This window comes from Streptomyces mesophilus (assembly GCF_011044995.1).
Taxonomy (GTDB): Bacteria; Actinomycetota; Actinomycetes; order Streptomycetales; family Streptomycetaceae; genus Streptomyces; species Streptomyces mesophilus.
Map to the genome: position 1 here is coordinate 1 of NZ_JAAKZW010000008.1, position 85,204 is coordinate 85,204.

General features: G+C 69.9%; 84 protein-coding genes and 7 tRNA genes. 62 read left to right on the forward strand and 29 right to left on the reverse strand.

The genetic code is table 11. The features are described from left to right. Positions 1-955 (reverse strand): serine/threonine-protein kinase (locus G6045_RS04615; RefSeq protein ID WP_235967561.1); only part of this gene is annotated, 955 nt, incomplete at its 3' end. Positions 956-1,158: 203 nt separating this feature from the next. Here G6045_RS04615 and G6045_RS04620 point away from each other — a divergent pair. The 4 genes from G6045_RS04620 to G6045_RS04635 all read left to right on the forward strand — a co-directional run bounded on the left by G6045_RS04620 (position 1,159) and on the right by G6045_RS04635 (position 3,313). Further along, positions 1,159-1,422, forward strand: a complete 264-nt coding sequence (locus G6045_RS04620; RefSeq protein WP_165330498.1) for a hypothetical protein — start codon at positions 1,159-1,161, stop codon at positions 1,420-1,422. 188 nt (positions 1,423-1,610) lie between these two features. Continuing rightward, the gene (locus tag G6045_RS04625; RefSeq protein WP_165330499.1) at positions 1,611-1,817 is read left to right on the forward strand and encodes a hypothetical protein; all 207 of its coding nucleotides are present in this window, start codon (positions 1,611-1,613) and stop codon (positions 1,815-1,817) included. Positions 1,818-1,995: 178 nt separating this feature from the next. Beyond that, on the forward strand, positions 1,996-2,940 hold the full coding sequence (locus tag G6045_RS04630) for an aminoglycoside phosphotransferase family protein (RefSeq protein WP_165330500.1): 945 nt from the start codon (positions 1,996-1,998) through the stop codon (positions 2,938-2,940). 85 nt (positions 2,941-3,025) lie between these two features. Beyond that, positions 3,026-3,313: a TFIIB-type zinc ribbon-containing protein gene (locus G6045_RS04635; protein WP_165330501.1), complete on the forward strand. Its 288-nt coding sequence runs from the start codon at positions 3,026-3,028 to the stop codon at positions 3,311-3,313. 66 nt (positions 3,314-3,379) lie between these two features. On the opposite strand, the gene G6045_RS04640 is transcribed toward G6045_RS04635, so the two are convergent. The 5 genes from G6045_RS04640 to G6045_RS04660 all read right to left on the reverse strand — a co-directional run bounded on the left by G6045_RS04640 (position 3,380) and on the right by G6045_RS04660 (position 3,875). After that, positions 3,380-3,451: transfer RNA gene (locus tag G6045_RS04640), tRNA-Val, on the reverse strand. A 32-nt stretch (positions 3,452-3,483) separates the two neighbouring features. Beyond that, positions 3,484-3,555, reverse strand: a tRNA-Val gene (locus tag G6045_RS04645). A 57-nt stretch (positions 3,556-3,612) separates the two neighbouring features. Then, positions 3,613-3,687 (reverse strand) — tRNA-Val (locus tag G6045_RS04650). 1 nt (position 3,688) lies between these two features. After that, positions 3,689-3,762, reverse strand: a tRNA-Cys gene (locus G6045_RS04655). A gap of 40 nt (positions 3,763-3,802) precedes the next feature. Then, positions 3,803-3,875: transfer RNA gene (locus G6045_RS04660), tRNA-Gly, on the reverse strand. A gap of 153 nt (positions 3,876-4,028) precedes the next feature. Between G6045_RS04660 and G6045_RS04665 the strand changes: the two genes are divergently transcribed. Genes G6045_RS04665 through G6045_RS04675 form a run of 3 tightly spaced genes read left to right on the forward strand, consistent with a single transcriptional unit; the run spans position 4,029 to position 6,760 of the window. Next, positions 4,029-5,066 (forward strand): chorismate-binding protein, encoded by a 1,038-nt coding sequence (locus tag G6045_RS04665; RefSeq protein WP_165330502.1) that lies wholly within the window; start codon positions 4,029-4,031, stop codon positions 5,064-5,066. Beyond that, positions 5,063-5,878, forward strand: coding sequence for an aminotransferase class IV (locus tag G6045_RS04670; protein WP_165330503.1), 816 nt, complete (start codon positions 5,063-5,065; stop codon positions 5,876-5,878). The genes G6045_RS04665 and G6045_RS04670 overlap by 4 nt, the downstream gene beginning before the upstream one ends. 60 nt (positions 5,879-5,938) lie before the next feature. Beyond that, positions 5,939-6,760 carry a GNAT family N-acetyltransferase gene (locus tag G6045_RS04675; protein WP_165330504.1) on the forward strand — a complete coding sequence of 274 codons (822 nt, stop codon included), beginning with the start codon at positions 5,939-5,941 and terminating at the stop codon, positions 6,758-6,760. Between the two features lie 60 nt (positions 6,761-6,820). On the opposite strand, the gene G6045_RS04680 is transcribed toward G6045_RS04675, so the two are convergent. Then, a complete protein-coding gene (locus G6045_RS04680; protein ID WP_165330505.1) occupies positions 6,821-7,336 on the reverse strand; it encodes a DsbA family protein in 516 nt (171 codons plus the stop codon). Between the two features lie 178 nt (positions 7,337-7,514). Between G6045_RS04680 and G6045_RS04685 the strand changes: the two genes are divergently transcribed. Both G6045_RS04685 and G6045_RS04690 read left to right on the forward strand, forming a co-directional pair. Beyond that, positions 7,515-7,961 (forward strand): hypothetical protein, encoded by a 447-nt coding sequence (locus G6045_RS04685; RefSeq protein WP_165330506.1) that lies wholly within the window; start codon positions 7,515-7,517, stop codon positions 7,959-7,961. 141 nt (positions 7,962-8,102) lie between these two features. After that, the gene (locus G6045_RS04690; protein WP_165330507.1) at positions 8,103-8,282 is read left to right on the forward strand and encodes a hypothetical protein; all 180 of its coding nucleotides are present in this window, start codon (positions 8,103-8,105) and stop codon (positions 8,280-8,282) included. Positions 8,283-8,338: 56 nt separating this feature from the next. Here the strand turns inward: G6045_RS04690 and G6045_RS04695 are convergent, their stop codons facing one another. Both G6045_RS04695 and G6045_RS04700 read right to left on the reverse strand, forming a co-directional pair. Beyond that, positions 8,339-8,905 (reverse strand): CGNR zinc finger domain-containing protein, encoded by a 567-nt coding sequence (locus G6045_RS04695; protein ID WP_165330508.1) that lies wholly within the window; start codon positions 8,903-8,905, stop codon positions 8,339-8,341. 266 nt (positions 8,906-9,171) lie between these two features. Continuing rightward, on the reverse strand, positions 9,172-9,585 hold the full coding sequence (locus G6045_RS04700; protein ID WP_003959770.1) for an SsgA family sporulation/cell division regulator: 414 nt from the start codon (positions 9,583-9,585) through the stop codon (positions 9,172-9,174). Between the two features lie 191 nt (positions 9,586-9,776). Between G6045_RS04700 and G6045_RS04705 the strand changes: the two genes are divergently transcribed. Together G6045_RS04705 and G6045_RS04710 are read left to right on the forward strand one after the other, a co-directional pair. Beyond that, entirely contained in the window at positions 9,777-10,250 is a 474-nt protein-coding gene (locus G6045_RS04705; RefSeq protein WP_165330509.1) for a TIGR02611 family protein, read from the forward strand. 62 nt (positions 10,251-10,312) lie between these two features. Beyond that, positions 10,313-10,384: transfer RNA gene (locus G6045_RS04710), tRNA-Val, on the forward strand. 110 nt (positions 10,385-10,494) lie between these two features. On the opposite strand, the gene G6045_RS04715 is transcribed toward G6045_RS04710, so the two are convergent. After that, a complete protein-coding gene (locus tag G6045_RS04715) occupies positions 10,495-12,972 on the reverse strand; it encodes an SCO7613 C-terminal domain-containing membrane protein (protein ID WP_206343265.1) in 2,478 nt (825 codons plus the stop codon). 88 nt (positions 12,973-13,060) lie between these two features. On the opposite strand from G6045_RS04715, the gene G6045_RS04720 reads away from it, so the two are divergent. Both G6045_RS04720 and G6045_RS04725 read left to right on the forward strand, forming a co-directional pair. Continuing rightward, positions 13,061-13,507: an SRPBCC family protein gene (locus G6045_RS04720; protein WP_165330510.1), complete on the forward strand. Its 447-nt coding sequence runs from the start codon at positions 13,061-13,063 to the stop codon at positions 13,505-13,507. 51 nt (positions 13,508-13,558) lie between these two features. Further along, positions 13,559-13,630, forward strand: a tRNA-Val gene (locus tag G6045_RS04725). A gap of 52 nt (positions 13,631-13,682) precedes the next feature. On the opposite strand, the gene G6045_RS04730 is transcribed toward G6045_RS04725, so the two are convergent. Next, positions 13,683-14,408, reverse strand: coding sequence for a 3'-5' exonuclease (locus tag G6045_RS04730; RefSeq protein WP_165330511.1), 726 nt, complete (start codon positions 14,406-14,408; stop codon positions 13,683-13,685). Positions 14,409-14,627: 219 nt separating this feature from the next. Here G6045_RS04730 and G6045_RS04735 point away from each other — a divergent pair, with 219 nt between their 5' ends. The 3 genes from G6045_RS04735 (at position 14,628) to thrS (ending at position 18,497) form a co-directional block, all read left to right on the forward strand. Continuing rightward, the gene (locus G6045_RS04735) at positions 14,628-15,194 is read left to right on the forward strand and encodes a DUF4365 domain-containing protein (RefSeq protein WP_165330512.1); all 567 of its coding nucleotides are present in this window, start codon (positions 14,628-14,630) and stop codon (positions 15,192-15,194) included. Further along, positions 15,194-16,402 carry a hypothetical protein gene (locus tag G6045_RS04740; RefSeq protein WP_165330572.1) on the forward strand — a complete coding sequence of 403 codons (1,209 nt, stop codon included), beginning with the start codon at positions 15,194-15,196 and terminating at the stop codon, positions 16,400-16,402. Before G6045_RS04735 ends, G6045_RS04740 begins: the two co-directional genes overlap by 1 nt. 115 nt (positions 16,403-16,517) lie before the next feature. Continuing rightward, positions 16,518-18,497, forward strand: a complete 1,980-nt coding sequence (gene thrS, locus G6045_RS04745; RefSeq protein WP_165330513.1) for a threonine--tRNA ligase — start codon at positions 16,518-16,520, stop codon at positions 18,495-18,497. 120 nt (positions 18,498-18,617) lie between these two features. On the opposite strand, the gene G6045_RS04750 is transcribed toward thrS, so the two are convergent. After that, on the reverse strand, positions 18,618-19,280 hold the full coding sequence (locus G6045_RS04750) for a potassium channel family protein (protein WP_165330514.1): 663 nt from the start codon (positions 19,278-19,280) through the stop codon (positions 18,618-18,620). A 67-nt stretch (positions 19,281-19,347) separates the two neighbouring features. On the opposite strand from G6045_RS04750, the gene G6045_RS04755 reads away from it, so the two are divergent. After that, positions 19,348-19,908, forward strand: coding sequence for an HIT family protein (locus tag G6045_RS04755; protein ID WP_165330515.1), 561 nt, complete (start codon positions 19,348-19,350; stop codon positions 19,906-19,908). Between the two features lie 101 nt (positions 19,909-20,009). Here the strand turns inward: G6045_RS04755 and G6045_RS04760 are convergent, their stop codons facing one another. Then, positions 20,010-21,686 (reverse strand): hypothetical protein, encoded by a 1,677-nt coding sequence (locus tag G6045_RS04760; RefSeq protein ID WP_165330516.1) that lies wholly within the window; start codon positions 21,684-21,686, stop codon positions 20,010-20,012. 232 nt (positions 21,687-21,918) lie between these two features. Beyond that, positions 21,919-24,126, reverse strand: a complete 2,208-nt coding sequence (locus G6045_RS04765; protein WP_165330517.1) for an elongation factor G-like protein EF-G2 — start codon at positions 24,124-24,126, stop codon at positions 21,919-21,921. 285 nt (positions 24,127-24,411) lie between these two features. Here G6045_RS04765 and pgsA point away from each other — a divergent pair, with 285 nt between their 5' ends. The 4 genes from pgsA to G6045_RS42330 are packed head-to-tail and all read left to right on the forward strand — an operon-like array spanning position 24,412 to position 27,417. Continuing rightward, positions 24,412-25,152 (forward strand): phosphatidylinositol phosphate synthase, encoded by a 741-nt coding sequence (gene pgsA, locus G6045_RS04770; RefSeq protein WP_165330518.1) that lies wholly within the window; start codon positions 24,412-24,414, stop codon positions 25,150-25,152. Between the two features lie 5 nt (positions 25,153-25,157). Beyond that, on the forward strand, positions 25,158-26,087 hold the full coding sequence (locus G6045_RS04775; RefSeq protein ID WP_165330573.1) for a phosphatidylinositol mannoside acyltransferase: 930 nt from the start codon (positions 25,158-25,160) through the stop codon (positions 26,085-26,087). After that, a complete protein-coding gene (locus tag G6045_RS04780; protein ID WP_165330519.1) occupies positions 26,084-27,247 on the forward strand; it encodes a glycosyltransferase family 4 protein in 1,164 nt (387 codons plus the stop codon). The genes G6045_RS04775 and G6045_RS04780 overlap by 4 nt, the downstream gene beginning before the upstream one ends. A gap of 35 nt (positions 27,248-27,282) precedes the next feature. Further along, entirely contained in the window at positions 27,283-27,417 is a 135-nt protein-coding gene (locus G6045_RS42330; RefSeq protein ID WP_408056298.1) for a hypothetical protein, read from the forward strand. A 68-nt stretch (positions 27,418-27,485) separates the two neighbouring features. Here the strand turns inward: G6045_RS42330 and G6045_RS04785 are convergent, their stop codons facing one another. After that, on the reverse strand, positions 27,486-28,733 hold the full coding sequence (locus tag G6045_RS04785; protein WP_165330520.1) for a hypothetical protein: 1,248 nt from the start codon (positions 28,731-28,733) through the stop codon (positions 27,486-27,488). 73 nt (positions 28,734-28,806) lie between these two features. Between G6045_RS04785 and G6045_RS04790 the strand changes: the two genes are divergently transcribed. From G6045_RS04790 to G6045_RS04845, 12 genes are all read left to right on the forward strand, one after another. Further along, positions 28,807-29,352 (forward strand): LemA family protein, encoded by a 546-nt coding sequence (locus G6045_RS04790; protein WP_165330521.1) that lies wholly within the window; start codon positions 28,807-28,809, stop codon positions 29,350-29,352. A 156-nt stretch (positions 29,353-29,508) separates the two neighbouring features. After that, entirely contained in the window at positions 29,509-30,414 is a 906-nt protein-coding gene (gene pdxS / locus G6045_RS04795) for a pyridoxal 5'-phosphate synthase lyase subunit PdxS (protein ID WP_165330522.1), read from the forward strand. Positions 30,415-30,419: 5 nt separating this feature from the next. Continuing rightward, complete coding sequence (gene pdxT, locus G6045_RS04800; RefSeq protein WP_165330523.1) at positions 30,420-31,022, forward strand: pyridoxal 5'-phosphate synthase glutaminase subunit PdxT; 603 nt, start codon at positions 30,420-30,422, stop codon at positions 31,020-31,022. Positions 31,023-31,070: 48 nt separating this feature from the next. Beyond that, positions 31,071-31,823: a YebC/PmpR family DNA-binding transcriptional regulator gene (locus G6045_RS04805; protein ID WP_165330524.1), complete on the forward strand. Its 753-nt coding sequence runs from the start codon at positions 31,071-31,073 to the stop codon at positions 31,821-31,823. Between the two features lie 120 nt (positions 31,824-31,943). After that, positions 31,944-32,543, forward strand: a complete 600-nt coding sequence (gene ruvC, locus G6045_RS04810; protein WP_165330525.1) for a crossover junction endodeoxyribonuclease RuvC — start codon at positions 31,944-31,946, stop codon at positions 32,541-32,543. Beyond that, positions 32,540-33,148 carry a Holliday junction branch migration protein RuvA gene (ruvA, locus tag G6045_RS04815; protein WP_165330526.1) on the forward strand — a complete coding sequence of 203 codons (609 nt, stop codon included), beginning with the start codon at positions 32,540-32,542 and terminating at the stop codon, positions 33,146-33,148. Before ruvC ends, ruvA begins: the two co-directional genes overlap by 4 nt. Positions 33,149-33,194: 46 nt before the next feature. Further along, on the forward strand, positions 33,195-34,274 hold the full coding sequence (gene ruvB, locus G6045_RS04820) for a Holliday junction branch migration DNA helicase RuvB (protein ID WP_165330527.1): 1,080 nt from the start codon (positions 33,195-33,197) through the stop codon (positions 34,272-34,274). A 163-nt stretch (positions 34,275-34,437) separates the two neighbouring features. Further along, on the forward strand, positions 34,438-34,893 hold the full coding sequence (yajC, locus tag G6045_RS04825) for a preprotein translocase subunit YajC (RefSeq protein WP_165330528.1): 456 nt from the start codon (positions 34,438-34,440) through the stop codon (positions 34,891-34,893). A gap of 155 nt (positions 34,894-35,048) precedes the next feature. Continuing rightward, positions 35,049-36,812, forward strand: a complete 1,764-nt coding sequence (gene secD, locus G6045_RS04830) for a protein translocase subunit SecD (protein ID WP_165330529.1) — start codon at positions 35,049-35,051, stop codon at positions 36,810-36,812. A 1-nt stretch (position 36,813) separates the two neighbouring features. Continuing rightward, positions 36,814-37,953, forward strand: coding sequence for a protein translocase subunit SecF (gene secF, locus G6045_RS04835; protein ID WP_165330530.1), 1,140 nt, complete (start codon positions 36,814-36,816; stop codon positions 37,951-37,953). Next, the gene (locus tag G6045_RS04840; RefSeq protein ID WP_165330531.1) at positions 37,950-38,489 is read left to right on the forward strand and encodes an adenine phosphoribosyltransferase; all 540 of its coding nucleotides are present in this window, start codon (positions 37,950-37,952) and stop codon (positions 38,487-38,489) included. Before secF ends, G6045_RS04840 begins: the two co-directional genes overlap by 4 nt. A 290-nt stretch (positions 38,490-38,779) precedes the next feature. Continuing rightward, positions 38,780-41,308 (forward strand): RelA/SpoT family protein, encoded by a 2,529-nt coding sequence (locus tag G6045_RS04845; RefSeq protein ID WP_165330532.1) that lies wholly within the window; start codon positions 38,780-38,782, stop codon positions 41,306-41,308. Positions 41,309-41,390: 82 nt separating this feature from the next. Here G6045_RS04845 and G6045_RS04850 read toward each other — a convergent pair whose 3' ends face one another. After that, on the reverse strand, positions 41,391-42,623 hold the full coding sequence (locus tag G6045_RS04850) for a DUF349 domain-containing protein (RefSeq protein ID WP_165330533.1): 1,233 nt from the start codon (positions 42,621-42,623) through the stop codon (positions 41,391-41,393). Positions 42,624-42,776: 153 nt separating this feature from the next. Then, positions 42,777-43,562 carry a peptidylprolyl isomerase gene (locus G6045_RS04855; protein ID WP_165330534.1) on the reverse strand — a complete coding sequence of 262 codons (786 nt, stop codon included), beginning with the start codon at positions 43,560-43,562 and terminating at the stop codon, positions 42,777-42,779. Positions 43,563-43,774: 212 nt separating this feature from the next. On the opposite strand from G6045_RS04855, the gene G6045_RS04860 reads away from it, so the two are divergent. Together G6045_RS04860 and hisS are read left to right on the forward strand one after the other, a co-directional pair. Further along, on the forward strand, positions 43,775-44,482 hold the full coding sequence (locus tag G6045_RS04860) for an MBL fold metallo-hydrolase (protein WP_165330535.1): 708 nt from the start codon (positions 43,775-43,777) through the stop codon (positions 44,480-44,482). Between the two features lie 13 nt (positions 44,483-44,495). Further along, a complete protein-coding gene (hisS, locus tag G6045_RS04865; protein ID WP_165330536.1) occupies positions 44,496-45,758 on the forward strand; it encodes a histidine--tRNA ligase in 1,263 nt (420 codons plus the stop codon). Positions 45,759-45,830: 72 nt separating this feature from the next. Here hisS and G6045_RS04870 read toward each other — a convergent pair whose 3' ends face one another. The 4 genes from G6045_RS04870 to G6045_RS04885 are packed head-to-tail and all read right to left on the reverse strand — an operon-like array spanning position 45,831 to position 49,361. Next, positions 45,831-46,457 (reverse strand): response regulator, encoded by a 627-nt coding sequence (locus G6045_RS04870; protein ID WP_165330537.1) that lies wholly within the window; start codon positions 46,455-46,457, stop codon positions 45,831-45,833. After that, positions 46,454-47,698: a sensor histidine kinase gene (locus G6045_RS04875; protein WP_165330538.1), complete on the reverse strand. Its 1,245-nt coding sequence runs from the start codon at positions 47,696-47,698 to the stop codon at positions 46,454-46,456. Before G6045_RS04875 ends, G6045_RS04870 begins: the two co-directional genes overlap by 4 nt. Next, complete coding sequence (locus G6045_RS04880; protein WP_165330539.1) at positions 47,656-48,498, reverse strand: ABC transporter permease; 843 nt, start codon at positions 48,496-48,498, stop codon at positions 47,656-47,658. The genes G6045_RS04875 and G6045_RS04880 overlap by 43 nt, the downstream gene beginning before the upstream one ends. After that, positions 48,495-49,361, reverse strand: coding sequence for an ABC transporter ATP-binding protein (locus tag G6045_RS04885; protein WP_165330540.1), 867 nt, complete (start codon positions 49,359-49,361; stop codon positions 48,495-48,497). The genes G6045_RS04880 and G6045_RS04885 overlap by 4 nt, the downstream gene beginning before the upstream one ends. A 137-nt stretch (positions 49,362-49,498) precedes the next feature. Here G6045_RS04885 and G6045_RS04890 point away from each other — a divergent pair, with 137 nt between their 5' ends. Further along, positions 49,499-50,143 carry a vitamin K epoxide reductase family protein gene (locus G6045_RS04890; RefSeq protein ID WP_165330541.1) on the forward strand — a complete coding sequence of 215 codons (645 nt, stop codon included), beginning with the start codon at positions 49,499-49,501 and terminating at the stop codon, positions 50,141-50,143. Between the two features lie 31 nt (positions 50,144-50,174). On the opposite strand, the gene G6045_RS04895 is transcribed toward G6045_RS04890, so the two are convergent. The 3 genes from G6045_RS04895 to G6045_RS04905 all read right to left on the reverse strand — a co-directional run bounded on the left by G6045_RS04895 (position 50,175) and on the right by G6045_RS04905 (position 52,772). After that, positions 50,175-50,444, reverse strand: a complete 270-nt coding sequence (locus tag G6045_RS04895) for a metal-sensitive transcriptional regulator (protein WP_165330542.1) — start codon at positions 50,442-50,444, stop codon at positions 50,175-50,177. A 32-nt stretch (positions 50,445-50,476) separates the two neighbouring features. Beyond that, positions 50,477-51,046, reverse strand: coding sequence for a rhodanese-like domain-containing protein (locus G6045_RS04900; RefSeq protein WP_165330543.1), 570 nt, complete (start codon positions 51,044-51,046; stop codon positions 50,477-50,479). A gap of 103 nt (positions 51,047-51,149) precedes the next feature. Then, the gene (locus G6045_RS04905; RefSeq protein WP_165330544.1) at positions 51,150-52,772 is read right to left on the reverse strand and encodes an FAD-dependent oxidoreductase; all 1,623 of its coding nucleotides are present in this window, start codon (positions 52,770-52,772) and stop codon (positions 51,150-51,152) included. A 125-nt stretch (positions 52,773-52,897) separates the two neighbouring features. On the opposite strand from G6045_RS04905, the gene G6045_RS04910 reads away from it, so the two are divergent. Beyond that, positions 52,898-54,277, forward strand: a complete 1,380-nt coding sequence (locus tag G6045_RS04910; protein WP_165330545.1) for a replication-associated recombination protein A — start codon at positions 52,898-52,900, stop codon at positions 54,275-54,277. 27 nt (positions 54,278-54,304) lie between these two features. Then, a complete protein-coding gene (locus G6045_RS04915; protein WP_165330546.1) occupies positions 54,305-55,096 on the forward strand; it encodes an HNH endonuclease family protein in 792 nt (263 codons plus the stop codon). 19 nt (positions 55,097-55,115) lie between these two features. Here the strand turns inward: G6045_RS04915 and G6045_RS04920 are convergent, their stop codons facing one another. Further along, the gene (locus G6045_RS04920) at positions 55,116-56,057 is read right to left on the reverse strand and encodes an SMP-30/gluconolactonase/LRE family protein (protein WP_165330547.1); all 942 of its coding nucleotides are present in this window, start codon (positions 56,055-56,057) and stop codon (positions 55,116-55,118) included. Positions 56,058-56,168: 111 nt separating this feature from the next. Between G6045_RS04920 and G6045_RS04925 the strand changes: the two genes are divergently transcribed. Continuing rightward, positions 56,169-56,633, forward strand: coding sequence for an Lrp/AsnC family transcriptional regulator (locus G6045_RS04925; protein ID WP_165330548.1), 465 nt, complete (start codon positions 56,169-56,171; stop codon positions 56,631-56,633). Here G6045_RS04925 and G6045_RS04930 read toward each other — a convergent pair. Then, the gene (locus tag G6045_RS04930) at positions 56,614-57,303 is read right to left on the reverse strand and encodes a DUF2470 domain-containing protein (RefSeq protein ID WP_165330574.1); all 690 of its coding nucleotides are present in this window, start codon (positions 57,301-57,303) and stop codon (positions 56,614-56,616) included. The genes G6045_RS04925 and G6045_RS04930 overlap by 20 nt on opposite strands. A 224-nt stretch (positions 57,304-57,527) precedes the next feature. On the opposite strand from G6045_RS04930, the gene rpsD reads away from it, so the two are divergent. Next, entirely contained in the window at positions 57,528-58,142 is a 615-nt protein-coding gene (gene rpsD / locus G6045_RS04935) for a 30S ribosomal protein S4 (protein WP_052577478.1), read from the forward strand. A 27-nt stretch (positions 58,143-58,169) separates the two neighbouring features. On the opposite strand, the gene G6045_RS04940 is transcribed toward rpsD, so the two are convergent. Further along, a complete protein-coding gene (locus G6045_RS04940; RefSeq protein WP_408056297.1) occupies positions 58,170-60,350 on the reverse strand; it encodes an ATP-binding protein in 2,181 nt (726 codons plus the stop codon). A gap of 173 nt (positions 60,351-60,523) precedes the next feature. Here G6045_RS04940 and G6045_RS04945 point away from each other — a divergent pair, with 173 nt between their 5' ends. The 14 genes from G6045_RS04945 (at position 60,524) to nusB (ending at position 73,878) form a co-directional block, all read left to right on the forward strand. Next, positions 60,524-60,976: a DUF948 domain-containing protein gene (locus G6045_RS04945; protein WP_165330549.1), complete on the forward strand. Its 453-nt coding sequence runs from the start codon at positions 60,524-60,526 to the stop codon at positions 60,974-60,976. A 7-nt stretch (positions 60,977-60,983) separates the two neighbouring features. Beyond that, a complete protein-coding gene (locus G6045_RS04950) occupies positions 60,984-61,352 on the forward strand; it encodes a DUF6167 family protein (protein ID WP_165330550.1) in 369 nt (122 codons plus the stop codon). Then, on the forward strand, positions 61,352-64,021 hold the full coding sequence (gene alaS / locus G6045_RS04955; protein WP_165330551.1) for an alanine--tRNA ligase: 2,670 nt from the start codon (positions 61,352-61,354) through the stop codon (positions 64,019-64,021). Before G6045_RS04950 ends, alaS begins: the two co-directional genes overlap by 1 nt. Then, positions 64,021-64,494: a Holliday junction resolvase RuvX gene (gene ruvX / locus G6045_RS04960; protein WP_165330552.1), complete on the forward strand. Its 474-nt coding sequence runs from the start codon at positions 64,021-64,023 to the stop codon at positions 64,492-64,494. Before alaS ends, ruvX begins: the two co-directional genes overlap by 1 nt. Before the next feature lie 123 nt (positions 64,495-64,617). Continuing rightward, the gene (mltG, locus tag G6045_RS04965) at positions 64,618-66,342 is read left to right on the forward strand and encodes an endolytic transglycosylase MltG (RefSeq protein ID WP_165330553.1); all 1,725 of its coding nucleotides are present in this window, start codon (positions 64,618-64,620) and stop codon (positions 66,340-66,342) included. Further along, complete coding sequence (locus G6045_RS04970) at positions 66,342-67,172, forward strand: shikimate dehydrogenase (protein WP_165330554.1); 831 nt, start codon at positions 66,342-66,344, stop codon at positions 67,170-67,172. Before mltG ends, G6045_RS04970 begins: the two co-directional genes overlap by 1 nt. Before the next feature lie 41 nt (positions 67,173-67,213). Next, positions 67,214-67,561 (forward strand): hypothetical protein, encoded by a 348-nt coding sequence (locus G6045_RS04975; protein ID WP_165330555.1) that lies wholly within the window; start codon positions 67,214-67,216, stop codon positions 67,559-67,561. Positions 67,562-67,690: 129 nt separating this feature from the next. Next, entirely contained in the window at positions 67,691-68,875 is a 1,185-nt protein-coding gene (gene aroC / locus G6045_RS04980; protein ID WP_165330556.1) for a chorismate synthase, read from the forward strand. After that, positions 68,872-69,393 (forward strand): shikimate kinase, encoded by a 522-nt coding sequence (locus G6045_RS04985; RefSeq protein ID WP_165330557.1) that lies wholly within the window; start codon positions 68,872-68,874, stop codon positions 69,391-69,393. Before aroC ends, G6045_RS04985 begins: the two co-directional genes overlap by 4 nt. Then, entirely contained in the window at positions 69,390-70,484 is a 1,095-nt protein-coding gene (gene aroB / locus G6045_RS04990; protein ID WP_165330558.1) for a 3-dehydroquinate synthase, read from the forward strand. The genes G6045_RS04985 and aroB overlap by 4 nt, the downstream gene beginning before the upstream one ends. A gap of 195 nt (positions 70,485-70,679) precedes the next feature. Continuing rightward, on the forward strand, positions 70,680-71,630 hold the full coding sequence (locus G6045_RS04995) for a Pro-rich N-terminal domain-containing protein (protein WP_165330559.1): 951 nt from the start codon (positions 70,680-70,682) through the stop codon (positions 71,628-71,630). Positions 71,631-71,718: 88 nt separating this feature from the next. Next, on the forward strand, positions 71,719-72,825 hold the full coding sequence (locus G6045_RS05000) for an aminopeptidase P family protein (RefSeq protein WP_165330560.1): 1,107 nt from the start codon (positions 71,719-71,721) through the stop codon (positions 72,823-72,825). Positions 72,826-72,874: 49 nt separating this feature from the next. After that, the gene (gene efp, locus G6045_RS05005; protein ID WP_165330561.1) at positions 72,875-73,441 is read left to right on the forward strand and encodes an elongation factor P; all 567 of its coding nucleotides are present in this window, start codon (positions 72,875-72,877) and stop codon (positions 73,439-73,441) included. Positions 73,442-73,443: 2 nt separating this feature from the next. Next, a complete protein-coding gene (gene nusB, locus G6045_RS05010; protein ID WP_165330562.1) occupies positions 73,444-73,878 on the forward strand; it encodes a transcription antitermination factor NusB in 435 nt (144 codons plus the stop codon). A 66-nt stretch (positions 73,879-73,944) separates the two neighbouring features. On the opposite strand, the gene G6045_RS05015 is transcribed toward nusB, so the two are convergent. Next, positions 73,945-74,274: a cyclic-phosphate processing receiver domain-containing protein gene (locus tag G6045_RS05015; RefSeq protein ID WP_235967562.1), complete on the reverse strand. Its 330-nt coding sequence runs from the start codon at positions 74,272-74,274 to the stop codon at positions 73,945-73,947. Between the two features lie 170 nt (positions 74,275-74,444). Continuing rightward, the gene (bldD, locus tag G6045_RS05020; RefSeq protein WP_093608484.1) at positions 74,445-74,945 is read right to left on the reverse strand and encodes a transcriptional regulator BldD; all 501 of its coding nucleotides are present in this window, start codon (positions 74,943-74,945) and stop codon (positions 74,445-74,447) included. A gap of 228 nt (positions 74,946-75,173) precedes the next feature. On the opposite strand from bldD, the gene pyrR reads away from it, so the two are divergent. The 8 genes from pyrR (at position 75,174) to pyrF (ending at position 85,181) form a co-directional block, all read left to right on the forward strand. Further along, the gene (pyrR, locus tag G6045_RS05025; RefSeq protein ID WP_165330563.1) at positions 75,174-75,752 is read left to right on the forward strand and encodes a bifunctional pyr operon transcriptional regulator/uracil phosphoribosyltransferase PyrR; all 579 of its coding nucleotides are present in this window, start codon (positions 75,174-75,176) and stop codon (positions 75,750-75,752) included. Positions 75,753-75,856: 104 nt separating this feature from the next. After that, the gene (locus G6045_RS05030; RefSeq protein WP_165330564.1) at positions 75,857-76,843 is read left to right on the forward strand and encodes an aspartate carbamoyltransferase catalytic subunit; all 987 of its coding nucleotides are present in this window, start codon (positions 75,857-75,859) and stop codon (positions 76,841-76,843) included. A 2-nt stretch (positions 76,844-76,845) separates the two neighbouring features. Further along, on the forward strand, positions 76,846-78,132 hold the full coding sequence (locus G6045_RS05035; protein WP_165330565.1) for a dihydroorotase: 1,287 nt from the start codon (positions 76,846-76,848) through the stop codon (positions 78,130-78,132). Beyond that, the gene (locus tag G6045_RS05040) at positions 78,129-78,692 is read left to right on the forward strand and encodes a PH-like domain-containing protein (RefSeq protein ID WP_165330566.1); all 564 of its coding nucleotides are present in this window, start codon (positions 78,129-78,131) and stop codon (positions 78,690-78,692) included. The genes G6045_RS05035 and G6045_RS05040 overlap by 4 nt, the downstream gene beginning before the upstream one ends. Next, positions 78,689-79,837, forward strand: a complete 1,149-nt coding sequence (gene carA, locus G6045_RS05045; RefSeq protein WP_165330567.1) for a glutamine-hydrolyzing carbamoyl-phosphate synthase small subunit — start codon at positions 78,689-78,691, stop codon at positions 79,835-79,837. Before G6045_RS05040 ends, carA begins: the two co-directional genes overlap by 4 nt. Beyond that, positions 79,830-83,138, forward strand: a complete 3,309-nt coding sequence (gene carB, locus G6045_RS05050; protein WP_165330568.1) for a carbamoyl-phosphate synthase large subunit — start codon at positions 79,830-79,832, stop codon at positions 83,136-83,138. Before carA ends, carB begins: the two co-directional genes overlap by 8 nt. Positions 83,139-83,238: 100 nt before the next feature. Further along, positions 83,239-84,342 (forward strand): quinone-dependent dihydroorotate dehydrogenase, encoded by a 1,104-nt coding sequence (locus G6045_RS05055; protein WP_165330569.1) that lies wholly within the window; start codon positions 83,239-83,241, stop codon positions 84,340-84,342. Further along, complete coding sequence (pyrF, locus tag G6045_RS05060) at positions 84,339-85,181, forward strand: orotidine-5'-phosphate decarboxylase (protein ID WP_165330570.1); 843 nt, start codon at positions 84,339-84,341, stop codon at positions 85,179-85,181. The genes G6045_RS05055 and pyrF overlap by 4 nt, the downstream gene beginning before the upstream one ends. Positions 85,182-85,204 lie beyond the last annotated feature (23 nt).

An 85,204-nucleotide genomic window follows, 5' to 3' on the forward strand; every position in this document is an offset into this window, starting at 1 on the left:
GACCGGGGCGGCGCGGACGCTCGGGGGCGGGACGGCTCTGCGAGACGGACTGCGTCCGCTCGTCGACGTGCGCCGTCGGCCGGTCCGCATCGCGCCGGGGCGCGGGCGGCCGGCTGTCCGTCGGCGACTGCGCCTCACGCGCGGCGATCTCCTTGAGCCGCATCGACAGCTGGAGCGTGCTCGGCCGCTCCTCGGGGTCCTTCGCGAGGCACGCCCGGATGAGCGGTGACAGGGCATCCGGCACCCCTTGCAGCTGCGCCTCCTCGTGCACCACGCGGTAGAGCATCACCTCGGAACTGCCGTGCCCGAAGGGCGAGTCACCCATCGCCGCGTACGCGAGGGTCGCGCCCAGCGAGAACACATCCGTCGCCGCCGTCACCGCCTGCCCGCGTACCTGCTCGGGCGCGAGGAAGCCGGGCGAGCCGACGGCCGTACCGACATGGGTCAGCGTGGAGGCGCCCGTCGCCCAGGCGATACCGAAGTCGATGATCCGGGGGCCCTTGGGCGAGAGCAGGATGTTCGACGGCTTGAGATCGCGGTGCACCACACCCGCCTCATGCACGGCGACAAGGCCCTCGGACAGCGCCGAACCCACCACGGCCACCTCGGCCGCCGTGAGCGGACCCTCGTCGGCCACCTTGTCGTGCAGGGAAGGCCCGGGCACGTACTGCGTCGCGAACCACGGGCGGTCCGCCTCGAGATCGGCCGCCACGAGCCGGGCCGTACAGCCGCCGCGGATCCTGCGTGCCGCCGACACCTCACGGGCGAACCGCGAACGGAACTCCTGATCCTCCGCCAGATCCGGCCGGATCACCTTCAACGCGACCCGCTGCCCCCGCCGGTCGGAGCCGAGATAGACGACGCCCATCCCGCCCGCACCGAGCCGCCGGTGGAGCCTGAACGAGCCGACGACCCGCGGATCCTCGCGCCGGAGCCGCATCATCGCCATGTCCATCCCCGCTGCCTGGCCGCCCTCATGAATGACGAGCCACAGCTTACGTATTCGCGCTCATTCGCGCGCATAGGCCGCGCCTTCGGCGACAGATCGATTGTCAGTGCCGGGTGGGAGACTTGAAGGGTGGTCAGAAAAGTTGCGGACCAGGGCCGTTCGGGGTGCCCGGTTCGTCAACGGGCCGTCGCAGAAGGGGGATTGGACGTATGAAGGGCGATCGAGTCGAGATAGTCGTGGACGCCGGGGACACGACGAGGACATACGAGGTGGTGGCCAGCCGGGCCGGCCGCCGAGTGGAAACCGCGGTGCGCCGGGGTGTGGTCGAAGTGAGCGAAGTCACGCGCAGCGGCTCCGTGGTGCGCACGGCCCGCTTCATGGCCACCCGCGTCCTCGCGCTGGTCGAGCAGCCGGTCCCGCGCGAACACGCCTCCGAGGAACAGCGACCCCTCCGGGAAGACCCCAAGTCCTAGGACCTCGTCTCCACCCAGGGGAGTACGAAAGGGGCGCGGGGGTCCTCCTGCAGGAGGCCCGGTAATCGGTACGAGGGCATGACGACCGGGGCGGCCCGCGCCCCTAGATTTGAAGTCAAGCGGCGAGTGCAGCACTCGTCCCCCGAGGTCAGACACTCGCCGCTGCCAGACATGACAGGAGAGGGACCATGGCGGACACGGTAGCGCGGGCGATGATCCGCACGCAGGGACGTAAGGCATATGCCGCGTTCAGCGGCAGCCGTTCCGGCCGGCGCCACCCGCTGGTGGCCACGGCCATGGTGCTTCCCCTGGCGGCCCTGCTCGTCGTCGTCTTCGGCGGCTGGGAAGCAGTGGTCACACAGGCGTCGTCCGTGGGCGTGATGCTGGGGCGCTGAGCGGCGCCCCAGGCCCGGAAGAGCGGTCCGGGCGGGGACACACGGCCATAACCCCGTGGGGACGGGGGTGCGGCGGACGGCACAAAGGGCCCGCGCAGCTGGGGAGCTGCGCGGGCTGTGTGCTGCCCGGGGCACGCCGCGTACCCTGCCCGCAGTACGTACGACCTTTGGGGGAGCCGTGTCCGCAGAGCTGGTCCGGGCGCTGGGCACCGCGGCGCGGGTGCGGGCGCATGCGGCGCCGCAGGACTGCGCCTGCAGCACACCCGTCCTCGCGGACCGGTCCGACGGCACCGTGGTGCGGCACGGTGAACTCGTCGTCAAAGCCCACGCCTCCGATACGGAAAGGGCCCGGCTCGACGTCCAACTCGCCGTCGCCGCACACCCGGCGCTCAACGGCATCCTGCTCGCACCGCTGCCGAGCCTGCGGACGGAATTCGACGGCCGCCCCCTCACATACTGGCCGCACGGCACCCCCGTCGACCCCGAACACCCCGAGCGCGCACCCTGGGAAGCGGCCGGCGACCTGCTCGCCCGCCTCCACGGCACGCCCGTCGACGTCCTGCCGGGCCCTCTGTCCCCCATGCGCGGTCCCCTGAAAGCCGCCCGCGCCGTCTCCCGTATCCGAGCCGCCCTCTCCCGTACGCGGGATGCGGCCCTCCATCCCGCAGCCGCCGTCGTCGAACGCGCCTGGGCCACGCTCCCCGCCTGGGCCCGTGCCGAAGCGCCCCTGACGCACGCCGCGGCGCTCTGCCACGGTGACCTCCACCTCGGCCAGCTCGTGCGCCACGAGGGCCGCTGGCTTCTCATCGACATCGACGACCTGGGCACCGGCGACCCCGCCTGGGACCTCGCCCGCCCCGCCGCCTGGTACGCGGCCGGTCTCCTTCTGCCCGACGAGTGGGCCCGTTTCCTCGGCGCCTACCGCGCGGCCGGCGGCCCCGCCGTGCCCGCCGACGAAGACCCCTGGCCCGCACTCGACGTGCCCGCCAAGGCCCTCACGGTCCAGACCGCCGCCCTCGCCGTCGCGAAGGCCGTACGCGAGAACAGAGCGCTCGACGAGGTGGAGGAGACGGTGGTGCGGGCCTGTGACCGTATTGCCGCGCTACCCGCCGAGTTGACCTGAAGATCCCCGAAGTAGTCTGCGGGAGACCGAAGCCGGGCAAAGATTCCGGTGAAACCGTCACGACCGGCGAGGAGTTGAGCCCACGATGCAGTGCCCCAAGTGCCATGCAGCGATGCACACGTACAACCGCAACGGCGTTCAGATCGAGCAGTGCAGCGGCTGCCGCGGGATATTCCTGGACTACGGCGAGCTGGAGTCGCTGACCCGCCTTGAGTCCCAGTGGTCCCAGCAGGTTCCGCCGCCCGCGCCGGCCCCGCAGGCATACCCGGCGCCGCCCGCCCCGGCCTGGGGAGCCCCGCACCACGGCGGTCAGCACGGCCACCACGGCCACCACCGGAACAAGAGCTTCGGCCGGATGCTGTTCTCCTCCTGAGCCCAGGGCCCCGGGCCCCGCGCACGAAGAAGCCCCCGGCCGATCAGGCCGGGGGCTTCTTGCCGGTGCGCGATACTGGGATTGAACCAGTGACCTCTTCCGTGTCAGGGAAGCGCTCTCCCGCTGAGCTAATCGCGCGGGACCACGACCCGCAGGTCGTGAGTGGTGCGTGCGCGATACTGGGATTGAACCAGTGACCTCTTCCGTGTCAGGGAAGCGCTCTCCCGCTGAGCTAATCGCGCGGGGATCCTTGTCAAGCAAGGACCAAGATCTTCAGTTGTCTGTGACTTCGGTACTGCTGGTGCGCGATACTGGGATTGAACCAGTGACCTCTTCCGTGTCAGGGAAGCGCTCTCCCGCTGAGCTAATCGCGCTTGGAGGTGGAGACGGGATTTGAACCCGTGTAGACGGCTTTGCAGGCCGTTGCCTCGCCTCTCGGCCACTCCACCAGGAGTGTGGGGGTTCGGGAAGGATCCCCCTGCTCTTCCGAGCGAACGACGAGGTTCGAACTCGCGACCTCAACCTTGGCAAGGTTGCGCTCTACCAACTGAGCTACGTTCGCCTGCTCCCCGGGGGCTTTCGCGTCCCGGCGACGTGTTGAACTGTAGCGGATTCCAGGGCCAGTACAAAAACTCGTTTACGCAGCGTGCTGCCCTGACACCGGCTCGCGGCGGCCCCGGGGCGAGCCCGGAGAGCCGGTCATAGACTCGCAGCCGTGCACGACCCCGCTCCCATGGCACGCCTCGGCGGCCTCATCGCCACCGATCTGCGCGATGTCACCAGTGATCCCGCAGCTCTCGACTCCACCGGCTTCTGGGCCGTCTCGGCCGACTTCGAGGGCCGTCTCGTCTGCGCCCGCTTCGGCGACGTACGCGAGGCGCCTCCGGTACGTACGGGGCGCTGGCGGGGGCCCTCGGCGGACGCCTGGACGTCTTCCCTGGACCGCGCGGCCTACACCGAGGGCGTACGGCGCGTCCGCGAGCACATCGCGGCCGGCGAGGTCTACCAGGCCAACCTCTGCCGCGTCCTGAGCGCTCCCATCGGCGCCGACGCCGACGTGGACGCGCTCACGGCGGAGCTCGCGCACGGCAACCCCGCTCCGTACGCGGGAACGATCCGGCTTCCGGAGCACGGAGTGGAGATCGCCACGGCGTCCCCGGAGCTCTTCCTGCGCCGTGACGGGCGGACCGTCGAGTCCGGGCCGATCAAGGGCACGGGGCGCACCGAGGCGGACCTCCTGGAGAAGGACCACGCCGAGAACGTGATGATCGTCGATCTCGTACGCAACGATCTCGGCCGGGTCTGCGCCACCGGCTCCGTGACGGTCCCCGAGCTGTGCGTGGTCGAGAAGCACCCGGGGCTCGTCCACCTCGTCTCGACCGTGCGCGGCGAGCTGGCCGAGGGGGCGGGCTGGCCCGAGCTGTTCGCCGCGACCTTCCCGCCCGGTTCGGTCACCGGGGCGCCCAAGTCGAGCGCGCTCAGGATCATCGAGGACCTGGAGACGGCGCCCCGCGGCCCGTACTGCGGCGGGATCGGCTGGGTCGACGCGGACCGGGGGACAGGCGAACTGGCCGTCGGCATCCGCACGTTCTGGATCGACCGCGCCGAGGGCGTGCTTCGCTTCGGTACCGGTGCGGGCATCACCTGGGGTTCCGACCCCGAGCGCGAGTGGCAGGAGACCGAGCTGAAGGCGTCGCGCCTGCTGGCCGTAGCATCGGGAACGTACGGCGCAAGCGGAGGGAACCACGCGTGAAGATCTGGCTCGACGGCGCACTGCAGGAACACGACGAGGCACGGGTCTCCGTCCTCGACCACGGACTGACCGTCGGCGACGGGGTCTTCGAGACCGTGAAGACGGTCGAAGGACGCGCCTTCGCGCTCACCCGCCACCTCGACCGGCTCGCCCGCTCCGCCCGCGGCCTCGGTCTGCCCGAGCCCGACCTCGACGAGGTGCGCCGGGCGTGCGCCGCCGTGATCGAGGCCAACCCGGTGGCGCTGGGCCGGCTGCGCATCACGTACACCGGCGGTATCTCCCCGCTCGGATCCGACCGCGGCGACGTCGGCCAGACCCTCGTGGTCGCCCTCGGCGAGACCGCCCGCAGGCCGGACAGCACCGCGGTGATCACGGTGCCGTGGACCCGTAACGAGCGCGGCGCGCTCACGGGCCTCAAGACCACCTCGTACGCGGAGAACGTCGTCGCCCTGGCCCGGGCCCACGAACACGGCGCCAGCGAGGCGCTGTTCGCGAACACCGTGGACCGGCTCTGCGAGGGCACGGGCTCCAATGTCTTCGTCGTGCTCGACGGCGAGATCCACACGCCGCCCGTCGCCTCCGGCTGTCTCGCCGGCATCACCCGGGCCCTCGCGGTCGAATGGACCGGCGCCAAGGAGACCGACCTGCCCTTCGAGGTCCTGTCCGAGGCCGACGAGATCTTCCTGACCTCGACCCTGCGCGACATCCAGGCCGTCCATCGCGTCGACGACCGTGAACTGGCACCAGGACCGGTCACGGCCAAGGCGATGCGCGTCTTCGACGAGCGTGCCGCGGACGACCTGGATCCCTGAGACGGCCGAAGACCGGCCGGGGGATGACGCGGCGCCCCGGCTCTGGGTAGAACTCCTGTGATGACCACGACCCTGCGGCCCACCGCGCCGCTCCACCGCAGCGCCGACGGCGCCCGCTCCCGCCCGTTCCAGGTCTGCGTGAACAGCCGGCCCGTCGGCGCCATCGAGCTCGCCACCCACCCCGCGTACGGCCCGACCGTGGGCCAGATCCGCTCGCTGCACATCGACGAGCCGGACCGCCGGCGCGGCCGCGGCACGGTGGCCGCCCTCGCGGCCGAAGAGGTGCTGCGCAGCTGGCGCTGCACGCGGGTGGAGGCGCAGATACCGGCGGACGCGGCCACGGCCCTGCGTCTGGCCGGCGCCCTCGGCTACGTCGAGCGCAACCGCGGAATGGCGAAGGAGCTCACCGGCCCCGCGCCCGTGCTGCCGGCGGGGTACCGCGCACGTCCGATGGACGAGGACGAGTACCCGGTCTGGCTCGCCGACACCAAGATCAAGTACGCCAGGACATGGATGGACCGCGGCGTGCCCGAGGAGCAGGCCTACGCCAAGTCCGAGAGCGACCATGCCCGGCTGCTGCCCGACGGCCTCGGTACGCCGGACATGTGGTTCACCTGCCTCCTGGACGGCGACGACGTGGCGGGCATCATCTGGGTCGCCGGCCAGGAGGAGGGCCGCTATGTGTACTGGGTGCAGGTCGAGGAGGCGTACCGCGGCCGGGGTCACGGCCGCACCCTGATGCTCCTCGCGGAGCACGAGGCCCGCCAAGCAGGCGTCGAGCGCATCGCGCTGAACGTCTTCTCGGACAACACTCCGGCCCGCCGGCTCTACGAATCCCTCGACTACCGGCCGGTCTCACACAGCGTGTACAAGCCGCTCTGAGGGTTCTGTACGGGCCCCCTCGGAGCGTCGGAGGGGGCCCGGGGCAGCCAAGAGCCGGTCCTAGGCGGCCAGGAGCCGGTCCACGATCGTCTCGATGCGCTCGCGCAGCCCCTCCTGGCTCTGCCCGCCGTCGAGGCGCTCGCCGTCGATGACGTACGTGGGCGTGCCGGTCACGCCGATCGCCTTGCCCTCGGCCTGGTCCGCGTCCACGATCAGCGTGTGCCGGCCGTCGATCAGCGCCGTGTCCAACTCCTCGGCGTCCAGGCCCAGTTCACGCGCCACGTCGAGCAGCACCTGCTCACCGGCCGAGTCGAACTCCGCGACCCGCGCGAGGACCGCCTCCACGAACGGCCAGCCCTGCCCCTGGTCGAGGGCTTCCTCGGCGGCCTGGGCGGCGGCGTACGCGTGCTTGTGCTTGTCCAGCGGGAAGTGGCGCAGACGCAGCTCGAGCCGGTCGCCGTACCGCTCGCGCAGGGCGTGCAGGTCTTCGAGGGCGGTGCCGCAGTCGGAGCACTGGAGTTCGCACCAGACGTCGAGCACGGGACGGGCGGGGCTTGCGGGGGCGGAGTCGTTCATGGGGTCAGTCTCCCAGGGGCGGACGCACCGACCCAACCCGGACCTGCGGAGGAGATGAACCCCGAGTTCTCCCTGAGGTGGCTCCGGATCGTGGCCCCGGAGCCGGGGAACGGTGCACGATGGAGGGGACCCTCGGCGAATATTCCGCCGAGGACCGAACCCATCGCTGGAGGGCCGGATGCTTGCCGAGACCATCTGTTCCGCCGTGTCCGCGGCAGGCCTGGGCATCGCCGCGATCACCGCGTATCGCAAGCGATTCCTGGCCGCGACCAGGATCGCCGCCTACTCGCTCGTTCCGGTGGGGCTCGTGATGACGGGCGTGGTCGAGTGGGTCTCCGACCTGGTCTTCAAGCCGTCCACTTGGATCGGTGTCGGCATTCTGGGTCTGTCGTGGGTCCTGTTCATGACCAGCCGCGCCGTCGAACGGCGTACGGGAGTGGGCGGGCGCAAGGAGCGCAAGGCCGCGAAGGCGAGCGGTCGCGAGGCGGCGGTCGAGCCCAGGGCCTCGGCCCCTTCGCTCGGCGCCGGGCGCACCGGCGCCCAGCCGGCGACCCGCCCGAAGTCGACCGCGCCGGCCGAGGATTTCAGCGACATCGAAGCGATCCTCAAGAAGCACGGCATCTGACACAGGCGCGCGTCCGGCCCGCACGCCCCGCACCCGCGGTCACGGGTGCCCGCATAGGTATACGCGAATAAGCGAACTCCCCGCACGAAAGGGTGAGTTGAGGCCCACCGGGCCCCTTGGGTACGTCATCATCGCCCCGAGATGAACACCACCCAGGGCGAGGCCCCCGCGCCCCCCACGAATCCGCCGACAGTCCCCGCTCCCGCCTCCGAACAGCGCGGCTGTCTCTTCGCCCTCTCCCAGCCACCGCTGATGATCTTCCTGGGCGTGATCGGCTGCCTGCTCCTTGCCGCGGCCATGCACGACCTGTTCCTGCTCTGACGCGGGCACCCGGGAGGGCCGGCCTGTTCCGGCTCTGACGCCGGTACCCGGGAGGGTCAGCCCGCCGCTTCCTTGCGCCGGGCGCGGTAGGCGGCCACATGCAGCCGGTTCCCGCAGGTACGGCTGTCGCAGTAGCGCCGCGAGCGGTTACGGGACAGGTCCACGAAGGCCCGCCGGCAGTCCGGCGCCTCACAGCGCCTGAGGCGCTCCTGCTCGCCCGCGACCACGAAGAACGCCAGGGCCATCCCGCAGTCCGCCGCGAGGTGGTCCGCGACCGAGGCGCCGGGCGCGAAGTAATGCACATGCCAGTCGAAGTCGTCGTGGTCGGTCAGCTGCGGTGTGGTGCCGGCCGAGGCCACCAGCTCGTTGATCAGCGCCGCCGCCCGCGCAGCGTCCTTCGCCGCGAACACCTCGCAGAACCGGTCGCGGATCCCCCGCACCGCCGAAAGATCCCGGTCGGTCAGCGCGCTCACGCCGCTGATGTTGTGCTCCCGCACGAAGTCCTCGAGATCGGCGATCAGGGAAAGACCATCGACCCCGTCGGAGCCCTCTTCGTCGGGCGCCGTGTTCACGAGATCGACCACGGCGTCCAGCGCGCACCGGGTGTCGTGGGTGATCAGCACATTCGCTCCCTGCGATGAAGGCCGGGCCGCTGCCCGCCGATTGCTGGCCGATGCTAGCGGCTGTCCCCGCGGCGAACCCCTGCCCGCCTGCCCAGGTCCGCTCCGGACATGCGCGGTGCCTGGATATGCGGTGCTTGTGCCAGGAAACAACGGCGCCGCCGCCGCGGAGGTTCCCGCGGCGACGACGCCGTTCACTGCCTGTATGCGGTTGTCCATGCCCGGACCGTCTCCCCGAGTGGACGGCGCCGGGCTGCTCTCGGACTGGCTCAGCTCTCGGCCAGGATGTGCGAGAGCTCCGTATCCAGATCGAAGTGACGGTGTTCGGTGCCCGGGGGCACGGCGGCGTCGGTCCGCTTCAGGAACGACTCCAGGGCCCGCGCCGGGGCCTCGAGCAATGCCTCTCCTTCCGGGGAGCTCAGGGCGATGCAGACGACGCCCTGACCGTGACTGCGGGACGGCCAGACACGGACATCACCGGTGCCGGTGGGCCGGTGCAGGCCCTCGGCGAGGAGATCGCGGGCGAAGACCCACTCGACGGTCTCCTCCGCTCCGGTGTGGAAGGTTGCGTGCACGGCGTAGGGATCGGCCGTGTCATACCGCAGTCCTGCGGGTACAGGCAGTGAGGACTCGCTCGACACAACGAGGCGCAGGTGCAGCTCGCAGCTGACCGTGGTGTTCATAAGCGCCAGGGCCTTTCGCTCAGTGTGCGCTCGGGGATTCGCACGTCGGCGAAATCGACATGCCACCTACGGTGCCGTTGTAAACCCCTCTGAGGGATTTGAGTCGGTTTTGGTAGCTCGTACAGCGGAGTCCCGGTTCGAGTGATAGAGCCATTCCGGTGAACGGTTTCTGTCCGGTAATGTTTGGCGGCATGAATACGGGGAGTAACGACCAGGGCGAAGCCGTCGGCGCAGCGGCGCAGAAGGACGGCGAAAACGAGGTACACGAGGTACTGGGGACGACCGTGACCGAGGAGGGGCTCGGGTCCAAGGCCCCCGCGTTCATCCAGGCACGCAGGTCGCTGCACCTCAGCTGGCAGGTCGGCGTCTTCGTCGTCGGCCTCGCCGTCGTGATCGCCGGCATCATCATGCTGCCGCTTCCGGGGCCCGGATGGGTCGTGATCTTCGGTGGCATGGCGATCTGGGCCACCGAGTTCGTCTGGGCCCAGCTGGTGATGCGCTGGACGAAGCGGAAGCTCACGGAGGCGGCGCAGCGCGCGCTCGACCCGAAGGTGCGGCGGCGCAACATCATCCTGACGAGCATCGGCCTGGTGGTCATCGGCGTGCTGCTCGGCATCTACCTGTGGAAGTTCGGCTTCACCATGCCGTGGAAGATCGACGAGTGAACCGCTGACCGCGGGGGTGGTCCGGGGCGCCCCTGACGTGCGGTAAAGTTCTTCCTGCGCCCGGGCGATTAGCTCAGTGGGAGAGCGCTTCGTTCACACCGAAGAGGTCACTGGTTCGAACCCAGTATCGCCCACCCGGACAAGAGGTCCGCGAGATTCCGTATCTCGCGGACTTCTTGCATTTCAGGGGTATTTGGCCTTTGGGAGTTGGCGGTTGGCGCTATTCGGGCAAATAGCTCCGCGGTCACTGCATACGGCCCACAAGTTCCCGTAGACGGCGGGCATTTCGCAGGCGTTGTTCGTACGTCGCGCCGAGGGTGAGGAGCAGCATTCCCGCCGCGGCCGGCGGCAGCCAGCGGGGGAGTGCGCCGACCACCTGCACGACGTACGGGGCGAGTTCGTGCAGGGCCACCAGGGCGAGCGTGAGGCCGCCGAGGGCGAGTGGGGCCTGCAGCCGGTGGCGCGCGCCGAGCAGCGTGACGAGCAGGGCCGCCGAGCCGAGCAGCAGCGGGCGCAGCCAGTGCGGATCGCCCCAGGCCGCGGCGAGGCTGGGCAGCAGCGTCACCGCGAGGCCGGGCCCGTACGCCGTCCAGGACGAGACCTCGGTGTCACGGCGGCGGCGCAGGAGTCCGATGACGAGGGCCGGGACGGTCACCGGCAGGGTGTACGCCTCGGGGGTGGTGATGTCCGAGGCGGCCAGGCGGACCCATGTGGCGAGCAGGAAGAGGGCGCCCGCGAGGTACGCCGCGGCAGGGCGGCGGTCGGCGCGCAGGGCTGTGGCCGAGGCGATGACGCCGGCCAGGGCGAGCGTCAGGGACAGGGCGGGCGCATCCGTCGAGGCGAGGCCGAGGGTGAGCGCGGCAGCGCCTGCGCCGGCGAGCTCCACGGGCAGCGCGTACGGCTCGGTGCGCAGACGGGCGCCGAGCAGTGCGGTTGCCGCGGGGACGGCCAGGAGGACGAACGCGGCCTGGTGGGCGGGCAGTTCACCGGCGGACGCGAGGGCCAGGGCCAGGCCCGTGGCGGCGGCGACGGCCGTGACGGCGAGCGTGGACTGTGCCACGCCGTGCGGGTGCAGGGCCGTGGCGGCGATCGTGAGCGTCAGGAGGAGGCCGAGCGTGGTGAACGTGGCCGCTTCGGTCGCCAGGGCGAGCAGGGCCGCAGTCAGGGCGGAGGCGTAGAAGCAGACCAGGGCCGTGGCGGCGAGGGCGCGGCCGGGTGCGGCCGCTGTCGATGGCTGCGGCGCCTTGTCGGCTGCCGGCTCGTGCGCCTCCTCAGGAAGCAGTGCACGGGCCGCGAGGAGCGCCGCGGTCAGGGCGAGTGCCGCCAGCGTGAGGTGTGCGGTGAGCCCCGCCGCGTGGGGGAGGCGGAGCGACAGGGGCAGCGTGGCGAGCCCGGCCCACAGGGCCACTGCGGCGCCGACGGCGGCCGGGGTGCGCCAGGTGCGGCCCTCGCCCCCGCGATACGCGGCCCCGAGCACGGCCGCGACGATCAGCAGCGCGGCGGCCACGGCGAGACCGTCGGCCCCCGCCACCGCCTCACGGTGCGTGGCGCCCTGCCACACCTCGCCGAGCTGCCGCGCCGGGCCGAGCACCGAAGCGCCGAGCGCCGGCACGGTCCAGGCGAGGACCAGGACATGGACGAGGGCGCAGCTCGCGGCGAGGCCCCGCCGTACCGGCCGCGGCAGTGCGCTGCGTACGAGCGTCAATAGGGCCGCCGCGCACAGCAGTTCAGCAACGACCGCCCACTCGCCGGGCAGGAGTGTGCGCAGCACGCCGCCGGTCGCGATGAGGACGGCGAGGGCGGCGACCGCCGCCGCGCCGGTCGCGAGTTCGGTGCGCGGGGAGCGCCAGGCGGCGTGGAGGGCGATCGCGGCGGCGAACAGCAGGTGGCCGGCGGCCTCGGCGGCGGCTGCGGGCGACGCGGCGTCCAGGATCAGTCCCGTGGCCGTGAGCAGGCCGAACACACCCACCGCCGCGGCACCCGCACCGGCCGTCACCCGCGCCGGCACACGCGTGAGATACAGCGCGGCCGTCGTGGACGCGGCCGAGGTGACGAGCAGGGCGGCGCTGAGCAGGTGCGGACCCGCATCCGACGACGCCCACCAGAGCAGCAGCGGAAGTTGGGCGGCGGCCACTCCCGCCGGAAGCGGCAGATGCAGATTCCGTACGAGCAGGCCGTAAGCCGTCCACAGCGCGGCGAGTGCGGCGCACGCGGCGGCCGCGTAGGCGAGCGGGTCGGTGTCCGGCAGGGCGGCGGCGTGCAGGGCGTACGCGTCGAGGACCGTCAGGAGCAGGCCGACCGCCGCGATCGCCTCGGCCGTCGCGGACAGGCCGCGGCGCAGGAGGAACGCGGGCAGCGCCAGCGCGCCCAGGGTGATCGTGCCGAGTACCGCACTGCGCCCGCCGATGCCCATGGAGCCCCAGCTCACGAGGGTGAAGGCGATCGCCGCGATGGCCAGCAGGATGCCGCCCAGGGTCAGCAGGACGTTCTGCACACCAGGGGCAGCGGTCTCGCGCGGAGCGTGCGGACCCGCGGTCCCGGGCCTTGCGTCCGGGCCCGTCGTGGCAGGCGTGCGCGCAGGCCAGGCCGGTGGCGCGCTCTGCTGCAGGACGCTGACCAGCCAGGCCCTGCGGGCCAGCAACTGGGCGCGGCGGGCGTCCAGTCGGGCGAGTTCGACGTCGAGGATGCGCAGTTCCTCGGCCGGCGGCGGAATGCTCGTCATGGCACGGAGTGTGGCCCGGGTCATACGGCCGCGGATGCGCTCATGTACTCATCTCCCGCTGAGTACGTCCCGGGGCGACACTGGAGCCATGGACTGGACCCACTACCGCTTCCGCAGTGTCTGGGACGTGCCGGCGGCGCCGGACGCGGTGTTCCGGGTGCTCGAGGAGGTGGAGGCGTACCCCTCCTGGTGGCGCGAGATCCGCGAGACGATCCGGCACGACGAGGACACCGGGGTGGTGCGGATCCGGTCCTTCCTGCCGTACGAGCTGCTCGTCACCGTCCGCTCCGCACGGCGCGATCCCGAGGCCGGGGTGCTCGAAGTGGCGGCGAGCGGGGACCTGCAGGGGTGGGCCCGGTGGACCGTCTCCTCGTACAACGGCGGCTCGCGTGCGGTGTACGAGCAGGAAGTGCGGGTGCAGCGGGGGCTGATGCGGCGGTTCGCCGTGCCGGGGCGGCCGGTGTTCCTGCTCAACCACGCGCTGATGATGCGCAACGGGAGGCGCGGCCTGGTCGGATACCTGGCTCCGCGGTGAGAACGGGTTTGAACCGGGGCCGTCCCGACCTGTATGGTTCAGTGCGTTCCCGGGCGATTAGCTCAGTGGGAGAGCGCTTCGTTCACACCGAAGAGGTCACTGGTTCGAACCCAGTATCGCCCACCCGGAAGAAGGCCGGTCCGTCGTCGACGGACCGGTTTTTTCGTGTACGGGATCAAGCCGCGGCGGGCAGCTCCGGGCGGAGCGGCCAGGCCGGGTCCACCACTTCCACCGTGCCGCTGCGGGCGAACCAGGCCTGAAGGCCCCGGGCCTGGCCCGCGTGCCACACCGCCTGCAGCGAGTGCAGCTCGGCCGGGTTGAGGCGTTCGAGACGGGCTGCGAAACGGCGGCCTATCGCGCGGATGACATCCAGGGAAGCCCGGGCGTCGGCGGCCGCGTCGTGTGCGCCCGTCAGCTCCACCTCGTAGTGCTCGCACAGATCGGTCAGCGTGCGACGGCCCTTGCGGTAGCGGTCCAGGTGCTTGTCGAGGACGCGCGGGTCGAGCACGCACAGCGGGTGGTTCTCCAGGTAGCGGCCGAGCGACGACGCGCGGTGGCGGCGTAACTCGCGGTCCAGGAGCGTGAGATCGAACGGCGCGTTCATCACCACCAAGGGCCGTCCCGAGGCGTTGAGTTCGGCCAGCTCGCGGGCTATCTCCTCCATGACGGGGGAGGGCCAGCGGCCGTTGCGCTGCAGATGGTCGTCGGTCAGACCATGGACTTCCGTGGCGCCCGCGGGCACCGGTACACCCGGGTTGACCAGCCAGCGGATCGTCCGCGCCCGGGCGCCCGCCGAGTCCTGGACGACGATCGCGGCGGACACAATGCGGTCGCTTTCCACGTCCACGCCCGTGGTTTCGGTGTCGAAGGCGGCCAGGGGTCCCTCGTACCAGCACGTCATAGTGATGCAACTCCCTGTTCACTCCTGGCAGATGATGCGCTACCCCTGCCCCGACCTGGTGATGCCCGGACCGTTTGCGGCGTATGCCGACCGGTCACAACACAAGTGACGGAAACGGCAGTTGACCGCCCGTCGCGGGAGAATCTTTACTTTTCGATCACTCTGGCTTTCCACGCGGGAGCCGGAGGCACCGGCCCCACCCCGGAAGGCTCGTCGACCATGGCGCTCGCGCAGCCCGAAAACAGTGGGCTGCTGCCCGAGCGGACTGCACCGCTGCGCGGCACCCTCGCCACCACCGCCTGCATGGAGACGCTGCAGGTGGGATATCTGCACGCCGTCGCGGCCGCGGCGGGGTGCTCGCTGTCGCAGCCCTTTCCGGACAACGGGATCGACTGGCACGTCAGTCACAGCGCGCCGGGGCATGCGATCGACGACGAGGTCACCATCAAGGTGCAGCTCAAGGCCACGTACCAGATCGCGCCCAACCCCCCGGGCTCCGCCTTCTCGTTCACGCTGGACAACGAGCATCTGGCGAAGCTGGCCCGCACCCCCGTCTCGGTGCACAAGATCCTGGTGGTGATGCTCGTGCCGCGCTCCCAGGAGGACTGGCTCAGAGCGAGCCATGACCGGCTAGATCTGCGGCACTGCTGCTACTGGGTCAACCTCGCCGGCCACCGGATCACCGGCCGGCGCCGGACCACCGTACGCATACCGACCACGCGGATATTCGACGACCGGGCGCTCTGCGAGATCATGACGCGGGTCGGAACGGGAGGCAGGCCGTGATGCAGCACCGTTCGGCCGATGAACCGCTGCGGCCGCACCCGGTCGACGGGTTCGAATCGGCCCCCGCTACGCGGGTAGACCCCGCCGTGCTCAGGGAGTTGCTCGACCGGCACGGCTGGCGGCGGCGCGGTGGCGCCGTCGGGCGCTATGCGCGCTGGACACCGCCCGGGGGCTCTTCCGGTACGAGTCTGCTGGTGCCCGAGAGCCGGGCGTTCCCGGACAGCGAGGACCTGCTCGACGAGGCACTGGTCGCGCTGTCGCGCAGCGCCGCTCCGTCCGCACGCGACGTCCTCGTGGCGCTCGCGCTGCCGAGCGACGAGGTCCGCTGGTCGCGCGATGTACCGGCCGGGCCCGCGGGCACCGCGCCCTGGGCGGCGGAGGAGGAACTGCGGGGCGCCGCAAGGAAGATGCTGATCGCCGGGGCGCTCGCGGTGCGCGAACGCGCCGGGTACTACGGGGCGCGGCACCGGCGGCCGGCCGCAGGGTCGCTGCGTGAGCTTCTTGTCGGGCCCGCGCCCGGCGGGCGTGAACTGACGGCGTTCGTGCCCGTCGAGACCGGCCGCGCTCTCGTCGTACGACTGCATCACGCGCTGTTCGCGGCCAGAGAGGCCATCGACTACCAGCGGGCCACCGGCGGGATGGAGGCCTTCGACACCGCGATCGAGGCCGGGGTGAGCCAGGAGCTGACCGAGGCCGTCGTCGCGCTCGTGCGCGGCACCGAGGGGGCGCGGGTCACCTTCGCCTGGGCGCCGGCGGCCGGGGTGCCCGAGGGCTGCGCGCCGCGGCCCGAGGCGGTGGAGTTCTCGCCAGGTGATCTTCCGGTGCTGCGGGAGGCGGGGGCCCGGTTCCTGCGCGAGGAGCCCGCGCTGCCGGTACGGATCACCGGGACCGTCGTACGGATGCGGCGCAACGGACCGCGGGGTACGGGCACCGTACGGCTGCGGGTCATCGCGGGGGCGGACGTGCCGCACGTGCGGCTGAGCCTGGACGAGGAGGCGTACCGGATCGCGGGTAGTGCGCATCTGGTCGGGCTGCCGATCAGGGTCAGCGGGCGTCTGGAGAGCCGGGGCGGGTTCCGGCGGCTGACCGGGGCGTCGGATGTGGTGCCGGTGCAGGTGGACGAGGCCGTACGGGATCGGATGATGAAGTCGCTGCAGGAGAACCTCGACTTCTTCGAGGAGGCGTGCAGCGGCGAGGACGGGGACTGAGCGCGGGGTGCGGGGGAGCGGGTAACCGTTTCGCGATCGATGGGGTCGGCTCGGTACGATTCGATCTGCGTGGCCATTCGTACGGCGACGCGACCCCTTCAGCTAGGAGAGACCCGTGTCTGACGTCCGTGTGATCATCCAACGCGATTCCGAGCGGGAAGAACGCGTGGTGACTACGGGCACTACGGCCGCGGAACTCTTCGCCGGCGAGCGCACCATCGTCGCCGCCCGTGTCGCGGGCGAGCTCAAGGACCTCGCGTACGAGCTGTCCGACGGTGACGAGGTCGAGGCCGTCGAGGTCTCGTCCCAGGACGGTCTGAACATCCTGCGCCACTCCACCGCGCATGTCATGGCGCAGGCCGTGCAGGAGCTGTTCCCCGAAGCGAAGCTCGGGATCGGCCCGCCCATCAAGGACGGCTTCTACTACGACTTCGACGTCAAGGAGCCCTTCACCCCCGAGGACCTCAAGCGCATCGAGAAGAAGATGCAGGAGATCCAGAAGCGGGGGCAGCGCTTCTCGCGCCGCGTGACCACCGACGAGGACGCCCGCGTCGAGCTCGCCGACGAGCCGTACAAGCTGGAGCTCATCGGCCTCAAGGGCAATGCCGCGCAGGCCGCCGACGGCGCCGACGCCGAGGTGGGCGGCGGCGAGCTGACCATCTACGACAACCTGGACGCCAAGACCGGTGACCTGTGCTGGAAGGACCTCTGCCGAGGCCCGCACCTGCCCACCACCCGTGTCATCCCCGCGTTCAAGCTGATGCGCTCGGCCGCCGCGTACTGGCGCGGCAGCGAGAAGAACCCGCAGCTGCAGCGGATCTACGGCACCGCCTGGCCGTCGAAGGACGAGCTGAAGGCGTACCTGGACTTCTTGGTCGAGGCCGAGAAGCGCGACCACCGCAAGCTGGGCGCGGAGCTCGACCTGTTCTCCTTCCCGGAGGAGCTCGGCCCCGGTCTCGCGGTCTTCCACCCCAAGGGCGGTGTGATCCGCAAGGTCATGGAGGACTACTCGCGCAAGGCGCACGAGACCTCCGGCTACGAGTTCGTGAACACCCCGCACATCTCGAAGGAGAAGCTCTTCGAGATCTCGGGTCACCTGCCGCACTACGCGGAGGGCATGTTCCCGCCCATCGAGTTCGACGAGCAGAACTACCGCCTCAAGGCGATGAACTGCCCGATGCACAACCTGATCTTCAAGTCCCGCGGCCGCTCGTACCGTGAACTTCCGCTGAGGCTCTTCGAGTTCGGCACCGTGTACCGGTACGAGAAGTCCGGCGTCGTGCACGGTCTGACCCGCTCGCGCGGCTTCACCCAGGACGACTCGCACATCTACTGCACCAAGGAGCAGATGCCGCAGGAGCTCGACACGCTCCTGACCTTCGTGCTCGACCTGCTGCGGGACTACGGTCTGACCGAGTTCGAGCTGGAGCTGTCCACCCGCGACGACTCCGACAAGTTCATCGGCACCGACGAGGACTGGGCCGAGGCCACCGAGGCGCTGCGCCTGGCGGCCGAGAAGCAGAACCTGCCGCTGGTCGCCGACCCGGGTGGTGCCGCGTACTACGGGCCGAAGATCTCGGTGCAGGTCAAGGACGCGATCGGCCGGTCGTGGCAGATGTCGACCATCCAGGTCGACTTCAACCAGCCCAAGCGCTTCAACCTCGAGTACACCGCGGGCGACGGCTCGCGTCAGCAGCCGGTGATGATCCACCGGGCGCTGTTCGGCTCCATCGAGCGGTTCTTCGGCGTGCTGCTCGAGCACTACGCGGGTGCCTTCCCGGCGTGGCTCGCGCCTGTGCAGGCCGTCGGCATCCCGATCGGTGACGCGCACGTGGAGTACCTGGAGGAGTTCGCGGCCAAGGCGCGTGAGAAGGGCCTGCGGGTGGAGGTCGACTCGTCCTCGGACCGTATGCAGAAGAAGATCCGCAACCAGCAGAAGGCCAAGGTGCCCTTCATGGTCATCGCGGGCGACGAGGACATGAACGCCGGTTCGGTGTCCTTCCGTTACCGCGACGGCTCCCAGGAGAACGGCATTCCGGTCGACGAGGCCATCGCCAAGATTGCGAAGGCGGTGGAGGAGCGGGTGCAGGTCTGATCCGCTTTTCCTGTACGAGTTGTTCCGTACGAGTTGTTCGTACGAGCTTTTCCGTACGAGTTTCCGCACGAGGCCCTGGGCGCGCTCAACCGCCCGGGGCCTCGTGCCGTTCGCGGCGGGTCAGCGGCGGCCGCGGGCCCTGCGCTTCGCGTCCTCCAGCGTGAAGACCTGGATCAGCCAGGACGAGAACGAACCGGTCACCGCACCGAGCAGCCCCAGGCCGCAGGCCATCAGGCCGACGGCGACCAGACGGCCGACGGGGGTCACAGGCGCCATGTCGCCGTAGCCGACGGTCGAGAGCGTGGTGCAGGTCCACCAGACCGCGTCGCCGAAGGTGCGGATGTCCGCGCCGGGTGCGAGGTGTTCGTGGTGGTAGACGGCCAGGGCGCCGGCGAAGCCGAGCAGCAGGACCGACAGGCCGGCGTAGACCATCACGCGTGCGTACAGGCTCAGGCGCGGTTCGCCGTGGCGCATCTGGATGGCCTCGTAGAGCCGTACGACGCGCAGCGGGCGCAGCAGAGGCAGCAGCAGGACCAGTGTTTCCAGCCAGTGGGTGCGGATGTACTTCAGGCCGCTCCCGGTCATCCGCCAGCGCACCGCGTAGTCCACGGCGAACAGGGCCCAGGCGCCGAGGATCACCGCCATGAAGAAGTGGTGCCATCCCGGTCCCATGTCAGGCGCGAGGACCTTCGTGGCGTAGGCGCCGAGGAACAGCATCGAACCGATGGCGAGCGGGATCTCGGTGCGCCGCCGCCAGCGCTCCTGCGGGCTGTCGTCTTCCATCGGGCCAGCTTCGCCGGAGCGGTCGGCGGGAGGGCCCCGGCGACACGCTCCGAACGGGCGAAGCCATATGCTGCACAGCATGACGAGTGAGCCGGAGCAGCAGATCGGAGTGGGGACCAAGGACGCGTTCCAGCGCCTGTGGACGCCCCATCGGATGGCCTATATCCAGGGCGAGAACAAGCCCACCGGCCCGGGTGCCGAGGACGGCTGTCCCTTCTGCTCGATTCCGGCGAAGTCCGACGAGGACGGCCTTGTCGTGGCGCGTGGCGAGCAGGTGTACGCGGTGCTGAACCTGTACCCGTACAACGGCGGCCATCTGATGGTCGTGCCCTACCGGCACGTCGCGGACTACACCGAGCTGACCGGCCCGGAGACCGCCGAACTCGGCGAGCTCACCAAGCAGGCGATGAGCGCGCTGCGTGCCGCTTCGGGCGCGCACGGGTTCAACATCGGGATGAACCAGGGGACCGTGGCCGGCGCCGGTATCGCGGCCCATCTGCACCAGCACATCGTGCCGCGCTGGGGTGGCGACACCAACTTCATGCCGGTGGTCGGGCACACCAAGATCCTGCCGCAACTCCTCGCCGATACGCGCAAGATGCTGGCGGACGCCTGGCCGGTGGGTTGAGGCGCCCCTGCGGCGTGGGCTTGGCCGGTGGGCCCAGTGGCGTGAGCCCAACGACCTGACCTGCGGGCCCGGTTGGTGATGCGCCGGGCCCGCAGGCATGATCACGCGTCGTACACATCCGCCTTGCGCGGCGTCGGGTCCTGCACCAGTCCGCTGAGGATGAGGGAGCGGTTGTCCCAGCGCTCGGTGTCCACGCCGTTCTCCTGGAGCACCTTGAGCGCGGAGGCATGCACCACCCGCAGCACCGGCGTCGCGGTGCGCAGGGCGTCGTCGGCCATGAAACGGTGCCGCCACGGCTTGTCGGCCCACGCGTGCCGCAGACCGAAGGGCTCGGGCAGGATCAGCTTGCCGCCGAGGAAGTCGAGGAGCGGCGGATACCAGGTGAAGGGCGCACGCGCCGCGAGCCGGACCACGTCGGTGGTGCCCACCAGCGGCTGCTTGACCTCCTTGGTCTCCCAGAACCTGACCGTCTTCGCGACTTCCTTGACCTTGGCCTTCGGCTTGGTGGTGAACAGGGCGTGCACCGGACCCAGCGCATGCCCGGTGACCTCGATCCGCAGGGTGTGATGCAGCACGGTGACGGTGATCAGCATGGTGATCACCAACTGGCCGTCCCACAGCCGGAACTGCACACCCAGATAGTGGCGGTCACCGCTGCCGAACTGCTGCTCGTTGCAGATCCGCTGTATCTCGTGGCCCTTGATCTGGTACGCCTCGACGTCGGTGCCCTTGGGGCGCGCGACCTCCTTGGCGTTCTCCCCGACGGGCGTGACGATCCAGTGGCGTATCGACGGGGTGGGGAAGCCGCCCGTGTGCAGCGGGCCGCGCTCCAGGAGCCGCAGCTGGTCATGGATCGCGCGGATGACGTCCCAGCTGCGGAAGGGGTGGATCTCCGCCCCCGGCTCGCGCGGTGTCAGCTCCTCGGCGAGCTGCCAGCTGCCCCAGCGGGTGCCCATGCCGAGGATGCCTTTGGGGCCTGCGTAGAACACCGAGTTGGACTGCTGCTCGGCGGTGAGGTGGGCCAGGCCCTGGCGCAGGCGCTCGGCGGCCGTCTCGTTGGGGTTGGTGGGCACCGCCTCCGGGATCTTCGCGCCGATACCGCCGCCGGCGAGGAGGCTCTCCCAGCGCAGACGCATGTCCTTGGCCGTGCGCTCGCATATCTGCTTGGCGAGCAGCCAGCCGATCACCGGCGCCACGATCATGGCACGCAGATAGAGACCGGCGAGCCCCGTGAACGGCAGCCGGATCAGAAAGAGCAGCAGCAGGCCGCCTGCGCCCACGAGCAGCGCTGTGGACAGCGCCTGGGCGCGCTTGTCCTTCTGGTCGCTGATCCATTTCCGGGCCTGGAAGATCAGCAGCCAGATCAGCAGCCCCGGCAGGAAGAGCACGCCGAACACGCCCATCACCACGGTGAGTTGGGAGTCCCGCTGCTTGCGGATCCCGGTCGCGGCGAGACAGTGCTCGACCACTGCCTGCGGCTCGGTGCCGAAGGACTGGATCAGCGGCTTGCGGCCGCCGCCGAGCGTGCGCACCTGGACGGCCCGTGAGAAGGCCTCGCCCAGGTCCGGCTTGAAGAGCGACAACTTGCCCTTCTTTATCTCGGACTTGTGCCACTCGCTGTTCGCCTTGAGCAGCTCGTCGACGTCGGTGTCCCGGTACGCGGCCGAGGCCAGGGCATGCGTCGCCGCGGTCTCGCCCGCGGCGCCCGAAAGAGGCACCTGGGCACCGGGCCTGAAATCGAAGGCCGAGTCAAAATTGTTCGCCACTGCCGCCCCCATCGCCGCATCGCTGCTTCTGCGGCCTTCCCGACTTCCCCGCCCGGCACACCTTTTGACTCGCCATCAGGCAGCGGTCCGCAGGTCGGATGCGCAGATCAACAATGTATCGGGCGGCGACGAGAGGTGTCCGGGCCTGTGGAAAACCTGCCGCCCGGTTGTCCACAGGTTCCATGGACCGCCCGCGCCGAGAGGGGAACGGCGCGGGCGGCTGTCACCTGGCGGGCAGGGGGCCTCAGCTCGAACTCTCCGCCTCCTCCCGCAACTTGGCGGCCTGCTGCAGCGGCATCGGCTCATGGCGCGCATAGCGCCGGCTGAAGCGCCCGGTTCCGTGCGAGAGCGAGCGCAGATCCACCGCGTACCGCCCGATCTCGATCTCCGGCACCTCGGCCCGTACGAGCGTGCGCCCGCCCGGCGACTGTTCGGTGCCGACCACGCGGCCGCGCCGGCCGGACAGATCGCTCATCACGGCGCCCACATAGTCGTCCGCGACCAGGATCTGCACCTCGCTGACCGGTTCGAGGAGATGGATCGTCATCCCCGCCGCCGCCTCCCGCAGGGCCAGCGCCCCCGCCGTCTGGAACGCGGCGTCGGAGGAGTCCACCGAGTGCGCCTTTCCGTCGAGCAGCGTCACCCGCACGTCCACCAGCGGATACCCCAGCGCGACGCCTCGCGTGGCCTGGGCCCGTACCCCCTTCTCGACGGACGGGATGAACTGCCTCGGCACCGCGCCCCCGACGACCTTGTCGACGAACTCGATGCCCGCGCCGCCCGGCAGCGGCTCCACCTCGATCTCGCAGATCGCGAACTGACCGTGTCCGCCGGACTGCTTCACATGCCGCCCGCGCGCCGCCGCCTTGCCCGCGAAGGTCTCGCGCAGCGACACCTTGTGCGGGACGACGTCGACCTGTACGCCGAACCGGTTCCGCAGCCGCTCAAGAGCCACGTCGGCATGGGCCTCTCCCAGGCACCACAGGACGACCTGGTGGGTGCTCTGATTCTGCTCCAGACGCATCGTCGGATCCTCGGCCACCAGCCGGGAAAGACCCTGCGAGAGCTTGTCCTCGTCCGGTTTGCTGTGCGCCTGGATGGCCAGCGGCAGCAGCGGGTCCGGCATGGTCCACGGCCGCATCAGGAGCGGCTGGTCCTTGTGGGACAGGGTGTCCCCGGTCTCGGCCCGGCTCAGCTTCGCCACACAGGCCAGGTCTCCCGCGATGGCCTTGGTGAGGGTGCGCTGCTGTTTGCCGAACGGCGAGGACAGGGCGCCGATCCGCTCGTCCACGTCATGGTCCTCATGTCCGCGGTCGGCCAGGCCGTGGCCCGAGACATGCACGGTCTCGTCGGGACGCAAGGTCCCCGAGAAGATCCGTACGAGAGAAATCCGCCCCACATACGGGTCGGAGGAGGTCTTCACGACCTCGGCGACGAGCGGACCCTCCGGATCGCACGCGGCCACCTCGCGCGGCGCGCCGGACGGGGTGGTCACCTCGGGGGCCGGGCGCTCCAGGGGAGTGGGGAAGCCGCCCGTGATCAGTTCGAGGAGCTCCACCGTGCCCAGGCCCTGCTTGGAGCCCTCGGCCGCGGGCGCCGCGGCGAGCACCGGGTGGAAGATGCCGCGGGCCACCGCGGTCTCCAGATCACCCACGAGGGTCTTGAAGTCGATCTCCTCACCGCTCAGATAGCGGTCCATCAGGGACTCGTCCTCGCTCTCGGCGATGATCCCCTCGATGAGCCGGTTACGCGCCTCCTCGATCAGCGGTAATTCGTCACCGGACGGCGGGCGCTCCTTGCGCTCGCCGGACGAGTAGTCGAAGACCTTCTGCGAGAGCAGCCCGATCAGGCCGTGCACGGGCGCGTGCCCATCGGCACCCGCCTCGCCGTGCAGCGGCAGATAGAGCGGCAGTACGGCATCGGGGTCGTCGCCGCCGAAGGTCTCGGCGCACGCCCGGGTCATCTGGTCGAAGTCGGCCCGCGCCGCCTCCAGGTGAGTGATCACGATGGCCCGCGGCATCCCGACGGCCGCGCACTCGTCCCACACCATGCGGGTGGCGCCCGAGATGCCTTGCGTACCCTCCGCTGCCGAGACAACGAAAAGGGCCGCGTCCGCTGCTCGCAGACCGGCCCGCAGTTCCCCGACGAAATCCGCGTATCCGGGGGTGTCGAGGAGGTTGATCTTGATGCCGCCCCATTCGACGGGTACGAGGGACAGCTGGACCGAGCGTTGCTGGCGATGCTCGATCTCGTCGTAGTCGGAGACGGTGCCGCCGTCCTCCACACGGCCCGCCCTGTTCACCGCCCCCGCGCTGAGTGCGAGGGCCTCCACCAGGGTCGTCTTGCCGCAGCCGCTGTGGCCGACCAGCACCACATTCCGTACGGACGCGGGGTGGTCGGCCGTCAGAGCCCTGCCGGCGGCCCCAGGGTGTGCATTTGCCTTGTCGCCCATGCCTTGCCTCCCGGTTTTCGTGCACGGTGAGGAGAAGGGCGCGGACACGCGGAAACCGCGTGCTGGATCAGGCTCGAATGGGCCGGCGGCTTCGGCGACGCCCGCGGTGCCTTCGAGCTTTCCACTCAGGTCTTCCTGCGTCCATACGTCGTACGTGATCGCCCGGGTGCGCGTGCGACCGGGGCTCCGCGGGTGGAGCGGGCCGCCCCGTGACTACGATGGGCCAGCCGGTGGCCGCAGGGGCCGCGCGGCCCGCCACCCCCCTTGGGAAGAGGCTCGAAGGCCATGCTGAACAAGTACGCGCGTGCGTTCTTCACGCGTGTTCTCACGCCGTTCGCCGCGTTTCTGCTCCGCAGGGGGGTCAGCCCCGACGCGGTCACCCTGATCGGGACGGCCGGTGTGGTGGCGGGTGCGCTGTGGTTCTTCCCGCGCGGGGAGTTCTTCTGGGGCACCATCGTCATCACCCTGTTCGTGTTCTCCGACCTGGTGGACGGGAACATGGCGCGCCAGGCCGGCATCTCGAGCCGCTGGGGCGCGTTCCTCGACTCGACGCTCGACCGGGTCGCCGACGGTGCGATCTTCGGCGGCTTCGCGCTCTGGTACGCGGGCAAGGGCGACGACAACATTCTGTGCGCGGTCGCCATCTTCTGTCTGGCGAGCGGCCAGGTCGTCTCGTACACGAAGGCACGTGGCGAATCGATCGGCCTGCCCGTCGCGGTGAACGGACTGATCGAGCGCGCCGAGCGGCTGGTGATCTCGCTGGTCGCGGCCGGTCTCGCGGGTCTGCACACATTCGGCGTGCCGGGGATCGAGGTCCTGCTGCCGATCGCGCTGTGGATCGTGGCCGTCGGCAGCCTGGTCACGCTCGGCCAGCGGGTCGTGACGGTGCGCCGGGAGTCGGCCGAGGCGGACGCCGCGGCGGCGGATGCCGCGGCGGCCGAGGCCTCCGTACAGGAAAGCGCGGCCGTGCGGGAGAGCACGGCACCGGGGAACGAAAACGCGGCACGGGGGAGCGAGACGGCCTGATGAGCATGGGCAAGACGACGGAGAAGCTGACGGACGCGCTGTACGGGCTCGGCTGGGGGACGGTCAAGAAGCTGCCCGAGCCCGTCGCCGTCCGCCTGGGTCGGACCATGGCCGACATCGCGTGGAAGAAGCGCGGCAAGGGCGTGCAGCGGCTCGAGGCCAACTACGCGCGGGTGGTCCCGGACGCGAGCCCGGAGCGGCTCGCCCAGCTGTCCAAGGCGGGCATGCGCTCGTACATGCGGTACTGGATGGAGTCCTTCCGGCTGCCGACCTGGTCGGCAGACCGTATCCGCGGGGGTGTGGAGCTCGAGGACGTCCACCGTCTGACCGACGCCCTGGCCTCCGACAGGGGCGTGGTCTTCGCGCTGCCGCACCTGGCCAACTGGGACCTCGCCGGCGCCTGGCTCACCACCGCGTTGGAGACGCCGTTCACGACCGTGCAGGAGCGGCTCAAGCCGGAGTCCCTGTACGACCGGTTCGTGGCGTACCGCAGCAGTCTCGGCATGGAGGTCCTGCCGCACACGGGCGGATCCGCCTTCGGGACGCTCGCCCGGCGGCTGCGCGCGGGAGGCACGGTGTGCCTGGTCGCGGACCGCGATCTTTCCGCGTCCGGTGTCGAGGTGAAGTTCTTCGGCGAGACCGCACGGATGCCCGCGGGCCCGGCGATGCTCGCCCAGCAGACGGGTGCGCTGCTGCTGCCGGCCACGCTCTGGTACGACGACACGACCGTGTTGAAGGGCCGTATCCACGCACCCGTCGAAGTCCCCGAGACAGGCACCCGGGCCGAGAAGACGTCCTCGATGACGCAGGCCCTGGCGGACGCCTTCGCCACGGGTATCGCCGACCACCCGGAGGACTGGCACATGCTGCAGCGGCTGTGGCTCTCGGACCTCGACCCCGAGAAGGCTCCACGCCCCGAGAAGGGCACTCAGTGAAGATCGGCATCGTCTGCCCGTACTCGTGGGACGTGCCGGGCGGCGTCCAGTTCCATATCCGCGACCTCGCCGAGCACCTGATCCGGCTCGGTCACGAGGTGTCGGTGCTCGCCCCGGCCGATGAGGACACCCCGCTGCCGCCGTACGTGGTCTCGGCGGGCCGTGCTGTTCCCGTGCCGTACAACGGCTCGGTCGCGCGGCTCAGCTTCGGGTTCCTCTCTGCGGCGCGGGTGCGCAGGTGGCTGCACGACGGCACCTTCGACGTGATCCACATCCACGAGCCGGCCTCGCCCTCGCTCGGGCTGCTCACCTGCTGGGCGGCGCAGGGGCCGATCGTCGCGACCTTCCACACGTCCACCGCCCGGTCGCGGGCCATGGTCGCCGCGTATCCGATCCTGCAGCACGCGCTCGAGAAGATCAGCGCGCGGATCGCGGTCAGCGAGTACGCGCGCCGCACGCTGGTCGAGCACCTCGGCGGCGACGCGGTGGTCATCCCCAACGGCGTCGACGTGGACTTCTTCGCGCGGGCCGAGCCCAAGGCGGAGTGGCAGGGCGGCACGATCGGCTTCATCGGCCGGATCGACGAGCCCCGCAAGGGACTTCCCGTCCTGATGAAGGCGCTGCCCAAGATCCTGGCGGAGCTGCCCGAGACCCGGCTCCTCGTCGCGGGGCGTGGCGACGAGGAGGAGGCCGTGGCCTCGCTGCCGGCCGAGATGCGCTCGCGCGTCGAGTTCCTCGGCATGGTCAGCGACGAGGACAAGGCGCGGCTGCTGCGCAGTGTCGACGTGTACGTCGCCCCCAACACCGGCGGCGAGAGCTTCGGCATCATCCTCGTCGAGGCCCTGTCCGCGGGGGCACCGGTGCTCGCCTCCGACCTGGACGCGTTCGCGCAGGTCCTGGACCAGGGCGGGGCCGGCGACCTGTTCGCCAACGAGGACGCGGACGCGCTGGCGACCGCCGCCGTGAAGCTCCTCGGCGACGCCGACCGCCGCGCCGGCCTCAGCGAACGGGGCAGCGCCCACGTCCGCCGCTTCGACTGGTCGACGGTCGGCGCGGACATCCTCGCGGTCTACGAGACGGTCACGGACGGCACGACCTCGGTCGCGGCGGACGAACGGTCCACGGGTCTGCGGGCACGGTTCGCGCGGGCGCGGGACTGAGCACGATCGCCTACTGCCCGTGGTGTGGCGCCCGGCTGCCGGCCTCCCAGCGCGACCGCTGGTTCGACGAGTTGGAGCACGCCGGCATCGACCCCTGGCAGGCAAGATCCCGCCCGAATTCGAGGACGGGCGCTGGATGCAGGACGTCTCAGGGGACGGCTAGGGCCTGATCGACAAGACAGGCCCTAGCGGCGCCGCGGCAGGCTCGCCGCCGAGTGGGAGCGACTGCCGAGCCGGCTCACTTCGGCGTGAGCAGCGGCCACACCTCCACGTCCGCCTGTTCGCCCCAGACCGGGTCGCCGTGCGCGTACCCCGGGACGACCTGGAACGTGACGTGACGGTTGCCGTTGCGGCGGATCAGGTCCGCGCCCAACGGGTGGTCGCCGCGGCCGAGTTCCATGTTGATCCAGACGACCTCGGCGCGGATCCGGTCCCAGGCGATGCGGTACGTGGCGTCGTCGCCGGCCCAGATCGCGCACAGGTCGCGCAGCAGGGCGTGCGGGACGAGGCCGCTGCCCAGGGCCGCCGTGGCCTCGCCCCATACCGGCAGCGGGCTGTGCGCGAGCGTGAAGTGGTCCTCGGCGGGGGAGGCCCCGAAGGTGTACGTGCCTGCGGCATGGCCCTGCCGGTAGATCCAATTTGCCGGTCCCGGAAGGGTGTTGGTGCGGATCAGGGCGTAGTGGGCGAGACCGGCGTGGGTGAAGCGGGTCGTGGGATCGACGGGGCGCGGCACCGGGCTCGCCCCGTCCGGGTCGGACAGCGCGCGGGCGAGCAGACCCTTGAGCCCTGGGTCGTTGACGTACGAGCCCTGGTCGATCAGGGACTGGAACGTGTCGCGCGCCTGCCCGGCCCGCACCGCCAGGTCCCCTTCGTAGGGGCCGGTGGTGTCCAGGACGACGACCCGTTCAAGACGCCTGTCGCCCCCGCGGCCTGCCAGGTCGAGCGCGAGCGCCGCGCCCGCCGAGTGGCCGATGAGCTGGTACGGAAGCCGGAGCGCCGCGTCCACGGCGTCGATCACGCGGCGGGCGTCCACGCGGTGCGCGGCCAGGCCCCGGCCGGCGCCGATGCCGGCGGCAGTGGCGAGGTCCTCGCGCGGAGTGATGCCGATGACCAGGTGTCCGAGGCGGCGCAGATGGTGGGCGAGGTTGCGCTCGCGCGGGGTGAAGAAGTTCGCCGTGAAGTTCAGGCCGCCGCCGGGCAGCAGATAGGCGAGCGAACGCGGCCGCTGGCCTGTGTCGGCGACCACGTCCACGGCGTAGGGCGAGCCGTCGCCCTCGATCAGGAACCTGGTGCGGGTCCAGCCGATGCCACGGTCGAGGACGGTGGGCGCGGCGCCCAGCGCATCGGTCATCGCACCCAGCCCATCGGACATCGCACCGAGCGCATCGGCCATCTCCCCGTGCACATTGGCGGCCGCCGTCCCGCCCCCCAACGCCGCCGTCGCCAAGCCCACCGCGCCCGCGGCCAGCACCTGCCGCCTGTCCATGGAACCCCCCTGAAGTCGTCCGGGCCGTCCGGCGTGAAGGAGCGACGCCTTGGTCCCGGTAGCCTTTCCGCCCGTGACCGTAACGCTGATCTGGATCGCCGTAGCCCTGTTCGCCATCGGCTTGTATCTGAGCTGGACCGCCGGGCGCCTCGACCGGCTGCACGCCCGGATCGACGCGGCACGGGCGGCACTTGACGCCCAGCTCCTGCGCCGGGCCTCGGTCGCACAGGAGCTGGCCACGTCCAACGTGCTCGATCCGGCGGCCTCGATCGTCCTGTACGAGGCCGCGCACGCCGCGCGCCAGGCCGAGGAGGAGCAGCGCGAAGTCGCCGAGAGCGATCTGAGCCAGGCACTGCGCGCCGTCTTCGGGGACGTCGACCAGGTCGAGGCGGTACGCGAGGCGCCCGGCGGCGTCGAGGCGGCGGAGGAGCTGGCGCAGGCGGTGCGCAGGGTGCCGATGGCGCGGCGCTTCCACAACGACGCCGTACGCGCGGCGCGGGCGCTGCGGCGCCACCGCAAGGTGCGGCTGTTCCGTCTCGCGGGCCACGCGCCCTTCCCGCTGGCCTTCGAGATGGACGACGAACCGCCCGTCGCGCTGGCGGACCGGCCCGGGTCCTAGTCGCCGCACCACTGCGGGCGTAGGTCCCTGACCAGGCAGTACATCCCCCTCGTACAGAAAAATGAGCCACCGGCTACCCATTGGCCCTTGCTGTGGCCTGCTCCAGGGAGTTGGCTCGTAGTCACACCGTCTTCCTTCACTCCAGTGAGGTCATCCGTGGCTACCAACACCCCCGAAACCCCCGCCACCGGCACCGCCCGCGTCAAGCGCGGCATGGCCGAGCAGCTCAAGGGCGGCGTCATCATGGACGTGGTCAACGCCGAGCAGGCGAAGATCGCCGAGGACGCGGGTGCCGTGGCCGTCATGGCCCTGGAGCGCGTGCCGGCCGACATCCGCAAGGACGGCGGCGTGGCCCGTATGTCCGACCCGAACATGATCGAAGAGATCATCGAGGCGGTCTCCATCCCGGTCATGGCCAAGTCCCGCATCGGCCACTTCGTCGAGGCGCAGATCCTGCAGTCGCTCGGCGTCGACTACATCGACGAGTCCGAGGTCCTCACCCCGGCCGACGAGGTCAACCACAGCGACAAGTTCGCGTTCACGACCCCGTTCGTCTGCGGCGCCACCAACCTGGGCGAGGCCCTGCGCCGTATCGCCGAGGGCGCGGCCATGATCCGCTCCAAGGGCGAGGCCGGCACCGGCAACGTCGTCGAGGCCGTGCGCCACATGCGCCAGATCAAGAACGAGATCGCGCGCCTTCGCGGCTACGACAACAACGAGCTGTACGCCGCCGCCAAGGAGCTGCGCGCCCCGTACGAGCTGGTCAAGGAAGTCGCCGAGCTCGGCAAGCTCCCCGTCGTGCTGTTCTCCGCGGGTGGCGTGGCCACCCCGGCCGACGCCGCTCTGATGCGTCAGCTCGGCGCCGAGGGCGTCTTCGTCGGCTCCGGCATCTTCAAGTCGGGCGACCCGGCCAAGCGCGCCGCCGCCATCGTGAAGGCCACCACCTTCTACGACGACCCGAAGATCATCGCCGACGCCTCCCGCAACCTGGGCGAGGCCATGGTCGGCATCAACTGCGACACCCTGCCCGAGACCGAGCGCTACGCGAACCGGGGCTGGTAGTCCCCATGGCAACCACTCCTGTCATCGGCGTCCTTGCTCTTCAGGGCGACGTACGGGAGCACCTCATCGCCCTGGCCGCGGCGGATGCCGTGGCCAGGCCGGTGCGGCGCCCCGAGGAGCTCGCCGAGGTCGACGCCCTGGTCATCCCGGGCGGCGAATCGACCACGATCTCCAAACTGGCCGTGCTCTTCGGCCTGTTGGAGCCTCTGCGTGAGCGCGTACGCGGCGGGATGCCCGTCTACGGCACCTGCGCCGGCCTGATCCTGCTCGCCGACAAGATCCTCGACCCGCGCTCGGGCCAGGAGACGATCGGCGGCATCGACATGATCGTGCGCCGCAACGCGTTCGGACGCCAGAACGAGTCGTTCGAGGCCTCGGTGGACGTCCAGGGTCTGGGCCCCGTCGAAGGCGTCTTCATCCGCGCCCCGTGGGTCGAGTCCGTCGGCGCCGAGGTCGAGGTGCTCGCCGAGCACGGCGGCCACATCGTCGCCGTACGTCAGGGCTGGTCGCTCGCCACGTCGTTCCATCCGGAGCTCACGGGCGACCACCGCGTGCACGGGCTGTTCGTCGAGATGGTCCGGGAGAAGGCGGCTGCCGGATCCCGGTAGGATCTCTGTCGTTCGTACAGAGATTGGTTACGCGAAGGAGACAGGCAGATGTCCGGCCACTCTAAATGGGCCACGACTAAGCACAAGAAGGCCGTGATCGATGCCAAGCGCGGCAAGCTCTTCGCGAAGCTGATCAAGAACATCGAGGTCGCTGCGCGTACGGGCGGTGCCGACATCGGCGGCAACCCGACGCTCGAAGACGCCATCACCAAGGCGAAGAAGAGCTCGGTCCCGAACAAGAACATCGACTCCGCGGTCAAGCGCGGCGCGGGCCTCGAGGCCGGCGGCGCCGACTACGAGACGATCATGTACGAGGGCTACGGCCCCAACGGTGTCGCGGTGCTCATCGAGTGCCTGACCGACAACCGCAACCGTGCCGCGTCCGACGTCCGCGTCGCCATGACGCGCAACGGCGGCAACATGGCCGACCCGGGCTCCGTCTCGTACCTCTTCAACCGCAAGGGCGTCGTGATCGTCCCCAAGGGCGAGCTGTCCGAGGACGACGTCCTCGGCGCGGTGCTCGACGCGGGCGCCGAAGAGGTCAACGACCTGGGTGAGTCCTTCGAGGTGCTCTCCGAGGCCACCGACCTGGTCGCGGTGCGCACCGCGCTCCAGGAGGCCGGGATCGACTACGACTCGGCCGACGCCAACTTCGTCCCGACCATGCAGGTCGAGCTGGACGAAGAGGGCGCACGCAAGATCTTCAAGCTGATCGACGCGCTCGAGGACAGCGACGACGTGCAGAACGTCTTCGCCAACTTCGATGTCTCCGACGAGATCATGGAGAAGGTCGACGCCTGATCCGTACCGAAGCGGCGGGCCGACGGGAAACTTCCCGTCGGCCCGCCGCTTTGTCGCTCGCCGCTGTTGTCGGTGGCACCCGATAGCCTGCACAAACAGACGAGCGAAGGGAGGGGCGTTGTGCGGGTTCTGGGAGTCGACCCCGGTCTGACCCGGTGCGGCGTCGGCGTCGTCGAAGGCGTGGCGGGCCGGCCGCTCACCATGCACGGTGTCGGTGTCGTACGGACGCCCGCGGACGCCGAGTTGGGCTCGCGCCTCGTTGCCATCGAGCAGGGCATCGAGCAGTGGCTGGACGAGCACCAGCCCGAATTCGTCGCCGTGGAGCGGGTGTTCAGCCAGCACAACGTACGGACGGTGATGGGCACCGCCCAGGCCAGCGCCGTCGCGATGCTCTGCGCCGCGCGCCGCGGCATCCCGGTGGCCCTGCACACACCGAGCGAGGTCAAGGCCGCCGTCACGGGCAGCGGACGGGCCGACAAGGCCCAGGTCGGCGCCATGGTCACGCGCCTGCTGCGGCTCGACGCACCGCCCAAGCCCGCCGACGCCGCCGACGCGCTGGCCCTCGCCATCTGCCATATCTGGCGCGGACCGGCCAAGAACCGCCTCCAGGAAGCGGTCGCCGCGCAGACCCGCCTCCAGCAGGCCGCGGCCGAAAGCCGCCCGCCGAACCGTCTCCAGCAAGCCGCAGCACTGCACGCATCGAAAGGCCGAACCAAATGATCGCCTTCGTGAGCGGACCCGTCGCCGCCCTCGCCCCTGACGCGGCCGTCGTCGAGGTCGGCGGGATCGGCATGGCCGTCCAGTGCACGCCGAACACCCTGTCCGGCCTGCGCCTGGGCCAGCAGACCAAGCTGGCGACCTCTTTGGTCGTACGGGAGGACTCGCTCACTCTGTACGGCTTCGCGGACGACGACGAGCGCCAGACCTTCGAGCTCCTGCAGACCGCGAGCGGAGTCGGGCCCCGCCTGGCCCAGGCGATGCTCGCGGTGCACTCGCCGGACGCGCTGCGCCGGGCCGTCGCCACCTCCGACGAGAAGGCGCTGACCGCGGTGCCGGGCATCGGCAAGAAGGGAGCACAGAAGCTGCTCCTGGAGTACAAGGACCGGCTCGGCGCGCCTCTGGGCACGGCGTCCACGGTCGGTGCGCAGGCCACCGCCTCCTGGCGCGACCAGCTGCACGCCGCGCTGATCGGGCTCGGGTACGCGACGCGTGAGGCGGACGAGGCCGTCACCGCGGTGACCCCGCAGGCCGAGGCCATGGACGGCACCCCGCAGGTCGGCCCGCTCCTCAAGGCCGCGCTGCAGACCCTGAACCGCACGCGCTGATCCCCGTACATCTGTCATCACGAACGAACTGGCGAGGCACTCCACCGTGAACTGGGACGACACCGCACCGCCGGCCGACGACACCACCGGCCGGCTCGTCGGGTCCGCCGCGGACGGCGAGGACCAGGCCGTCGAGGCGGCCCTGCGCCCCAAGTCCCTGGCCGAGTTCGTCGGCCAGGAGCGGGTGCGCGAGCAGCTCGACCTCGTGCTCAGGGCGGCCCGCCAGCGCGGTGCCACCGCCGACCACGTGCTCCTGTCGGGCGCTCCCGGCCTCGGCAAGACCACGCTCTCGATGATCATCGCGGCCGAGATGGAAGCCCCGATCCGCATCACCAGCGGCCCCGCCATCCAGCACGCCGGAGACCTGGCCGCGATCCTCTCCTCCCTCCAGGAGGGCGAGGTCCTCTTCCTCGACGAGATCCACCGGATGTCGCGGCCCGCCGAGGAGATGCTGTACATGGCGATGGAGGACTTCCGCGTCGACGTCATCGTCGGCAAGGGGCCCGGCGCCACCGCCATCCCGCTGGAGCTCCCGCCGTTCACGCTGGTCGGTGCCACCACCCGCGCCGGTCTGCTGCCGCCGCCGCTGCGCGACCGCTTCGGCTTCACCGCCCATATGGAGTTCTACGAGCCGGCCGAGCTGGAGCGCGTCATCCACCGCTCCGCCGATCTGCTCGACGTCACCATCGACACCGCCGGCGCCGCCGAGATCGCGGGCCGCTCCCGTGGCACGCCGCGTATCGCCAACCGTCTCCTTCGCCGCGTACGGGACTATGCGCAGGTCAAGGCCGACGGCCGGATCAACCAGGAGATCGCCGGGGCCGCGCTGCGTGTCTACGAGGTGGACGCGCGCGGGCTCGACCGGCTCGACCGCGCCGTCCTGGAGGCGCTGCTCAAGCTGTTCGGCGGCGGACCTGTCGGCTTGTCGACCCTCTCGGTCGCCGTAGGGGAGGAGCGCGAGACCGTCGAAGAGGTCGCCGAGCCCTTCCTCGTACGGGAAGGACTGCTGGCCCGTACTCCGCGCGGCCGCGTGGCCACTCCCGCTGCGTGGGCGCATCTGGGTCTCACGGCGCCGCAGAGTCATGGAACCGGCGGATCCGGACAAGGCGACCTGTTCGGGGCGTGACGGCCAGGGTGCTCGCTCCGCATGGAACCCCGGTGCCATGCTGAGCGTTGTTCCATCCGTGCGGACTCGCTTAGACTCCGCCGATGCCGCCCTTATCGGCGGTGTGCCCACCCCCATCCAGTAGGCCGCTCATCTGCGCGGTCGTGCGAAGGAAACCCGTCCCGTGAATATCTTGAGCCTCCTTCCGTTCATCTTGATCATCGGGGTCATGTTCCTGATGACCCGTTCTGCCAAGAAGAAGCAGCAGCAGGCGGCCGAGATGCGCAACCAGATGCAGCCCGGCACGGGTGTCCGCACGATCGGGGGCATGTACGCGGTCGTCAAGGAAGTCAGCGACGAGGCCGTCACGCTCGAGGTGGCCCCTGGCGTCCACGCGATCTACGCGAAGAACTCGGTCGGCGCCGTCCTCGACGACGACGAGTACAACCGCATCGTCCACGGCATCACCCCCGAGGACGTCGACACCCCCGACGTTCCGGACGATGCCTCCTCCCTGACCCAGGCCGACGAGCCCGCCGACGCTGATGTGTCGGCCGATTCGCCCATCGACCTCGGCAAGAAGGACGCCGGCGGCGACGCCGAGCCGAAGAAGACCGAGGGCGAGGGCGACACGAAGTAGTCACGGCCGAGGACCGCGGTGCGCCCCAGGCGCGGCGCGGTCCTCGGAACGTGCGGCTTCGCGTCGCCTCCCGCACACCACTTCATGGCCGCCCAGGGCCCGCTGACCGGCTACGAGCCGGCTGCCCGGGCGGTTGGACAGGGAGAAACGAGAAGGTGGCAGCACCGAAGAAGGCCAGGAGGCAGAGCGGCCAGCCCAAGCCGGGACGCGCTCTGGCCCTGATCGTGATCATCATGGTGGCGCTCACCGGGGGCATGTTCCTGTCCGGGCACACCACCCCGCGACTGGGCATCGACCTCGCGGGCGGCACGAGCATCACGCTCGAGGCCAAGAATGAGCCGGGCGCGAAAAACGCGATCAACCCGACCAACATGAACACCGCGGTCAGCATCATTGAGCGCCGTGTCAACGGTCTGGGCGTTTCCGAGGCCGAGGTTCAGACCCAGGGCGAGAAGAACATCATCGTCAACATCCCCAAGGGGACTGACGAGGAGCAGGCGCGCGAGCAGGTCGGTACGACCGCTCAGCTCTTCTTCCGCCCGGTGCTTCAGCTCGCGGCCGGCGACCCGAAGGCCGACCCGGCCGCGTCACCGTCGGCGACGCCCTCCGCCTCGGAGAGCGGCAAGAAGGACGACAAGGACAAGGACGAGAAGGCCTCGCCTTCCGCCGGCTCCAGCTCCACGCCGCAGGGCCGCGCCGTCACGGACGCCCTGAAGGACACCACCCCGTCTCCCTCGGCGAGCGACTCCGGTGACCCCAAGGCGTCCCCGAGCCCCAGCGCCAGTGAGTCCGTGGACCCCGCGACCAAGGACCTCGCTGCCAAGTTCGCCGCGCTGAACTGCACGGACAAGAAGCAGCGCACCGAGGCGGCCCAGGGCACCAAGCCCGAGGACACGATCATTGCCTGTGGCACCAACAACGCGGGCCAGTGGGAGAAGTACGTGCTCGGCCCGGCCGCCGTGGCCGGTAAGGACGTCGACGACTCCAAGGCCGTGATCGACCAGCAGCAGGGCATCTGGAAGGTCACGATGGACTTCTCGAGCGGTGGCTCGAAGAAGTTCGCGAAGATCACCGGTGAGCTGTCCAAGCAGCAGCCCCCGCTGAACCAGTTCGCCATCGTGCTCGACAACAACGTCGTCTCCGCGCCGACCGTCAACCAGACGCTCAGCTCGAACGCCGAGATCACCGGTTCCTTCACGCAGGAGTCCGCCGAAGAGCTGGCGAACATGCTGAAGTACGGCTCGCTGCCGCTGACTTTCGAAGAGCAGAGCGTCGACACCGTCACCGCCGCGCTCGGCGGCGAGCAGCTGGAGGCCGGTCTGATCGCCGGCGCCATCGGTCTCGCCCTGGTCGTCATCTACCTGGTGGTCTACTACCGCGGCCTGTCTCTGATCGCGCTGCTGTCGCTCGCGGCCTCCGCGATCCTCACGTACACCCTGATGTCCCTGCTCGGCCCGGCCATCGGCTTCGCGCTGAACCTGCCGGCCGTCTGTGGCGCCATCGTGGCGATCGGTATCACCGCGGACTCGTTCATCGTGTTCTTCGAACGCATCCGGGACGAGGTGCGCGAGGGCCGGACGATCCAGCCGGCCGTCGAGCGTGCCTGGCCGCGTGCGCGGCGCACGATCCTGGTGTCCGACTTCGTGTCGTTCCTGGCCGCCGCGGTGCTGTTCATCGTGACCGTCGGCAAGGTGCAGGGCTTCGCGTTCACGCTGGGTCTGACCACGCTGCTCGACGTCGTCGTGGTGTTCCTGTTCACCAAGCCGCTGATGACGCTCCTGGCGCGCAAGAAGTTCTTCCGCAGCGGCCACCCGTGGTCGGGTCTCGACCCCAAGCGTCTGGGCGCCAAGCCCCCGCTGCGCCGTTCCCGTCGTACCTCTGGCCCTGCCGCCGGTACCGTCGACCCGAAGGAGGCGTGAGATGTCGAAGCTCGGCAACCTCGGCGCCAGGCTGTACCGCGGCGAAGTCGGCTATGACTTCATCGGCAAGCGGTTCATCTGGTACGGCGTCTCGGTCCTGATCACCATCACGGCCATCGTGGCCCTCGCGGTGCAGGGCCTCAACATGGGCATCGAGTTCAAGGGTGGCGCGGTCTTCAATACGCCCACGACATCCGTCTCGGTCGAGAAGATCACGGAAGTGGCCGAGAAGGCCTCGGGTCACCAGGCGATCACCCAGAAGCTGGGCAAGGGCGGCACACGCGTCCAGATCGCCGGTGTGGACGTCGCCAAGTCCAGCGAGATCAAGCAGGCGCTCGCCGACGAGCTCGGCGTTCCTGCCAAGTCGATCAACTCGGAGCTGGTCGGCCCCAGTTGGGGCGAGCAGATCGCACAGAAGGCATGGACGGGCTGCATCGTCTTCATGATCCTGTGTGTGATCTATCTGGCGATCGCGTTCGAGTGGCGGATGGCGGTCGCGGCCCTGGTGGCCCTGATCCACGACATCACGATCACCGTCGGGATCTACGCCCTCGTGGGCTTCGAGGTCACCCCGGGCACGGTGATCGGTCTGCTCACGATCCTCGGTTACTCGCTCTACGACACGGTCGTGGTCTTCGACTCCCTCAAGGAGGGGTCGAAGGACATCACGAAGCAGACCCGCTACACGTACAGCGAGATCGCCAACAAGTCGATCAACTCCACGCTGGTCCGCTCCATCAACACCACCGTGGTGGCGCTGCTCCCGGTCGCGGGCCTGCTGTTCATCGGTGGCGGTGTCCTGGGTGCCGGCATGCTGAACGACATCTCGCTCTCCCTGTTCGTGGGTCTCGCCGCCGGTGCGTACTCCTCGATCTTCATCGCCACCCCGCTCGTCGCCGACCTCAAGGAGCGCGAGCCGGCGATGAAGCAGTTGAAGAAGCGGGTGCTCGCCAAGCGCGCGGCCGCCGCTGCCAAGGGCGAATCGTCCGAGGGACCGGACGCCGCCGGCACCTTCGACGACGCGGTGCCCGCGGACGCGACCCCGGCCGTGGTCGGCCAGCGCGGCGTCGAGCCCGCTGCCCGCACCCAGCCCTCGTCGCGTGCGCGCGGCAAGGGCCGTCCCTCGGGGAAGCGCCGATGACCGGGGCGGCGGAGCTGCTGCTCAGCCGTATCCGCGACGTACCGGACTATCCGCAGCCCGGCGTGGTGTTCAAGGACATCACGCCTCTGCTGGCTGACCCGGCCGCGTTCACGGCCCTCACGGACGAGCTCGCCGAGCTGTGCGTACGGCACGGCGCGACGAAGATCGTCGGCCTGGAGGCGCGAGGCTTCATCCTCGCGGCTCCGGTCGCCATCCGCGCGGGGCTCGGCTTCATCCCCGTACGCAAGGCGGGCAAGCTCCCCGGAGCGACGCTCAAGCAGGCGTACGACCTGGAGTACGGCAGCGCCGAGATCGAGGTGCACGCCGAGGATCTGGCCGCGGGCGACCGCGTCATGGTCATCGACGACGTCCTCGCCACCGGCGGCACGGCCGAGGCCTCGCTGCACCTGGTGCGGCGGGCGGGCGCCGAGGTCGCGGGTGTGGCCGTGCTGATGGAGCTCGGTTTCCTGGGCGGCAGGGCCCGCCTCGAGCCGGCCCTGAAGGGCGCGCCGCTGGACGCGGTGCTCGTCGTCTGAACCAGTCCGACCCAGCTGCAAGCCCTGCGAGGGCGGGTTTCCGGAGACTTCCGGGGCCCGCCCTCGCGGCCGTCTCGGAGACTTCCGGGACCCGTCCTCGCGGCGTTCTCGGAGACTTCCGGAACCCGCCCTCGCGGCGTTCTCGCCCAGTCCCCGCTGCGTTTTCGCGCAGGGCGACGGACGTGCGACGGACCACAGCGTGAACCGTCGGGCACGAGCGGATGGCCCAGGGTCGATACCATGGCAGTCCGGACCTGATCGGGGGGCCGGATCCTGCCTGAGGAGCGCTCTTGCCAGACGAGGCCCGACAGCCACTCACCGCCGCGAAGTCCCAGGCCGACCAGCCTGCGGACCCCAAGGCCGCGGCGGCCGCTGCCCTGCCCGCCAAGAGTGACCCGGCGGCCGAAAAGCACTCCCCGAAACCGGCGACGCCCACCGAACGGCCCGCGGCCCCTCCGATGCGCCCGGCCGGGACCGCGCCTGCCCGTGCGGGCTCGACCGCGGCGTCCGGCGGCTCCCGGTCGAATTCCTCGTCCAATCGCGTACGGGCCCGTCTCGCCCGCCTCGGCGTGCAGCGCTCCAACCCGTACAACCCGGTCCTCGAGCCCCTGCTGCGGATAGTGCGCAGCAACGATCCCAAGATCGAGACCTCGACGCTGCGCCAGATCGAGCGCGCCTACCAGGTCGCCGAGCGCTGGCACCGGGGGCAGAAGCGCAAGAGCGGCGACCCGTACATCACGCACCCGCTCGCCGTGACGACCATCCTCGCCGAGCTCGGCATGGATCCGGCCACGCTGATGGCCGGGCTGCTGCACGACACAGTCGAGGACACCGAGTACGGCCTGGACACCCTGCGCCGTGACTTCGGCGACCAGGTCGCGCTGCTCGTCGACGGCGTGACCAAGCTGGACAAGGTCAAGTTCGGCGAGGCCGCGCAGGCCGAGACCGTGCGCAAGATGGTCGTCGCGATGGCCAAGGACCCCCGGGTCCTGGTCATCAAGCTCGCCGACCGCCTGCACAACATGCGCACGATGCGCTACCTCAAGCGCGAGAAGCAGGAGAAGAAGGCCCGCGAGACGCTGGAGATCTACGCTCCGCTGGCGCATCGCCTGGGCATGAACACCATCAAGTGGGAGCTGGAGGACCTCGCGTTCGCGATCCTCTACCCCAAGATGTACGACGAGATCGTGCGGCTCGTCGCCGAGCGGGCCCCCAAGCGCGACGAGTATCTGGCCATAGTGACCGACGAGGTCCAGGCCGATCTGCGCGCGGCCCGCATCAAGGCCACGGTCACCGGCCGGCCGAAGCACTACTACAGCGTCTACCAGAAGATGATCGTGCGAGGCCGCGACTTCGCCGAGATCTACGACCTGGTGGGCATCCGCGTCCTCGTCGACACGGTCAGGGACTGCTACGCGGCGCTCGGCACGGTGCACGCGCGATGGAATCCGGTCCCCGGCCGGTTCAAGGACTACATCGCGATGCCCAAGTTCAACATGTACCAGTCGCTGCACACGACCGTGATCGGCCCCAGCGGCAAGCCTGTTGAGCTGCAGATCCGTACCTTCGACATGCACCGCCGCGCCGAGTACGGCATCGCTGCGCACTGGAAGTACAAGCAGGAGGCCGTCGCCGGCACCTCGAAGGTGCGCAGCGACGTACCCAAGAAGACCGGCAAGGACGACCACCTCAACGACATGGCGTGGCTGCGCCAGTTGCTCGACTGGCAGAAGGAGACCGAGGACCCGTCCGAGTTCCTCGAGTCGCTGCGCTTCGACCTGTCGCGCAACGAGGTCTTCGTCTTCACGCCGAAGGGCGATGTCATAGCGCTTCCGGCGGGAGCGACCCCGGTCGACTTCTCGTACGCCGTGCACACCGAGGTCGGCCACCGGACCATAGGAGCACGGGTCAACGGGCGGCTCGTACCGCTCGAATCCACCCTGGACAACGGCGACTTGGTGGAGGTCTTCACCTCCAAGGCGGCCGGTGCGGGCCCGTCCCGCGACTGGCTCGGCTTCGTCAAGTCGCCACGGGCGCGCAACAAGATCCGCGCGTGGTTCTCCAAGGAGCGCCGCGACGAGGCGATCGAGCAGGGCAAGGAAGCCATCGTCCGCGCGATGCGCAAGCAGAACCTGCCCATCCAGCGGATCCTGACCGGCGATTCACTCGTGACGCTCGCGCACGAGATGCGCTATCCGGACATCTCCTCTCTGTACGCGGCGATCGGCGAGGGCCATGTGGCCGCGCAGAACGTCGTGCAGAAGCTGGTCCAGGCCCTCGGCGGCGAGGACCAGGCCAACGAGGACATCGCCGAGACCGCCCCGCCGACCCGCGGCCGCTCCAAGCGCCGCTCCAGCGCCGACCCCGGCGTGGTCGTGAAGGGCGTCGACGACGTCTGGGTGAAGCTGGCGCGCTGCTGCACCCCCGTGCCCGGCGACCCCATCATGGGCTTTGTGACGCGCGGCGCCGGTGTCTCCGTACACCGCAAGGACTGCGTCAATGTGGACTCGCTCTCGCAGCAGCCCGAGCGGATCCTCGAGGTCGAGTGGGCGCCCACCCAGTCCTCGGTCTTCCTGGTCGCCATCCAGGTCGAGGCCCTCGACCGCTCGCGGCTGCTCTCGGACGTCACACGCGTCCTGTCCGACCAGCACGTCAACATCCTGTCCGCGGCGGTGCAGACCTCCCGCGACCGGGTGGCCACCTCCCGCTTCACCTTCGAGATGGGCGACCCCAAGCACCTGGGGCACGTCCTGAAGGCGGTACGGGGCGTGGAGGGCGTGTACGACGTGTACCGCGTGACGTCGGCGCGACGGCCGTAGCACCGGCCAACTCCAGCCATACGAAAGGGGCTTGCGTACCTCGGTACGCAAGCCCCTTTCGTATGAAGAGGATTGAGGGCGACTAGCCGCCGAACTCCTCAAGACCCTTGAGTGCCTGGTCGAGCAGCGCCTGACGGCCGTCCAGCTCGCGCTGGAGCTTGTCCGCCTTGGCGTTGTTGCCCGACGCACGGGCCGCCTCGACCTGGTCGCGGAGCTTGTCCACCGCGGCCTGCAGCTGACCGGTCAGACCCGCGGCACGTGCACGCGCCTCCGGGTTGCTCCGGCGCCACTCGGTCTCCTCGGCCTCCTGCAGCGCGCGCTCGACCGCGTGCATCCGGCCCTCGACCTTCGGGCGCGCGTCCCGCGGGACGTGGCCGATGGCCTCCCAGCGCTCGTTGATGGCGCGGAACGCGGCACGGGCCGACTTCAGCTCACCGATGGGCAGGAGCTTCTCGGCCTCGTCGGCCAGCTCCTCCTTGAGCTTGAGGTTCTCGCCCTGCTCCGCGTCCCGCTCGGCGAAGACCGAGCTGCGGGCCGAGAAGAACACGTCCTGGGCGCCGCGGAAGCGGTTCCACAGCTCGTCCTCGTGCTCGCGCTGCGCGCGGCCCGCGGCCTTCCACTCGGTCATCAGGTCGCGGTAGCGGGCCGCGGTCGGGCCCCAGTCCTGCGAGTTGGACAGCGACTCGGCCTCGGCGACCAGCTTCTCCTTGGCCTTACGGGCGTCCTCGCGCTGCGCGTCGAGGGCGGCGAAGTGGGCCTTGCGGCGCTTGGAGAAGGCGGAGCGCGCGTGCGAGAAGCGGTGCCACAGCTCGTCATCGGACTTGCGGTCCAGACGCGGCAGACCCTTCCAGGTGTCCACCAGGGCCCGCAGGCGCTCACCGGCATGGCGCCACTGGTCGCTCTGGGCCAGCTCCTCGGCCTCGACGACCAGCGCCTCCTTGGAGTGCCGCGCCTCGTCGGTCTGCTTGGCCTTCTGTGCCTTGCGCTCCTCACGGCGCGACTCGACCGACGCGACCAGCTTGTCCAGACGCTTGCCCAGGGCCTCGAGGTCGCCGACCGCATGCGCATCGGTGACCTGCTCGCGCAGGTGCTCGATGGCGGTCATGGCGTCCTTGGCCGACAGATCCGTCGTCTGCACCCGGCGCTCGAGGAGGCCGATCTCGACGACGAGACCGTCGTACTTGCGCTTGAAGTAGGCCAGCGCCTCGTCCGGAGAGCCTGCCTGCCACGATCCGACGACTCGTTCACCGCCGTCGGCCGTACGCACGTACACGGTCCCCGCCTCGTCGACGCGTCCCCACGGGTCGCTGCTCACAGCGCCTCCTCCACATGATGCGCTCGCGGGCACTCGGCCCGGGGCATCGTCCACAGTTTCCTCAGGGCAGCCGCACACAGCGCCCTGCACAACGCCAACATAGGCGACGAGCAGGGCGGCTGTCCGCATCCAGCGCTACAGAATCCCCGGCGATCAGCTCTTCTTTACCGTCGCCTTTTCCAGCGTGACGGCCTTCTTCGGGGCACCGTCGCCCGGGCTCTGGCCGCCCTCGGCGACACCGGCCTTGCCGACCGTCTCGACGATCTCGAGACCGCCCTTGTCCATCTCGCCGAACGGGGTGTACGCGGGCGGCAGCTTGGAGTCCTTGTAGACCAGGAAGAACTGGCTGCCGCCGGTGTTCGGGCCCGCGTTGGCCATCGCGACCGTGCCGGCCGGGTACGTCACCGAACCGTCGGCGCCCGGCTTGCCGAGACCGTCGAGGTTCTCGTCGGGGATCGAGTAGCCGGGGCCGCCCGCGCCGGTGCCCTGGGGGTCGCCGCACTGCAGGACGTAGATGCCCTGGGTGGTGAGGCGGTGGCACTTCGTGCCGTCGAAGTACCCCTTGTCGGCGAGGTGCTTGAACGAGTTGACGGTCTGGGGCGTCTTCGCCGCGTCCATCGCGATGGAGATGTCACCCTCGTTGGTCTTGATGTCGAAGGTGTACTTCGCCTTCTTGTCGATGGCCATCTTCGGGGCCGGCGACTCCGTGGGCGTGGGCGTGGGGGAGGGGGTGGAGCCGGACGTGACGTCCTTCTTGTCGTCGCCCTTGAACGCTCCGGCCGCCCAGGCGCCGCCGCCCGCCGCGAGCACCACCACGAGGGTGGTCGCGATGATCGCGTTGCGCTGCTTTGCCTTGCGCCGTGCCGACTCGCGCCGCTGCTGCTGACGCAGGAACTTCTCCCGCGCGAGCTGCTTCCGCCGCTGTTCGTTGCTGACCACCGGGTCTCTCCTCGTACGTGTTGATCTGCCAGTCCGAAGCCTGCCCGTACCGTATACGGGTTCGCTGTGAGCCGAGCCGCGCCGGTACGCTTTGATCCGCAGCCGTTGTACGGCGTTGACCTGCGGCTGCTGGAATCATCCGGATTCTTCGGAATTCTGGTTTCTTTCCGCAGCTTTCCGCTTCTTCCGTCGGACCGAAGGTAAGGACGATCGTGCTGATTGCCGGGTTCCCCGCAGGGGCCTGGGGGACCAACTGCTACTTGGTCGCCCCCGCCGCAGGCGAGGAGTGCGTGATCATCGACCCGGGCCACCAGGCCACCGAAGGGGTCGAGGAAGCGCTGAAGAAGCATCGGCTCAAGCCCGTCGCCGTCGTTCTCACCCATGGCCACATCGACCATGTCGCCTCGGTCGTCCCGGTGTGCGGAGCCCATGACGTACCGGCCTGGATCCACCCCGAGGACCGCTACATGATGAGCGATCCCGAGAAGGCGCTCGGCCGCTCGATCGGGATGCCGCTGATGGGCGAGCTGACCGTGGGGGAGCCCGACGACGTCAAGGAGCTGGCCGACGGCGCCACCCTGGACCTCGCGGGCCTGGAGTTCTCCGTCGCGCATGCCCCCGGGCATACGAAGGGGTCGGTGACCTTCAGGATGCCCGAGGCCTCCGACATTCCGTCGGTGTTCTTCTCGGGCGACCTGCTGTTCGCCGGCTCCATCGGGCGCACGGATCTGCCGGGCGGCGACATGGACGACATGCTCGCCTCCCTGGAGCGGGTCTGCCTGCCCCTGGACGACTCCACCGTGGTCCTGTCCGGCCACGGCTCCCAGACGACCATCGGCCAGGAGCGCGCCACCAACCCGTATCTGCGACAGGTGGCCGCCGGCTTCGGGAGCACGAATGCTCCCCGACGAGGAATGTGACGAGAGTTTTCCCGTGAGCACTTTTCAGGCCCCCAAGGGCACGTACGACCTGCTTCCGCCGAACTCGGCGACCTATCTGGCGGTGCGCGAGGCCATCTCGGCGCCGCTGAAGAACTCCGGATACGGCTATGTCGAGACCCCCGGTTTTGAAGCCGTCGAACTGTTCGCGCGCGGTGTCGGCGAGTCCACCGACATCGTGACCAAGGAGATGTACGCCTTCGAGACCAAGGGCGGCGACAAGCTCGCGCTCCGTCCCGAGGGCACCGCGTCCGTGCTGCGCGCCGCCCTGGAGGCGAACCTGCACAAGGCCGGCAACCTGCCGGTCAAGCTCTGGTACTCGGGCTCGTACTACCGCTACGAGCGCCCGCAGAAGGGCCGTTACCGCCACTTCTCGCAGGTCGGTGCCGAGGCCATCGGTGCCGAGGACCCGGCGCTGGACGCCGAGTTGATCATCCTGGCCGACCAGGCGTACCGCTCGCTCGGGCTGCGGAACTTCCGCATCCTGCTCAACTCGCTCGGCGACAAGGAGTGCCGCCCGGTCTACCGGGCCGCGCTCCAGGAGTTCCTGCGCGGACTCGACCTCGACGAGGAGACGCTGCGCCGCGCGGAGATCAACCCGCTGCGGGTGCTCGACGACAAGCGCGCCGATGTGCAGAAGCAGCTCACGGGCGCGCCGTCGATGCCGGACTACCTCTGTGACGCGTGCACCGCTTACCACAAGGAAGTACGGGAGCTCCTGGACGCCGCCGGAGTGGTGTACGAGGACGACGCGAAGCTGGTGCGCGGCCTCGACTACTACACCCGCACCACCTTCGAGTTCGTGCACGACGGTCTCGGCTCGCAGTCCGCGGTGGGCGGCGGCGGTCGCTACGACGGTCTGTCCGAGATGATCGGCGGCCCCTCGCTGCCGTCCGTCGGCTGGGCGCTCGGCGTGGACCGTACGGTGCTCGCCCTGGAGGCGGAGGGCGTCGATCTCGAACTGCCCGCCACCACCAGCGTGTTCGCGGTGCCGCTCGGCGAGGAGGCACGGCGGGTGCTGTTCGGCAAGGTCACGGAGCTGCGCAAGGCCGGGATCGCCACGGACTTCTCGTACGGCGGCAAGGGTCTCAAGGGCGCGATGAAGAACGCCAACCGTTCTGGTGCGCGCTTCACGCTCGTCGCCGGTGAGCGGGATCTCGCCGACGGTGTCGTCCAGCTCAAGGACATGGAGTCGGGCGAGCAGGGCCCGGTCGCGCTCGACGCGGTCCTGGAGACGCTGAAGGCCAAGCTCGGCTGATCGCAGTCGTGCGGTGAAGGCCCCGGAGGTGCGCCTCCGGGGCCTTCCTCATGCCTCCGTCAGGCCGAGCCCTCACGCCTCCAGCAGCCCGAGGCGCATGGCGCTCGTCACCGCCGAAGTCCGGTCGTCGACGCCCAACTTGCCGAAGGTGCGCAGCAGATGGGTCTTCACCGTGGACTCGCCGATGTGCAGCCGACGCCCGATCTCCGCATTGGTGCACCCTTCGGCGACCAGTCGCAGCACCGCGGTCTCCCGCTCGGACAGCCGCGGCCGCTCGGGCCGGGTGCGCAGCTGGTCGACCAGGCGGGCCGCGACCGAGGGCGCGAGCACCGTCTCGCCGCGCGCCGCGGCCCGTACCGCGTCGGCGAGTTCACCACGCGCCAGGTCCTTGAGGAGATAGCCGGCCGCGCCCGCCTCGACCGCCCGGAGGATGTCGCGGTCCGTCTCGTACGTGGTGAGGACGATGATCCGGCAGGTCAGTCCGGCGGCCGCCATCCGCTCGATGGACTCGACGCCCCCACCGCCCGGCATGCGCAGATCCATCAGGACGATGTCGGGGGAGAGCCGGGCGGTGAGCGCCTCCGCCTGCGGGCCGCTGGAGGCCTCGGCCACGACGTCCAGATCGGGTTCGGCGCTGAGCATGGCGCGCAGGCCCTCGCGTACCACCGGATGGTCGTCGGCCAGCAGGATACGGATCATCCGGTGCTCCTCGCGGGCCGGGGCAGTGGCAGTCGTACGGTCACGGTGGTGCCCTCGCCGGGCCGGCCACTGACCTCGGCGGTGCCCTGCACCTCCCGGGCCCTGGCACGCAGGCCGCGCAGCCCGTAGCCCTCGTCGAGGGCGGTGAAGCCGCACCCCGTGTCCCGTATCGACAGCACCAACCACTCCTCGCCATAGCTCAGGCATACGGTCGCGTCGGCGTCCGGACCTGCGTGTTTCCGTACATTCGCGAGCGCCTCCTGACAGGAGCGCAGGGCCACGACCTCGAGCCCGGGGGACAGGTCGCGCGCGGTGCCCGTGACGGTCAGGGTCGCGTGGTGGCGGTCCGCGAGCCGGCGCAGGGCGTCCGCCAGGGAACCGTCGTCGAGGTCGGCGGGCGCGCGGCCCGCCACCAGGGCGCGGGCCTCGGCGAGGTTCTGCCGTGCGGTCTGTTCCATCAGGGCCAAGTGCCGCCGCGCGCCCGGCAGATCGTGCTCCAGCTCGGAGTCCACGGCCTGGACCAGCATCAGGAGGCTGGTGAAGCCCTGGGCGAGGGTGTCGTGGATCTCGCGGGACATCCGCTCGCGTTCGGCGAGCGCGCCCCGTTCCGCCGAGAGCTTGGCGATCTCCTCGCGGCTCGCGTCCAACTCGGCGATCAGCACGCCCCGTTCCTTGCTCTGCTCGATCACCTTGATGATCCAGCTGCCGAAGACGAGCGAGAAGACCAGGGTCACGATCCCCGACACCCCGTTGAAGTACACCAGCCCGGCTTCCGGCCGCCAGATCGCTGCCCAGCCCACGATGGGAAGGATGTTGATCAGCGCGACGGTGATCATCGCCTGCCGGTACCGCAGCACCATGAAGCACTGCGGTACGAGAGCGAAGGTCGCCAGACGGCTCTCCGGCAGCATCCAGGTCGTCGCGGTGAAGAGCGCGGTGGCCACGACCACGTAGCGCATCGCGGCGCGTTCGTCCTCGCCGTCCGTGTGCATTGCGGGCCGGCCGCGCCACAGATACCAGGGCACGAGCAGGACGAACAGGCCGCACGCGGTGAGCTGTACGGCGAGCGGGGCGGGGAACGTGCCACCGACCACGAACAGGACGGTCCCCACCCACACCACCGCGAAGTAGGCGTCCCAGCCGAGCCAGACCCGGCTGTGGACGTCCACGTCGATCTCGCGCGGTCCGGCCGGTCCGTTCAGCCGTCGCGCCGGCTCTTCCACCGGAAGGTTCCCAGGCACAGCAGCAATCCTCCGATGCACCAGGCGCCGAGCACCAGGGCGATGCGCCCGTACTCCCAACTGTCCGTCATCTCAAGGACCTTGGCGGACTCCGGCAGGAACACCCCGCGCAGACCCTGGCACATCCACTTGAGCGGGAACAGTGCGCCGAGGTTCAGCATCCAGTCCGGCAGCGTGTCGATCGCGATGTAGACACCGGAGATGAACTGCAGGACCAGGAAGGGCAGCACGACCACGGAGGTGGCGCTGCGGCCGGACTTCGGCACGCTGCTGATCGCGATGCCGAGCAGGGCGCAGCCGGTGAGCCCGAGCAGGAACACCCAGCCGAAGGTGAGCCAGGCCGTCGTGTCACCGGGCAGGTCCACGTCGTAGAAGACCGTCCCGACGATCAGCAGCGCGATCGTCTCCAGGACTCCCGTGACGAGCACCAGCCAGATCTTGCCGAGGAAGTACACGCTCGGCGGCATGGGGGTGCCGCTCAGCCGGCGCAGCACCTTCTCGTCGCGTTCGATCGCGATCGAGATGCCGAGGGACTGGAAGCTGGTCGACATGATGCCCGCGGCGATCATCGCCGGTACGTAGAGCTGCGAGGCGGTGATGCCGGCGCCCTGGACGTCGTCGCTGAAGATCGACGCGAACAGGAAGAGGAACACGATCGGGAACGCGAAGGTGAACACCACCTGCTCGCGCTGGCGGAAGAACTGCCGTAATTCCAGGGCACCTTGGTGCAGTCCGAGGTTCCAGACCCCGGGCAGTCGCTCGCCGGTGGCCTTACGGGTGGGTGCGGCCGTGGTCGTCATCGCGCGCTCTCCTGTCCGGTCAGCCGGAGGTAGACGTCCTCGAGGGTGGGGCGGCTGATCCGCAGCCCGGGGATCTCGCCGTCGAAGCGCCCGGTGAGTTCCGCGACGGTGCGGGTGGGCGTCCCGGTCCGCTCGCTGCGCGGTGAACCGTCCGCCTCGGTCCACTCGACGGTGGCCTCGCCGCTGTGCGCCTGCCGCAGAGCCACCGGTGTGCCTTCCGCGGCGATCCGTCCGCCCGTGATGATCGCGAGCCGGTCGGCGAGCGCCTCGGCCTCTTCCAGGTAGTGGGTGGTGAGCAGGATCGTGGTGCCCTCGGCCGCGAGCTGCCGGATCAGTCCCCAGAACTGCCTGCGGGCCGCCGGATCGAACCCGGTCGTCGGCTCGTCGAGGAGCAGCAGCTCGGGGCCGCCGATCACGCCGAGCGCGACATCGAGCCGGCGCCGCTGACCGCCGGAGAGCGCCTTGATCCGGCTGCCGGCCTTCTCTTCCAGGCCGACCAGGGCGATGACCTCATCGGGGTTCCGGGGCCTCGGGTAGTAGCGGGCGAAATGCTCCACTGTCTCCCGTACCGTCAACTCGGCGGGCGCCGACTCGTCCTGCCAGACGATGCCGACCTTGGCCCGCCAGGCGCGCGAGCTCCTCGACGGATCGCTGCCGAGCACCTCGACCTCGCCGGCGTCGCGGGTGCGGTGGCCCTGGAGGATCTCCACGGTGGTGGACTTGCCGGCGCCGTTGGGGCCGAGCAGGCCGAAGACCTCCCCGGTCCGTATCGACAGATCGATACCGGCGACCGCATCGACGTCTCCGTAGCGCTTGCGCAACCCGGCGGTCCGGACCGCGAGTTCGGTGGTGGTTGTCGTCATGTCACTCAGCGTCGCCGCGGGCCGAACGCTCCGGCACCACCGTCCGTACCGGCCCGTGTCCACCGAATGACGGACACCAAGGTTCGTACGGCACAATGACCCCACCGCAGACTCCCGAAAGTGATGGAAACGGTGCGATGAGCAAGACGACCACGGAACGCGACAGCGCCATCGACGAGGGTCCGCGGCCCGCACCGGCCGGAGAGGGCGTCGGCGGCAGCCGTGCCTACGCGATCCTCCTTGTGATCACCGGCCTCGCCGGACTGCTCGCCTCCTGGGTGATCACCCTCGACAAGTTCAAGCTCCTCGAGGACCCGAACTTCACCCCGGCCTGCAGCCTCAACCCCGTGGTGTCCTGCGGCAACATCATGAAGAGCGACCAGGCCTCGGCCTTCGGGTTCCCCAACCCGATGCTCGGCCTGGTCACGTACGCGATCATCGTCTGTGTCGGCGTGAGCCTGCTCGCCCGCGCCCGCTTCCCGCGCTGGTACTGGCTGACGATGAACGCCGGGATGCTCTTCGGTGTCGGGTTCTGCACCTGGCTGATGTACCAGTCCCTGTACAACATCAACTCGCTGTGCCTGTGGTGCTGCCTGGCCTGGGTCGCCACGATCACCATGTTCTGGTACACGACCTCGCACAACGTCCGGCACGGCCTGCTGCCCGCGCCGCGCGGTCTGCGCGGCTTCCTCGACGAGTTCACCTGGGTGCTGCCGGTGATGCACATCGGCATCATCGGCATGCTGATCCTGACCCGCTGGTGGGACTTCTGGACCAGCTGAGCGTCCTGGTCAGGCCGGCGCCAGTACCTGGTCAAGCCAGCGCCAGGAACAGCTTCTCCAGCTCCTCCTCGGTGAGCGGCGCCTGTTCGCCGGACTCGGCGGCGCCCGCGCAGTCCCGCATCCCCGAGGCGATGATCTTGAACCCGGCCCGGTCGAGCGCACGCGATACGGCGGCGAGCTGGGTCACCACGTCCTTGCAGTCCCGCCCGTCCTCGATCATCGCGATCACCCCGGCCAGCTGACCCTGCGCGCGGCGCAGCCGGTTGAGGACGGGGGTCCGGGTGTCTTCGTTGACCTTCATATGCGGCTCCTTGTCGGTCCGGCGTGGGGCGCTCAGGCGTTCTGCAGCGCCTCGCGTACGGGCGCGAGAGCCGCGGGCTGCGGACGGTTGAAGGGGAGCTTGCCGAGCATGACGGCCATGCCGCAGGTATTGCTCACGCCCGAGTAGACGAGCCCGCCCGCGATCCCGGCGGAGAGCAGCGCCGCCCAGGGCGTGACCAGGGAGCCGGCGAGCCCGACCAGGACAAGCGATCCGGCGGTGAACCGCACCTGCCGGTCCATGGCCCACACGTTCCGCTCCGGCAGCGCGGCGGTCTCGACGGGCAGGCCCGCCGCCCGCCAGGCGTCGGTGCCGCCGTCGAGGCTCCGCGCCTCGATCCCCGCCGCGGCGAGCTGCGCGCAGGCGGTCGACGAGCGCATCCCGGCGGCGCACACGACGATCAACTCGCGCCTGGCGGCGGCCGCACGCACCTCGTCGAGCAGCTGGGGAAGGCTGTCCAGCGGCAGGTTGAGGGCGCCGGGGACATGTCCTGCGGCGTATTCGCCGGGGCCGCGGACGTCGATGATCAGCGTCGTGCCGGTGTCCTTGGCGTCGAGTTCGGCGGGGGTGAGGGGCAGGCTCATGGGGGATTCTCCCTGGTTGTCGGGTGGGGCTTCGTGCGGCTTCTTGCGGTGGTACGCGGTTTCTTGCGGTGGTACGGGGATGAGGCGCCGAAGTCGTACGAGATCACGCAGCCGTGGCCGACCGCCCCGCAGCCCATGTCGCGTATCCGCCGTCGAGGTTGACCGCCTCGCGGCCGAGCCCGGTGAGCAGACGCTGGGCGTTGTGCCCGCGCAGCCCCACCTGGCAGTGGACGATCAGCTTGCCCTCGGGCAGTTCGGCTGCGCGGTCGCGCAGTTCGTCCAGGGGGATGTTCACGGCGCCCGGGATGGCGTCGGCGGCGTGCTCGGCGGGGGAGCGGACATCGACCAGTGTGCCCTCGGCTCCGTCGAGTTCATGCCACTGCACGGTGCGGGCAGTGCCGTTGGTGAGGTTCTCGGCGATGAAGCCGGCCATGTTCACCGGGTCCTTGGCCGAACCGTACGGCGGTGCGTACGCGAGCTCCAGATCCGCCAGGTCGCAGACGGTCAGGCCGCCGGCCATGGCCGTGGCGATCACGTCGATGCGCTTGTCCACCCCGTCATCGCCGACCGCCTGCGCCCCGAGGATGCGCTGGTCGCGCGGGTCGAAGAGCACCTTGAGCGCGATCAGGGAGGCGCCCGGGTAGTAGCCCGCGTGCGAACCGGGGTGCAGGTGGATCGCCTGGTACGGGTGGCCCGCCGCCCGCAGCCGCTTCTCGTTCCAGCCCGTGGCGGCCGCCGTGAGGTCGAAGACCTGCACGACGGCCGTGGACGTGGCGGCCCGCGCCCGCACCTCGCGCCCGGCGATCGCGTCGGCGACCAGTCGGCCATGGCGGTTGGCGAGGTTCGCGAGCGGTACGAGGACGGATTCGCCGGTCAGCGCGTCCCGCTTCTCGGCGGCGTCGCCGACCGCGTAGATGTCCGGATCGCTGGTGCGCTGCGTCTCGTCGACCGCGATACCGCCGCGCGGGCCGAGGTCGAGTCCGGCGTCGCGGGCCAGGGAGGTCTCGGGACGGACCCCGATGGAGAGCAGGACGAGGTCGGCGGGCAGCGACCGGCCGTCGGTGAGCTCCACGCTGCCGGCGGGCACCTTCGCGGCCTGCGCGCCGAGCTCGACCCGTACGCCATGGGTGCGCAGCCGGTCCGCGACCGGGGCGGCCATCTCGGGGTCGAGCGGGGTGAGGACCTGGTCGGCGAGCTCCACGAGCGTGACGTCCAGGCCGCGTTCACGCAGGTTCTCGGCCGCCTCGACACCGATGAAACCGCCACCGATGACGACGGCGCTGCGGACGTCGCCCGCGAGCGCCTCGGCGATCCGGTCGGCGTCACTCACGTCCCGCAGCGTGTGGGCGCGCTCGATGCCCGGGACGTCGGGGACGAAGGGCCGCGCGCCGGGGCTGAGGACGAGGCGGTCGTACGACTCCTCGTAAGTGCGGCCGGTGGTCAAGTCCCGGACCTCGACCGTGCGGGAGGCGCGGTCGATCCGGACCACCTCGTTGCGCACCCGCACGTCGATGCGGAAGCGGGCGGCGAGCGACTCGGGGGTCTGCAGGAGCAGGGCGTCGCGCTCCTCGATGGTGCCGCCCAGGTAGTACGGCAGCCCGCAGTTCGCGTAACTGACGTGGGCGCCGCGCTCCAGGACCACGATCTCGGCCCGCTCGTCGAGCCGGCGCAGCCGGGTCGCCGCGGACATCCCGCCGGCGACACCACCGATGACGATCACCTTCATTGCAGCCACTCCTGACGCTTTCCGCTTCGCTAGCCCCCTTTGCCCCGATACCCCCCACCGTATCATGGGTACCCCCGGGGGTATTTCTGGCCGGGTTGTCAGACCTGTGACCTAGGGTTGGCGTCGTGGAGCCCGATCTGTTTACCGCTGCCGCCGAAGAGCGCCAGGAGAAGGACCCGGCCGGCAGTCCCCTTGCCGTGCGGATGCGTCCGCGCACCCTCGACGAAGTCGTGGGCCAGGGGCATCTGCTGAAGCCCGGATCACCGCTGCGCCGACTCGTCGGCGAGGGCAGCGGCGGTCCCGCGGGACCCTCGTCCGTGTTCCTCTGGGGCCCGCCCGGCATCGGCAAGACGACCCTCGCCTACGTCGTCTCCAAGGCCACCAACAAGCGCTTCGTCGAGCTCTCGGCCATCACCGCGGGCGTCAAGGAAGTGCGCGCGGTCATCGAGGGCGCCCGCCGCGCGACCGGGGGCTACGGCAAGGAGACGGTCCTCTTCCTGGACGAGATCCACCGCTTCAGCAAGGCCCAGCAGGACTCCCTGCTGCCCGCGGTGGAGAACCGCTGGGTCACCCTCATCGCGGCCACCACCGAGAACCCGTACTTCTCGGTGATCTCCCCGCTCCTGTCCCGCTCGCTCCTGCTCACCCTCGAACCGCTCACGGACGACGACCTCAAGGGTCTGCTGCAGCGCGCCCTCACCGAGGAGCGCGGCCTGGGCGGCGCGGTCACCCTGACCGAGGACGCCGAGGCCCATCTGCTGCGCATCGCCGGCGGCGACGCGCGCCGCGCGCTCACCGCGCTGGAGGCAGGCGCCGGTGCGGCCCTCGCGAAGGGCGAGCAGGAGATCACCCTGCAGACCCTTGAAGAGTCGGTCGACCGGGCCGCGGTGAAGTACGACCGCGACGGCGACCAGCACTATGACGTGGCCAGCGCGCTCATCAAGTCCATCCGCGGCTCCGACGTGGACGCCGCACTCCACTACCTGGCCCGCATGATCGAGGCCGGTGAGGACCCCCGGTTCATCGCCCGCCGTCTGATGATCTCCGCGAGCGAGGACATCGGGCTCGCCGACCCCACCGCCCTGCCCACGGCCGTGGCCGCGGCCCAGGCGGTCGCGATGATCGGCTTCCCTGAGGCGGCCCTCACCCTCAGCCACGCCACGATCGCGCTGGCCCTCGCCCCCAAGTCCAATGCGGCCACGATCGCGATCGGCGCCGCGATGGAGGACGTACGCAAGGGGCTCGCCGGACCCGTACCGCCGCACCTGCGCGACGGGCACTACAAGGGCGCGGCCAAGCTGGGCCACGCGCAGGGCTACGTATATCCGCACGATGTGCCGGGTGGAATCGCCGCTCAGCAGTACGCCCCCGACGCGATCAAGGACAAGCGCTACTACCAGCCGACGCGTTACGGAGCCGAGGCCCGGTACGCGGATGTGGTCGACCGCGTGCGCGAGCGGCTCACCGGCGAGAGGGGCCCGGAGGGACCGGCCGACGGGCGATAGCCGTCACCCCCGCCTACGCTCGGCGACATGGCAGGCAGCACGGCAGGACGACGCGGGCGGTTCCGCGCGCTGCTGCTCGCCGCGTCCGCGGCGCTGACCGTGGCCGCGGGCTGCACCCCGCTCCAGGTCGAACGGGCCGAGGGCCGCTTCAACACCGCGTCGCCCACAGGGAAGACGCCACCGGCGAAGACGGAAAAGCCGACTCCCACGCCAACCCCCACCCAGACCCTCGCGAGCAAGGGCTTCCCGCCCGACGCCAAGACTGCCCGGGCGCAGTTGGCCAAGCTCTCCGTGGCGTGGGGGAAGAACTGGGAGACGTACAAAAGGGCGGAGTTCGGCGAGACCTGGTCGGACGCGGTCGATGTCCCCGGCGGCCGCAACGGCTGCGACACCCGCGACGACGTCCTGCGCCGGGACCTGAAAAACCTCAAGGAAGGCGACCGCAATCCGTGCGTCGTGGTCTCCGGCACCTTGGCCGATCCGTACTCCGGCAAGGAACTCCCGTACTACTACCGCCGCGCCTCGCAGATCGAGACCGACCACATCGTGGCGCTCGGCGCGGCCTGGCGCGCGGGGGCCTGGACCTGGACTCCGCAGCAGCGCCTCAACTACGCCAACGACCTGGACGTACTCCTTGCGACCGACAAGGAGACGAACACCGCCAAGAGCAGTCAGACCCCGGACAAGTGGAAGCCGCCGCGGCAGGCGTACTGGTGTGAGTACGCCCGCCGCTGGACCGGCATCAAGGCCAAGTACAAGCTGACGGTCACGGCCCCCGAGAAGCTCGCTCTCCAGGACCTGCTCGCGACCTGCAAGTAGAGCTCGTCAGCGGTACGCGTCAGCGGTACGGCTGGTACCCGGGCCCGGTCGGATGGATGCCCGTGACACCCATGACCACGGAGTAGAGGCTGGTCTCCGCCGTGACGAAGAGGCGGTTGCGCTTGGCGCCGCCCCAGGAGATGTTCGCGACGTCCTCGGGGACCACGAGCCGGCCGATGAGGGTGCCGTCCGGGTCGTAGCAGTGCACCCCGTCGCCCATCGCGGCGGCCCACAGCCGGCCGCCGTCGTCGAAGCGCAGATTGTCGAACCGGGCGCCCGCCCGTGCCTCGGCGAACACCTTGCCGTCCGAGAGGCTGCCGTCCTCCCGTACGTCGAAGACGCGGATGAAGCCGGCCCTGGTGTCGGAGACGAACAGCTGCCGTTCGTCGGCGGAGAAGACCAGACCGTTCGGCGCCCCGAAACAGTCGGCGACCAGGCGCACTTCACCGCTGTCCGGGTCGATCCGGTAGACGTTGTTGGCCCCGATCTCGCTCTCGGCCCGGTAGCCCTCGTAGTCGCTGGTGATGCCGAAGTCCGGGTCGGAGAACCAGACCGAGCCGTCGGACTTCACCGCCGCGTCGTTCGGGCTGTTCAGCCGCTTGCCCTGCCAGCGGTCGGCCAGGACCGTGACGGTCCCGTCGTGCTCGGTACGGCTCACCCGCCTGTTGCCCTGCTCGCAGGTGACCAGCCGGCCCTGGCGGTCGAGTGTGTTGCCGTTGGTGTGCCCGGCGCCGCGCCTGAAAACGCTGACGGCTCCGGTCTCTTCGTCCCACCGCAGCATCCGGTCGTTGGGGATGTCGCTCCAGATCACCTGACGCCACGCGGGCACATAGAGGGGCCCTTCCGCCCAACGGCACCCGGTGAACAGGACCTCCAGATCGGCGTCCCCGTTCATGCACCGCCCGGTGCGGAACCGCTCGTCGAACATCTCGTACAGCGAAGGACGCTCATCGACTGCCATGGGACCCCTCCCGGTCTGCACCGAGCCGCTCCTCACTGAACAGCATTCGGTTCGATGAGCAGATTGCAGGATGAGCTATGGTCCAGACAAGGGAACGCCGAAGGGAGAGTTGTGGATCACATTGACCGCGCGCTGCTGGTGCAGCTGCAGCAGGACGCCACGCAGTCCTACGCCGCGCTGGGGGAGGCGGTCGGCCTCTCCGCGGGCGCGGCTCATGAGCGGGTGCGCAAGCTGCGGGCACGCGACGTCATCCGTCGCACCACCGTGGACGTCGACCCGACGGCGCTGGGCGCCGGTGTACTGGCGTACGTCATGGTCGACTCGGCCGCATGGATGGGGGATTCGGGCGCGGACTTCGCGGCGATCCCCGAGATCCTGGAGGCGCACATCATCGCCGGCAGCGCCTCTGTTCTGGTCAAGGTCAGGACCGCGACCACCGAGCAGCTCCAGGACGTGCTGCGCCGGATCTATGCGATCGACGGCGTCAGCGGCACACAGGCCACGGTCGCCCTGGAGACCTTCTTCGAGCGTCCGGTGTCCCCGCACGCCGGTGACTTCAGTTCGCCGCGGCCGTGAACAACTGGTGCATCGCGCGGCGCAGATCCGTGATGTCCCGTACCGGCTCGGGGAAGTCGAAGCGCGCGTCGAAGCACTGACCCTCGCCGGTGAAGCGGATCCGCAGCCCGAACCGGTCGAGCGCCAACGGCACCGCCCGCTCCGTACGCGTCAGGCCGACCCGGGTGCCGAGCAGGGAACCGAGGAGCTGGACCTGGTCGCCGTGGGCCGCGTGCAGATGCTGCAGGAGCTCGGCCTCGTGCTCGGCGAGCGGATCGGCGGCCGCGGCGGCGAACGCCTCCGGTTCCACCTTGGCCGAGCCCCACAGGTCGTCGACCGAGATCTCGCCGAGCTCGAGCCGCAGCATCATCCGCCCCGGTTCGGCCTGCCCGGGTACGCGCGTCAGCCAGCCCGACAGCCAGGCCCGTCCCCGGATACGCTGAGGGACGGCCACCGGGGCCACGTCTGTGAGCTCAAGCACGGCCGACAGCTCGTCGTCCTGTGCGTGCGTCGCCGCTCGTACCGGCGGTGCGTCCGCCGGGAACAGCAGGTGGATGTCCCCTTCGGGCGTGACCTCACGGGCCAGCGGCATCAGCAGGTCCTGGGGTGCGCGGACGGCGCCCGGGACAAGCACCACCGCCGAGCATGTACTCTGTACGAGAGTTCGTGTGCGTTCGGCTGCTGACGGCAGTCGGGCGACTTCAAGCCTGCTGGGATGCGGCTGACCACGATCTGATCGGCCCGCCGTCATGTCGATGCCTTCGACGCCCTGGTCCTGTGTGTGCATAGGTCCCTCAGGGGCTGCATCGGCGTTCTTCGTGCTGTCCGTGATGGGTGTGGTTTTCCCTGGGCGAGACATGCGGTCTCCTTAAGTAAGGTGAGCCTAACCTAACCTATTTCGGAGGTCTGGAGAACGTGCCTAACCAGTCGCGTCCCAAGGTCAAGAAGTCTCGTGCGCTCGGCATTGCGCTGACGCCGAAGGCCGTCAAGTACTTCGAGGCCCGTCCGTACCCGCCGGGCGAGCACGGCCGTGGCCGCAAGCAGACCTCGGACTACAAGGTCCGTCTGCTCGAGAAGCAGCGTCTGCGCGCCCAGTACGACGTCTCGGAGCGTCAGCTCGTCCGCGCCTACGAGCGTGCCGCCAAGACGCAGGGCAAGACCGGTGAGGCCCTGGTCATCGAGCTCGAGCGCCGTCTCGACGCCCTGGTCCTGCGTTCGGGCATCGCCCGCACCATCTACCAGGCCCGTCAGATGGTCGTGCACGGTCACATCCAGGTCAACGGTGGCAAGGTCGACAAGCCGTCGTTCCGCGTCCGTCCCGACGACGTCGTGACCGTCCGCGAGCGCTCGCGTGAGAAGCCGCTGTTCCAGGTCGCGCGTGAGGGTGGCTTCGCCCCCGACGGCGAGACCCCGCGTTACCTCCAGGTCAACCTGAAGGCCCTGGCCTTCCGCCTGGACCGTGACCCGAACCGCAAGGAAATCCCGGTCATCTGCGACGAGCAGCTCGTCGTCGAGTACTACGCCCGCTGATCCAGCGCGCGTAGGACCCTTCAGCGGTCAGCCCGCCGCTTCCCCGCCCTTGGTGGGGGAGCCGGCGGGCTTTCGCGTTGCGCGGCCCGGGCGCGGCACACTCACCTGCGGCGTGTGCGGGGCCGGGGGCCGCTGCGAGGCCAGCGCGCGCTCCACCGCCTCGTCGAGCGTGAGGGCCTTGCCCTTCGCGATGCACTTCTCGTACCGAGCCCGCCCGAGCAGCTCGCCCGCCTGCTGCTGACACAGCGCGCGCGGCGAGCTGAAGTAGCCCGAGCCGAACAGCGGCAGACCGACCGAACCCCACACCGGCTCGGCGGCGCCCTGCAGTACGGCGGCTTCGGCGGGGTCGCCCTCGCTGGCCGTGACCAGGGCGAGCAGTTCGATCGCGAGCACCAGGCCCACCAGATCGTGGAAGGCGTGGTCGATCGTGATGCACTCGCGCAGCAGTGCGCGGGCGTGCACGAACTCGCCGCGCGTCCAGGCCGCATAGGCCAGCACGTACAGCGCGTACGCCCTCGTCCAGCGCTCACCGTGCTCGCGGCAGATCTCCTCGACCTCCTCGCACAGCCTCAGCGCACCCGCCAAGTCCCCTTGGAAGACCAGGGACATGGCCAGCTCGACCTGCCCCATCAGCACATTGCTGTTGAGCTCGCCGAGTTCCCGGTAGCGCTCGATGGCCTCGCGGATCAGCAGCTCCGCGCGCTCCATGTCGTCGGAGATCAGCGCGAGACAGCCGGTGCGATGGATGGCGTACGCGGCGGCCAGGGGGTTGCCGGTGCGGTCGGCCTCGTCGCGGCACTCCTGCAACGCGGCCAGTGCGTCGACGGTGTCGCCCTGCAGGATCGCCACGTAACCGAGCACCCACAGCGCCTTGAGGCGGGACTCCGGATAGTCCTCGGCGCCGTCGAGTTCGACACTGCGGTCCAGCCAGTGCCTGCCTTCCGCGAGACGGCCGCAACCGACCCAGTAGAACCAGAGCGTGCCCGCCAGATACTGACCGAGATGGGTCTCCTCGGGCTCGGTCAGGCAGAACTCCAACGCGGTCCGCAGATTGGGCAGTTCACTCTCGATACGGGTGGCGACGGCGGCCTGCCGCGGTGAGAACCAGTCGAGTTCGCACCAGGTGGCCAGGCCCATGTACCAGTCGCGGTGCCGACGCCGCATCCGGCCGCCGTCCCCGGTCGACTCCAGCCATTCACCGCCGTATGCCCGCACGGTGTCGAGCATCCGGTAGCGCACACCGGTCGGTGACTCCTCGCGGGTGAGGACGGACCGGTCGAGCAGCTCGCCGAGTACGTCGAGGACGTCCTCGGAGGGCAGACCGTGACCGCCGCACACGTACTCCGCGGCATCGAGATCGAACGGGCCGGAGAACACCGACAGGCGCGACCAGAGCAGACGCTGGACGGGGCTGCAGAGCTCGTGGCTCCAGCCGATCGTCGTCCGCAGGGTCTGGTGGCGGGGGAGTGCTCCGGTGCTGCCGCCCGTCAGGAGCGCGAAACGGTCGTCGAGGCGCTCGAGCAGCTGCTCCGGGGACAGGGCACGCAGCCGGCCGGCGGCCAGTTCCACGGCCAGCGGGATGCCGTCCAGGCGACGGCAGACCTCGACCAGAGCGTCGTCCTCGGCGACGGGGCCGGTCAGAGCCGCACGTTCGACGAGCAGGGCGGCCGCGTCCCGCTCGGGCAGCGGGCCGAGCGCGAGCACGCGCTCGCCCTCGACGTTCAGCGCGCGGCGCCCCGCAGCGAGCACCGTGAGCCCGGGGGAGCGGCGCAGCAGGTCACGCACCAGCGGGCCGCAGGCGTCGGCGAGGTGCTCGAACCCGTCGATGACGAGCAGCAGTTCACGGTCGGCGAGATGGTCGAGCAGGACGGACCGGGGCGGGCGCCCGGTGTGGTCGGTCAGACCGAACGTCTCGATGAGCGCGTGCTCGACCAGATCCGCCTCGCGTACCGACGCCAGCTCCAGCAGCCAGACGCCGTCGGCCTGCCCGCGGCGCACCCCTGCCGCCCGCAGCGCGAGGCGGGACTTCCCGACACCGCCGGGGCCGACCACCGTGATCAGCCGCGCCGCGCCCATCAGGGCGGCGAGCTCGGCCAGTTCGGTCGTGCGTCCGACGAAGGTGTCGAGTTCCAGAGGGAGATTGCTTGAGGGCGGGCCCGGCAAAGGGCGCTGAGACCGTCGCATGGGGAACGCAGCGTACTCAGCCATGCGCACTCCGTACAATCGGATCCCGCAACTCCCCTCGCGGTGAGCGGGAATCCGGTACGGTCCGCCAGGCGCGGCGCGATAAGGTCTGACGACGACTTATCCAATGGCCGACAAGGCTCGCAAGCCCCCAGGAGCTCAGCGCTCCGGGCCCCGACAGCAGAGAGCGGTGCAGCGTGACCGGTGGAGAGGTGGCCGGGATTCTTGTGGCCGTCTTCTGGGCGATCCTGGTCTCGTTCCTCGCCGTCGCGCTGGCGAGACTCGCGCAGACGCTCAAGGCGACCACCAAGCTCGTGGCGGACGTGACCGAGCAGGCCGTGCCGCTGCTCTCCGACGCCTCGGCGACCGTACGCTCCGCGCAGACCCAGCTCGACCGGGTCGACGCCATCGCCACGGACGTCCAGGAAGTCACCTCCAACGCCTCCGCGCTGTCCACCACGGTCGCCTCCACCTTCGGCGGCCCCCTCGTGAAGGTCGCGGCCTTCGGATACGGGGTGCGGCGGGCCGTCGCCGGGCGCAAGGGCGACGCGGACGTGCCGCGCAAGGCACCCAGGCGTACCGTGATCGTGGGCCGGGCGGTGCCTGCCGCCCGCCGGGGCAAGCGGAACGACAGGAACGCGAGGGACTGACGCAGCCATGTTCCGCCGTACCTTCTGGTTCACCGCGGGCGCAGCCGCCGGCGTGTGGGCCACCACCAAGGTCAATCGCAAGATCAAGCAGCTGACCCCCGAGAGCCTCGCGGCCCAGGCCGCGAACAAGGCGATCGACGCGGGCCACCGCCTCAAGGACTTCGCACTCGACGTCCGCGACGGCATGGCCCAGCGCGAGGCCGAACTCGGCGAGGCGCTCGGCCTCGAACACGACCCGGACGCCGAACTGCCCCCGCAGCGGCGTGTGGTCGCGATCGAGAACCACAAGCTGATTGCCGCGAAGCAGGACAAGAAGAACCCGAACTCGACGTACGAGAACGGCTCGTACACGTACAACCGGAATGAGGACCACTGATGGAGTCGGCTGAAATCCGCCGCCGCTGGCTGAGCTTCTTCGAGGAGCGTGGGCACAAGGTCGTGCCGTCGGCGTCGCTGATCGCAGACGACCCGACGCTGCTCCTCGTCCCCGCCGGCATGGTGCCGTTCAAGCCCTACTTCCTGGGCGAGACCAAGCCGCCGGCCCCGCGCGTGACCAGCGTGCAGAAGTGCGTGCGCACGCCGGACATCGAAGAGGTCGGCAAGACCACGCGGCACGGCACGTTCTTCCAGATGTGCGGCAACTTCTCCTTCGGCGACTACTTCAAGGAAGGCGCCATCAAGTACGCCTGGGAGCTGCTCACCAGCCCCCAGGACAAGGGTGGTTACGGCCTGGAGCCCGAGAAGCTCTGGATCACCGTCTACCTCGACGACGACGAGGCCGAGCGCATCTGGCACGAGGTCGTCGGCGTACCGAAGGAGCGCATCCAGCGCCTGGGCAAGAAGGACAACTTCTGGTCCATGGGCGTCCCCGGCCCCTGCGGCCCCTGCTCCGAGATCAACTACGACCGCGGCCCCGAGTTCGGCGAAGAGGGCGGCCCGGCCGTCAACGACGAGCGCTATGTGGAGATCTGGAACCTGGTCTTCATGCAGTACGAGCGCGGCCCGGGCACCGGCAAGGACGACTTCGAGATCCTCGGTGACCTGCCCTCGCAGAACATCGACACCGGTCTCGGTCTCGAGCGCCTCGCCATGATCCTGCAGGGCGTGCGGAACATGTACGAGACGGACACCCTCCGTGTCGTCATGGACAAGGCCACCGAGCTGACCGGCGTCCGATACGGAGCCGAACAGGGCTCGGACGTCTCGCTGCGCGTGGTCGCCGACCACATCCGTACCTCGGCGATGCTCATCGGCGACGGCGTCACCCCCGGCAACGAGGGCCGCGGCTACGTCCTGCGCCGCATCATGCGCCGCGCCATCCGCAACATGCGCCTGATGGGCGCCACCGGGCCGGTCGTCAACGACCTCATCGGCGTCGTGATCGACACCATGGGCCTGCAGTACCCGGAGCTCATCACCGACCGCAAGCGCATCGAGACCGTCGCGCTCGCCGAAGAGGCCGCCTTCCTCAAGGCCATCAAGGGCGGCACGAACATCCTCGACACCGCCGTCACCGAGACCAAGGCCGCCGGCGGCACGGTCCTCGCCGGCGACAAGGCCTTCCTGCTCCACGACACCTGGGGCTTCCCGATCGACCTCACCCTCGAAATGGCCGCCGAACAGGGCCTCTCGGTGGACGAGGACGGCTTCCGCCGCCTGATGAAGGAACAGCGCGACCGCGCCAAGGCCGACGCCCAGGCCAAGAAGACCGGTCACGCCGACATGTCCGGCTACCGCGAGATCGCGGACGAGGCCGGCGCCACCGACTTCATCGGCTACACGTCCCTGGAGGGCGAGTCCAAGGTCGTCGGCATCCTCGTCAACGGCGTGCCCTCGCCCGCCGCCGTCGAGGGCGACGAGGTCGAGATCGTGCTCGACCGCACCCCGTTCTACGCCGAGGGCGGCGGCCAGATCGGCGACACCGGCAAGATCCGGCTGCACTCCGGCGCCGTCGTCGAGGTCCGCGACTGCCAGAAGCCCGTGCCCGGTGTCTACGTGCACAAGGGCGTCGTCCAGGTCGGCGAGGTCACCCTCGGCGCCCCGGCCCAGGCCGTCATCGACGTGACCCGCCGCCGCGCCATCGCCCGCGCGCACTCGGCCACGCACCTCACCCACCAGGCACTGCGCGACGCGCTCGGCCCGGGGGCCGCACAGGCCGGTTCCGAGAACCAGCCCGGCCGCTTCCGCTTCGACTTCGGCTCCCCGTCCGCCGTCCCGACGGCCGTCATGACCGACGTCGAGCAGAAGATCAACGAAGTCCTCTCGCGTGAACTCGACGTCCAGGCCGAGGTCATGAGCATCGACGAGGCCAAGAAGCAGGGCGCCATCGCCGAGTTCGGCGAGAAGTACGGCGAGCGCGTGCGCGTCGTCACCATCGGCGACTTCTCCAAGGAGCTGTGCGGCGGTACGCACGTCCACAACACCGCACAGCTCGGCCTGGTCAAGCTGCTCGGCGAGTCCTCGATCGGCTCCGGTGTGCGCCGTATCGAGGCACTCGTCGGTGTCGACGCGTACAACTTCCTCGCCCGTGAGCACACGGTCGTCGCCCAGATCCAGGAACTGGTCAAGGGCCGCCCCGAGGAGCTCCCGGAGAAGATCTCCACCATGCTCGGCAAGCTGAAGGACGCCGAGAAGGAGATCGAGAAGTTCCGCGCCGAGAAGGTCCTGCAGGCCGCCGGCGGCCTCGCCCAGGGTGCCCAGGATGTACGGGGCGTCGCCCTCGTCACCGGTCAGGTGCCCGACGGCACCGGCGCCGACGACCTGCGCAAGCTGGTCCTCGACGTGCGCGGCCGCATCCCGGGCGACCGTCCGGCCGTCGTCGCCCTGTTCACCACGGTCAACGGCAAGCCGCTCACCGTCATCGCCACCAACGAGGCGGGCCGCGAGCGCGGCCTCAAGGCCGGCGACCTGGTGCGCACCGCCGCCAAGACCCTCGGCGGCGGCGGTGGCGGCAAGCCCGACGTCGCCCAGGGCGGCGGCCAGAACCCGGCCGCCATCGGCGAGGCCATGGCCGCCGTCGAACGCCTCGTGGCCGAGACCGCCTGATGACACTTTTGAGGCGCGGTCGCCGGCTGGCGATCGATGTCGGGGACGCCCGGATCGGGGTCGCCTCGTGCGACCCCGACGGGATCCTCGCCACCCCGGTGGAGACCGTGCCGGGACGCGATGTCCCGGCCGCCCACCGTCGGCTCAAGCAGCTCGTCGAGGAGTACGAACCCATCGAGGTGGTGGTCGGACTGCCTCGCTCCCTGAACGGGGGCGAGGGTCCGGCCGCGGCCAAGGTGCGGGCCTTCACCCAGGAGCTCGCGAAGGGGATCGCACCGATTCCCGTACGCCTGGTGGACGAGAGGATGACCACAGTGACGGCCAGTCAGGGACTGCGCGCCTCGGGCGTGAAGTCCAAAAAGGGTCGTTCTGTCATCGACCAGGCTGCCGCTGTGGTGATCCTCCAGAACGCTCTGGAGTCCGAACGGGCGTCAGGTAAAGCCCCGGGCGAGGGCGTCGAAGTGGTCATCTGATCGCGATACGGTAACGTTCCGCGCGATGCGCCGGTGTTCGAACACAGTGGGCGTGCAGCAGGAGAGGCGGAGGGATCCGGTCGCACAGCGTCCGGCGGCCGCCTCGCGGCTCGTAGGGGATCGATGACTGAGTATGGCCGGGGCCAAGGTCCCGAACCGTGGCATCCCGAGGACCCGTTGTACGGGGACCAGGGATGGTCAGGACAGCAGGCCGCCGGTGGCCAGAGTCCGTACGGCGGCCAGCCGCAGCAGCACTACCCGCAGCAGCCGCAGCAGCACAATCCGCAACAGTACGACACGGGCCAGCACGGCTATCCGTCGTACGACACCGGCCAGCAGGCCTCGTACGGCGGGGGCTCGAACCAGCAGTCGTACGACACGGGTCAGCAGGCCTCCTACGGCGGCGGTGCGCAGGGCGGTTACCCGCAGCACGACTACAACGGCGGCTGGGACACGGGTCAGCAGGCCTCGTACGGAGCGGGGGCCGACCCCTACGGCCAGCCCGCGCAGTACGGCGGCGGCGAGCAGCCCGACCACTACCGCACGCCCGAGGCCTACCCGCCGCCGCAGCCTCCGGGCCGCCGTCGTGCGGTGCCCGAGCAGAAGCCCGACTGGGACCCGGGTCCCGACCAGGGCGAGCACGCGTTCTTCGCCGGCGGCGGGGACGACGGCGACGACTACGACGATGACGACCGCGGACGCGGCGGCGGTGGTGGCCGCGGCGATCGCAGAGGCCGCGGCGGCAAGGGCGGCAAGAAGCGCCGCAGCGGCTGCGCCTGCCTGGTCGTGGCGGCGGTGTTCGCCGGCGGTATCGGCGGCGTCGGCTACTTCGGCTACCAGTTCTACCAGGACCGTTTCGGGGCGGCCGAGGACTACTCGGGCAGTGGCAACGGCGAGATGGTGTCCGTGGTCATCCCCAAGGGTGCGGGCGGCAACCAGATCGGCTCGATCCTCAAGAACGCCGGGGTGGTCGCCAGCGTCGAGGCGTTCGCCTCCGCCCAGGCGGACAACCCGAAGGGCCTGGGCATCCAGGAAGGCGCGTACACCCTCCAGAAGGAGATGTCCGCCGAGTCCGCGGTCGCGCTGATGCTCGACCCGAAGAGCCGCAACAACCTGATGGTCATCCCCGGTGACCGCAACTCCAAGATCTACAAGGAGATCGACAAGCGCACCGGCCAGAAGGCGGGCACCACGGCCGCCTACGCCAAGGAGAACTGGAAGGAACTCGGCCTGCCCAAGTGGGCCGAGTCCCCGAACAAGGACGTCAAGGACCCGCTCGAGGGCTTCCTGCGCCCGGACACGTACGCGGTGTCCGAGGGCATGAAGTCCGAGGAAGTCCTCAAGAAGATGGTGGCGGGTACGACCGCGCTGCTCGAGGGCTACAACCTCGAGACCAAGGCGAAGGACCTGGGCCTCGACAACCCGATCGACGTCCTCACCGTGGCGAGCATCGTGCAGAAGGAAGGCCACAAGCAGGACTTCGGGAAGATCTCGCGGGTCATCTACAACCGCAAGAGTCTCGACAACCCGGAGACCTACGGCCTCCTGGACATGGACTCGACGGTCAACTACGTACGCGGCGAGTCCAAGCTCGGCACCGGTTCCGTCGACGAACTGCGCCAGATCAAGGACCCGTACAACACGTACTGGGCGGGCGCCAAGGGTCTGCCGCCGGGCCCGATCAGCACCTTCAGCAAGGATGCGCTGGAAGCGGCGATCAACCCGGTCAAGGGCAAGTGGAACTACTTCGTCTCGATCAACGCGAACGAGACGCTGTTCGCGGTGACAAACGCGGAGCACGAGCGCAACCGTCAGAAGTACCTCGAGGAACAGAAGAAGAACGACTGATGGCAGAGGTGCGACGGCGAGCCGCGGTTCTCGGCTCGCCCATCGCCCACTCGCTCTCGCCCGTGCTGCACCGCGCGGCGTACGAGCGGCTGGGCTTGCGGGACTGGTCGTACGAGCGCTTCGAGGTGGACGAGGCCGGGCTCCCCGGGTTCCTCGATGGGCTCGGCGAGGAGTGGGCCGGGCTTTCGCTGACCATGCCGCTCAAGCGGGCCGTGCTGCCGCTGCTCGACGAGGTCAGTGAGACGGCCGCGTCGGTGGAGGCCGTCAACACGGTCGTCTTCACCGAGGACGGCCGTCGCGTCGGTGACAACACGGACATCCCCGGGATCGTCGATGCGCTGCGCGAACACGGCGTCGAGCAGGTGGAGTCGGCGGCGATCCTCGGCGCCGGCGCCACGGCCTCCTCGGCGCTCGCGGCGCTGTCCCGCGTCTGTACGGGTGAGGTCGTCGCGTACGTACGCAGCGAGGCGCGCGCCTTGGAGATGAAGCAGTGGGGCGAGCGGCTCGATGTCGACGTGCGTACGGCTTCCTGGAGCGATGCCGCGTCGGCTCTTGAGGCGCCCTTGGTGATCGCCACGACGCCCGCCGGGACGACCGACGAACTGGCGCAGTCCGTGCCCGAACGGCCGGGCACGCTCTTCGACGTCCTCTACGAGCCGTGGCCCACCGAACTGGCCGCGCGCTGGTCGATGTTCGGCGGCGCGGTGGTCAGTGGTCTCGATCTTCTGGTGCACCAAGCGGTGTTGCAGGTCGAGCAGATGACGGGGCGTTCGCCCGCCCCGCTCGGCGCCATGCGGGCCGCGGGGGAGCGGGCGCTGGCGGAGCGCTAGGATCCCGGCGTTCGCGTTGTGATCCCGTGGGGGGGACGTTCATGGATACAGGTGTGTCGCTGGCCTCGATCGGCAGCAGGATTTTCGACGGGTTGCTCGGGTTTCTGCCCGACTGGATCCAGATCACCGTGGTGGCGCTGATCCTGCTCGCCTTCGTCGCGAGCTGGGTCGTGAAGATCAAGCGGAAGATCGACCGTCGTCGTGCGCGGAGGCAGGGACTGCCGGTTCAGGCGGCCGCGCAGACCGGGCAGCGGTCGGGAGCCGATTATCTCGGCCCCTACGCACCCGGTGCCCAGCAGAGCGCGCCGCCTCAGCCGAGCCAGGGCAGCGGCGCCGACTTCCTCGGCAGCTACGCCCCGCAGCAGGACTCCACGCGCCGCGAGGGCTGAGACGCCCGTCCGCCTGCTGGACCGGCGGCCGGTGCAGGGTGCCGGTCGTGGGAGGATCTAGGCAGGCGGGCCAGGGCCGCGCACCCGGTCGCGCCGCCGCTGTACCAGGCGCGAGCATGAGGAGCACCGTTGAGCAGGTTGCGTTGGCTGACCGCGGGCGAGTCCCACGGCCCCGCACTCGTGGCGACCCTTGAGGGGCTGCCCGCGGGCGTCCCGATCACCACCGAGATGGTGGCGGACCACCTGGCGAGGCGGCGGCTCGGCTATGGACGCGGCGCGCGGATGAAGTTCGAGCAGGACGCGATCACGTTCCTCGGCGGGGTGCGCCACGGTCTGTCGATGGGCTCCCCGGTCGCGATCATGGTGGGCAACACCGAGTGGCCCAAGTGGGAGCAGGTCATGTCGGCCGACCCGGTCGACCCCGAGATCCTCGACGGTCTCGCGCGCAACGCCCCGCTGACCCGTCCGCGTCCCGGCCACGCCGACCTCGCGGGCATGCAGAAGTACGGCTTCGACGAGGCACGTCCGATCCTGGAGCGCGCCTCGGCGCGCGAGACCGCGGCTCGTGTGGCGCTCGGTGCGGTCGCCCGGTCGTACCTCAAGGAGACCGCCGGCATCGAGATCGTCAGTCATGTCGTCGAACTCGCCGCGGCGAAGGCCCCGTACGGCGTCTACCCGACCCCGGCCGATGTCGAGAAGCTCGACGCCGACCCGGTGCGCTGCCTCGACGCCGACGCGTCGAAGGCGATGGTCGCGGAGATCGACCAGGCCCACAAGGACGGCGACACCCTCGGCGGTGTGGTCGAGGTGCTCGCGTACGGCGTGCCCGTCGGGCTCGGCTCGCATGTGCACTGGGACCGGCGGCTCGACGCGCGGCTTGCCGCCGCGCTCATGGGCATCCAGGCCATCAAGGGCGTCGAGGTCGGCGACGGCTTCGATCTCGCGCGTGTACCCGGCTCGCAGGCGCACGACGAGATCGTGCAGACCGAGGACGGTGTGAAGCGTTCCTCCGGCCGCTCCGGCGGTACGGAGGGTGGTCTCACCACCGGTGAACTCCTTCGCGTACGGGCCGCGATGAAGCCCATCGCGACCGTGCCGCGCGCGCTCGCCACCATCGACGTCGCCACCGGCGAGGCCGCGAAGGCGCACCACCAGCGCTCCGACGTGTGCGCCGTGCCCGCCGCCGGCATCGTGGCCGAGGCCATGGTCGCTCTGGTGCTCGCGGACGCGGTGGCCGAGAAGTTCGGCGGCGACAGCGTTCCCGAAACGCGGCGCAACGTGCAGTCGTACCTCGACAACCTGCAGATCCGATGAGCCCGACGAGTCCCCGCATCGTCCTCGTCGGCCCGATGGGCGTGGGCAAGACGACCGTCGGCGAACTGCTCGCCGAGCGGCTCGGCTGCACTTTCCGTGACACCGACGCGGACATCGTGGCCGCCGGCGGCCGGGAGATCTCGGACATCTTCCTCGAGGAAGGCGAACCGCACTTCCGCGAGCTCGAGCGTGCGGCGGTACGCGATGCGCTCGCCGGTCACGCCGGGGTGCTCGCCCTGGGCGGCGGCGCCGTGCTCGACGAGGGCACCCGTGCGCTGCTCGGCGAGCACACGGTCGTCTATCTGTCGATGGACGTCGACGAAGCCGTGAAGCGCACCGGTCTGAACGCGGCCCGCCCGCTGCTCATGATCAATCCGCGCAAGCAGTGGCGTGAACTCATGGAAGCGCGCCGCCCCTTGTACCAGGAAGTCGCCCGCGTGGTGGTCGCCACCGACGGCCGGGCCCCCGAAGAGGTCGCCGAAGCGGTCCTCGAAGCACTGGAGTTGAAGCAGGCATGACCGAGCAGCAGGTGACCCGGATCCAGGTCGGCGCTACGGCCGGAAGCGACGCGTACGAGGTGCTCGTCGGCCGCTCGCTGCTCGGTGAACTCGCGGGCCTCATCGGCCGGACGGCGCAGCGCGTCGCGGTCATCCACCCCGAGGCGCTGGCCGAGACCGGTGACGCCATCCGGGCCGACCTCGCCGAGCAGGGCTACGAGGCCGTGGCCATCCAGGTGCCCAACGCCGAGGAGGCCAAGACCGCCGAGGTCGCCGCGTACTGCTGGAAGGCCCTGGGCCAGACCGGCTTCACGCGCACCGATGTGATCGTGGGCATCGGCGGCGGCGCGACCACCGACCTCGCCGGGTTCGTGGCGGCCACATGGCTGCGCGGCGTGCGCTGGGTCGCCGTGCCGACCACCGTGCTCGGCATGGTGGACGCGGCGGTCGGCGGCAAGACCGGGATCAACACCGCCGAGGGCAAGAACCTCGTCGGCTCCTTCCATCCGCCGGCCGGGGTCATCTGCGACCTCGCCGCGCTCGACTCGCTGCCGGTCAACGACTACGTGTCCGGGCTCGCCGAGATCATCAAGGCCGGCTTCATCGCCGACCCGGTGATCCTTGACCTGATCGAGCAGGACCCCGAGGCGGCGCGTACGCCCGCGGGTCCGCACACCGCCGAGCTGATCGAGCGGTCGATCCGCGTCAAGACCGAGGTCGTCTCCAGCGACCTCAAGGAGTCCGGGCTGCGCGAGATCCTCAACTACGGGCACACGCTGGCCCATGCGATCGAGAAGAACGAGCGCTACAAGTGGCGGCATGGCGCGGCGGTCTCCGTCGGCATGGCCTTCGCCGCCGAACTCGGCCGTCTCGCGGGCCGGTTGGACGACGCGACGGCCGACCGGCACCGCAGCGTCCTCGAGTCCGTCGGACTGCCGCTGACGTACCGCTACGACCAGTGGCCCAAGCTGCTCGAGACGATGAAGGTGGACAAGAAGTCCCGCGGCAACCTGCTGCGTTTCATCGTCCTGGACGGGCTGGCCAAGCCGTCGGTTCTCGAAGGTCCCGACCCGGCGATTCTGCTCGCCGCGTACGGCGAAGTTTCTTCGTAATCAAGGCATTCGGGCACTTCTGTCCGCCCCCGGACGTTCACACAACGGCGGCCGGGGGCGGTACCGTTCCGTAGACCCTGTCGTCGGAAAAGCGTCCGGCGGCCGCGAGGAGACACCCTGGGACCCGACGCCGAGTTCCGCCCGACCAGGCGCCCGACCAGCGCCGGTCGCAGTTACGAGACGGAGTGGCACCGGATGCAGCACGCAGTGGGCAACCCGCTGCCGCCGCCCCATCAGCCGGGGCATGGACCGGCCGGACCGCACCAGGTTCCGCCGGGGGCCGGATCGATGCCCCAGGGTTCCGTGACCCCGCCGGGGCCGCCGCCACCTGGATCCGTGCCGCCGCCCGGCCCCGTCGGACCGCCGCCGCCCGTGGTGGCGCCGCCTCCGGCCGGCCCGCCCGCGGCCACCTTCCACAACGGTCCCGCGCCGCAGCCGGCACCGGCCCCGCAGCGCGCTCCCGCCCCGCACCAGCCTCTGCAGCAGGCGCCGCCGTCGCGTGACACGACCGGACATGTGCAGCTGCCGCCCGGCGGCCCTGTCGCCGTACCGAGTCCGCCGCAGGGCCAGGCGCCGGTCGACACCGGGGCGACAACGTTGGCCGTGCTCCTGATCGGTCCCGCCGGCGCCGGCAAGACCTCCGTCGCCAAGTACTGGGCCGAGCACCGCCGGGTGCCCACGGCGCACATCAGCCTCGACGACGTACGGGAATGGGTGCGCTCGGGGTTCGCCGACCCCCAGACCGGGTGGAACGACCACTCGGAGGCCCAGTACCGCCTCGCCCGCCGCACCTGCGGCTTCGCGGCGCGCAACTTCCTGGCCAACGGGATCTCCTGCATCCTCGACGACGCGGTCTTCCCCGACCGGCCGGTTGTCGGCCTCGGCGGCTGGAAGCGGCACGTGGGGCCCGGGCTGCTGCCCGTTGTCCTGCTGCCCGGCCTGGAGATCGTCCTGGAGCGCAATGCCCAGCGCAGCGGCAACCGGCGGCTCACGGACGAGGAAGTCGCCCGGATCCACGGCCGGATGGCCGGCTGGTACGGCTCGGGGCTGCCCATCATCGACAACTCGCACTATGACGTGCCGACCACGGCGCGGGTCCTGGACGAGGTCCTTGCCCGGTCGATAGCGAGCCCGCCGCAGTGGTGAGGGCCTGAGGGCTCCGCCTCCGGGCCCGTGGCGCCCGGTCGGACGCGCTGACCGGGCAGCCGCGCGCCATCGTTCGTACGCTCGGCTCATGTCAGAGGTGTACGCGGCTCGCAGGGAGCGGCTGAGGGAACAGTGCACGGCCGGTGGCAGCGCCGCGGCCGTCGTGTCCCAGCCCGCCAACGTCCGTTATCTCGCGGGCGCTTCGCCCCGGGGAGCCGTGCTGCTGCTCGGCCCCCGCGAGGATCTGCTGCTCTGCAGCAAGGTGCCGACCGGGGAGCCCGTGGAAGGCAGGCCGGACGAGCACCTGAGGCTCCAGGTCCTCGGGGCCCCGGACGGTGACGCGGTCGTCGCCGCCGCCGACCTCGCCGCGGCCGCGGGCGCCGAGTCGCTCGCCGTCGAGGAACACCATCTGACGGTCGCCCGCCACCGTGCGCTCACCTCCGTCGCGCCCCGGCTGCGCCTGGCCGACCTGGGGTGCGCGGTCGAGCAGCTGCGCCTCGTCAAGGACGACGAGGAGATCTCGTATCTCCGTATCGCCTCGGAGATCACCGACCAGGCGCTCGGCGAACTCCTCGAATCGATCCTCGTGGGACGCACCGAACGCCATCTGGCCCTCGAACTCGAGCGCCGCCTCGTCGACCACGGAGCCGACGGCCCGGCGTTCGCCACCTCCGTCGGCACCGGGCCGAACTCGGGGCGCGGCGGCCACCGCCCGTCCGACCGCAGGGTCGAGGAGGGCGATTTCCTCTCCGTCTGCCTCGGCGCCAACTATCGGGGCTACCGCTGCGAGATCGGCCGCACCTTCGTCATCGGTACGTCTCCGGCCGACTGGCAGATCGAGTTGTACGACCTGGTTTTCGCTGCGCAGCGGGCCGGGCGAGAGGCCCTCGCACCCGGTGTGGCCTACCGCGATGTGGACCATGCGGCCCGGCAGGTACTGGACTCCGCCGGGTACGCGGAACAGCTCCCCGCGCTCACCGGACACGGCGTCGGGCTCGAAATCGGAGAGGACCCGAAGTTGGCCCCCACGGCCATGGGTAAACTGGACGCTTGCGTGCCGGTCACCGTCGAACCAGGGGTACACCTCCCGGGACGGGGTGGTGTCCGGATCGATGACACGCTCGTCGTGCGCCCCGAGGCGGACGGCGGACCCGAGCTACTCACCATTACGACCAAGGAGCTGCTCGCGCTGTAGCGCGGCGTGCCCTTGGTCCCACCCAGTCCAGTCCAGGAGATCCGCAACCGTGGCTTCCACGAACGACCTCAAGAACGGCATGGTGCTCAAGCTCGACGGGGGCCAGCTCTGGTCCGTCGTCGAGTTCCAGCACGTCAAGCCCGGCAAGGGCCCGGCCTTCGTGCGCACCAAGCTCAAGAACGTGATGTCCGGCAAGGTCGTCGACAAGACGTTCAACGCCGGCGTGAAGGTCGAGACGGCCACCATCGACAAGCGCGACATGCAGTTCTCCTACATGGACGGCGAGTACTTCGTCTTCATGGACATGGAGACCTACGACCAGCTGCACGTCGACAAGAAGGCTGTCGGCGACGCCGCCAACTTCCTGATCGAGGGCTTCACCGCCTCCGTCGCGCAGCACGAGGGCTCGGTGCTCTTCGTCGAGCTGCCGGCCGCCGTCGAGCTCGTCATCCAGGAGACCGAGCCGGGCGTCCAGGGCGACCGCTCCACCGGTGGCACCAAGCCGGCGACGCTGGAGACCGGTCACCAGATCCAGGTCCCGCTGTTCATCACCACGGGCGAGAAGATCAAGGTCGACACCCGTGACAGCGGCTACCTCGGCCGGGTGAACAGCTAACCGTGGCTGCCCGTAATACGGCTCGTAAGCGCGCCTTCCAGATCCTCTTCGAGGCCGACCAGCGCGATGCCTCCGTGCCCACGGTCCTCGCGGACTGGATCCGGCTCTCCAGGTCGGACACGCGGCAGCCGCCCGTCAGCGAGTACACGATGGAGCTCATCGAGGGATACGTGCAGCATGCCGCGCGTATCGACGAGCTGATCGCCCAGTACTCCGTCGGCTGGACGCTCGACCGCATGCCCGCCGTGGACCGCAACATCCTGCGGCTCGGTGCCTATGAGCTGGTCTGGGTCGACGGGACGCCGGACGCCGTCGTGCTCGACGAGGCCGTGCAGCTCGCCAAGGAGTTCTCCACGGACGAGTCGCCGTCCTTCATCAACGGCCTCCTGGGCCGCCTGAAGGACCTCAAGCCGTCTCTGCGCCGGGACGAGGCGTAGTCCTCTACCGGTCGGCACACGAAAGGCCCGCGACGCTTGCTGCGTCGCGGGCCTTTCGCGCTGCTGTCAGGCCGCCGTCCGGCGCACGCGGTAGTTCCAGCGGGTGAGCGAGCGGACGACGGTTTCGGCGCCGATGGGGTTGGCGCTGTGCACGAAGACCGTTCCGATGCGGAAGGGGCGGCCGCTGAAGGCTGCCTCCTCCAAGAGGGTCACGACGGGCATGATGCTGTCCTCGCCGCCGAGATCGTGGTCGAGCCACAGCTCGTCGATGTAGGTGTCGCGGTGCTCACGCAGGAGCTCGACGCCTTCGCGGCTGGTCCGGGCGATGCGGGTCGCGTGCGGGAGCGGGCGGAGGTCGTCGATGCCGAGGATGACGGGCGCCGGGTCGTGCGTCACGCGCTCATCATCACAGTGCCGCCGCTGCGAACACCAGCCGATAACAGGTGCCTTGGCGTACCAAGCTCTGGCCAAGGGGGTGTGGGGGTGGCGGGGAGTTCAGGCCAACGAAAAGCCGCCTGGGCGGGACCGGTTGGTCCCGCCCAGGCGGTACGTTTCTGCAGAGAGGCTCAGGCCTCTTCGTGGGCCACCGCGCGGCGGGCGTCGGCGTCCAGGACGCCCCAGCTGATGAGCTGCTCGGTGAGGACCGAGGGCGACTGGTCGTAGATCACGGCGAGGGTGCGCAGGTCGTCCTGACGGATCGAGAGGACCTTGCCGTTGTAGTCGCCGCGCTGCGACTGGATGGTCGCGGCATAGCGCTGCAGCGGTCCGGCCTTCTCCTGCGGGACGTGCGCGAGGCGCTCGAGGTCAAGGACCAGCTTCGGCGGCGGCTCGGCGGCGCCACCGGGGGTCGTGCCCGGAAGGAGCTCCTGCACCGGCACCCCGTAGAAGTCGGCCAGCTCGGCCAGGCGCTGCACCGTCACGGCGCGGTCGCCACGCTCGTAGGACCCGACCACGACCGCCTTCCAGCGTCCCTGGGACTTCTCCTCCACACCGTGGAGGGAGAGGCCCTGCTGGGTGCGGATCGCTCGAAGCTTGGCCCCGAGCTGTTTGGCGTATTCGCTGGACATATAGCTCCCGGACACCGATTCGATCTGCGGCCGGTCCAAGCCTGCCGCATGGCTGGTAACTCACTGTGAGGTTACGCAGCGTTACGTCCATGCGTCAAGCCGAAAGGTCCGGACCGCCCCTTCGGAGGGGGTGTGATCTGGGCTGTTGCCAGGTGCTGGTAACGTGGTGGGCGCAATTAAGACGTCCTTTAAGGTCCGTCCCGTGAGGCGGAGAAGGAGGTCCTTTTCATGGACTCAAGCGCGCACTCCGATGCTGCCCGGCCCGTTCTCGAGGGCCCGGACATCGCGCGGGTACTGACCCGCATCGCCCACGAGATCGTCGAACGCGCCAAGGGCGCCGACGATGTGGTGCTCCTCGGCATTCCGACCCGCGGCGTCTTCCTCGCCCGGCGCCTGGCCGCCAAGCTCGAAGAGATCACCGGACGCAAGATCCCGGTCGGTTCGCTCGACATCACCATGTACCGCGACGACCTGCGGATGCACCCGCCGCGGGCCCTCGCGCGCACCGAGATCCCCTCCGACGGCCTCGACGGCCGGCTCGTCGTCCTCGTCGACGACGTGCTCTTCTCCGGCCGCACCATCCGCGCCGCCCTCGACGCCCTGAACGACATCGGCCGGCCGCGCGCCGTGCAGCTCGCCGTTCTGGTCGACCGCGGCCACCGCGAGCTGCCGATCCGCGCCGACTACGTCGGCAAGAACCTCCCGACGTCGCTGCGGGAGACGGTCAAGGTCCAGCTCGACGAGGAGGACGGCCGCGACGCCGTGCTGCTCGGCGAGAAGCAGGCCTCCCCGGCAGGCGAGCGCTAGCACCCCGCGGTCCTTTTCCGGACCGTTGTGTGCTTCCGCACGCCCGCATGCCCGTGAATCCGGGGAGACCCGGACCTTCTGAACTGCCTTACGGAGCCTTCCAGATGATGCGTCACCTCATCTCGGCCGCCGATCTCACCCGCGACGAAGCCGTCCTGATCCTCGACACCGCCGAGGAGATGGCCCGCGTCGCGGACCGGCCGATCAAGAAGCTGCCCGCGCTGCGCGGACGGACGATCTGCAACCTGTTCTTCGAGGACTCGACCCGTACGCGGATCTCCTTCGAGGCCGCCGAGAAGCGGCTCTCCGCGGACGTCATCAACTTCGCGGCCAAGGGTTCTTCGGTGTCCAAGGGCGAGTCCCTCAAGGACACCGCCCAGACCCTCGAGGCGATGGGCGTCGACGCCGTCGTCATCCGGCACGGCGCCTCCGGCGCCCCGTACCGCCTGGCGAACTCCGGCTGGATCGACGCCCCCGTCATCAACGCCGGTGACGGCACCCACCAGCACCCCACCCAGGCGCTGCTCGACGCCTTCACCATGCGGCGCCGGCTGCTCGGCCCCGACGCGGGCATCGGCCAGGACCTGTCCGGCAAGCGGATCACGGTCGTCGGCGACATCCTGCACAGCCGTGTGGCCCGCTCCAACGTGGATCTGCTGCACACCCTGGGCGCCCAGGTGACCCTGGTCGCGCCGCCCACGCTGCTGCCCGTCGGCATGGACTCCTGGCCCTGCGACGTCTCGTACGACCTGGACAGCACGCTGCCGAAGAGCGACGCCGTGATGATGCTGCGCGTCCAGCGCGAGCGCATGAACGCCGCCTTCTTCCCGACCGAGCGCGAGTACAGCCGCCGCTACGGCCTGGACGGCGACCGCATGGCGAAGATGCCGGAGCACGCGATCGTGATGCACCCCGGCCCGATGGTCCGCGGCATGGAGATCACCGCCGAGGTGGCCGACTCCCCGCGCTGCACCGTCATCGAACAGGTCGCCAACGGCGTGCACACGCGCATGGCGGTCCTCTATCTGCTTCTGGGCGGCAATGAGCCCGCCGTCTCCCACGCCCGGCCCGTCGAATCGGAGAGCAAGTAACCATGAGCAAGATCCTTATCCGTGGCGCGAAGGTCCTGGGCGGCGAAGCGCAGGACGTCCTGATCGACGGCGAGACCATCGAGGCGGTCGGCACCGGGCTGAGTGCCGAAGGCGCGACGGTCGTCGAGGCCGACGGCAAAGTGCTCCTGCCGGGTCTCGTCGACCTGCACACCCACCTGCGCGAGCCCGGCCGTGAGGACTCCGAGACGGTCCTGACCGGCACCAAGGCCGCCGCACGCGGCGGCTGGACCGCCGTGCACGCGATGGCCAACACCTTCCCCGTCGCCGACACCGCCGGTGTCGTCGAGCAGGTCTGGCGGCTCGGCCGCGAGTCCGGCTACTGCGATGTGCAGCCCGTCGGCGCCGTCACCGTGGGCCTGGAGGGCAAGCAGCTCGCCGAGCTCGGTGCGATGCACGAGTCCGCGGCCGGTGTCGTGGTCTTCTCCGACGACGGCAAGTGCGTGGACGACGCCGTGATCATGCGGCGCGCCCTGGAGTACGTGAAGGCCTTCGACGGTGTCGTCGCGCAGCACGCCCAGGAGCCCCGCCTCACCGAGGGCGCCCAGATGAACGAGGGCGTCGTCTCCGCCGAGCTGGGTCTGGGCGGCTGGCCGGCCGTCGCCGAGGAGTCGATCATCGCCCGCGATGTGCTGCTCGCCGAGCACGTCGGCTCCCGGGTGCACATCTGCCACCTGTCGACCGCCGGGTCCGTCGAGATCGTCCGCTGGGCCAAGTCCCGCGGTATCGACGTCACCGCCGAGGTCACCCCGCACCACCTGCTCCTCACGGACGAGATGGTGCGTACGTACAACCCGGTCTACAAGGTCAACCCGCCGCTGCGCACCGAGAACGACGTGATGGCGCTGCGCGAGGCCCTGGCCGACGGCACGATCGACATCGTCGCCACCGACCACGCCCCGCACCCGCACGAGGACAAGGACTGCGAGTGGGCCGCGGCCGCCATGGGCATGGTGGGCCTGGAGACCGCGCTGTCCGTGATCCAGCACACGATGGTCGACACCGGGCTGCTCGACTGGGCGGGCGTCGCCCAGCGCATGTCCGTGAACCCCGCGAGCATCGGCCGACTGACCGGCCATGGACGTCCCGTCTCGGCAGGTGAGCCGGCCAACCTCACGCTGGTCGACCCGGCATACCGTGGTCCGGTGGACTCCGCGGAATTCGCCTCCCGCAGCCGCAACACCCCGTACGAGGGTCTCGAGCTGCCCGGGCGCGTCACCCACACCTTCCTGCGGGGCCGCGCGACGGTCATCGACGGGAAGCTGGCGTGAGCACACTGATCACTTTTGCCGCTGAGCAGAAGTCTGCCGAGGTCACCGACTGGGCCGCACGGATCGGCTGGGTCGTCGGACTCCTGCTCTTCGTGGCGCTCCTCTACTGGCTGATGCGCCAGGGCTGGAAGTGGCGCGGCACGCTGCAGAGCGATCTGCCCGAGCTGCCCACCGCGCCCGATCAGGCAGGTCCGGCGAAACTTGAGCTGAGCGGCCGGTACCACGCGTCCACCACGGCCGGGCAGTGGCTCGACCGGATCGTGGCCCACGGTCTCGGCACGCGCAGCCGTGTCGAGCTCACGCTCACGGACGCCGGTCTGGAGGTCGTACGCCCTGGAGCACAGGACTTCTTCATCCCGGCCGCATCCCTGCGCGAGGCCCGGCTCGACAAGGGCATCGCGGGCAAGGTGCTCGCCGAGGGCGGCCTCCTGGTCGTCACCTGGGCGCACGGCGACAAGCTCCTCGACTCGGGCTTCCGCTCCGACCACGCCGCCGAGCACGCGGCCTGGGTCGAAGCCATCAACTCCATGACCACCACCAGCACGGAAGGCGCACGATGACGACCTCCACCAGGGGAGCCCGCACGCAGGCCGCTCCCGCCGTACTCGTCCTGGAGGACGGCCGGATCTTCCGCGGCCGTTCCTACGGGGCCGTGGGGGAGACCTTCGGCGAAGCCGTGTTCTCCACCGGCATGACCGGCTACCAGGAGACCCTGACCGACCCCTCGTATCACCGGCAGGTCGTCGTGATGACGGCTCCGCACGTCGGTAATACGGGTGTGAACGACGAAGACCCCGAGTCGGGCCAGATCTGGGTCGCCGGTTATGTCGTACGCGACCCCGCCCGCGTCCCGTCGAACTGGCGGGCCAAGCGCACGCTGGACGAGGAGCTCGCGAACCAGGGCGTCGTCGGGATCTCCGGCGTGGACACCCGGGCGCTGACCCGGCACCTGCGCGAGCGCGGTGCGATGCGCGTCGGCATCTTCTCGGGCGAGAAGGTCGCGGATGATGCGGCGCTGCTGGCGCGGGTGAAGGAGGCGCCGCAGATGAAGGGCGCGAACCTGTCGGCGGAGGTGGCGACGAAGGAGGCGTACGTCGTTCCCGCGATCGGCACGAAGAAGTTCACGGTGGCGGCTGTGGACCTGGGCATCAAGGGGATGACGCCGCATCGGATGGCTGAGCGGGGCATCGAGGTGCATGTGCTGCCGGCGACCGCGACGGTTGAGGATGTGTACGCGGTGAACCCGGACGGGGTGTTCTTCTCCAATGGTCCGGGTGATCCGGCTACGGCTGATGGTCCGGTTGCTGTGATGCAGGCGGTGTTGGAGCGCAGGACGCCCCTGTTCGGCATCTGCTTCGGCAACCAGATCCTGGGCCGTGCGCTCGGGTTCGGTACGTACAAGCTCAAGTACGGGCATCGTGGCATCAATCAGCCGGTGCAGGACCGCACCACCGGCAAGGTTGAGGTCACTGCGCACAATCACGGGTTTGCTGTGGACGCGCCGCTCGACAAGGTGAGCGACACCCCCTTCGGGCGGGCTGAGGTCTCCCATGTGTGCCTGAACGACCAGGTCGTCGAAGGGCTTCAGCTGCTCGACCAGCCGGCGTTCAGCGTCCAGTACCACCCTGAGGCGGCCGCGGGTCCGCATGACGCCGCCTACCTGTTCGACCGTTTTGTTTCTTTGATGGAGGCCGAGCGTGCCTAAGCGCACCGATATCCAGTCCGTCCTGGTCATCGGCTCCGGCCCGATCGTGATCGGTCAGGCCGCGGAGTTCGACTACTCCGGGACCCAGGCCTGCCGGGTGCTGAAGGCCGAGGGTCTGCGGGTGATCCTGGTCAACTCGAACCCGGCCACGATCATGACCGATCCGGAGATCGCCGACGCCACGTATGTCGAGCCGATCACCCCGGAGTTCGTCGAAAAGATCATCGCCAAGGAGCGCCCCGATGCTCTCCTTCCCACCCTCGGTGGTCAGACCGCGCTCAACACTGCGATCTCCATGCACGAGCAGGGTGTCCTGGAGAAGTACGGCGTCGAGTTGATCGGCGCCAACGTCGAGGCGATCAACAAGGGCGAGGACCGCGACCTGTTCAAGGGTGTCGTCGAAGAGGTCAACAAGAAGATCGGGCATGGCGAGTCCGCCCGTTCGTACATCTGCCACTCCATGGACGACGTCCTCAAGGGCGTTGAGGAACTGGGCGGTTACCCGGTCGTGGTCCGTCCCTCCTTCACGATGGGTGGTGCCGGTTCCGGTTTCGCGCATGACGAGGAGGAGTTGCGGCGGATCGCCGGTCAGGGTCTGACGCTGTCGCCGACCACTGAGGTGCTCCTGGAGGAGTCGATCCTTGGCTGGAAGGAGTACGAGCTGGAGTTGATGCGCGACAAGAACGACAACGTCGTGGTCGTGTGCTCGATCGAGAACTTCGACCCGATGGGTGTGCACACCGGTGACTCGATCACGGTCGCGCCGGCGATGACGCTCACCGACCGTGAGTATCAGCGGCTGCGGGACGTGGGTATCGCGATCATCCGTGAGGTGGGTGTCGACACCGGTGGTTGCAACATCCAGTTCGCGATCGATCCGGTCGACGGCCGGGTGATCGTGATCGAGATGAACCCGCGTGTGTCGCGGTCGTCCGCGCTGGCGTCGAAGGCGACGGGTTTCCCGATCGCGAAGATCGCGGCGAAGCTGGCCGTCGGTTACACGCTGGATGAGATCCCGAACGACATCACGGAGAAGACTCCGGCTTCCTTCGAGCCGACGCTCGACTACGTCGTGGTGAAGGCTCCGCGGTTCGCGTTCGAGAAGTTCCCCTCTGCCGACTCGACGCTCACCACGACCATGAAGTCGGTGGGTGAGGCGATGGCGATCGGCCGGAACTTCACCGAAGCGTTCCAGAAGGCCCTGCGGTCGCTGGAGAAGAAGGGCTCGCAGTTCTCCTTCGTGGGCCCGGTCGGCGACAAGAAGGAGCTCCTGGAGCTCTCGGTGCGTCCGACCGACGGCCGGATCAACACCGTCATGGAGGCGATCCGCGCGGGCGCCACGCAGGAGGAGATCTTCGAGTACACGAAGATCGACCCCTGGTTCGTCGACCAGCTCTTCCTCATCAAGGAAGTCGCCGACGAGCTGGCCGCCGCCGAGCGTCTGGACACCGATCTGCTCGCCGAGGCCAAGCGGCACGGCTTCTCCGACGTGCAGATCGCCGAGATCCGCGGCCTGCGCGAGGACGTCGTGCGCGAGGTCCGGCATGCGCTGGGCGTCCGTCCGGTCTACAAGACGGTGGACACTTGCGCGGCCGAGTTCGCGGCGAAGACGCCGTACTTCTACTCCTCGTATGACGAGGAGAGCGAGGTCGCCCCGCGTACCAAGCCGGCTGTGATCATCCTGGGTTCGGGTCCGAACCGGATCGGTCAGGGTATCGAGTTCGACTACTCCTGTGTGCATGCCTCGTTCGCGCTGAGCGACGCCGGCTACGAGACGGTGATGGTCAACTGCAACCCGGAGACCGTCTCCACCGACTACGACACCTCCGACCGCCTGTACTTCGAGCCGCTCACCCTCGAGGACGTGCTGGAGATCGTGCACGCCGAGCAGCAGGCCGGCCCGCTCGCGGGTGTGATCGTGCAGCTCGGCGGCCAGACCCCGCTGGGTCTGTCGCAGGCGCTCAAGGACAACGGCGTCCCGGTCGTGGGCACATCCCCGGAGGCGATCCACGCCGCGGAGGACCGTGGCGCGTTCGGCCGGGTCCTGGCGGAGGCCGGTCTGCCGGCGCCGAAGCACGGCACGGCGACGACGTTCGCCGAGGCGAAGACGATCGCGGATGAGATCGGTTACCCGGTCCTGGTGCGCCCCTCGTATGTGCTGGGTGGGCGCGGCATGGAGATCGTGTACGACGAGGCCCGCCTCGCCACGTACATCGAAGAGTCCACCGAGATCTCGCCGGATCGTCCCGTTCTCGTGGACCGCTTCCTCGATGACGCGATCGAGATCGACGTCGACGCCCTGTACGACGGGCAGGAGCTGTACCTCGGTGGCGTCATGGAGCACATCGAGGAAGCCGGCATCCACTCCGGCGACTCCGCCTGCGCCCTGCCGCCGATCACCCTCGGCGGGTTCGACATCAAGCGGCTGCGCGCCTCAACCGAGGGCATCGCGAAGGGTGTCGGGGTCCGCGGGCTGATCAACATTCAGTTCGCGATGGCCGGCGACATTCTCTACGTCCTCGAAGCCAACCCGCGCGCCTCGCGCACCGTCCCCTTCACCTCGAAGGCCACCGCGGTCCCGCTCGCGAAGGCCGCCGCCCGCATCTCCCTGGGTGCGACCATCGCCGAACTGCGCGCCGAGGGCCTGCTCCCGGCGACCGGCGACGGCGGCACGCTGCCGATGGACGCGCCGATCTCCGTCAAGGAGGCCGTCATGCCCTGGAGCCGCTTCCGCGACATCCACGGCCGCGGCGTCGACACCGTCCTGGGCCCGGAGATGCGCTCCACCGGCGAGGTCATGGGCATCGACTCCGTCTTCGGCACCGCCTACGCCAAGTCACAGGCCGGCGCGTACGGCCCGCTGCCCACCAAGGGACGGGCGTTCATCTCGGTCGCCAACCGCGACAAGCGCTCCATGATCTTCCCGGCGCGTGAACTGGTCTCGCACGGCTTCGAGTTGATGGCGACCTCCGGCACGGCCGAGGTCCTGCGCCGTAACGGCATCAACGCCACGGTGGTGCGCAAGCTCAGCGAGGGCGAGGGCCCCAACGGTGAGAAGACCATCGTGCAGTTGATCCACGACGGTGAGGTCGACCTGATCGTCAACACCCCGTTCGGCACCGGCGGCCGTCTCGACGGCTACGAGATCCGTACCGCCGCCGTCGCCCGCAGCGTCCCCTGCCTCACCACGGTCCAGGCCCTCGCCGCCGCCGTCCAAGGCATCGACGCGCTCAACCACGGTGATGTGGGCGTGCGTTCACTGCAGGAACACGCCGAGCATCTGACCGCGGGTCGCGACTAGCAGCCCAGGAGGGGGACACCGGAAACGGTGTCCCCCTCTTCATGCGGCCCCCAGCTGTTCATGCGGCCCCCAGCTTGCGACCAGACCTAGGACTTGCGACATGTACAAACTCTTCTTCAACCTCGTCTTCAAGCGGATGGACCCGGAGCAGGCCCACTACATGGCCTTCCGCTGGATCCGGCTCGCCGCCCGCATCCCCGTCCTGCGGACGTTCGTCGCGGCCGTGCTCGCCCCGCGCTTCAGTGAACTGCGCACCGAGGCACTGGGCTTGCGGATGCACGGCCCGTTCGGGCTCGCGGCCGGCTTCGACAAGAACGCCGTCGCGATCGACGGCATGACCATGCTCGGCTTCGACCACATCGAGATCGGCACGGTCACCGGCGAAGCACAGTCCGGCAACCCCAAGAAGCGGCTGTTCCGGCTCATCCCCGACCGTGCGCTGATCAACCGGATGGGCTTCAACAACGAGGGCTCGGCGGCGGTCGCGGAGCGTCTCGGGTCCCGTAAGGCGGCCTTCAAGACGGTCGTCGGCGTCAACATCGGCAAGACCAAGGTCGTACCGGAGGCCGAGGCCACCGGCGACTACGTGAAGTCCACCGAGCGGCTCGCCGCCCACGCCGACTACCTCGTCGTGAACGTCTCGTCCCCCAACACCCCCGGTCTGCGCAACCTCCAGGCCGTCGACCAGCTGCGCCCGCTGCTCTCGGCGGTACGCGAGGCCGCGGACTCGGCCGTACGGGACCGTCGCGTCCCGCTCCTGGTGAAGATCGCCCCCGATCTCGCCGACGAGGACATCGACGCGGTGGCCGACCTGGCCGTGGAGCTCGGGCTCGACGGCATCATCGCCACGAACACGACGATCGGCCGTGAAGGTCTGCTCTCCGACCCCGAGCTGGTCAAGGAGACCGGTGGACTGTCCGGCGCGCCCCTCAAGGAGCGCTCCCTGGAGGTCCTGCGCCGTCTGTACGCCCGCGTGGGCGACCAGATCACCCTGGTCGGTGTCGGCGGCATCGAGAATGCCGAGGACGCCTGGCAGCGCATCCTCGCGGGCGCCACGCTGGTGCAGGGCTACAGCGCCTTCATCTACGAGGGCCCGTTCTGGATGCGCGCCATGCACAAGGGACTTGCCGCCCGCCTGAATACCTCCCCGTACGCCACGCTCGCCGAAGCGGTCGGCGCCGACACGCGAAAGGTCTCCGTATGAGCATCGAATCGTTTGGCAGCCGCCTTCGGCGCGCGATGGACTCGCGCGGCCCGCTGTGCGTCGGCATCGACCCGCACGCCTCGCTGCTCGACTCGTGGGGCCTGCCCGACACGGTCGAGGGCTTGGAGCGGTTCTCGCGCACGGTGGTCGAGGCGCTCGGTGAGACGGTCGCGGTGTTCAAGCCGCAGGCGGCGTTCTTCGAGCGGTTCGGGTCGAAGGGTGTGGCGGTGCTCGAGACCACCGTCGCGGAGGCGCGGGCCGCGGGTGCGCTGGTCTGCATGGACGCCAAGCGCGGGGACATCGGGTCCACGATGGCCGCGTACGCCGAGGCCTTCCTGCGCAAGGACTCGCCGCTGTTCTCGGATGCGCTGACGGTGTCGCCGTATCTCGGATACGGGTCGTTGAAGCCCGCCGTCGACCTCGCGCGCGAGAACGGGGCCGGTCTGTTCGTCCTCGCGCTCACCTCCAACCCCGAGGGCGGCGAAGTGCAGCACGCCGTGCGGGCCGACGGCCGTAACGTCGGGGCGACGATGCTCGGGCATCTGGCCGCGGAGAACGCGGGGGAGTCGCCGCTCGGGTCGTTCGGGGCGGTGGTCGGGGCGACGCTCGGGGATCTGTCCTCGTATGACCTGGATATCAACGGGCCGTTGCTTGCTCCGGGGATCGGGGCGCAGGGGGCTACGCCTGCGGATCTGCCCTCGGTGTTCGGGGCTGCGGTGCGGAACGTTGTGCCGAATGTGAGCCGTGGGGTGCTGCGGCATGGGCCGTCTGTTGAGGCGCTGCGGTCGTCTGCGGCGCGGTTCGCCGATGAGGTGCGGTCCGCTGTGGCCGGGGCCTGATTTCTCTTCCCCCACCCCGCCCC

What these genes read in the sequence shown, in the direction of transcription:
- carA (WP_165330567.1), top strand. Translation starts at nt 78,689, where the DNA reads ATGACGACCTCCACCAGGGGAGCCCGCACGCAGGCCGCTCCCGCCGTA.
- pgsA (WP_165330518.1), top strand. Translation starts at nt 24,412, where the DNA reads ATGCTGAACAAGTACGCGCGTGCGTTCTTCACGCGTGTTCTCACGCCG.
- G6045_RS04915 (WP_165330546.1), top strand. Translation starts at nt 54,305, where the DNA reads ATGGCAGGCAGCACGGCAGGACGACGCGGGCGGTTCCGCGCGCTGCTG.
- G6045_RS04635 (WP_165330501.1), top strand. Translation starts at nt 3,026, where the DNA reads ATGCAGTGCCCCAAGTGCCATGCAGCGATGCACACGTACAACCGCAAC.
- G6045_RS04785 (WP_165330520.1), bottom strand. Translation starts at nt 28,733, where the DNA reads ATGGACAGGCGGCAGGTGCTGGCCGCGGGCGCGGTGGGCTTGGCGACG.
- G6045_RS05000 (WP_165330560.1), top strand. Translation starts at nt 71,719, where the DNA reads ATGTCAGAGGTGTACGCGGCTCGCAGGGAGCGGCTGAGGGAACAGTGC.
- G6045_RS04985 (WP_165330557.1), top strand. Translation starts at nt 68,872, where the DNA reads ATGAGCCCGACGAGTCCCCGCATCGTCCTCGTCGGCCCGATGGGCGTG.
- G6045_RS04805 (WP_165330524.1), top strand. Translation starts at nt 31,071, where the DNA reads ATGTCCGGCCACTCTAAATGGGCCACGACTAAGCACAAGAAGGCCGTG.
- G6045_RS05030 (WP_165330564.1), top strand. Translation starts at nt 75,857, where the DNA reads ATGATGCGTCACCTCATCTCGGCCGCCGATCTCACCCGCGACGAAGCC.
- G6045_RS04620 (WP_165330498.1), top strand. Translation starts at nt 1,159, where the DNA reads ATGAAGGGCGATCGAGTCGAGATAGTCGTGGACGCCGGGGACACGACG.
- ruvX (WP_165330552.1), top strand. Translation starts at nt 64,021, where the DNA reads ATGACACTTTTGAGGCGCGGTCGCCGGCTGGCGATCGATGTCGGGGAC.
- G6045_RS04940 (WP_408056297.1), bottom strand. Translation starts at nt 60,350, where the DNA reads ATGGCTGAGTACGCTGCGTTCCCCATGCGACGGTCTCAGCGCCCTTTG.
- G6045_RS04680 (WP_165330505.1), bottom strand. Translation starts at nt 7,336, where the DNA reads ATGAACGACTCCGCCCCCGCAAGCCCCGCCCGTCCCGTGCTCGACGTC.
- G6045_RS04895 (WP_165330542.1), bottom strand. Translation starts at nt 50,444, where the DNA reads ATGAAGGTCAACGAAGACACCCGGACCCCCGTCCTCAACCGGCTGCGC.
- G6045_RS04870 (WP_165330537.1), bottom strand. Translation starts at nt 46,457, where the DNA reads ATGATCCGTATCCTGCTGGCCGACGACCATCCGGTGGTACGCGAGGGC.
- G6045_RS04765 (WP_165330517.1), bottom strand. Translation starts at nt 24,126, where the DNA reads ATGGGCGACAAGGCAAATGCACACCCTGGGGCCGCCGGCAGGGCTCTG.
- G6045_RS04920 (WP_165330547.1), bottom strand. Translation starts at nt 56,057, where the DNA reads ATGGCAGTCGATGAGCGTCCTTCGCTGTACGAGATGTTCGACGAGCGG.
- G6045_RS04995 (WP_165330559.1), top strand. Translation starts at nt 70,680, where the DNA reads ATGCAGCACGCAGTGGGCAACCCGCTGCCGCCGCCCCATCAGCCGGGG.
- aroB (WP_165330558.1), top strand. Translation starts at nt 69,390, where the DNA reads ATGACCGAGCAGCAGGTGACCCGGATCCAGGTCGGCGCTACGGCCGGA.
- G6045_RS04760 (WP_165330516.1), bottom strand. Translation starts at nt 21,686, where the DNA reads ATGGGGGCGGCAGTGGCGAACAATTTTGACTCGGCCTTCGATTTCAGG.
- pyrF (WP_165330570.1), top strand. Translation starts at nt 84,339, where the DNA reads ATGAGCATCGAATCGTTTGGCAGCCGCCTTCGGCGCGCGATGGACTCG.
- G6045_RS04685 (WP_165330506.1), top strand. Translation starts at nt 7,515, where the DNA reads ATGCTTGCCGAGACCATCTGTTCCGCCGTGTCCGCGGCAGGCCTGGGC.
- G6045_RS04735 (WP_165330512.1), top strand. Translation starts at nt 14,628, where the DNA reads ATGGCGCTCGCGCAGCCCGAAAACAGTGGGCTGCTGCCCGAGCGGACT.
- G6045_RS04700 (WP_003959770.1), bottom strand. Translation starts at nt 9,585, where the DNA reads ATGAACACCACGGTCAGCTGCGAGCTGCACCTGCGCCTCGTTGTGTCG.
- ruvA (WP_165330526.1), top strand. Translation starts at nt 32,540, where the DNA reads ATGATCGCCTTCGTGAGCGGACCCGTCGCCGCCCTCGCCCCTGACGCG.
- G6045_RS04775 (WP_165330573.1), top strand. Translation starts at nt 25,158, where the DNA reads ATGGGCAAGACGACGGAGAAGCTGACGGACGCGCTGTACGGGCTCGGC.
- G6045_RS04720 (WP_165330510.1), top strand. Translation starts at nt 13,061, where the DNA reads ATGGACTGGACCCACTACCGCTTCCGCAGTGTCTGGGACGTGCCGGCG.
- G6045_RS05055 (WP_165330569.1), top strand. Translation starts at nt 83,239, where the DNA reads ATGTACAAACTCTTCTTCAACCTCGTCTTCAAGCGGATGGACCCGGAG.
- G6045_RS04715 (WP_206343265.1), bottom strand. Translation starts at nt 12,972, where the DNA reads ATGACGAGCATTCCGCCGCCGGCCGAGGAACTGCGCATCCTCGACGTC.
- G6045_RS04905 (WP_165330544.1), bottom strand. Translation starts at nt 52,772, where the DNA reads ATGAAGGTGATCGTCATCGGTGGTGTCGCCGGCGGGATGTCCGCGGCG.
- pyrR (WP_165330563.1), top strand. Translation starts at nt 75,174, where the DNA reads ATGGACTCAAGCGCGCACTCCGATGCTGCCCGGCCCGTTCTCGAGGGC.
- G6045_RS04625 (WP_165330499.1), top strand. Translation starts at nt 1,611, where the DNA reads ATGGCGGACACGGTAGCGCGGGCGATGATCCGCACGCAGGGACGTAAG.
- mltG (WP_165330553.1), top strand. Translation starts at nt 64,618, where the DNA reads ATGACTGAGTATGGCCGGGGCCAAGGTCCCGAACCGTGGCATCCCGAG.
- G6045_RS04950 (WP_165330550.1), top strand. Translation starts at nt 60,984, where the DNA reads ATGTTCCGCCGTACCTTCTGGTTCACCGCGGGCGCAGCCGCCGGCGTG.
- G6045_RS04885 (WP_165330540.1), bottom strand. Translation starts at nt 49,361, where the DNA reads ATGACGACAACCACCACCGAACTCGCGGTCCGGACCGCCGGGTTGCGC.
- G6045_RS04675 (WP_165330504.1), top strand. Translation starts at nt 5,939, where the DNA reads ATGACCACGACCCTGCGGCCCACCGCGCCGCTCCACCGCAGCGCCGAC.
- G6045_RS04755 (WP_165330515.1), top strand. Translation starts at nt 19,348, where the DNA reads ATGCTGCACAGCATGACGAGTGAGCCGGAGCAGCAGATCGGAGTGGGG.
- pdxT (WP_165330523.1), top strand. Translation starts at nt 30,420, where the DNA reads ATGGCAACCACTCCTGTCATCGGCGTCCTTGCTCTTCAGGGCGACGTA.
- G6045_RS04880 (WP_165330539.1), bottom strand. Translation starts at nt 48,498, where the DNA reads ATGACGACCACGGCCGCACCCACCCGTAAGGCCACCGGCGAGCGACTG.
- G6045_RS04730 (WP_165330511.1), bottom strand. Translation starts at nt 14,408, where the DNA reads ATGACGTGCTGGTACGAGGGACCCCTGGCCGCCTTCGACACCGAAACC.
- G6045_RS04690 (WP_165330507.1), top strand. Translation starts at nt 8,103, where the DNA reads ATGAACACCACCCAGGGCGAGGCCCCCGCGCCCCCCACGAATCCGCCG.
- secF (WP_165330530.1), top strand. Translation starts at nt 36,814, where the DNA reads ATGTCGAAGCTCGGCAACCTCGGCGCCAGGCTGTACCGCGGCGAAGTC.
- alaS (WP_165330551.1), top strand. Translation starts at nt 61,352, where the DNA reads ATGGAGTCGGCTGAAATCCGCCGCCGCTGGCTGAGCTTCTTCGAGGAG.
- G6045_RS05035 (WP_165330565.1), top strand. Translation starts at nt 76,846, where the DNA reads ATGAGCAAGATCCTTATCCGTGGCGCGAAGGTCCTGGGCGGCGAAGCG.
- G6045_RS04840 (WP_165330531.1), top strand. Translation starts at nt 37,950, where the DNA reads ATGACCGGGGCGGCGGAGCTGCTGCTCAGCCGTATCCGCGACGTACCG.
- G6045_RS04900 (WP_165330543.1), bottom strand. Translation starts at nt 51,046, where the DNA reads ATGAGCCTGCCCCTCACCCCCGCCGAACTCGACGCCAAGGACACCGGC.
- G6045_RS04970 (WP_165330554.1), top strand. Translation starts at nt 66,342, where the DNA reads ATGGCAGAGGTGCGACGGCGAGCCGCGGTTCTCGGCTCGCCCATCGCC.
- G6045_RS04750 (WP_165330514.1), bottom strand. Translation starts at nt 19,280, where the DNA reads ATGGAAGACGACAGCCCGCAGGAGCGCTGGCGGCGGCGCACCGAGATC.
- G6045_RS04740 (WP_165330572.1), top strand. Translation starts at nt 15,194, where the DNA reads ATGCAGCACCGTTCGGCCGATGAACCGCTGCGGCCGCACCCGGTCGAC.
- G6045_RS04705 (WP_165330509.1), top strand. Translation starts at nt 9,777, where the DNA reads ATGAATACGGGGAGTAACGACCAGGGCGAAGCCGTCGGCGCAGCGGCG.
- bldD (WP_093608484.1), bottom strand. Translation starts at nt 74,945, where the DNA reads ATGTCCAGCGAATACGCCAAACAGCTCGGGGCCAAGCTTCGAGCGATC.
- G6045_RS04890 (WP_165330541.1), top strand. Translation starts at nt 49,499, where the DNA reads ATGAGCAAGACGACCACGGAACGCGACAGCGCCATCGACGAGGGTCCG.
- G6045_RS04975 (WP_165330555.1), top strand. Translation starts at nt 67,214, where the DNA reads ATGGATACAGGTGTGTCGCTGGCCTCGATCGGCAGCAGGATTTTCGAC.